Source organism: Helicobacter sp. 'house sparrow 1' (assembly GCF_900199585.1).
Classification (GTDB): domain Bacteria; phylum Campylobacterota; class Campylobacteria; order Campylobacterales; family Helicobacteraceae; genus Helicobacter_H.
In genome coordinates this window covers 1-83,050 of the sequence record NZ_FZQY01000011.1, presented here as the reverse complement: position 1 = coordinate 83,050, position 83,050 = coordinate 1, and the positions used below count along the sequence as shown (strand labels likewise).

Annotated in this window: 100 protein-coding genes; 41 read left to right on the top strand and 59 right to left on the bottom strand. The window is 32.6% G+C overall.

What is annotated here, in order from left to right:
- The 3 genes from C6H31_RS07035 to C6H31_RS06475 form a co-directional block, all read right to left on the bottom strand.
- Positions 1-1,711: pentapeptide repeat-containing protein (locus tag C6H31_RS07035; RefSeq protein WP_104698002.1), on the bottom strand; the 1,711-nt coding region annotated here is incomplete at its 3' end.
- A 109-nt stretch (positions 1,712-1,820) separates the two neighbouring features.
- Positions 1,821-3,482 (bottom strand): pentapeptide repeat-containing protein, encoded by a 1,662-nt coding sequence (locus C6H31_RS06480; protein ID WP_104698001.1) that lies wholly within the window; start codon positions 3,480-3,482, stop codon positions 1,821-1,823.
- Positions 3,479-4,030: a DUF7149 domain-containing protein gene (locus tag C6H31_RS06475; RefSeq protein ID WP_442778078.1), complete on the bottom strand. Its 552-nt coding sequence runs from the start codon at positions 4,028-4,030 to the stop codon at positions 3,479-3,481. Before C6H31_RS06475 ends, C6H31_RS06480 begins: the two co-directional genes overlap by 4 nt.
- Positions 4,031-4,629: 599 nt before the next feature.
- On the opposite strand from C6H31_RS06475, the gene C6H31_RS06470 reads away from it, so the two are divergent.
- Positions 4,630-6,552 carry a DUF1561 family protein gene (locus C6H31_RS06470; RefSeq protein ID WP_158654750.1) on the top strand — a complete coding sequence of 641 codons (1,923 nt, stop codon included), beginning with the start codon at positions 4,630-4,632 and terminating at the stop codon, positions 6,550-6,552.
- Between the two features lie 458 nt (positions 6,553-7,010).
- Here the strand turns inward: C6H31_RS06470 and C6H31_RS06465 are convergent, their stop codons facing one another.
- Positions 7,011-7,868 carry a hypothetical protein gene (locus C6H31_RS06465; protein ID WP_104697998.1) on the bottom strand — a complete coding sequence of 286 codons (858 nt, stop codon included), beginning with the start codon at positions 7,866-7,868 and terminating at the stop codon, positions 7,011-7,013.
- A 427-nt stretch (positions 7,869-8,295) separates the two neighbouring features.
- On the opposite strand from C6H31_RS06465, the gene motA reads away from it, so the two are divergent.
- From motA to C6H31_RS06440, 5 genes are read left to right on the top strand one after another with little or no spacing between them, the layout of a single operon-like run.
- Positions 8,296-9,066: a flagellar motor stator protein MotA gene (gene motA, locus C6H31_RS06460; protein WP_104697997.1), complete on the top strand. Its 771-nt coding sequence runs from the start codon at positions 8,296-8,298 to the stop codon at positions 9,064-9,066.
- A gap of 10 nt (positions 9,067-9,076) precedes the next feature.
- Entirely contained in the window at positions 9,077-9,850 is a 774-nt protein-coding gene (gene motB / locus C6H31_RS06455; RefSeq protein WP_104697996.1) for a flagellar motor protein MotB, read from the top strand.
- The gene (locus C6H31_RS06450) at positions 9,850-10,308 is read left to right on the top strand and encodes a DUF3972 domain-containing protein (RefSeq protein ID WP_104697995.1); all 459 of its coding nucleotides are present in this window, start codon (positions 9,850-9,852) and stop codon (positions 10,306-10,308) included. The genes motB and C6H31_RS06450 overlap by 1 nt, the downstream gene beginning before the upstream one ends.
- Complete coding sequence (locus tag C6H31_RS06445; protein ID WP_104697994.1) at positions 10,309-11,169, top strand: damage-control phosphatase ARMT1 family protein; 861 nt, start codon at positions 10,309-10,311, stop codon at positions 11,167-11,169.
- Positions 11,170-11,217: 48 nt separating this feature from the next.
- Positions 11,218-11,802 carry a phosphatase PAP2 family protein gene (locus tag C6H31_RS06440; protein ID WP_104697993.1) on the top strand — a complete coding sequence of 195 codons (585 nt, stop codon included), beginning with the start codon at positions 11,218-11,220 and terminating at the stop codon, positions 11,800-11,802.
- On the opposite strand, the gene C6H31_RS06435 is transcribed toward C6H31_RS06440, so the two are convergent.
- Entirely contained in the window at positions 11,790-12,200 is a 411-nt protein-coding gene (locus C6H31_RS06435; RefSeq protein WP_104697992.1) for a Fur family transcriptional regulator, read from the bottom strand. The genes C6H31_RS06440 and C6H31_RS06435 overlap by 13 nt on opposite strands.
- Positions 12,201-12,387: 187 nt before the next feature.
- Here C6H31_RS06435 and ffh point away from each other — a divergent pair, with 187 nt between their 5' ends.
- The 15 genes from ffh to gatB all read left to right on the top strand — a co-directional run bounded on the left by ffh (position 12,388) and on the right by gatB (position 27,459).
- Positions 12,388-13,722, top strand: coding sequence for a signal recognition particle protein (ffh, locus tag C6H31_RS06430; protein WP_104697991.1), 1,335 nt, complete (start codon positions 12,388-12,390; stop codon positions 13,720-13,722).
- 63 nt (positions 13,723-13,785) lie between these two features.
- Positions 13,786-14,016, top strand: coding sequence for a 30S ribosomal protein S16 (gene rpsP, locus C6H31_RS06425; RefSeq protein WP_104697990.1), 231 nt, complete (start codon positions 13,786-13,788; stop codon positions 14,014-14,016).
- Positions 14,017-14,019: 3 nt separating this feature from the next.
- Entirely contained in the window at positions 14,020-14,256 is a 237-nt protein-coding gene (locus C6H31_RS06420) for a KH domain-containing protein (protein WP_104697989.1), read from the top strand.
- The gene (gene rimM / locus C6H31_RS06415) at positions 14,256-14,807 is read left to right on the top strand and encodes a ribosome maturation factor RimM (protein ID WP_104697988.1); all 552 of its coding nucleotides are present in this window, start codon (positions 14,256-14,258) and stop codon (positions 14,805-14,807) included. Before C6H31_RS06420 ends, rimM begins: the two co-directional genes overlap by 1 nt.
- Positions 14,807-15,511, top strand: a complete 705-nt coding sequence (gene trmD / locus C6H31_RS06410; protein WP_104697987.1) for a tRNA (guanosine(37)-N1)-methyltransferase TrmD — start codon at positions 14,807-14,809, stop codon at positions 15,509-15,511. Before rimM ends, trmD begins: the two co-directional genes overlap by 1 nt.
- Entirely contained in the window at positions 15,511-15,867 is a 357-nt protein-coding gene (rplS, locus tag C6H31_RS06405; RefSeq protein WP_104697986.1) for a 50S ribosomal protein L19, read from the top strand. Before trmD ends, rplS begins: the two co-directional genes overlap by 1 nt.
- 616 nt (positions 15,868-16,483) lie before the next feature.
- Entirely contained in the window at positions 16,484-17,383 is a 900-nt protein-coding gene (locus C6H31_RS06400; RefSeq protein ID WP_104697985.1) for a DMT family transporter, read from the top strand.
- The gene (locus C6H31_RS06395; RefSeq protein WP_104697984.1) at positions 17,376-17,774 is read left to right on the top strand and encodes a CoA-binding protein; all 399 of its coding nucleotides are present in this window, start codon (positions 17,376-17,378) and stop codon (positions 17,772-17,774) included. Before C6H31_RS06400 ends, C6H31_RS06395 begins: the two co-directional genes overlap by 8 nt.
- A complete protein-coding gene (locus C6H31_RS06390; protein WP_104697983.1) occupies positions 17,774-19,036 on the top strand; it encodes a hypothetical protein in 1,263 nt (420 codons plus the stop codon). Before C6H31_RS06395 ends, C6H31_RS06390 begins: the two co-directional genes overlap by 1 nt.
- A complete protein-coding gene (locus tag C6H31_RS06385; RefSeq protein WP_104697982.1) occupies positions 19,020-19,721 on the top strand; it encodes a pilus assembly FimT family protein in 702 nt (233 codons plus the stop codon). Before C6H31_RS06390 ends, C6H31_RS06385 begins: the two co-directional genes overlap by 17 nt.
- Entirely contained in the window at positions 19,706-20,851 is a 1,146-nt protein-coding gene (locus tag C6H31_RS06380; RefSeq protein WP_104697981.1) for a glycosyltransferase, read from the top strand. The genes C6H31_RS06385 and C6H31_RS06380 overlap by 16 nt, the downstream gene beginning before the upstream one ends.
- Before the next feature lie 459 nt (positions 20,852-21,310).
- Positions 21,311-23,701 carry an outer membrane protein assembly factor BamA gene (bamA, locus tag C6H31_RS06375; RefSeq protein ID WP_324726576.1) on the top strand — a complete coding sequence of 797 codons (2,391 nt, stop codon included), beginning with the start codon at positions 21,311-21,313 and terminating at the stop codon, positions 23,699-23,701.
- Position 23,702: 1 nt separating this feature from the next.
- A complete protein-coding gene (locus tag C6H31_RS06370) occupies positions 23,703-24,749 on the top strand; it encodes a dehypoxanthine futalosine cyclase (protein ID WP_104697980.1) in 1,047 nt (348 codons plus the stop codon).
- A gap of 38 nt (positions 24,750-24,787) precedes the next feature.
- Positions 24,788-26,035 (top strand): M16 family metallopeptidase, encoded by a 1,248-nt coding sequence (locus tag C6H31_RS06365; RefSeq protein WP_104697979.1) that lies wholly within the window; start codon positions 24,788-24,790, stop codon positions 26,033-26,035.
- Positions 26,032-27,459, top strand: a complete 1,428-nt coding sequence (gene gatB, locus C6H31_RS06360) for an Asp-tRNA(Asn)/Glu-tRNA(Gln) amidotransferase subunit GatB (RefSeq protein WP_104697978.1) — start codon at positions 26,032-26,034, stop codon at positions 27,457-27,459. Before C6H31_RS06365 ends, gatB begins: the two co-directional genes overlap by 4 nt.
- A gap of 24 nt (positions 27,460-27,483) precedes the next feature.
- On the opposite strand, the gene C6H31_RS06355 is transcribed toward gatB, so the two are convergent.
- The 3 genes from C6H31_RS06355 to C6H31_RS06345 form a co-directional block, all read right to left on the bottom strand.
- Positions 27,484-28,908 carry an alanine/glycine:cation symporter family protein gene (locus C6H31_RS06355; protein ID WP_233709977.1) on the bottom strand — a complete coding sequence of 475 codons (1,425 nt, stop codon included), beginning with the start codon at positions 28,906-28,908 and terminating at the stop codon, positions 27,484-27,486.
- A gap of 151 nt (positions 28,909-29,059) precedes the next feature.
- Positions 29,060-29,302, bottom strand: a complete 243-nt coding sequence (locus tag C6H31_RS06350; protein WP_104697976.1) for an HP0495 family protein — start codon at positions 29,300-29,302, stop codon at positions 29,060-29,062.
- The gene (locus C6H31_RS06345; RefSeq protein ID WP_104697975.1) at positions 29,292-29,690 is read right to left on the bottom strand and encodes a YbgC/FadM family acyl-CoA thioesterase; all 399 of its coding nucleotides are present in this window, start codon (positions 29,688-29,690) and stop codon (positions 29,292-29,294) included. The genes C6H31_RS06350 and C6H31_RS06345 overlap by 11 nt, the downstream gene beginning before the upstream one ends.
- Before the next feature lie 203 nt (positions 29,691-29,893).
- On the opposite strand from C6H31_RS06345, the gene C6H31_RS06340 reads away from it, so the two are divergent.
- A complete protein-coding gene (locus C6H31_RS06340; protein WP_442778077.1) occupies positions 29,894-31,228 on the top strand; it encodes a sodium-dependent transporter in 1,335 nt (444 codons plus the stop codon).
- 48 nt (positions 31,229-31,276) lie between these two features.
- On the opposite strand, the gene C6H31_RS06335 is transcribed toward C6H31_RS06340, so the two are convergent.
- Genes C6H31_RS06335 through lysA form a run of 3 tightly spaced genes read right to left on the bottom strand, consistent with a single transcriptional unit; the run spans position 31,277 to position 34,448 of the window.
- Positions 31,277-32,173, bottom strand: a complete 897-nt coding sequence (locus C6H31_RS06335; protein ID WP_104697973.1) for a DUF2156 domain-containing protein — start codon at positions 32,171-32,173, stop codon at positions 31,277-31,279.
- Positions 32,174-33,235 carry a bifunctional chorismate mutase/prephenate dehydratase gene (locus C6H31_RS06330; RefSeq protein WP_104697972.1) on the bottom strand — a complete coding sequence of 354 codons (1,062 nt, stop codon included), beginning with the start codon at positions 33,233-33,235 and terminating at the stop codon, positions 32,174-32,176. It abuts the gene before it with no gap.
- Positions 33,225-34,448, bottom strand: a complete 1,224-nt coding sequence (gene lysA / locus C6H31_RS06325; RefSeq protein WP_199768137.1) for a diaminopimelate decarboxylase — start codon at positions 34,446-34,448, stop codon at positions 33,225-33,227. Before lysA ends, C6H31_RS06330 begins: the two co-directional genes overlap by 11 nt.
- An 85-nt stretch (positions 34,449-34,533) precedes the next feature.
- On the opposite strand from lysA, the gene C6H31_RS06320 reads away from it, so the two are divergent.
- The 4 genes from C6H31_RS06320 (at position 34,534) to C6H31_RS06305 (ending at position 38,021) form a co-directional block, all read left to right on the top strand.
- Positions 34,534-34,920: a hypothetical protein gene (locus C6H31_RS06320; RefSeq protein ID WP_104697971.1), complete on the top strand. Its 387-nt coding sequence runs from the start codon at positions 34,534-34,536 to the stop codon at positions 34,918-34,920.
- Entirely contained in the window at positions 34,920-35,216 is a 297-nt protein-coding gene (locus C6H31_RS06315) for an ATP-dependent Clp protease adaptor ClpS (protein ID WP_104697970.1), read from the top strand. Before C6H31_RS06320 ends, C6H31_RS06315 begins: the two co-directional genes overlap by 1 nt.
- A 9-nt stretch (positions 35,217-35,225) precedes the next feature.
- A complete protein-coding gene (locus C6H31_RS06310; protein ID WP_104697969.1) occupies positions 35,226-37,373 on the top strand; it encodes an AAA family ATPase in 2,148 nt (715 codons plus the stop codon).
- Positions 37,374-37,595: 222 nt separating this feature from the next.
- On the top strand, positions 37,596-38,021 hold the full coding sequence (locus tag C6H31_RS06305) for a hypothetical protein (protein ID WP_104697968.1): 426 nt from the start codon (positions 37,596-37,598) through the stop codon (positions 38,019-38,021).
- On the opposite strand, the gene C6H31_RS06300 is transcribed toward C6H31_RS06305, so the two are convergent.
- Together C6H31_RS06300 and C6H31_RS06295 are read right to left on the bottom strand one after the other, a co-directional pair.
- Positions 38,013-38,324: an SMR family transporter gene (locus tag C6H31_RS06300; RefSeq protein WP_104698006.1), complete on the bottom strand. Its 312-nt coding sequence runs from the start codon at positions 38,322-38,324 to the stop codon at positions 38,013-38,015. The two genes, C6H31_RS06305 and C6H31_RS06300, sit on opposite strands and share 9 nt — an antisense overlap.
- Positions 38,324-38,653, bottom strand: a complete 330-nt coding sequence (locus tag C6H31_RS06295; protein ID WP_233709976.1) for a DMT family transporter — start codon at positions 38,651-38,653, stop codon at positions 38,324-38,326. Before C6H31_RS06295 ends, C6H31_RS06300 begins: the two co-directional genes overlap by 1 nt.
- A gap of 449 nt (positions 38,654-39,102) precedes the next feature.
- On the opposite strand from C6H31_RS06295, the gene C6H31_RS06290 reads away from it, so the two are divergent.
- Genes C6H31_RS06290 through C6H31_RS06280 form a run of 4 tightly spaced genes read left to right on the top strand, consistent with a single transcriptional unit; the run spans position 39,103 to position 43,535 of the window.
- A complete protein-coding gene (locus tag C6H31_RS06290) occupies positions 39,103-40,734 on the top strand; it encodes an L-lactate permease (RefSeq protein ID WP_199768136.1) in 1,632 nt (543 codons plus the stop codon).
- Between the two features lie 21 nt (positions 40,735-40,755).
- A complete protein-coding gene (locus C6H31_RS07030; RefSeq protein WP_199768135.1) occupies positions 40,756-41,484 on the top strand; it encodes a (Fe-S)-binding protein in 729 nt (242 codons plus the stop codon).
- A gap of 10 nt (positions 41,485-41,494) precedes the next feature.
- Positions 41,495-42,916, top strand: a complete 1,422-nt coding sequence (locus tag C6H31_RS06285) for a LutB/LldF family L-lactate oxidation iron-sulfur protein (RefSeq protein WP_104697966.1) — start codon at positions 41,495-41,497, stop codon at positions 42,914-42,916.
- A complete protein-coding gene (locus C6H31_RS06280) occupies positions 42,909-43,535 on the top strand; it encodes a LutC/YkgG family protein (RefSeq protein ID WP_104697965.1) in 627 nt (208 codons plus the stop codon). Before C6H31_RS06285 ends, C6H31_RS06280 begins: the two co-directional genes overlap by 8 nt.
- An 816-nt stretch (positions 43,536-44,351) precedes the next feature.
- Here C6H31_RS06280 and lgt read toward each other — a convergent pair.
- The 6 genes from lgt to C6H31_RS06250 are packed head-to-tail and all read right to left on the bottom strand — an operon-like array spanning position 44,352 to position 48,870.
- Entirely contained in the window at positions 44,352-45,200 is an 849-nt protein-coding gene (gene lgt, locus C6H31_RS06275) for a prolipoprotein diacylglyceryl transferase (RefSeq protein ID WP_104697964.1), read from the bottom strand.
- Positions 45,197-45,511, bottom strand: a complete 315-nt coding sequence (locus tag C6H31_RS06270; protein WP_104697963.1) for a hypothetical protein — start codon at positions 45,509-45,511, stop codon at positions 45,197-45,199. Before C6H31_RS06270 ends, lgt begins: the two co-directional genes overlap by 4 nt.
- Positions 45,511-46,239: an RluA family pseudouridine synthase gene (locus tag C6H31_RS06265; protein WP_104697962.1), complete on the bottom strand. Its 729-nt coding sequence runs from the start codon at positions 46,237-46,239 to the stop codon at positions 45,511-45,513. The genes C6H31_RS06270 and C6H31_RS06265 overlap by 1 nt, the downstream gene beginning before the upstream one ends.
- Complete coding sequence (gene waaA, locus C6H31_RS06260; protein WP_104697961.1) at positions 46,236-47,414, bottom strand: lipid IV(A) 3-deoxy-D-manno-octulosonic acid transferase; 1,179 nt, start codon at positions 47,412-47,414, stop codon at positions 46,236-46,238. The genes C6H31_RS06265 and waaA overlap by 4 nt, the downstream gene beginning before the upstream one ends.
- Positions 47,415-47,416: 2 nt before the next feature.
- Positions 47,417-48,121: a zinc ribbon domain-containing protein gene (locus tag C6H31_RS06255; RefSeq protein WP_104697960.1), complete on the bottom strand. Its 705-nt coding sequence runs from the start codon at positions 48,119-48,121 to the stop codon at positions 47,417-47,419.
- Positions 48,122-48,132: 11 nt separating this feature from the next.
- Positions 48,133-48,870 (bottom strand): Nif3-like dinuclear metal center hexameric protein, encoded by a 738-nt coding sequence (locus tag C6H31_RS06250; RefSeq protein WP_104697959.1) that lies wholly within the window; start codon positions 48,868-48,870, stop codon positions 48,133-48,135.
- 162 nt (positions 48,871-49,032) lie between these two features.
- Here C6H31_RS06250 and C6H31_RS06245 point away from each other — a divergent pair, with 162 nt between their 5' ends.
- The 3 genes from C6H31_RS06245 (at position 49,033) to purH (ending at position 52,878) form a co-directional block, all read left to right on the top strand.
- Positions 49,033-50,355 carry an NCS2 family permease gene (locus tag C6H31_RS06245; RefSeq protein WP_104697958.1) on the top strand — a complete coding sequence of 441 codons (1,323 nt, stop codon included), beginning with the start codon at positions 49,033-49,035 and terminating at the stop codon, positions 50,353-50,355.
- Between the two features lie 65 nt (positions 50,356-50,420).
- A complete protein-coding gene (gene miaA / locus C6H31_RS06240) occupies positions 50,421-51,314 on the top strand; it encodes a tRNA (adenosine(37)-N6)-dimethylallyltransferase MiaA (RefSeq protein WP_233709975.1) in 894 nt (297 codons plus the stop codon).
- 31 nt (positions 51,315-51,345) lie between these two features.
- The gene (purH, locus tag C6H31_RS06235) at positions 51,346-52,878 is read left to right on the top strand and encodes a bifunctional phosphoribosylaminoimidazolecarboxamide formyltransferase/IMP cyclohydrolase (protein WP_104698004.1); all 1,533 of its coding nucleotides are present in this window, start codon (positions 51,346-51,348) and stop codon (positions 52,876-52,878) included.
- Between the two features lie 67 nt (positions 52,879-52,945).
- Here purH and mrdA read toward each other — a convergent pair whose 3' ends face one another.
- From mrdA to C6H31_RS06185, 10 genes are all read right to left on the bottom strand, one after another.
- Positions 52,946-54,733 (bottom strand): penicillin-binding protein 2, encoded by a 1,788-nt coding sequence (gene mrdA, locus C6H31_RS06230; protein ID WP_104697957.1) that lies wholly within the window; start codon positions 54,731-54,733, stop codon positions 52,946-52,948.
- Positions 54,721-55,194, bottom strand: coding sequence for a hypothetical protein (locus C6H31_RS06225; RefSeq protein ID WP_158654749.1), 474 nt, complete (start codon positions 55,192-55,194; stop codon positions 54,721-54,723). Before C6H31_RS06225 ends, mrdA begins: the two co-directional genes overlap by 13 nt.
- Positions 55,143-55,601 carry an N-acetyltransferase gene (locus tag C6H31_RS06220; RefSeq protein ID WP_104697955.1) on the bottom strand — a complete coding sequence of 153 codons (459 nt, stop codon included), beginning with the start codon at positions 55,599-55,601 and terminating at the stop codon, positions 55,143-55,145. Before C6H31_RS06220 ends, C6H31_RS06225 begins: the two co-directional genes overlap by 52 nt.
- Positions 55,588-56,205 carry a ribosome biogenesis GTP-binding protein YihA/YsxC gene (gene yihA / locus C6H31_RS06215; protein ID WP_104697954.1) on the bottom strand — a complete coding sequence of 206 codons (618 nt, stop codon included), beginning with the start codon at positions 56,203-56,205 and terminating at the stop codon, positions 55,588-55,590. Before yihA ends, C6H31_RS06220 begins: the two co-directional genes overlap by 14 nt.
- A complete protein-coding gene (gene lptA / locus C6H31_RS06210; RefSeq protein ID WP_104697953.1) occupies positions 56,202-56,672 on the bottom strand; it encodes a lipopolysaccharide transport periplasmic protein LptA in 471 nt (156 codons plus the stop codon). Before lptA ends, yihA begins: the two co-directional genes overlap by 4 nt.
- Positions 56,669-57,214, bottom strand: a complete 546-nt coding sequence (locus C6H31_RS06205; RefSeq protein ID WP_104697952.1) for a hypothetical protein — start codon at positions 57,212-57,214, stop codon at positions 56,669-56,671. Before C6H31_RS06205 ends, lptA begins: the two co-directional genes overlap by 4 nt.
- A complete protein-coding gene (locus C6H31_RS06200; RefSeq protein WP_104697951.1) occupies positions 57,195-57,692 on the bottom strand; it encodes a KdsC family phosphatase in 498 nt (165 codons plus the stop codon). The genes C6H31_RS06205 and C6H31_RS06200 overlap by 20 nt, the downstream gene beginning before the upstream one ends.
- Before the next feature lie 329 nt (positions 57,693-58,021).
- Positions 58,022-58,984, bottom strand: a complete 963-nt coding sequence (locus C6H31_RS07155; RefSeq protein WP_324726566.1) for a septal ring lytic transglycosylase RlpA family protein — start codon at positions 58,982-58,984, stop codon at positions 58,022-58,024.
- Positions 58,981-60,090 (bottom strand): lytic transglycosylase domain-containing protein, encoded by a 1,110-nt coding sequence (locus tag C6H31_RS06190; RefSeq protein WP_104697950.1) that lies wholly within the window; start codon positions 60,088-60,090, stop codon positions 58,981-58,983. The genes C6H31_RS07155 and C6H31_RS06190 overlap by 4 nt, the downstream gene beginning before the upstream one ends.
- A 54-nt stretch (positions 60,091-60,144) precedes the next feature.
- Positions 60,145-60,903: a TatD family hydrolase gene (locus C6H31_RS06185; RefSeq protein ID WP_104697949.1), complete on the bottom strand. Its 759-nt coding sequence runs from the start codon at positions 60,901-60,903 to the stop codon at positions 60,145-60,147.
- Positions 60,904-60,964: 61 nt separating this feature from the next.
- Here C6H31_RS06185 and ribE point away from each other — a divergent pair, with 61 nt between their 5' ends.
- Both ribE and C6H31_RS06175 read left to right on the top strand, forming a co-directional pair.
- Positions 60,965-61,579 (top strand): riboflavin synthase, encoded by a 615-nt coding sequence (gene ribE / locus C6H31_RS06180; RefSeq protein WP_104697948.1) that lies wholly within the window; start codon positions 60,965-60,967, stop codon positions 61,577-61,579.
- Positions 61,580-61,582: 3 nt separating this feature from the next.
- On the top strand, positions 61,583-61,852 hold the full coding sequence (locus tag C6H31_RS06175; RefSeq protein ID WP_104697947.1) for an EscU/YscU/HrcU family type III secretion system export apparatus switch protein: 270 nt from the start codon (positions 61,583-61,585) through the stop codon (positions 61,850-61,852).
- 80 nt (positions 61,853-61,932) lie between these two features.
- Here the strand turns inward: C6H31_RS06175 and rplQ are convergent, their stop codons facing one another.
- The 29 genes from rplQ to rpsJ all read right to left on the bottom strand — a co-directional run bounded on the left by rplQ (position 61,933) and on the right by rpsJ (position 75,671).
- Positions 61,933-62,283: a 50S ribosomal protein L17 gene (gene rplQ, locus C6H31_RS06170; RefSeq protein ID WP_104697946.1), complete on the bottom strand. Its 351-nt coding sequence runs from the start codon at positions 62,281-62,283 to the stop codon at positions 61,933-61,935.
- 10 nt (positions 62,284-62,293) lie between these two features.
- The gene (locus tag C6H31_RS06165; protein WP_104697945.1) at positions 62,294-63,301 is read right to left on the bottom strand and encodes a DNA-directed RNA polymerase subunit alpha; all 1,008 of its coding nucleotides are present in this window, start codon (positions 63,299-63,301) and stop codon (positions 62,294-62,296) included.
- A 12-nt stretch (positions 63,302-63,313) separates the two neighbouring features.
- Entirely contained in the window at positions 63,314-63,940 is a 627-nt protein-coding gene (rpsD, locus tag C6H31_RS06160) for a 30S ribosomal protein S4 (protein ID WP_104697944.1), read from the bottom strand.
- Positions 63,941-63,951: 11 nt separating this feature from the next.
- Complete coding sequence (rpsK, locus tag C6H31_RS06155) at positions 63,952-64,347, bottom strand: 30S ribosomal protein S11 (protein WP_104697943.1); 396 nt, start codon at positions 64,345-64,347, stop codon at positions 63,952-63,954.
- Between the two features lie 11 nt (positions 64,348-64,358).
- The gene (rpsM, locus tag C6H31_RS06150) at positions 64,359-64,721 is read right to left on the bottom strand and encodes a 30S ribosomal protein S13 (RefSeq protein WP_104697942.1); all 363 of its coding nucleotides are present in this window, start codon (positions 64,719-64,721) and stop codon (positions 64,359-64,361) included.
- 3 nt (positions 64,722-64,724) lie between these two features.
- A complete protein-coding gene (gene rpmJ, locus C6H31_RS06145) occupies positions 64,725-64,838 on the bottom strand; it encodes a 50S ribosomal protein L36 (RefSeq protein ID WP_002956266.1) in 114 nt (37 codons plus the stop codon).
- Between the two features lie 100 nt (positions 64,839-64,938).
- Positions 64,939-65,157 (bottom strand): translation initiation factor IF-1, encoded by a 219-nt coding sequence (infA, locus tag C6H31_RS06140; protein ID WP_104697941.1) that lies wholly within the window; start codon positions 65,155-65,157, stop codon positions 64,939-64,941.
- On the bottom strand, positions 65,158-65,916 hold the full coding sequence (map, locus tag C6H31_RS06135; protein WP_104697940.1) for a type I methionyl aminopeptidase: 759 nt from the start codon (positions 65,914-65,916) through the stop codon (positions 65,158-65,160).
- Positions 65,916-67,184 (bottom strand): preprotein translocase subunit SecY, encoded by a 1,269-nt coding sequence (secY, locus tag C6H31_RS06130; protein ID WP_104697939.1) that lies wholly within the window; start codon positions 67,182-67,184, stop codon positions 65,916-65,918. The genes map and secY overlap by 1 nt, the downstream gene beginning before the upstream one ends.
- Before the next feature lie 2 nt (positions 67,185-67,186).
- Entirely contained in the window at positions 67,187-67,585 is a 399-nt protein-coding gene (gene rplO / locus C6H31_RS06125; protein WP_104697938.1) for a 50S ribosomal protein L15, read from the bottom strand.
- Positions 67,586-67,600: 15 nt separating this feature from the next.
- The gene (gene rpsE, locus C6H31_RS06120) at positions 67,601-68,041 is read right to left on the bottom strand and encodes a 30S ribosomal protein S5 (RefSeq protein WP_104697937.1); all 441 of its coding nucleotides are present in this window, start codon (positions 68,039-68,041) and stop codon (positions 67,601-67,603) included.
- A 9-nt stretch (positions 68,042-68,050) separates the two neighbouring features.
- Positions 68,051-68,407, bottom strand: a complete 357-nt coding sequence (gene rplR, locus C6H31_RS06115) for a 50S ribosomal protein L18 (RefSeq protein WP_104697936.1) — start codon at positions 68,405-68,407, stop codon at positions 68,051-68,053.
- A 15-nt stretch (positions 68,408-68,422) separates the two neighbouring features.
- Positions 68,423-68,959 (bottom strand): 50S ribosomal protein L6, encoded by a 537-nt coding sequence (gene rplF / locus C6H31_RS06110; protein WP_104697935.1) that lies wholly within the window; start codon positions 68,957-68,959, stop codon positions 68,423-68,425.
- A 9-nt stretch (positions 68,960-68,968) separates the two neighbouring features.
- Positions 68,969-69,364 carry a 30S ribosomal protein S8 gene (gene rpsH / locus C6H31_RS06105; protein ID WP_104697934.1) on the bottom strand — a complete coding sequence of 132 codons (396 nt, stop codon included), beginning with the start codon at positions 69,362-69,364 and terminating at the stop codon, positions 68,969-68,971.
- An 11-nt stretch (positions 69,365-69,375) separates the two neighbouring features.
- Positions 69,376-69,561, bottom strand: a complete 186-nt coding sequence (locus C6H31_RS06100) for a type Z 30S ribosomal protein S14 (RefSeq protein WP_104697933.1) — start codon at positions 69,559-69,561, stop codon at positions 69,376-69,378.
- A 1-nt stretch (position 69,562) separates the two neighbouring features.
- On the bottom strand, positions 69,563-70,108 hold the full coding sequence (rplE, locus tag C6H31_RS06095) for a 50S ribosomal protein L5 (RefSeq protein WP_104697932.1): 546 nt from the start codon (positions 70,106-70,108) through the stop codon (positions 69,563-69,565).
- Positions 70,109-70,111: 3 nt separating this feature from the next.
- Positions 70,112-70,345, bottom strand: coding sequence for a 50S ribosomal protein L24 (rplX, locus tag C6H31_RS06090; protein ID WP_104697931.1), 234 nt, complete (start codon positions 70,343-70,345; stop codon positions 70,112-70,114).
- Positions 70,342-70,710, bottom strand: coding sequence for a 50S ribosomal protein L14 (rplN, locus tag C6H31_RS06085; RefSeq protein ID WP_104697930.1), 369 nt, complete (start codon positions 70,708-70,710; stop codon positions 70,342-70,344). The genes rplX and rplN overlap by 4 nt, the downstream gene beginning before the upstream one ends.
- Before the next feature lies 1 nt (position 70,711).
- Entirely contained in the window at positions 70,712-70,972 is a 261-nt protein-coding gene (rpsQ, locus tag C6H31_RS06080) for a 30S ribosomal protein S17 (protein ID WP_104697929.1), read from the bottom strand.
- Positions 70,972-71,178: a 50S ribosomal protein L29 gene (gene rpmC / locus C6H31_RS06075; RefSeq protein ID WP_104697928.1), complete on the bottom strand. Its 207-nt coding sequence runs from the start codon at positions 71,176-71,178 to the stop codon at positions 70,972-70,974. The genes rpsQ and rpmC overlap by 1 nt, the downstream gene beginning before the upstream one ends.
- Entirely contained in the window at positions 71,165-71,590 is a 426-nt protein-coding gene (gene rplP / locus C6H31_RS06070; protein ID WP_104697927.1) for a 50S ribosomal protein L16, read from the bottom strand. The genes rpmC and rplP overlap by 14 nt, the downstream gene beginning before the upstream one ends.
- Positions 71,591-71,592: 2 nt before the next feature.
- On the bottom strand, positions 71,593-72,291 hold the full coding sequence (gene rpsC, locus C6H31_RS06065) for a 30S ribosomal protein S3 (RefSeq protein WP_104697926.1): 699 nt from the start codon (positions 72,289-72,291) through the stop codon (positions 71,593-71,595).
- A gap of 2 nt (positions 72,292-72,293) precedes the next feature.
- Positions 72,294-72,704 carry a 50S ribosomal protein L22 gene (gene rplV, locus C6H31_RS06060; protein WP_104697925.1) on the bottom strand — a complete coding sequence of 137 codons (411 nt, stop codon included), beginning with the start codon at positions 72,702-72,704 and terminating at the stop codon, positions 72,294-72,296.
- Between the two features lie 13 nt (positions 72,705-72,717).
- Positions 72,718-72,999: a 30S ribosomal protein S19 gene (gene rpsS, locus C6H31_RS06055; RefSeq protein WP_104697924.1), complete on the bottom strand. Its 282-nt coding sequence runs from the start codon at positions 72,997-72,999 to the stop codon at positions 72,718-72,720.
- Positions 73,000-73,009: 10 nt separating this feature from the next.
- Entirely contained in the window at positions 73,010-73,837 is an 828-nt protein-coding gene (rplB, locus tag C6H31_RS06050) for a 50S ribosomal protein L2 (RefSeq protein ID WP_104697923.1), read from the bottom strand.
- Positions 73,838-73,848: 11 nt separating this feature from the next.
- Complete coding sequence (locus C6H31_RS06045; RefSeq protein ID WP_104697922.1) at positions 73,849-74,130, bottom strand: 50S ribosomal protein L23; 282 nt, start codon at positions 74,128-74,130, stop codon at positions 73,849-73,851.
- 11 nt (positions 74,131-74,141) lie between these two features.
- Positions 74,142-74,759: a 50S ribosomal protein L4 gene (gene rplD, locus C6H31_RS06040; RefSeq protein ID WP_104697921.1), complete on the bottom strand. Its 618-nt coding sequence runs from the start codon at positions 74,757-74,759 to the stop codon at positions 74,142-74,144.
- A gap of 11 nt (positions 74,760-74,770) precedes the next feature.
- The gene (gene rplC / locus C6H31_RS06035; RefSeq protein ID WP_104697920.1) at positions 74,771-75,349 is read right to left on the bottom strand and encodes a 50S ribosomal protein L3; all 579 of its coding nucleotides are present in this window, start codon (positions 75,347-75,349) and stop codon (positions 74,771-74,773) included.
- Positions 75,350-75,359: 10 nt separating this feature from the next.
- Positions 75,360-75,671 carry a 30S ribosomal protein S10 gene (gene rpsJ / locus C6H31_RS06030; protein WP_104697919.1) on the bottom strand — a complete coding sequence of 104 codons (312 nt, stop codon included), beginning with the start codon at positions 75,669-75,671 and terminating at the stop codon, positions 75,360-75,362.
- Positions 75,672-75,861: 190 nt separating this feature from the next.
- Between rpsJ and C6H31_RS06025 the strand changes: the two genes are divergently transcribed.
- From C6H31_RS06025 to C6H31_RS06000, 6 genes are all read left to right on the top strand, one after another.
- Complete coding sequence (locus C6H31_RS06025) at positions 75,862-76,902, top strand: AAA family ATPase (RefSeq protein ID WP_104697918.1); 1,041 nt, start codon at positions 75,862-75,864, stop codon at positions 76,900-76,902.
- Positions 76,899-77,495: a ribonuclease HII gene (locus C6H31_RS06020; RefSeq protein ID WP_104697917.1), complete on the top strand. Its 597-nt coding sequence runs from the start codon at positions 76,899-76,901 to the stop codon at positions 77,493-77,495. The genes C6H31_RS06025 and C6H31_RS06020 overlap by 4 nt, the downstream gene beginning before the upstream one ends.
- Before the next feature lie 74 nt (positions 77,496-77,569).
- A complete protein-coding gene (locus tag C6H31_RS06015) occupies positions 77,570-79,288 on the top strand; it encodes a DNA polymerase III subunit gamma/tau (protein ID WP_104697916.1) in 1,719 nt (572 codons plus the stop codon).
- Positions 79,285-79,698: a tRNA (adenosine(37)-N6)-threonylcarbamoyltransferase complex ATPase subunit type 1 TsaE gene (gene tsaE, locus C6H31_RS06010; RefSeq protein ID WP_104697915.1), complete on the top strand. Its 414-nt coding sequence runs from the start codon at positions 79,285-79,287 to the stop codon at positions 79,696-79,698. The genes C6H31_RS06015 and tsaE overlap by 4 nt, the downstream gene beginning before the upstream one ends.
- A complete protein-coding gene (lptB, locus tag C6H31_RS06005) occupies positions 79,691-80,413 on the top strand; it encodes an LPS export ABC transporter ATP-binding protein (RefSeq protein ID WP_104697914.1) in 723 nt (240 codons plus the stop codon). The genes tsaE and lptB overlap by 8 nt, the downstream gene beginning before the upstream one ends.
- 1 nt (position 80,414) lies before the next feature.
- Entirely contained in the window at positions 80,415-81,692 is a 1,278-nt protein-coding gene (locus tag C6H31_RS06000) for an RNA polymerase factor sigma-54 (RefSeq protein WP_104697913.1), read from the top strand.
- Between the two features lie 355 nt (positions 81,693-82,047).
- Here the strand turns inward: C6H31_RS06000 and C6H31_RS05995 are convergent, their stop codons facing one another.
- Positions 82,048-82,971, bottom strand: coding sequence for a glycosyltransferase family A protein (locus tag C6H31_RS05995; RefSeq protein ID WP_104697912.1), 924 nt, complete (start codon positions 82,969-82,971; stop codon positions 82,048-82,050).
- Between the last annotated feature and the right edge of the window lie 79 nt (positions 82,972-83,050).

Sequence of the window (83,050 nt, the reverse complement as noted above, 5' to 3'; positions counted from 1 at the left end):
AGGTAAAAATCCCAAAAAGCGCAATCAGTAAAATCACATTATTAAAAATCTTGGCTAGGTCGGTATGATGATCAGAAGTATGGCGATAAAACCATAGTTGCCATTTTTCTATTTTTTCTTTAAATGAAAGTTTATTTTCTTGCGTTTGATGTTGTTTTATCTTTTCTCTTAGTTCTATTTCTCTAGCATAGAGTTCTTGAACTCGCAGTTCAGAAGCATCAATAAGATTATGATATGCCAAACGATTGCTTTTTAGTCTTCTAAATAAATCTCTCCAAAGTGAAGGGTTGTCCTTTATTTGAGGATCTTTCTCCTCTTTCTCCTCTTTCTCCTCTTTCTCCTCTTTCTCCTCTTTCTCCTCTTTCTCCTCTTTCTCCTCTTTCTCCTCTTTCGCCTCTTTCTCCTCTTTCTCCTCTTTCGCCTCTTTCTCCTCTTTCTCCTCTTTCTCCTCTTTCTCCTCTTTCTCCTCTTTCTCCTCATTTACCTCATTTACAATATCATCATATTCATATTGTAAGTATTGATGCTTGATATTAAACTGATTGCTAAATGTGCAATTCAAAAAATCAGGCTTTGTTGCAAAATTGGTTTGATCAAATGAAGTAATCCCTCCAAAAATACTTCCTTGAAAATTTGCTTTTTGATAAAAATGTGTTTTATAAAAACTTGTCAAATCTTTAAATATCACTCCATCAAATTCTGCATCTCTTATAAACTTTGCTTCAGAAAAATTAGATTTTTGAAAGACAACATTTTTAAATTCTACTTTTTCTTTAAAAGTAACATTTTGCCAGGTAGAAGAAGCTTCAAAAATTGTTTTTTTAAAAGACACTTGATTAAAAGTAATATCAAACCATAATGCATCTTTTAAAAATTTTGCCATTACAAAACTTGTCCTCCCACTAAAATTGTTTGAAGCAAATAAAGCATCCCCCTCAAATTGGGTTTCTCTAAAATCATTTTTAATTGCTTTATCTGTAGTAGCCTGTGCTTGAAATTTAGTCTTTATAAATCTTGCTTCGTTTTTAAATCGTGAGATGGAAAAATTCACCCTGCCTATAAATTCTGCACCATCAAAACTAGTACTTCCTTCAAATTGGGTTGCTCTAAAATTATTTTCAATTATTTTATCTGTAGTAGCCTGTGCTTGAAATTTAGTCTTTATAAAACTTGCTTCGTTTTTAAATCGTGAGATGGAAAAATTCACCCTGCCTTTAAATTCTGCACGACTAAAATCAGCTTTTCCTTCAAATTGGGTTTCTTTAAAATTATTTTCAATTGCCTCATCTGTAGTAGCCTGTGCTTGAAATTTAGTCTCTATAAATCTTGCTTTATTTTTAAATTGTGAGGCACAAAAATTCACCCTGCCTTTAAATTCTGCACGACTAAAATCAACTCTTCCTTCAAAATCACAAGCCCTACATTCAAAATCTCTTTCAAAAATACAGCTTCTTGCATTAAAAAAATCTTTAAAAGAGCAATCTTGAAAAAGTATCTTTGCTCTGATTGATAATCCTTTATCAGACTTTCTTTGTGGAAAAACAAGTACTTTTTCAAAACTACAACGCCAAAATTCAATTTCTATATCTTTGAGCCACAACTTTGCATCAATCTCTTTAATCGCAATATCAAATATTTTAAATTTATTAGATTCTACTTTAATATGCCCTTTATTAATTCCTAAAAGATTTGCAAGCTCTTGTTTTGTCATATCACTTCTTTCCTTTTAATGATTTTTACTTCCTCATTGAGGTTGTAGATTAAAAAATTGATTTTAGCTCTTAAATCAATCATTGCTTTTTTCTCTCATTATCTTACCTTTAGTTTGGAACTATAGAATTCTTACGGGCAGTTTTTTGGAGAGAAAAAAAGAGTAAAAACATAAACAAACTATAAACTACAAAGAGAAAATTTTCTATAATGCCTTGAGATTGGATTTTTTCACTCAAAAAACCTCCTATCCCCAAAATATACCTTGGTTGAATAGCAATCATCAGACACACAACACTAAGAGAAGCTATAAAGCGAGAAAATGAAAAAAACAAACTAAGAAAAAATAGATTATAAAACCATGCACAAATATGATTAAGATCAGTGTAGAACCACATTGCTACTTGAGAAAAAATATCTGAGAAAATTCTAAGCTGATAAACCCCTGTAAATCTCCCAAAGTCTAGCCCATATCTTGACATCCCCAAAAAGACACCAAAACAAGCAATTGTCGCTAAAATCCATCCAAAGATTTTTAATAAATCGGTATGATGATCAGAAGTATGGCGATAAAACCATAGTTGCCATTTTTCTATTTTTTCTTTAAATGAGGCTTTGTTTTGTTTTTCATTTAGTTCTATTTCTCTAGCATAGAGTTCTTGAACTCGTAGTTCAGAAGCATCAATAAGATTATGATATGCCAAACGATTGCTTTTTAGTCTTCTAAATAAATCTCTCCAAAGTGAAGGGTTGTCCTTTATTTGAGGATTTTTTACCTTATTTACCTTATTTACCTTATTTACCTTATTTACCTTATTTACCTTATTTACCTTATTTACCTTATTTACCTTATTTACCTTATTTACAATATCATCATATTCATATTGTAAGTATTGATGCTTGATATTAAACTGATTGCTAAATGTGCAATTCAAAAAATCAGGCTTTGTTGCAAAATTGGTTTGATCAAATGAAGTAATCCCTCCAAAAATACTTCCTTGAAAATTTGCTTTTTGATAAAAATGTGTTTTATAAAAACTTGTCAAATCTTTAAATATCACTCCATCAAATTCTGCATCTCTTATAAACTTTGCTTCAGAAAAATTAGATTTTTGAAAGACAACATTTTTAAATTCTACTTTTTCTTTAAAAGTAACATTTTGCCAGGTAGAAGAAGCTTCAAAAATTGTTTTTTTAAAAGACACTTGATTAAAAGTAATATCAAACCATAATGCATCTTTTAAAAATTTTGCCATTACAAAACTTGTCCTCCCACTAAAATTGTTCAAAGCAAATAAAGCATCCCCCTCAAATTGGGTCTCTCCAAAATCATTTTCAATTGCCTCATCTGTAGTAGCCTGTGCTTGAAATTTAGTCTTTATAAATCTTGCTTCATTTTTAAATCGTGAGATGGAAAAATTCACCCTGCCTATAAATTCTGCACCACTAAAACTAGCTTTTCCTTCAAAATCACAATTTATACATTCAAAATCTTTTTCAAAAACACTATTTCTTGCATTTAAAAAACCTTTGAAAGAGCAATCTTGAAAAAGTATCTTTGCTCTGATTGATAATCCTTTATCAGACTTTCTTTGTGGAAAAACAAGTACTTTTTCAAAACTACAACGCCAAAATTCAATTTCTATATCTCTGAGCCACAACTTTGCATCAATCTTTTTAATCGCAATATCAGATATTTTAAATTTATTAGATTCTGCTTCAATATTCTCTTCATCAATTCCTAAAAGATTTGCAAGCTCTTGTTTTGTCATATCACTTCTTTCCTTTTAATGATTTTTACTTCCTCATTGAGGTTGTAGATTAAAAAATTGATTTTAGCTCTTAGGCTAGGATTTTTGGATTTTGCTCTATAAAATAAGAAACGATAAGAAAATTTATACTTTGGGAAGTCTTTAAGTATCCTAGCTTTTTCTTCTATAGCCTCTTTATAAGGCATCATAAAATAGGCTTGAATAGAAGCTTTGAGATTTTGAGAAAAACTTTTGCTCTGTTTTAGTTTTAAACCCAAAAAGATGTAGAACCTACAAGAATTACTAAGAATATGTTTAAGTAAATTGTTTTTGTATTGATACCTCTCTTGTAAAAAATACAAAATAGAATTACTCAATGCCTGACTAACAAGGGTCTTTAATGGTGGAAATTTAGATTTATTGCTAAAAACTTTAGTCTCAATAAACATTTGAGTCTTACTATCTGCATAAATGGCGCTATTTTCCTTTGTATTGTAGTCATAATCATAGATTTTAGTTAAAAACTTGCTTGTTTTCATTTCTTGAAACTCTTTATTATCTTGGAGTATCCTTTGTAAAAAAATATAATTTCTGCCTGAAAAATCCCAATCATCTCTTTATTAGAGTTGGTAGGAGAATAAAATTTAAGAAAATATTTAATAAAAATATACTTAAGACTAATCACAAAATGCCTTGAAATTTTGAGTAAAAAATGAGTAAATTATAAATCAAAGAGACTATGAATTCAAGAAAACTTTTATCTTATTGTCTAAAAATGTGTATTTTATCCCCCATACAAAGAGAGTAAATTCAAAAAATAATCAATCTATCATCCTTAATTTTATTGCATAAAACTAGAAATTTTCTGCAACTTAAATAAAAAAATCTACATATCTTCTCCTTTAAAAATATTTCTTTATCAAACTTGCTTTTATTAAATGTGATTGTGATATCTAGGCCACAAAATTTTTTAAATAACCTTAAATCCACTCCTTAAACAACTAAGAAATCCAAATGCTCAAAATACAACAGCCATTGAAATAGGGTTTAGTATAAATAACAGAGTTTGGATTGTGTAAAAATTGGATAAGATCAATATCTTTTAACACAAAGTTATCCTAATCTAGATTATAATGCCTAATAATCACATTAAATGGGGGCTAAAAATTTGAAAAATTCACTTACTTATATTAGGACAAAATATAGAGCTTTATTTACAATACTTGCACTCATAGGTTTAATACTTATGAATTGCACTGATGCAAAAGGGTCTGATCCTATGATGCAAAAACTAGCTGATAGTCCTCACGATAGGACGCTAACTGTAGATGTGGGTGGGAAATATTATTGTTATACCCCTACATTTGATAGCAGCGAAGGTTACCTGTTACTTGATATTTCTACCTGTGGCACTAGAGCAGCTAGTATTTCACGCTATGATGTTTTCCAAAGGGTGGCTTTTAAAGTCAATTCTACGTGGCTTTGTCTTACAGCCCCTGATAGTGTTACAGGCTATGAAGGCAAGAAAACATCTAGTTGGGGTTATATTGTTTTAAGACCCTGTGTGATTAATGACCCTAATCAAAGATGGATCATTAAAGACAATGCTTTTTATACCTATGATGGTAAGTATAGAGTGCAAGATAAGAAGGCATATGCTGTCATTTCAGATAATAATATCTATGCTAACCATACATTAAATTTTAGAATGGATCAGTGGAAAAAAACCATAGCCAAACCCGTAACCATAGCTATTAAGACCCACTTATGGTGGTCTTTAGATACCCAAGCCTATTATATGGGGGAATATACTAGTTCAGCAAGCCACTTTCCCTGGCTTTATTACAATACCCAAGATGGAAGAATATTTTCCTATCTTCCTAGTAATGGCAGACAAAAGTGTTTGGCAACTTCACAACTTAAGTCTCAACAATGGAACTGGTCTTCTTGGGTACTTTGTGATGACTTTAGTGATTTAGATTATACACATTGGGACTTATTTGCCTTTGCTAATGGCACTGGTGCAATTAGAGACAAAAATGGGAACTTATTGCGCGTTACTCGATATGGTCCAAACTGGGGTCTTGCTTATACTGTTTCACCTAATTACTTAGAATCTGATACTGCTAGATCTCCTACATCTGAATTTAGTATGTCTGGAGATGTAGATAAATGGTTAAGATATGCGTATGGAAATATGGGGGATAATCTTACTTATTGTCCAGCTCCTGGTGTCGCAAAAGCAGAAGAGCATTCAAGAATCAAAAGACAATTACCTCCTGATTTTCAACTTACAGATGAATGGATTAATAGGCTTTATACCATAGCTACAACAGCAATCACTAGAACAGCCCCTAGTGTTGGCCTTTGTGGAACCTGTCTCTTGCATACTCACGAAATGCTAGCAGAGCTAATGAGATATGGCTATGGGAATCCTCCGGCCTTGGGACATTTTTTCAACATAGTGCAACATACAAATCCATTTATAACCTTTACTCAAAGATTCCCTGATTTGGCCGCAAGACTAGAGGATACTAGAAACTTTTTGGATTATCCTTTGACACCTGGTGAAGATAGGTGGGTAAGAAGAAGAAGGCTTATATACGCAATAAATCAAGCATTCTCTCCTCAAAGCAATTGGTCTGTAACTCAAATAGCTAGAAGTGAGGGAAGCATAAGAAGTCTATATGATACAATTGCAAATTCTCCTGTGGGCTCTTTATGGACCATCAGCATGGTTTATATAAGAACGGGACAAACCAATGTTATAGGCCACTCTCAACCTATAATTAGAACTCAACAAGGATTGGTCCTAGTCCCCACAAATGTTCCTACATATACTTTGGAATATTTTAGAACCCAACTAAGCCCTGTTACTAGCTCTAATCAATTCCTTAGAAGATTGGCTGATGATAGAACTATTCTGGCAGCATTTGCCTTTAGGGTAAGCGATTCACAACAAGGTTCTTATGACCGATTTATCTCTGTAAATAATTGCACAGGTGAGGGAGAAGGAAATAGAGGTAGTGCCACATTCCCTAGAATTAATGCAATCAACCAATGTCTTTCTGGACGCTGTGCTATACAATAATCCAAATAAATATTTATTTATCCCTCTTTTTGATTAAAACAAAAAAAAAGGGGGGGGGGGCGATATGGTTTTATGTCTTTAGAAATAGGGAAAAGATATCATAGAATAAAGATACTAATAAAAATTTTTATTAGAACTTATAATCTTTTTACATAAAAATACCTTTGGAAGAAATTTCATAGAAGCTTGGGATAATTAGTTGAAGATTTTTTATAAAAGAGTTTGAGGAGTTTATCATTAACACCACAAGAATCCAAAGATGTAAAAAACATAAATTAACATAAGCTCTCTAAAAATCTAATTTTTGTTTTTTCAAAAAACTATCCTTGATTTTTTAAATCAGGGATAAAGAATCTAACTTCTTACAAAGATTACCCCTATTAGCATACAATCTACCTGTGCAAAATTCCAACCATAACCCCCCCCCCTTGATATAAAGAGGATAAACCCTCTTTATATCAAAACCTATAGGCATAGCTTAAATTAAAGGTATAAAAATAATTGGGATTTGTAATAAAAAATAATTTTACCCCCTTAACACTTGGCATAAGATCATAAACATTTACATTTTTTGTTTCTCCAAATGCTGTGTCAAAACTAAAGTTAAACTCAAGTTGATGCCTGCCATAATAGTAGTGAATCCCTACCTTGGGAGAAATAAGTGAATAATAAATATTTTTATCTGTAATACCATTTAGCACACTACTGCTTAATCCAATATCAGGCAAAGGTGTTATGTTTGTATTAATTCCATACACAAAACTATAACCCAACCCCACATTTAACCCCAATGTATGCTCATTTCTTTCCCAAAAATCATATAAAAAATTTGCTTCTACTCCAAAAGATAGGGGCATATAGCTTGTGGCAAAATCATAACTAGGATTTTTTCCCTCAACCTTACCATCATCAACAATTGTTTTTGTATTATCAAACTTATGGTGCAAATAGCCTACTCCCAGACTCCCCTTTACATTAAAACCTAGCTTTTCATCTTTTCCAAAATACTTCTGATAACCTCCAAAAACCTTTGTATTAAAAATAAAAGGGGTAATATCATAATGAGTATATCCTGGGGTTAGAAAGGGTATATTTTCTTGTCTTACCTTACCATTTCCATTGCCACCACCAAGACCCAACTCTATACCAGCTAAAATACCTGTCTTGGTTTTTTTGTCTTTCATTTCATATTTGTGAGATTTCTCCATATCCATCTCTTTTGCATTGTGAATATCTTTTACTCTAGGATCCATATCCTGAGCCATTATGCAAGAATTAACCAATAGATTCCATAACACTACTCTTTTTATTTTCACTTTTACTCCTAAATATTTAATTTTAATCCCTTTTCATCAAAAACCCAATAAAACTTGGTTTTCCAAATGTAAGTTTTATACAAAATCTTCCCTGTTAATCTATAACAATAACTCTGTGATAGAAACAGTGCAATATAGCATTTTATTGAGTAAGTTTTAGTTAATTTTTTAAAAAACTTATCTTTGAAACCTTTAAATAATACTTATGAGCAAAAAATAGAAATAATATTTTTGCTCACTACTAAGAGGTTTTATACGATGTCTTATAACAATACTCTCTTATTTTTGCCAACTTTGTTTTGAACTATTGTTTTTTAGAAAAATTAACAAAAAAGTCAAGATGGTCGATACAGAGTTATTGTTCCATCTCTAAAAAGTAAGTTTTGGTATAATGGGAGCAAAAATCTCTAATTTTTAGGTAATTATTATGGATTTATCAAGTCTTTTGGGTATGTTACTTGCTGTTGGATCGATTTCCTTGGGGGATATTTTAGAGGGGGGCAATCCACTGCACCTTATCCACATTAGTTCTGTTATTATCATTATTCCAACTTCTCTTTTTTCTGCTATGACAGGAACTCATATGAGCTTTGTAAAAGCAGGTTTTAAAGAATTAAAAGTCGTTTTCTTGGGCTCAAAGGTTCATCTAAATGAAACAATTCACCAAATCATAGAATTTGCTAATTTAGCAAGAAGAGATGGGGTCTTATCTCTTGAAGCTAAAGTTGCGCAAATTGAGGATGATTTTATGCGAGAGGCACTCTCTATGATAGTTGATGGCAAAGATGGTAAAAGTGTTAAGGAAGATATGGAAATACAAATTGAACAATTAGAAGAATACTATCATGGTGCCGCCCACTATTGGATTGTAGCCGGGGAATCTGCCCCAACTTTTGGATTAGTAGGTGCAGTTATGGGATTAATGCTTGCTCTGCAAAAATTGGATAATCCTGCTGAAATGGCTGCAGGTATTGCGGGTGCATTTACTGCTACTGTTACAGGTATTATGTGCTCATATGCAATATTTGGCCCTTGGGGCAATAAGCTTAAAGCAAACTCTCAAGATATTATCAAAGAAAAAACTGTCATCTTAGAAGGTGTTGTGGGAATTGCAAATGGGGATAATCCCAGAAATTTAGAGGCAAGACTTCTTGGCTACATTACTCCAGGTAGTCCTAAAATCTCTCAATTTGAGTAAGGATATTTAAATGGCAAAGAAGAAAAAACAAGAATGTCCAGCTGGTGAAAAATGGGCTGTTCCATATGCTGATTTTCTTTCCTTACTACTTGCTTTATTTATTGCTCTTTATGCTATTTCTGCTCAAAATAAAGCAAAGGTAGAAGCACTTAAACTTGAATTTATTAAAATCTTTGATTCCCCACCAAAACCAGATACTCTACAACCCATCACAAATATCCCTCCAAACCCTGGTGATATTGAAGAAATAACAGAAGGCGAGAAATCTTTTCAAGCTCAAGTATCTAGCGCACTAAAGTCTGTTGAGAGTTTGGTTCAAATTGAGCAATTAGTCCAAGAAGGTGGTGTTTTAGAGCAAGTTGAGCAGGGTGTTACCTTACAACTTCCATCAGAGCTAGTCTTTGAGAGAGAAAGTGCAAAAATCACTAGCAACGAGATGCGAGAATACATAAGAGATATTGCCAACATTATCAAAAAGTTCCCTCCCCAAGTTAAAATCAATGTAAGGGGTTATACAGATGATAGTCCCCTATCTCCAAATTCACCCTTTAAAACACATTTCTCTTTGGCTGCTGCAAGGGCTTCTACCATTATGGATTTATTGATACAAAATGGTATTAATCCTAGAATCCTATCTTTTTCTTCATATGGAAAAAATAATCCTATAGTCCCAAACAACACTATCAAAAATAGGATTAGAAACAATCGTGTAGAGATCTTTTTATCCGCAGATCCTAGCAGTGTTAAAAATATAGAATCTCTTCTAGACAAGGTTAAGAAATAATGTCATTGGTCGCTTTTGAGGATTTTTATAATCTTACAGGAATTTCTGAAGAGGAATTGGATCTTAATATTCTAAAAATCAGGAATGAAAAAAAATATATAGAACCCACAGATGCAATCAATCTATTTTTAAAAAAAATTGAAAATCAACTACTGGCTATTGATATGAATGGTGGAATCTTGGAACCTATTTTTTTAGAAAGAAGCATCCAAGCAATCACTTTTTTTTATGAAGCTCTATTAAAGAATAAAATTGAGGGGTCATCAGATACGCTAGGAGAAAACCAACTACTAAAAAACACCCTCGTATCTCTCCAAGAAGAGTGTCAAAGCTATCAAAACAAAATTCAAGAACTTCAAAAAGAACTTTTTCAAAAAAATGAAGAAATAGAATTTTTAAACCGTAAATACAAATTAATGTGGGGAAAAGTTAGTAATATTGGAGGTTTAAAAGACTAAATGATAGCTTCTTGGCAGTGTCGCGACTGTCTCTTAAATCAGGTTAAAAATACTTTAAGTCTAGCTCCACAGGTTGATGAGAAACTGGCATTGCAAAAAACAGAGGAAATCTTTGAACAATACTCCAATAATCCTCCTCCAAAAATCGCCATTTTTATTTATAAAATGATTGCAGAAATAACAGGGAATAAAGATATTTATCAAGAAATAAAAAAAGAATCTATGCAAAAGGCTTCTGAAATTATCAAATCTCTTACAAAAGACCTTTGTAATTCTTCAAAAATATCCTTAGAAAAAGCCGTACAGATAGCAGCTTTGGGAAATGTTATTGACTATGGGTCGCAATCAGCTTTTTCATTTCAAAATTTTGATTTTAGTATTGATTTTGCAATCTATGATTTTGACCCTTTTGTCTCAAAATTATCCAAAAGCAAAAGCCTTGTCTATCTTGCAGATAATGCAGGAGAAAATCTATTTGATACCATTTTAATCCAAACATTAACTACCCTCTATCCTAAACTAAAAATTTTTTACCTTGTGAGAGACAAACCCATTATCAATGATCTAACGCTCAAAGATATCTCTACCAATGAGTTGTGCAAAGATCTCAAGAATTATTGCGAGATTCTAAGCAGTGGTATTAAAAGTCCAGGTTTTATTTATACTGATGCACCAAAGGAAATAAAAGGCTTGATAGATAGCGCTGATTTAATCATTTCAAAAGGTATGGGCAACTTCGAATGCCTTGAAGAATACAAGGATGAAAGATTATTTTTATTATTTAAGATTAAATGCAAAGTCGTATCTAATTTTCTAAAAATTCCCATTGGAAAAATGATTTTCAAGCAAAATATATACTAGAGATTTTTTGATACAATTATGCTTTTTTAGAACTTGAGGCTTATGATAATGAAAAAGTTTTGTCTAATTTTTTTATTGTGGATTAATCTTAGTTATGCAGCAAGAGACAATGCATTTGAGCAACTTGGTGATGTTTTGACCCTGATGCCACTCTTTGTTGGCGTTGTGTCTCTTGGCATAGAAGATTATCGGGGGTTTGGAGAATTAGCCCTAGGAACATTAGCAACCCAAGCTACCATTGAAGTTCTTAAAAGAAGCTTTGCATATGCACATTCAAAAGGCTATGATGTATCCTTTTCAAAAAGACCCTGTTGTGATGATTGGAAAGGTATGCCAAGTGGTCATTCTGGGGGTGGATTTAGTGCAGCTGCTTTTGTATATTACCGCTATGGGTGGAAACCAGCAATCCCTGTCACAATTCTTGCTTTTATCACTGCTGCTTCAAGAGTTCAGGCAAGAAAACACACAATATGGCAGGTAATGACTGGAGGAATGATTGCTTGGACCTTTGGCTGGCTATTCTCAAGCAAATATATCAAACCCAATAAAAGAATTACTTTTATTCCATCAATACAACCTGATAGGTTTGGTAGCGGAATGGAATATAGCGCCTTCTTGCGCTATAGTTTTTGATTATTGGAACAGGTGCTACAAATCCCCATAAAAACCATACTTACATTGTTGATTTGATACCCTGTTGCACTACTACACTCTGCTATTAATTTTTCAAGCTCCAAATGCATATCCTCTATTTTTCCACATTTTTCGCAAGTAATATGAACATGCTTGTCATAAGCTAGCTCATATCTTTGTTTATGGCATGGAATCTTAACCTCTCTCAATAAATTTGCTTCAAACATTGAAGCAATATTCTTATAAATGGTAGCTAGAGAAATTGAAGGATATTCTCTTTTAATATTTTCATAAATCTCTTCAATGCTAATATGCCCATTCTTGTGTATTTCTTTTAAAATAGCTATTCTCTGAGGAGTAACTTTTAGTTTTTTTTCTTTTAATTGTGTTTCAAACATTATTGATTTTTTCCTAATTTTCTAAATTTATTAAGCAACCAAACCCCTATTTAGGGGTTTCTATGCCGATGAATTCTAGCAGAAATGTTTAAATCAAAAGTTAAGTTTTATGTTAGAATTCTTGGTTGAAAATACTGATAGATTCTAATTATCTGTCGCTATCTTACAGAGTATTGAGGAGCAAATTTTGTTTGAAACATTAGGAGAAACTTTTAGAAGTATTGCGGGAAAGATACGCTTTAGTGATGATGAAAGAGCTCTAAAAAAAGCACTTGAGGAACTAAAAAAATCCTTATTAAAAAATGATGTCCATCATAAGGTTACAAAAGAAATCATTCAACAAGTAGAAAATAAAACAAAGGCTCTAGGTATTGGGAAGCAGAACTTTTTAAGTTCTTTAGAACAATCCATTCTCTCTGTTTTGCAATCTAGCAAGTCTTATGGCTTTGTTTTTTCTAATAAACCTCCAACAACCATACTAATGACAGGACTTCAAGGTAGTGGAAAAACAACAACAAGTGCAAAACTTGCAAACTATCTTAAAACAAAAAATAAAAAAGTTTTACTTGCAGCATGTGACCTACAAAGACTAGCTGCTGTAAAACAACTTGAACAACTAGGAACCCAAATTGAAGTTGATGTTTTTTCTCTAGAAAGTAGCAGTCCTATTGATGTTGCAAAACAAGCAAAACAAAGGGCAATTGAAGGTGCTTATGATGTTTTAATTCTTGACACAGCAGGAAGATTGGCAATTGATGAAGCCTTAATGGAAGAATTAAAGTCAATTAAACAACAAGTAAATCCTGATGAAATTTTTTATGTGGCAGATTCTTTGAGTGGTCAAGATGGAATTAGAAGTGCGGATACTTTTAATAAAGAGCTTGATATTAATGGTGTAATCTTAAGCAAGTTTGATAGTGATTCAAAAGGTGGAATTGCCTTATCAATCGCATACCAAATTGGATTGCCCTTAAGATTTATTGGTGTGGGTGAAAAAATACCTGACCTTGAAATCTTCATCCCAGATCGTATAGTATCAAGGTTGATGGGTGCGGGAGATATTGCTTCATTAGCAGAAAAAACAGCAGGGGTTTTAAGCCAAAAAGATGCAAAAAACCTTACAAAGAAAATCAAAAAAGGACAATTTGGATTCACAGATTTTATTGCCCAAATTGAAAATATCAAAAAACTTGGTTCTGTCAGCTCGATTGTATCAATGATCCCAGGGCTTGGCAATATGGCTAGTGCTTTAAAAAATGTAGATTTAGACAACTCTACTGAAATTAAAAATATAAAAGCAATGGTGAATTCTATGACACCAAAAGAAAGAGATAATCCTGATTTATTAAATGGCAGTAGGAGAAAAAGGATTGCTCAAGGCTGTGGTCTTGAAGTTAGCGATATCAATAGAATAATTAAGCAATTTGATAATGCTGCTAAAATGGCTAAAAGATTTTCAAACAAATCAGGTATGCAAGATTTATTGAGTATGATGGGGCAAATGAAGCATTTAAAAAAGTAATGCTTCAAACCAGTGTATTTTTGTGTATAATAGCGATTTTTATTTTAGAACTTAGGAGTATATATGGCAACAGTGGTTAGATTAACAAGAATGGGAAGAAAGAAGAAGCCTTTTTATCGTATCGTAGTTACAGATTCTAGAAAGAGAAGAGATGGAGGCTGGATTGAATCTATTGGTTTTTATAATCCACTTGCACAACCTGCTCTAGTTAAGGTAGATCAAGATCGTTTAAACTACTGGAAAAGTGTTGGTGCTAAAATGAGCGATCGTGTCGCAAAGCTTACAAATAGCTAATTTATGGTTGAAGATTTTCTAACAGCTTATGTAAAAAAAATTGTAAAAAAACCCGAATGCGTTTCTGTGTCTAAAACTCAAAGTTTAGAGGGGTATGACTTTGTCATCTATGCTGATAGCAATGATATTGGAAAAATTGTAGGAAAAGATGGCAAGATGATTGCTTCAATAAAGGCTTTTATATCTGGTTGCAAAGCAAAAGACGGCTTGAATTATAGGGTTATGGCTAAAGCAATTTAATGGAACAAAATCTTATACAAGTTGCCACACTAGGGAGAAGTGTCGGTGTTCTTGGTGCAATGAAATGTTATCTTCTTACAGATTTTCCTGAGATCTTTCAAAAAGATCTTACCTTTTTTGCAATGCCTAGTCTTTTTACTTTATCAAGCCCAAAAATTACTCTCACGCTAAAATCCTTTAATTTATCAAGATCCCTAATCTCTTTTAAAGAGATTGCCTCTCCTGAAGAGGCAAAAAGAATTGTAAATTTTCTTCTTTATTCAACCACAGAGGACACTAAACAATACTGCAAACTCCAAAAAGATGAATTTTTCTGGTTTGATATCATTGGTTGTGAAATTTATGAGGATGAAGTCACTTTAGGAAAAGTTAAAGATATTCAAAGAATTGCAAATACAAACTATCTGATTATAACAACAGACAAACATCTTTCTAAAAAGTTTGCTAAGGAATTTTTGATTCCATACATTGATCACTTTATTATCACAACAGATTTAAAAACAAAAACTATTTTTACAAAAAATGCCAAGTCTATTTTAGAAGCAAGTTAATGCATTTTAGATTTTTAACACTCTTTCCTAATTTGATCTCACCATATTTTAAAGAATCTATTCTTAAAAGAGCACAGGAAAAAAAACTAATCAATGTAGAAATTATCAATTTACGCAACTATGCAGATAACAAGCACCTCAAGGTAGATGATACCCAAATTGGAGGCGGTGCTGGTCAAGTAATTAATTTTAATGTTTTAGAAGATGCTCTAAAAAATCTTGTCAATAAGAGCCATATTGTCTTTTTAACCCCCTGTGCCAAAGCATTCAATCAGTTTGATGCAAAACGATTGGCAAAAAAAAGTGATATAACCTTTATTTGTGGAAGATATGAGGGTTTTGATGAAAGGGTTATTGAACTCTATGCAAATGAAGTATTTAGCATTGGGGATTTTATTCTTACAGGGGGAGAACTCTCTGCACTCTGTCTTTGTGATAGTATCTCTAGGCAAATACCAGGAGTATTAGGAAATCCGCAGTCTCTCCAAGAAGAAAGTTTTGAATCCAATCTCTTAGAAGCACCTGTTTTTTCAAAAGCAAAAATAAAAGCAAAAAAAAATGAGTTTTTTTCTCCTCCTTTAGAATATTCACAAGGAAATCATAGTATAATAAGCGATTTAAAACACAATCTATCTGTGCTAAAGACAAAGTATTTTAGACCAGATTTGTTTTTATTATGGAAATCTCAAAACAAGGGAAAATGATGAAGAATAGATATATTGAAAGCTTTGAAAAAGCTCAAATTGGTGACAGAAAGGTGCCATCTTTTAAAGCAGGAGATACTATTAGACTTGGTATTCAAATCAAAGAAGGGGAGAAAACTCGTATCCAAAATTTTGAGGGTATTTGTATTTCAATTCGCGGAAATGGTGTAGATAGAACCTTTACCGTAAGAAAAATGGGGGCAAATAATATTGGGGTAGAAAAGACTTTCCCTCTTTATAGTGCAAGTTTAAATAGCATTGAAGTATTAAGAATTGGTAGAGTAAGAAGAGCAAAGCTTTATTACCTAAGAGATAGAAAAGGTAAGGCAGCAAGAATTAAAGAACTAAGAAAGTAATTCCCTAATCAAAATTAAGAGTTGTCAAAATATTTTTAATCCATTCTTTTTGTTTGTAAGCAAGTCTGGGTCCTAAATTATTTTGTGTATGATTGAGAAAGGCTTATACCTCTGTATGCTACACAGGTAGCTACATATCTCTTTTAATCTTACAGCAGTGGCTGTGTATAGGATGCAAAGAACTCCTTGTTGAATCCTATTGTCTTTTTTAGAGATAATTGAGGGATGTTTTTCTCCTGAGTACCTAAATTTATAGCAGGTTAGAAGAATCTTTAATTCTTAATAATACTCCGTTAGTTTCACAACACTAGCCTCAAGTCTTATATATTTTTCAAAAAATTCAATAAATAAAATTGCATTTCTTATAAACTTTGAAGCTATCTATCATTTCATAAAAGGCCTGAAAATATCTTTTCATAAAAGGAATTTTCCTATTATCTTCAAAAGCATCTGATAAGTTTATCCACCATAAGAGGATTCTTTAATATTTTTATAACTCTTATCTTAATCATCTTTATTACATCACTAGCATTTCTCTCCCAAATGCTTCACCTAAACTTCTCTAATTAAAGTATAATTCCATACAAAATAAACATTATTCTATAGGTATTTTTGCTTGCATAATCTATCCCTTGGCATCACTTTAATGTTTTTTGCTTCATTTTTCTTTGCAATTATGAATGCATTAGTAAAGATTCTATCAAGCTCTGTTTCTCCCGTAGAAAACCTTTTTTTTAGATCGCTTATTATGGTATTTTTTATGCTGATTGTCCTAAAAATACAAAACAGACCTCTAGTGAAAAAAAAGGGTGCTTGGGGGAGATTATTTTTTCGTGCTTTCATTGGTGGGCTAAGCATGTTGGCATTGTTTTATAATATCGCAACCATACCTCTTGGAATAGCCACTACTTTTGCACAAAGCACCCCTTTGTATGCGATAGTTTTCTCAGCCTTTTTACTCAAAGAAAAAACACCAATTGGAGTTATTTGTGCAAGTATTTTGGGATTTGTTGGTGTAGTTTTTATTTGCAACCCTTTTGGTGAAAGCTTACCTGCATTTAATATCTTAATGGGTATTTTTAGTGGAGGAGGCGCAGCACTTGCCCTAATTACTTTAAGAAGCCTAAAAGAATATTTTGATAATAATTTTATTATTTTATTTTTTGGTCTAAGTATGAGTATTACTGGTGGGATTATTTTATGCTTACCTACTTTTTTTGTTGATAATACTTGGCACATACCAAATCTAAAAGAATGGAGTATAATCTTTTTAATGGGTCTGGCAGGAACAATTGGACAATATTTTATGACAAAAGCTTATATGAATGCTCCTGCTGGTATCATATCTCCTATTGACTATATTAAAATATTATGGGGTATTTTGATGGGAGTATATCTAGGAGATGCCTTGCCTAGCCTTGAGGCGTGGATTGGAATCTTTTTGATACTTTCTTCTGGTATTTTGATAGCATTGCCAGTATTTATAAGAGATCTAAAGAGGATTGATCGTGTATGAAAAATTGAAAGAACTTAAAAACATTGCAATAAATGGACTAAGCCCCAACCCGCTAAAAGATAGCTTTATGGTTTCTAAATTTTTACAAGATAAGGGTTTTGAGATTATTCCTATTTACCCAAAGGAAGATTTTATATTGGGTCAAAAGGTTTATAGAAGCTATACTCAAGCTCACAAAGAACATCAAATTGATTGTGTAGTAGTTTTTAGAAAAAGTGAAAAGTGCTTAGAAATTGCTGAAGAAATCCTAAAATCCTCTCCTCTTCCTAAAGTTGTCTTTCTGCAACTTGGAATTACAAACCAACAAGCAAGGCAAATTTTAGAAGCCAAGGGAATCTTTTTTATAGAGAATCGTTGCATAAAAACCGAATTAGAAATTTTAGGAATCTAATGAAAATCTTTGAAAGGCTTTTTCTTTATATACGCCTCTGGTTTGTCCTCTCACAAAGAACCTCTAGAAAACTTGACCTTGTTGATTTTTTCTTTGTTCTTATTAGTATTCTCTCGATTGCTCTTTTAGCCTTTATGATAAGTGAGATCTCAATCAGCGATAAAGAAGCAAGAAATCTTTTTTATAACAAACATATTTTTTTTGGTTTTTTAAACTTTTTAAATTCATACTTTGAGCAAAGCGATTATATTGTAAAAGCCCCCTTACTTATTTTACATTTTTTTAATCTTATGCTTCTTTATGGAATCTGCAGACATACTCTCAAGCATAAAAGCCATAGTCTAATTTGCATCCTTATTTATACTGCACTTCCTGGTGTCAATCTTAGTGCTCTACTGCTATTTGAAAGCTCTTGGATTATCTTTTTTACTTTTTTAGTTGGCTACATCTACACAAGATATAAAAAAACACCCTGGTTTTTATTATTTGTCCTATCTTTTTCAATTCCTGATGTAATCATACTTTTCTTGGGTATTGCTGTTTTTATGCTAAAAAACAAAAACTTTAAGGGCTTTGCATTCTCTTTATTATGTCTAGGACTTAATATCTGCATTTCCAATTTTAATATTAGCGGAAGACCACAAGCCTATTTTCTTGAAACACTGGCTCAAATTGCAGTCTTATACTCACCTTTATTATTTATCTACTATGTCTATAGCATCTACTGGGGAATTATTCATAAAAATAACCCCCTTTCATATATTGCAGGCACAGGTATTGTTTTTTGTATTATTCTATCACTGAGACAAAACATAAACTTTTACACCCTTGTTCCCCAAAGTCTTATAGCACTTCCCATAATGGCGCAATGCTTTCTTAATGATCTAAAAATAAGGCTACCTCAATTTAGAAAACAACACTATTTTTCTGCAAGTATTGTGATTTTATTTTTAATTCTACAAACTGGTTTTATATTTGGCAATAAGGTTACTTACTTTTTCTCAAACAAGCCAAACTTTGCATCAAGTTATTATTTTGCTAAAGAAATTGCCACACAACTCAAAAGGCTAGATATTACAGCAATTCGCACTCAATCTATCTCTTTAAGACTACAACTCAGATACTATGGCATAAAAGACAACCAAAATCTTTTACTTATCTCCACCAAAGATAAAAAAAGTGCAGATATTATTGTCTCTTATAACAATACCCCTATCTACCTTTTTAAAATCCAAAAAGCTCCAAATGCAAAAAGCTTTTAGCCTTTTTGAAGCTTTATTGACCTTTAGTATTCTTGGGATATTGGTTTTTTTTGCAAAACCCAATATCACCAATCAAGTACATAAAAGCGCGCATCTTCTTTATCAAAATATTCTTTATGCCAAAAATTTAGCACTCACTCAAAGCACATACTACACAGATTTAAAACAAACCAAATGGATAAGTGATAGCTTTCCTAGTATTAATCCTCAAATTTTAATTTCAAATCAAATATTTTGGCAAATTCAATTCCATCTAAGTGGAAAATACACTCAAAATAGTTTTAGTATTTATTTAGACACACCAAGATTCTCTCAAACAACACATTATGACAATCGTCCAATGGCAGGTGATATTATCGCTACACAAGGGCTAAATTTAAGATGCTTGAGTGGCTATAACAACAATAATATTTCTGATTTTTGCAAAAACAATGCTGAGACCTCAACTAGATTTATGGAATCTTTTGGGGTAGAAATTAAAATAAATGCACAAGATATTTGCAGGGAAAGACAAACTTATAGAATCTATTTTGATTATCTTGGAAAGCCTTATTGCGGAACACAAAAAACCCCAATCACCCAACCTTTTGTTATTGTTTTGCAAAAAGAAGATCTTCAAGAAAAAGTCTGTATCTTACCCAAAACAGGGGCTGTGTTGAAAGGAAAACTATGCAAAAAAATATAATCCTACTCAATGATTTTGATATTGTCAAAAGACCTCGTCCTTATAGGATGATAGAAATGCTGAAGGATTATTTTAACATCTATGCAATTGCAAGAGAATGCTCTTTTATCCCTAAAGTAAAAACCTTTAGCTATCCTGCTGATAAAAATGCAAAACAAAGGAGCAAAGAGGAACAAGAAGCCTTAGAGACTAAACTTAAGGCAAAAAATTTTCTTCCACTAATCTATACCCCAAATCGTAGAACAATTACAAAAATCTTAGATTCCCTACCAAAATCTGACCTTATTATTGTAGAAGATATTACCCTTTTACCTTTTGCTAGTGATTACAAAAACAAAAATCCAAAAACAAAGATTCTTATTGATTTGCGAGAATATTATCCTCTTGAGTATGAAAACAACCCTCAGTGGTTAGAGACTTTTGGAAACTTTTTTTATTTTTTATGCAAAACTTATCTTAAAGAAGTAGATTTTGCTATCACTGTAAGCGAGGGAATTGCCAAAAAATATTTTGAAATTTTTAATCTAAGATGTGAAGTTTTTTATTCCCTACCACCCTATTTTGATCTTAACCCAAGCCCCTTGGAAGAAAAAATAAAAATTGTATATCATGGCTTCTTAAGCCCTGATAGAAATTCTCACTTTTTAGTAGAAATAGCAAAGAATCTTGAAGATAGATTCCATCTTTATATCTTAGGGCTAAGTAATCAAGCTAATTTTTTAGAAAATTTACAAAACAATGCCCCTAATAACATAAGCTTTATTCCACCTGTGGCAATGCAAGAGATTATTCCCTTTACCAATCAGTTTGATTTAGGAATCTTAACCCTAAGCCCCAATAGCTTCAATAATGCCAACGCAATGCCAAATAAGTTTTTTGAATATATCCAAGCAAGACTTGGCATTATCACAACACCTCTGCCATCACTTCTATCTTTTATTTCACAGTATAAAATGGGGGTTTGTTCAACTAATTTTAGTGCTAAAAGCATTGCTTCAAGTCTCAACTCACTTGATAAAAACCAGATCTTAAAACTTAAACTTGCCTCGCATAAGGCCTCAGAAACCCTCAACTACAAGCAAAACCAAAATAAAATTTTAAGAATCATTAACTCTTTAATTAAGCCTTAGTTTCGACCTATGCCCTCACAGCATCTTAAAATCCTATTATTTTCTATTATTTATAGAACTTTTAAAAAATGATTCTATCTTTTAGCTTTATTATTTTTTAGATTTTTTTATACCTCAACCAAACTTTTGTTTATTTTTCTGCTTTTATCAAATTAAATTTTATATAGTCCTTCTCTATTTTTATAATGCCCTATCTTAACCCTACTCTAAAGCTTATCTTACAAGCCCTTGAAACGGTATTAATGTGAATAAATCAATGTTTCACTTGATGTTTAAATTCAAAATTTTTCAATATCAAGTGAAGTTTCTAACCTGAATATTTTTAATGCCAATTTGATTTTTCTCTAATTTTTTAGAAAAATTAAAGCAAAGCATTTACCAAAAAAAGCCTTGTTTAAGGTAAAATCTTTGCTCTGTTAATTACCTAGAATAAGGCTACTTTTGTTTTTAAAACGTTTAATTTTCCCAATTAGCTTTGTTGTTATTTCTAACACCTATGCAGATGAAGTGATTAAATCCATTAAATATGATGGACTTGTATATATGTCTGATCTCCTTGCACAAGAGGTTACAGGGATAAAAAAAGGAGACAAGTTAGATGAAAAAAGGGTAGATTCTGCAATTTTAGCCCTCTATGATCAGGGTTATTTTAAAGATATTTATGCCACTTTTAATCAAGGAGAGCTTGTCTTTCATTTTGCTGAAAAACCTCGTATTGCAAGTCTTGAGATTAAGGGCTATGGAACAGAACAAGAAAGAGAAACTATCTATAAGCAACTTGGTGTAAAAAAGGGTGATGTATTTGATGAGCAAAAGCTACAAAAAGCAAAAGAAACCCTACAAACTATTCTAGAGATTCAAGGCTATTATGGAACAACTATCCAAATCCAAAGAGATGAGATTGGGGATAATGTATTTGCAATCACCTTTAATGTAAATCGCGGAAGCAACATCTATATCACTAAAGCATTCTATGATGGTAGAAAAAAACTAAGTGTTAAACAAGTAGAATCCCTTTCTGCAAATAAACAAAGACAGTTTATGGGGTGGATGTGGGGAAGAAATGATGGGAAATTGCGCCTCCAAGAACTTGATTTTGATAATAAGAGAATTCAAGATGTTTATATGAGGCATGGATTTTTGGATGCAAATGTTTCTGCACCCTTTTTGGATACTAACTTCTCAAATTACACAGCCAATCTTTATTTTAAAATCGATGAGGGAATTCAATATAAAATCTCTGATATTGATATTCAAATTGATAATGAAGTAGAATCCATAGCAAAGCTAAAAAAACTTCTAAAGAGCAAAAAAAACACTTATATCAATATTGAAGAATTAAGAATTGATATGCAACTTTTAAAACAAGCAGTTGCGGATTATGGCTATGCATTTGCTGTTGTAAATCCTGATTTGGATAAAGATGAAAAAAATGGAACAGTAAAGGTAATCTATCACATTCAAGTGGGACAAAAAGTAAAAATCAATGATGTGATTGTTACAGGCAATACAAGAACAGCTGATAGAATCATTCGCCGTGAAATTTTACTTGCACCCGATGATACTTACTCTCTTACAAAAATTATGGCTTCTGAAAATGCCTTAAGAAGACTTGGGTTTTTTGAAAGTGTAAAAATAGATCAAAAAAGACTTTCTGAAAATACAATGGACCTTATCATTAGCGTCTCTGAGGGTCGCACGGGAGAATTACAGTTTGGTATGGGATATGGTAGTTATGGTGGGTTGATGATTAATGGAACCATTAGTGAGAGAAACTTGTTTGGAACAGGGCAAAGTGGAAGTATTTATGCAAATATTTCTACTGGTTCTGGTCTTTCGTATTATGGTATTAAGAATGCTGGTAAATCCTATTCTGGTAGTATCTCACTTACAAATCCTAGACTTTTTGATAGCTACTATAGCTCTTCTATCAATCTCTATGCAACCTATTCTGTAAGTTATAATTATGTGCAACAAAATGCTGGTTTTGGAATCTCTGTTGGAAAACTTCTTACCAATACGCTAAGAGCAAGTCTTGGTTATGATTTTAATGTTTTAAAAACAAGCAATTTTACTTCTCCATTATATGAGCGTTATTATGCCTCAAATAATAGGGTTGTAGGCACTTATGGTAATTATTCTATAATCGGACTTTGGGACAAAGAATATTCGCTTCCAATTACAAGTTCTCTTACACCAAGTCTCAACTTTGATAATACAGATGACTACTATTTTCCAAAACGAGGCTTTATTGTATCTGCATATGCTCAATTTAATGGTATTGGAGGGGATGTCTATAATACAAAACTTTATGCAAAGTTTGCTGCATACACTTATTTTAAAGATTATCTTGGGATTGATTTAATTGGGAGATATAAAGCACAGGGTGGTTATTTCTTCCGTTACAATAGAGAAAGTTTTCTACCAATTAATAACACCTTTTATATGGGTGGAGTTACCACAATTCGTGGCTTTAGAAGTGGATCAATTTCACCTAGAGATGAGTTAGGATTATGGGTAGGTGGCGATGGAATGTTTACCAACTCCATTGAATTGAGTTATGGAATCTTGGAAGCTGCAAAAATGCGTATCTCTGCTTATTTTGACTATGGATTATTGCATTATAGAACTTATGCAGGGGTCGCAGATAAGAATATTGCAAATTTTAAGGATTTTGGTATTGTGGGTGCAGGAAATAATGCAATTACTTGGAGAGCTGCCACAGGAGTAGCATTAGAATGGGTTTCTCCAATGGGGCCTATTGTGTTAGTTTTCCCTATCAAGGTATTTAATAAACAACCAGGTGATTATACCTCTAGCTTTGAATTTACTCTTGGAACGAGGTTTTAATATGGCAAGAATAAGTAATAAAGAAATCTTATATCTGATGCAAAATGCTTCATTAAAAGATCTAGGAGCAATGGCAAATAAGATTAAGTTACAACTACATCCAAAAAGAACTACTACCTTTATCGTGGATCGTAATATTAACTACACAAATATTTGTTGGGTAGATTGTGATTTTTGTGCTTTTAAACGCAAAATTGGTGAGGCCGATGCCTATATCTTAGGTTTTGAAGAGATTGATAGAAAAATTGATGAACTTCTAGCAATAGGAGGAACTCAAGTTTTATTTCAAGGTGGAGTCCATCCAAAATTGAAGATAGATTTTTATCAAAAACTAGTTTCACATATCCATCAAAAATACCCCCAAATTACCATACATGGTTTTTCTGCTATTGAAATTAGCTATATTGCAAAAGTTTCAAATCTTAGTGTTCCCGAAGTTCTTCAATGTTTAAAAGATGCGGGGTTATCATCTATCCCAGGAGCAGGTGCAGAAATACTAAGTGATAGAGTAAGGGATCTTATTGCTCCTAAGAAGTTAGATTCTGATGAGTGGATTGATATTCATAGACAGGCACACAAACTGGATATAAAAAGCACTGCCACAATGATGTTTGGAAGTCTTGATAATGATGAGGATATTATAGAACATTGGGATAGAATCCGTTCTCTTCAAGATGAAACCTCTGGATTTAGGGCTTTTATCCTCTGGAGTTTCCAACCCAAAAACACTCCTCTTAAAAATAAATTTCCTCATCTTACTAAGGCTTCTTCAAATCGTTATTTAAGACTTCTTGCCTGTAGCAGAATCTATCTTGATAATTTTAAGAATATACAAAGCTCTTGGGTAACACAGGGGTCTTATATTGGACAGCTCGCACTACTTTTTGGTGCTAATGACCTAGGTAGCACGATGATGGAAGAAAATGTCGTTGCTGCTGCGGGTGTTACAAATTCTATGAATCAACAAGAGATGATAAGATTAATCCGAGATGTTGGAGATACCCCTGCTAAACGCAATACTGCTTATGAAATTTTGGAGTATTTTTAATGAAAAAAATCCTTTTAATTCTACTACTAGGAGTGATAATGCAGGCTAAAACAATGCAATATATTGAAGTTAAACGCCAAGAAATTCCTGTAATTTTTGAAAAATCTCAAGTAATTCCTGTGGGTTTTATGCGACTAAGCTTTTTAGGTGGTGGCAAGATCAATGATGGAAGCTTACTGGGACTTGCCTCTATGGGTGCAAGACTACTAAATGAGGGGACAAAAACACTTGGGGTAATAAAATTCTCAGAAGAGCTAGATAAGCGTGCGATTTCTTTGCATGCTTCAGCAGGAGTTGAAACGCTTAATATTGAACTTAGTTTCCTTAAAGAGAAAGAAACAGAAGCACTGCAATTGCTTCAAGACCTTCTCCTTGATCCCAATTACACTCAAAAAACTCTAGATAAAATCAAACAAGATACTATTAATATGCTTTTGGCAAAGGAAAATGATTTTGATTATCTTGCTGATAAAAACCTCTCAAAACATTTATTTGAAAATACTCCTTTAGCACAAAGTGCTACAAAAGAAACAATAGAAAATATTACATTATCAGATATTAAAAGTTTTTTAGAAGATAACCTAGTGTTATCAAGAATTGTAGTGGTAGTAGGTGGGGATTTAAATGAGGAAAAAATACTCCATCAGATCAAACAATTACTTTCACATTTAGAAACTGGGAAAAAAGCACCCAACCATAAATATGAAGCAAACCCAAAACCATCTCAATCCACGATATATAAGGACACACAACAGGCATATATTTATTTTGGTTCTCCTTTTTATCTCACAGATCTAAAAAAAGAATCTTATAAGGCAAAAATTCTATCTTTTGTTCTTGGATCTAGCGGTTTTGGCTCCAGACTTATGGAAGAAATACGCGTCAAAAGGGGATTGGCATATTCTGCATATCTCAGAGTAAATACTGGAAAAATTATCAATTATGCCTCAGGTTATTTGCAAACAAAATTAGAAAACCAAAATGAGGCTATACAGCTTGTTCAAGATGTGGTAAATAATTTTATTACAAATGGTATTACACAAGAAGAACTAGATGGCGCTAAACAATTCTTACTAGGAAGTGATCCTTTAAGAAGAGAGACATTAGCACAAAGGTTGAATGAGAAATTTCAAAACTATTATTTGGACCTACCTCTTGATTTTAACCAATTACAACTTGAACAAATTCAAAATATTACACTTGATGAAATCAATACCTATATAAAATCACATACAGAATTAAAACAATTAACTTTTAGTGTTTTAACTCTACAGGAGGATAAATGAGTGCTTTTGAAACAATTATAGGACTTGAAGTTCATGTCCAACTCAATACAAATACAAAAATTTTCTGTTCTTGTGCAACAAGCTTTGGAGAAGATCCAAATACAAATGTATGCCCTACTTGTCTTGGGTTGCCAGGTGCGCTACCTGTTTTAAATCGCGAAGTTGTAAAAAAAGCAATTGCCTTTGGAACTGCAATTAATGCAACAATCAATCAAAATTCCATCTTTGCAAGGAAAAATTATTTCTATCCAGATTTACCAAAGGCTTATCAAATCAGCCAGTTTGAAATTCCAATTGTAGGAAAAGGTAGTCTTGAGATTGATATTGATGGTAAAACAAAAACAATTGGTATCACTCGTGCCCATATGGAAGAGGATGCAGGTAAAAATATCCATGATGGCAATATCTCTAAAATAGATTTAAATCGCGCTTGCACTCCTTTGCTTGAAATTGTAAGCGAGCCTGACATGAGAAACAGCAATGAAGCAGTGGCTTATCTTAAAAAGTTGCATTCTATTGTGAGATTTTTGGGTATTTCGGATGCAAATATGCAAGAAGGTAGCTTTCGTTGTGATGCCAATGTTTCCATAAGACCAGTTGGCGATACTAAGCTTTATACAAGAGTGGAAATAAAAAATCTCAATTCCTTTAAATTCATTCAAAAAGCTATTGAATATGAGGTAGAACGACAAATTGATGCTTGGGAAAGCGGGAAGTATCAGACTGAAGTTGTTCAAGAAACCCGACTTTTTGATACAACAAAGGGTATCACAAGATCAATGCGTGGCAAGGAAGAAAGTGCAGATTATAGGTATTTTCCAGATCCTGATTTATTGCCCGTATTTATTGATGATGTTCTAATGCAAGAAGGTTCTAAAATCCCTGAAATGCCTGATGAAAAACGCTTAAGATATATCAGCGCACTTGGAATCAAGGAAGAGGATGCACAAACATTAACCTCAAGCCTAGAACTTGCCACTTTCTTTGAAGCAATGATCCAAGAAGGTTCTAGTCCAAAATCTTGTGTAACTTGGCTTATTGTAGAACTTCAAGGAAGGTTGAAAGAGGGAAATAATCTCCAAACCTGTGGGATTGATGCTAAATTATTATCTACATTAATTAAACGCATTGAAGATGGAAAAATAAGTGCAAAGAGTGCCAAAGACATATTAGACATTCTTGTAAAAGATAAGGGTGGTGATATTGACTCATTAATTGATTCTATGGGATTGGCTCAAATTAATGATGATGGAGCAATATTATCTATCATTGATGCAGTTTTAAATGCAAATCAAGATAAGGTAGAAGAATATAAAAGTGGTAAAGATAAATTATTTGGATTCTTTGTTGGTCAAGTAATGAAACAATCTAAAGGTGCGAATCCTGCAAGAGTAAATGAGCTACTCAAAGAAAAATTAAAATAATAGAAGCAAAAGCTTCTATTATTTTTATTCCTCCCAACACTCTGCGTTCTTAATTCCAAGCTTCTTAGCACTAAACTTTGGTTCTATTCCTTGTTTTCTTTGATCTAAATAATCCTTCAAGGATCTTGAAACAATTTTTGAAAGGAATAAGATTGCAACAATATTTAAAGTGGCCATCAATCCCATAAAGATATCTGCTAATTCCCAAGCTAGTCTTAAATTCATTTGAGAACCGATAAAAACCATTAAAACAGCGCTAAATTGAAAAAGTCTCATTACAATTTTTGAATTCGTGAGATATTTAATATTTGCTTGTGCATAGTAGTAATTCCCTATTAAGGAAGTAATGGCAAAAAGAACAATTGCTAAAGTTACAAAGTGGAGTCCCCAAGATCCAAAATATTTAATCATAGTATTTTGCACTAAAGGCATTGCTGTGAGTTCTTGTCCTTTTTGAACAAACAATCCTGAAAAAAGAACCAAAAATGCCGAACTTGAACACACCAAAACATCAATAAAAACGCTCAAAGATTGGACAAGACCTTGTTTTACAGGATGTGTTGTATGTGCTGCAGCAGCTGCGTTAGGAGCTGATCCCATACCCGCTTCATTAGAAAATAACCCTCTTTTAATACCAATTACAATAGCACTTCCTGCAAAACCTCCAAAAATAGCTTTGAAGTCAAAAGCATGTGTAATAATATCCTTTAACACATTAGGTATAAAACTAAAATTAACAACAACCACATAAACAGCAAGAAAGATATACGCCAATGCCATATATGGAACTACGACTGAACTTACCTTTCCAATAAAATGACTTTTGCTAAAAAACATTATGATAGAGAAAGATGCTAAAACAAGACCTATATAAAGCGTCCAATTACTCTGGGAAAAAGTTAAATCACTTGTGTTAATTCGATTGTAATAAACCTCAAAAGCAGAGGTCATAGTATAGGATTGTAATCCATTAAAACCATAGGCGTAAGTTAAAATCAGCGTTACTGCAAACAAAGATCCCATCCATTTTGCATTGAGTGCTTTTTGCATATAATATGCAGGACCACCTTTAAAACCATTCCCATCTTTTGTTTTGTAAATTTGAGCTAGTGTGCTCTCTGCAAAAGCACTTGCACCTCCAAAAAAAGCCATTACCCACATCCAAAATACAGCCCCTGACCCACCTGTAGTAATTGCAACAGCAATCCCAGCAATATTTCCAATTCCAACTCTTGAAGCTGTAGAAATCATTAAGGCTTGAAATGGACTGATATGCTCTGCGTGCTTTTCTGTTCTTTGAGATCTCTCTGTTACTACTCTAATGCTCTCACCAAAAAGCCTTAGTTGGACAAAACCAAGCTTAATGCTATAAAAGATACCAACAAAAACTAACAGGGCAACTAAATAATAAGTATAGAGCCAAGTATTTACCCCTCCTAAAAATTCCATCAGATTATCAATACTCATAAATGACCTCCATCAAAAATTTAGGATAAACCTAGTCCTAAAGACACATTACAGAACTGTAAATTATATCAATTGCGTCATCTAAAATGCTTAGAATCGCGGTTACAAAAAGATACCATTACTTTTTGTAACACTAAATAACCATCTTAATGAATGGTAATTTTTGCAACTTTTGAAAAATTTCATTACGCATTTGTTCATTTTCTACTTCCACAATCAGGTGCATTGAGACATAGTTTCCTTTTGCGGAAGTGTTTTTCTTACTTAATTGATATTCTTTATCTACTACTTCAAAAACAGCTCCTTTGATTCTATCCTCATCATCTCCTATAATCCTATACTCCCATTTACATGGGTATTTAATCTCAGCCTCCATTTACTACCTCCAAAAAATATTGTGGCATTTTTTTGGGTTTTTTTGTAATAGAATCTAAAAATGCAAGTTGCACATTCATTTTAAAAAGCTCTTTTATATCATCAAAACCACTGCTATCTCGAATTAAAAAAACCTTTTGTTCTAGCAATAAAGAAACCTTCTTTATTGCTAGGATCTTTGATTTTACTTGGATTAGATCACCAAGCTTAGCACTGTTTAAAAATTTTGCTTCAATATCTGTTACAACAAAAAAACCGTCTTGATTTTGTGGGGACAACATCTTTTGAAAAAAAAGCTCACTCCTAGCTCTTTCACAAAATTTAAAGTAGCTACCATGATAGACAATACCGCTACAATCTGTATCTTCATAATAAATTCTAAAGTCCATATCCTACCATTTTCTCCACAAAATTCTCTTATGCAATTATACTGATGATAGTAACAATTTTTGCCATTTATTAGTAAAAATCAACATTTTTATGCACCTTAAAACTTTTTTTTGATAGAATCTTAGGTTTAACATGATGCTTAAACAAGACTCTAGGTTCTACATATATAGCTGTAAAATACATAGAAATAAGGATACTTTGAATTATGAATAATTTTTCTAAATTTGGTTTTATACTGGCGACATTAGGAAGCTCTATAGGGTTGGGCCATATTTGGCGTTTTCCCTATGTTACTGGAACTAGTGGTGGTGGGGCTTTTGTATTACTTTATTTAGCTATTACCTTTATTATTGGCATTTCTCTTATTATTGCAGAAATGATCATAGGCAATAGGGGTAAAAAAAATGTTCAAGATTCTTTTAATGTATTAGACCCAACACAATCTAAAAAGTGGAAATGGGCAGGTTTTTTCATTATTTCAGGTCCTGTGATTCTGACATATTATTGCATAGTCTTAGGCTGGGTAATCTATTATCTTGTAATGCTGAGTTTTAATTTACCTTCTAGCTTAGAGGAATCTCAAAATTTATTTGAGGGATTATTGATGCAAAATACCCTAGCCCAGATTGTTTGTCTTTTTAGCATTGTTGCAATTACTGCTTATTTTGTTGCTAGAGGTATTAAAAGTGGAATTGAAAGCTTAAATTTTGTTCTAATGCCCTTGTTATTTATCATTTTTATTGGGCTTTTATTTTATGCAATGACTTTGCCTTCTTTTGGACAAGGCTTGTATTTTATGTTTAATTTTGATTTTAGCAAGATTACATCTAAAGTTTTAATTGATGCATTGGGGCAATCATTTTATTCCTTATCTATTGGACTTTGCATTATTATTACCTATGCTGCCACAACAGATGAAAAGCAAAATCTCTTTTCAAGTGCAATGTGGGTTGTAATCCCTGGCATCGTTATCTCTTTGATTGCTGGAGTAATGATTTTTACTTTTGTTTTTGAACATAATGCAGAACCATCAGGAGGTGCTGGATTAATTTTTATCACACTACCTTTAGTGTTTAAGGAAATGGGATTAGCAGGAAATATTATTTGTTTATTATTTATGATAGGTCTTGCTTTTGCTGGAATCTCAAGTACAGTTTCTTTACTTGAACCTTCTGTAAAATGGTTAGAAGAGAAAACAAGTCTTAACCGCATTAGTGCAACTTGTATTCTTTCTGCAATAATTTTTATAGTTGGAATTGTTCTACTCTTTTCTTTAAATCCTAATAATCATCTCTCTATTATGGGGAAAAGTTTATTTGATTGGACAGATTGGATTAGTGCAAATATCTTACTTACACTAGGTGGTTTAGCATCTTGTATATTTGTAGGATGGGTTCTTAATAAGAATACTTTAAGAGATTTTACACAGCATTATTTTAATGATTTTGCTTTCAATATCTGGTTATTCTCATTGAGATATCTAGCGCCTGTCACAATCATTGTGATACTGATTTATAATATCTTTATTAAGGATTAAGAAGATTTAAAAACATATCTACTGATTTTTATACATCAGTAGATATGTTTATCTCTGATTGAGACTTGCTTCGTATTTTTCAACCAAAAAGACAGGATTGTAACTCATCTTTGCTCTTCTTAAGCCTTCAATCCCTAAATCCTCCTCCCTATTTGCGTATTTTATATGAGAGAAAATATTTGCCAATAATTGCTGATTAATGATTTGATAAGCTCCATGAAAATTAGAATCTGCTTTTTCAATATGAATCACCGCCATCTCTTTGCTAACAACTTCTCCAAAGCTAAAAGCAATAATCTTATTATTCACTCGAATTAACCCTCCACTAACTTCTAACTCTCCCCAGTTCTTTAAAACTTCAATGATCCCAATATTTTCATTGATCAATCCAATAGATGGATTTTCTTGTATCTCAAACCACTGTTTCCAAACCTCTAGAAGCTCATTTGTATTTTTCTCATCAATTCTTTCAAAAGTAAAATTTGGATAAGTTTGCAAAAATCTATTCAGGTGATTCTTCTTCTTGTGATACTTTCTTCCACTCAAAGAGATCAACTCCTCAATGCTATAAACATAGTCGCTTCTATCTCTATTTAGTGTAAAAATAAATGCTTCTCCAAAAAATTTCTTCAAAAAATCCACAGATGTTTGCTCTAAAGAATGAAATTCTAAAACCTCACTTCTTGCTTTGCAAAACTCTACTAATATCTTAATAGCTTCAAGTTTATCACCCTTACCTATTGGAAAAAAATAAAAAGGATTCTGATTTTTATAAGTTGTTTGGATAATCAAACAATCTCTAAAAATTGCATATGCAATCCTTCGAGCTTTTCTCCAAAGAAACAAATTAACAAAGCTAATATCAGAGATTTTAAATTCATCTTCTTGTAAAAACTTTTGGATAATCTCTTGGTCTTCTAACTCAATCTCCTTAAAATTCAACATCTATTTCTCCTTTATATAACTACCTAACCACTTTATTTGCATTTGGCTTTCTTTAAATAATTTTTGAACATTAAAATCATCATAATGTCCATCAAAATCAATATAAAAACCAGTTTTAAAATCCATATCAATTCTTTTTAAGGCAATTGATGTGATATTGATTTGATATTTACTAAAATCACTCAACAATTTTAATAAATTCTCTGTTTTATCCTGATTCTCACATACTACAAAAACAGAGGTTTTATCATTGCTTGTTGATTGATTGGAAAAATCACTCACAATTATAAACCGCTCTTCATTACAAGAATCTTCAATATCTTCAAGTATCACTGGAATATTGCAATATTTTGCCGTAATCTTTGGACAAATAGCAACCGTATTCTTTTCTCCTGAGACAAGATAGCCTGCCTTAGAAAAAGTATCCACAGAAACTTTTTGAACCAAGTCTAGATGATGTGATTGTAAAAATTTTTTGCATTGCTTAAAAGCATTATCTTTAGAATAAATCTTTTTAATCTCTTGTAAATTATCCATATCACCCATAAGACAATAATGTGTAGGTAAAAAAATTTCAGCAATGATTTTAAAATTATTCTGCAGTAATAATTTAATACTCTCCCCAGTTATACCATCTTGACTCTCTAGAGGTATTAATCCATATTTTACTCTTTGGGATTTTAATGCTTCAAAAACGGATTCTATGTTATTCATTGCCAAACAATTATTTGTCACTTTAAATCTTTTTTCCAAAGCCTGATGAGCAAAATCCCCAATAGATCCTAAAAAAGCAACCTTTTCTAGAGACTCTAAACTCCTAGAAACTGCAAAAATTTCTTGATAAATTGTTTGGATTGCTTGAGGACTTAAAAACCTCGTGTTTTTTTGTTGCAATCTAAGAAGGATGGATTTTTCTCTTTCTGGAACATAAATTGTGCTATTTTGTAAAGCCTTAATCCTACCAATGTTCTGGGCACACTCCATTCTTTTTTCAAGCAAAGCAAGAATATCATCATCAATTTTATCAATTTCTTCTCTTAGTATTGAGATCTCATGATTCATAATTAAACCTTAGATTCTCAAGCTCATCTGCAATCATATCTTCAAATTTTTCTCTATTTTTAAGTAGCAAAATCTTATCATGATCAACCCCAACTTCTGCACTTCTAGCCCTTGTATTGTAATTACTACTCATAGAATAACCATAGGCTCCTGCATTTTCAAAAACAATACAATCCCCTGTTTGCATTTCTGGAAGCTCTATATCTTTTGCTAAAAAATCTCCACTCTCACAGATTGGGCCCACAACATCTGCCCTACTAACATTTTCCATCTTTTTATCTAGAACTCTAGCCCGATGAAAAGCCCCATATAAACTAGGTCTTAAAAGATCATTCATTGCCCCATCCACAATTACAAATCGCTTATTTTGTGTGTGTTTTTCATACAACACTTTTGTTACAAAATAACCGCTCTCTCCAACAATCGACCTTCCAGGCTCGCAAATGATCGTAAAATCAAGCCCATTAAGCTTGGATAAGATTCCTTGTGCATAATCATATAAATTGATAGTTTCTTCATCTTTATAACAAATACCAATACCCCCGCCAACATCAAAAAATTTAATCTCAATTCCCAATGCAAGCAAGCTTCTTGCAAAATCTGCAATCTTTTGAGTAGATTGGATAATAGGATCTAGTTCTGTAAGTTGCGAGCCTATGTGAAAGTGGATTCCAATAGGTTGAAGAAACTCTGATTTGTGCGCATAAAGATACATCTTTTTTGCTTCCTCAATCTCAACTCCAAACTTATTTTCACTCAAGCCTGTAGAAATATAAGGATGTGTTTTTGGGTCAATATTTGGATTAACTCTAATAGAAATTCTTGCGCTTCTTTTTAAATCTTTAGCAATCATCTCAATTCTTAAGAGCTCTTGATAAGATTCTGTATTAATAAATAAGATATTAAGATTTAAAGCTTCTTTTATTTCATCATCACTCTTGCCCACTCCACTAAAAATAATCCTATAGGGTTTAATTCCAGCTAAAATAGCTCTTTTTACCTCACCAATTGACACGCAATCAGCCCCACCCTCAAGTTTTGCAATTTCATTAACTATTGAAAGATTAGAGTTTGCCTTAAGTGCGTAGCAAATAAGGGACTTTCTTCCACTAAATGAAGTTTTATATTCTTTAAATTTTTCCCTAATCTTTTGTAAGTCATATACATAAAGAGGGGTTTGGTATCTTTTTACTAACTCATAAAAATCAATCATTTTTTCCTCAAGACAACTTGATATACTTATTGTTGGTATAATTTTATCTTAAATTTTGAAAGATTTTAAGAAGCAAGGTGCAGTCTTGACCCCTGAATTATTTTTTATATTATTTTGCTTTGGAGGAGTGATCCTTATTGCAATCATCACCTTTGTTTTATTATACCGACCCAAACAGAATACAAAAGACTCAAAGACTATTGCTACTTCTCCTGAAGTTATTATCTCTTCGCTAAAATCCTCTTATAGCACACAAGAAGATTTACGGCAAAATATTGACTTGTTTTTCAAACACTATCATTCAATGAGTCCTACAAATATGCAAAAAATAGATTTTTTAAAAGCTGTATGTTTGCATCAAAATACTAATGCTCAAATCATCTTAAGGGTTCAAACAGATCTTACAAGGCTTAACCCTAATATGAAAAATCAAATTAATCAAATTGTAGAAATTCGTGCAGGATTACTCTAATGTCTCAAGAACAAATACAACAAGATATAAAAACCTTTCTTCAAACCCCAAATATGGCACAAGTGATTATGTTAAATGATGATTATACACCTATGGATTTTGTTGTTGAAATTTTAATCCAGATCTTTGATCAAGGTTATAATCAAGCAAATCAGACAATGCTAAGTGTCCATAATAATGGAAGTGGAATTTGTGGAACCTATCCCTATGATATTGCAGAACTAAAGCTCCATCTTGCGGAGCAAAAGGCTAGATCAAATGATTATCCATTGCAATTTACACTCAAAGACTTATAAAGGTCTTCAATGCAAAATCTATTAAGTCCTCATTTCTCAAGCATTATCAACCAAGCTGTTAATATTGCAAGAGAAATGAAGCACAATATCCTAACCATTGAACATATATTTTTGGCTTCTCTACTTGATGATCAGGCAAATAAAATACTTCAAGACTGTGGCTTGGATATCTCATCAACCCAAGAGAATATCACAAACTATCTTTTAAAATATCTTCCTAAAGAAAAATCTCCCAGTAATGCAATTCCACATCAAACTCCAGCGTTACAGAGAGTTTTTATCAATATGGTAAATCATTTTAATAGCTCCAGTCAAAAAAGAATAGAAATCCAAGACTTCTTTATTTTCATTCTACTTGAAGAAAAAAGCTATAGTGCACAAATTCTTGCCACTCTTGATATTACAAAAGTAAAAATACAAGATTCTGTCCATCTTAAAGAACAAAAAGACCCCCTAACACAGTATGCAAAGAATCTCAATGATCTTGCAAGAGATGGAAAGATTGATCCCATAATCGGAAGAGATAAGGAAATATTACGCGTAAGTGAAATTCTTTGTAAGCGAAAAAAAAATAATGCAATCTTAGTAGGTGAAGCAGGTGTTGGAAAAACTGCTATTGCAGAGGGAATTGCACTAAGTATTGTAAATCAAACCTGTGTTGATGCACTAAAAAATTTTGAAGTTTTTAGCCTAGATCTTGTAAGTATGATTGCTGGAAGTAAGTTTAGAGGTGATTTTGAAAAACGCTTAAAATCTGTTTTAGATCAAGCTCATCAAAAAAAGAACATCATACTATTTATTGATGAAATTCATATGTTAATTGGTGCAGGTTCAAGCGGTAATAGCAATATGGATGCTGCAAATATTTTAAAACCCCTTCTAGTAAATGGATCCCTTAAGTGCATTGGAGCTACAACCCATCAAGAGTATAAACACTTTTCTAAAGATAAGGCCTTAAATAGAAGATTTATGAGTGTGGAAGTATTAGAGCCTAGTATTGCTGATTGCTATAAAATTCTCACAAGACTAGCACCTCTTTATGAGAAACACCATAATGTAAGCTATACAAAAGATGCGATTAAAGCTTGTGTGGATCTATCACACTATTACATCAACGATAAATTTTTACCTGATAAAGCCTTAGATTTATTAGATGAAGCAGGCGTGAATCTAAAAAATAGAAAACGCACTATAGGGAAAAAACAAGTCCAAGAAACACTCTCTCGCTTTATCAATATTCCAAAAGAAACTCTAGATTCTGATGAAAAAGTCTCTATTAAGAATCTAGAAAATACCCTTAGGAGAGAAATTTTTTCTCAAGATGAAGCGATTAAAAAAGTTACCACAGTGATAAAAATTAATAAAGCAGGACTTAACACGCCTTATAAACCAATAGGGAGCTTCTTATTTGTAGGTCCTAGTGGCGTTGGAAAGACAGCACTAGCACAAACTATTGCAAAGGCTCTAGGTATCGCCTTTCATCGTATTGATATGAGTGAGTATATGGAACCACATAGTGTCTCAAAACTCATTGGTGCTCCCAGTGGCTATGTTGGATTTGAACAAGGGGGATTGCTTATAGATTTAATCAAAAAATCTCCTCATTGTGTTTTGTTATTAGATGAGCTAGAAAAAGCCCATCATGATATTTTCAACCTCTTTTTGCAAGTAATGGATAATGCAACCTTGAGTGATAATTTAGGCAATAAGGCTGATTTTAAAAATGTAATTCTAATAATGACATCCAATATCGGGAATCAAGAAAGCTTATCGTTAGGATTCCACAATTCCCAAAGCAACAAACAAGATCGTGCAGTTAGGAACTTTTTTTCTCCAGAATTTCAAGGAAGATTGGATGGAATTATTCATTTTAATAGTTTAAACCTACAAGATTATAAAAATATAACAAAAAAATTCATCCATCAATTAAATTTACAACTTCAAGATAAAAATCTTATTCTTGAGATTCAAAGCAATGCTCTAGATTTTATTGCTTCAAAAGCTCTAAATCCTAAATTTGGGGCAAGAGAGATTGAAAAAATCATACAAAATGATATCAAAGCAAAGCTTAGCGAAATTATTTTGTTTGAAAAAATCACCAAAAAGACGGTAATAAAAATTGCTCTAAAAAAAGAGGAAATTTTTCTAAAATACTAGGTCTATTAATTAATCCTAAGCCTTTGGGTTTTTATTTGCAAAATATATTCAAGGAGAATCTTTGTAATAAAGTTTTGCATTTTATCTCAAGCAAATCATCTAAACAAAAGACAGTCTCTCACTTTAAGATTCTATTTTATAAAATTATTGATCTTAATTAATTTTTATTATCTCACTTTTATATAGAATGCTCTCACATATAAAAAAATATCGAGGTTAAAAATGCAAAATTATTATACTTTTTTTCTTATCATTCATCTTTTTTGTGCAATTGTATTTATAGGTTATCTTTTTTTTGATGTTGTAATTTTAGGACTAGCAAAAAAGAAAATACGAAATTTTCAAGAGTTTAAAAGCAAAATTGGCGATATTACTACAAAAATAATGCCCTTTATGATACTAATGCTTTTTATTAGTGGTGGAGCCATGGCAAGTAAATATTTCACTTCCCCTATTGAATCTCTCTTCCAAATTTTACTTCTTATAAAAATAATACTTGCTAGCGGTATTTTGGCTCTTGTTTGTTTTTCACTTACTTGTTATTTTATATTAAAGAAGCCAAACCCTCTTGGTAAGTATATCCACCCTCTTGTATTTACAATTTGTATTATCATTGTTCTTATAGCAAAATTAATGTTCCTATTCTAAGTGCAATAACACAATAGATACAAGAATACAAAACACTCCAAGGATGCCTTTTTTATTTAATCTTTCATTAAAGAGTAGGTATCCTCCACTAATTGTCCCAATAATACCCAAAGCTCCCCAAGTTGCGTAGGCTACACTCAAAGGAATTGTTTTAATTGCAAAAGATAAACAAATAAAGGCTCCAAAAACAACAATAATTGCACTCACACCATAAAATTTATAAGCAAAACCTTGTGATTTTTTAAGCAACAAGTTGGCAATCACATCTAAAATTCCAGCAAGTAAAACAAAGAAAACTCCAATCACGAATGCACTTCCTCGCCAAAATTAATAAGAATAATACCTATTACGCTTAGTATAATCCCAAGTCTTTGATATAAACTTAACATTTCTTCAAAGACAAAAAACCCAACCAAAGAAATCAAAACAATACCCAATGCCTCCCACATTGCATAGGCCACACTTATTGAAATCTTCTTAACTGCCATACCCATAAAATAATAGGATACCCCAATAAATGTCCCCATAAAAGCATAACTAAGATACTTTTCATCCTCAAAAAACTTTAAAGAAGTAGTCCCTACGACTTCTGTAACAATTGCTAAAATCAGAAATATCCAAGCTTTTTTCAATCTAAAATTCTCCAGAAATTTTAGTGCGAATTTTACCATATAACACAAGAGTTTCTTTTACTTCAAATTGTCCATTCCACCCACAATTGAGTTTAAAATCACTTTTATCTTTACCTCTAGTTTTTTATTAAAAATACTAAAGAAGAATTCAGCAATAAAAAAAGCTAACTTCCACAATAAAATTATTCAATAACAACAAATTTTAAAAATCTAACATCAAATAGAATCTCTATTGTTTTAACCTATACAAAATCTCATCCTACCTTCAATACCCCCTCTTTCAATTTATATTTTTAAAGAATTCTCTAAAGAATATTTAAATTATTTTTTACTATTTGTTGTATATCTTCACATTTTTTTTAACATTTTTATAAAAATTTTTATCCATTTTTATAAAAAACTTTATTTTAGTATAGAATATCTTTACTTTACTCAAAAGGAGAAATACGATGCTTTATACATCATTGGCTTTTCTACCAATCTTAGTAATTCTTATCCTTATGATTGGCTTTAGACAATCCTCAAGACTATCTCTTAGCATTGCTCTTATTCTAAGTATTATTCTTGCTCTCTTTGCTTGGGATATGAAATGGGTTGATATTAGTGCTTATGTTCTTTTTGGATTCCTTAAGGCATTTGACATTCTAACGATTATTTTTGGTGCGATTTTGATTTTAAATACTCTCAAATATAGTGGTGGAATGGATGCTATTAATCGTGCTTTTAACAATATCTCAACCGACCGGCGCGTGCAAGTTATAATTATCGGTTGGGCTTTTAGTGCCTTTATTGAGGGAGCAGCTGGATATGGAGCTCCTGCGGCACTTGCTGCTCCTCTTCTAGTGGGACTAGGATTCCCAGCCCTTGCTGCTGCAATGAGTACATTAATTATGAACTCAAGTCCTGTAAGTTTTGGTGCCGTGGGAACTCCAACAAATGGGATTCAAATTACCATTAATTCTCTAGTAGGTTCTGATAAGATTGCTCCATATATGCAAGAAGTCACTGTGATCACTGCCTTCATTCACTCAGTTGCGGCTATGATAATTCCAACCCTTGTAGTTTTTCTACTGGTAAGAATCTTTGGTAAGAACAAAAATTTTAAAGATGCCTTACCTATACTGCCTTTTTCACTCTTTGCGTCTGTTGTGTTTGTAATTCCCTATCTTCTGATTGCAAAATATGGTGGATTTGAAATTCCATCTCTTATAGGAGGTTTGGTAAGTCTTGGAATTTTAGTTTTAAGTGCAAAGGTTGGTTTTCTTACACCAAAACAATCTTGGGACTTTGATACAAAAGATAGATGGCCAGAGTATTGGATTGGATCTGTTAAAGATAATGTTTCGCTAGGCACTAAGAAAATTAATATCCTTCTTGCTTGGATACCCTATCTTCTCATTAGTCTTATCCTTGTGCTTACTAGAATCCCAGAGCTTGGACTAAAGGATTACTTTAGCTCATTAAGAGTTTCATTTCCTGAGATCTTTGGTGTAACAAACACTGCTTATAGTTTTGTCTATGGTTATTTACCTGGGATTGTTCCTTTTATTCCTGTTGCTATTTTGACAATCTTTTTACACAAGATGAATTTTAGTGAAGTCAAACTAGCTTGGTCATCTACGCTTAAGCAGGTAAGCTTAGCTATCATTCCTCTCTTTGCTGGAGTAGCAATTGTTCAGCTTATCATTAATACAGGGAATAATCCTAAAGATCTTGATTCTATGTTGCGACTGATGGCAAAATTCTTTGCAGACACTTCAGGGCATTTTTATTTTATTGTCTCTCCTCTTATTGGAGTTCTTGGAGCATTTTTTTCTGGTTCTAATACTGTCTCCAACTTTCTTTTTGCTCCGCTACAATTTGAAGCTGCCTCACTTGTAGGATTAAAAACTCAAGTAATTATGGCTCTGCAAAATATCGGAGGAGCTGCTGGAAATATGATTTGTATCAATAATATCGTGGCAGTCTGTGCAACAGTTGGATTGATTAATAAAGGGGAACATCGTTTGCTCACTTATAATATTCTACCTTGCTTCCTTTATTGTATTATTGCAATTACTGTAGCAATCTTCTTGCTCTAAAAATCATAAAGGAGAATAGAAATGAAGGTCTATTTTTTTGGCACCTGTCTTGGAAGTATGGCTTACTCCAAGGCACTTGTAAGCTCTATCAAACTTCTGCAACATTTTGGGGCAGAAGTTATTTATAAAAAAGATCAAAGTTGTTGTGGGCAACCAAGCTTTAATTCAGGCTATTATAAAGAAACTCGCCAGGTAGTTCTTGCTAATGTCAAGCTTTTTGATAAGCCCTACCCTATCGTTGTCCCATCAGGATCTTGTGCTGGGATGATGATGCACGATTATATAGAGCTTTTTAAAGATACCCCTTATCAATCTCAAATACAAGATTTTAGTTCGCGTGTTTATGAACTTAGTGATTTTTTACTCAATCAGTTAAATGCCAGTCTTTCTGACAAAGGGCATAAAACTACTGCAACCTGGCATTCCAATTGCCATGCTCTTAGGGTAGCAAAGTGCGTAGATTCCTCAAAAACCCTTATAAGGATGCTAGATAATGTGGATTTAGTTGAATTAGAGAAAGAAGAGGAATGTTGTGGTTTTGGAGGGACTTTTAGTATTAAAGAGCCCGAAATCTCAAAAGCAATGGTTGAAAGAAAAATAGATGATATTCTTAGCCGCAATGTGGAATATATTATCAGTGGTGATGGGGGTTGTTTGCTTAATATTAGTGGAGCAATGAAAAAAATGGGTTGTGATGTCAAACCTATGCATCTTTATGAATTCCTAGCACAACGCATTGGCATAGAATAAGGAGAAGATAATGAAAACAAGCGATCTTATTTCAGAAAAACTCAATGATACCCAACTTAGAAAAAATCTTCATTTTGCAATGGATATGCTCCAAACTAACCGCAAAAAGCTGATTAAAGATCGATATAGAGATTGGGAGACTTTGAGGGAAGAGGGGCGCAAAGTCAAGCAAAACACACTCTCAAGGCTTCCAGAATTATTAGAAAAATTTGAAGCAAATGCTACAAAAAATGGAATGCAAGTCCATTGGGCAAGCAATGCAGAAGAAGCTAATGAAATTATTTTTAATCTTGCTAAAAAAAATAACATCACAAAGATTCTCAAAGGCAAGTCTATGGCAAGTGAAGAGATTCATCTAAATGCCTATCTTAAAAAAAGAGGAGTTCAAGCCCTAGAAACAGATCTTGGAGAAATTATTATCCAACTTATTGATGAACCCCCTGTGCATATTGTTGTTCCCGCTATCCATAAGAATCGCTATGAAATTGGAAAAATTTTTGAAGAACACCTTAAGGTAGAAAGATACAGCAAGCCAGAAGACTTAAATTCTGTGGCACGCACATATCTGCGTAAAGAATTTCAAGAATTTAAAATGGGAATTACTGGTGTAAATTTTGCGATTGCTCAAGATGGTGCAATATGGCTTCTTGAAAATGAGGGGAATGGAAGAATGAGCACAACAGCTTCTGATATCCATGTTGCAATTTGTGGAATTGAAAAAATTGTTGAAAGTTTTGATGATGCCATAATCCTGGACACTCTATTGGTTCCATCTGCTACAGGTCAAAGCATAACTTGCTATAACAATATCATTACTTCACCTAGAAAAGAAGGGGATCTTGATGGTCCAAAGGAAGTGCATATCATTTTATTGGACCATCATAGGAGTGATATTCTCTCACATAAACACTATTCCAAGGCCTTAAGTTGTATTAGATGTGGTACTTGTATGAATCATTGTCCTGTGTATGATAAGGTTGGAGGACACGCATATGGAGCGACTTATCCTGGACCAATTGGGGAAGTAATTTCACCTCAAATTTTTGGGATTGATACTTATGGGTATATCTTAAATTTATGTTCACTTTGTGGAAGATGCTCTGAAGTTTGTCCCGTTAAAATTCCTTTAGCTGAAATGATTAGAGACTTAAGAAGCGAAAAAGTAGGACAGGGAAGCAATGCAAATATTCTTGGCATCTCACGAGTAAAACCTAAAATAGCCGAAAAGATTGGGTTTAAAATTTTTGCCTTTTTGGCTTCAAAGCCTTGGGCTTGGAGATTGATGCTTTGGAATGTGCGTCTCTTTGGATCTCTTGGAAAACCATTTGCTTCAATGATTCCAATGCTTAAACAATGGACTTCTTGCAGATCCTATCCTGATCTTGATGCCAGCTTTCAACCCCAAAATATAAAAGGAGTGATCTATGAGTAAAGCAAAAATATTACAAAGTATTTCTCAAGCTCTTATCCAAAATCCACTTCAAAACGAACAAGCAATATATCAAGATATTATAATTCCCCAAGAGCAGGACAAAATTAAAGAGTATAAGCGTTTGCAAGAAGCCAATAAAGCAGAAGTCTTTGATATACAAAAAGATGAAATTTCACAAATATTAAATGAAATTTTTCAAAGAGAAAATATCTCTCAAACTCTAATTTCTGCAAGCTTGCAAAAAGAGATAGATATTTCTATCCCTACTTTGGTTTATGATACACCAATGGAGATAATTAAAGACAAACTTTTTAGTATTGAGTGTGGAATCTTACAGGCAGATTATGGAATATCCAACCTTGGAGTAATTACTTTGACTTCAAATCATAATCAACCACGACTTCTTTCACTCATTACTAAGCACTGCATTATTCTTTTAGAAAAAAATAAAATTTTGAGTAATCTCTCTGAAGCAATCACTGCAATCAAGAGAAACTATCCTGATGTTCTACCTAGCAACATTTTATTTATTGCTGGTCCATCAAGAACTGCAGATATCGAACTTCAAGTTGTATTTGGGGTTCATGGTCCCCAAAAAGTATATGTTCTTCTCTACTAATGCTTAGATATTTTTGAAATAAAATAGAAACAAAAAATGGGGGGGGGGGTACCCCCTTAAGCTTCCCTCTTGTAAGAACCTTTTAAATTTTAGTTTCTAAATCTATTATTACTCACTTTGCAATTCTTTTTCTTAGTGTAAATCTAATTTATGTAAATTATGATAAAAATTAGAAAGAAATTATTTTAAGAACCATTGTATAAATAAAAACTCGATATAGCCACTTTAAATGACATTTAAGATTTTTTATTCTAAGAACTAGAGTTAAATCAAACCTAGATACGACCTTAAGAACTTTAACCAAGAGCTTAGAATCTAAAATTTTAAAAAGATTAAAAATTATCTCATCAGTTCATTTAACAATAAGAAAGTTATATAAAAACATTAAAAATTTAAGGAAATTCTCAAAAAATTAGAACCTAATATTTACTATTTTAGAAGTAAAATAAACTAATTTAATCTCTAGATTAGATTTTTTTAGTCCAAAGTGTCAGGATTTTTTAATTAATAAAAGAGTCACAGATATTTGAGAGTTAAGATAAAGTAAAGGCTATTAGAGGTTGTTTTAGTTGGAAATTTTCCCTCTCTTGCCACCACTTGATATGCTTTTCATTCATTTTTTTTCGGGGTTTTATAAAAATCCTCTTCTGAAATATCTTAAAAAGACGAAGATGTACTTTTTTGAAAGTTTTGAGTATATCTTAATAACCAACTCCTTTATATAACGATGCGATCAAGTGGTGGTAGGAGAGGGAAAAAAGTTAAGTAAAAATTAAGAGAGTTCTATCAATTGTCAAAATCCTAAAACTCCAATACTCAACAAACTCTATTTTTTTGACCTTGTTTTAAGACAAAACACATTAATATGCAGGCAGACAAGATCATCAATAAGCTTAGAATTTGTCCCATACTTAGACCAAAAACATAAGTTCCTATCTGCTCATCTGGCTCCCTAAAATATTCTGAAATAAATCTAGCAATTGAGTAAGCAATCCCATAAACTGCGATTAAAATACCCTTGATTCTGACTTTCTTATAAACAAAAAACACTACTAAAAAAACTACAAATCCTTCAAGAAAGGCTTCAATCAATTGGCTAGGATAACGCAACTCTCCCTGCACTAAAATACCAATACTTTTACCAAATCCATCACTTTGCACTACTCTACCAAAAAGCTCTTGATTTAAAAAATTGCCAATGCGTCCAAAAATATAACCTAAAGGAATACTCAAAGCCATCAAATCCATTAATAGAAAAAAATTCTTTTTCTTATAGATTGCAAATAAATAAGTAGCAATCAAAAATCCAACCACACCTCCATGATAGCTCATCCCTCTAATTCCAATAAACTCTCCATTATCATTAAAGGGATTAAAGATTTGCCAAGGGTGGGCTAGATATTCTATTTTTAAAGGATCATAGATTAAAATATATCCTATCCTAGCTCCCAATATGATTCCAACTTCTGCCCATATGAAGTAATAATCCAAAGTTACATTATCAAGATTAAAATATTTCCGATCTTTTTTTAGAAAATACCTTGCAAGATATAACACAACAAATAAGGCAAAAGCATATGCGATTCCATACCAATGAATAGGATATCCAAATACTTCAAAAGCTATAGGATTAAAATGATAATAAACTTCATTCCATCGATTCATCGTAACTCTCTAACCATAACTTTAAATTTCTCACTCAGTCCTAATTTTTCAAAAAATTTAAAAATTCTAATATCATTTGTGTGGATACTAATATCCCAAGAATCAAACTCCTTGAGTTTTAAAAAATATCCGATTGCGCAAAATTCCAAAGGATAAGCTTGATTTAAGAAAAAGCAAATCGGCTCCTCCTTGTTATATCTTTCTAATAAATCCTTTAAATCTGCCTTAAATTCCAAAAACTCGTCATAGTCTTTTATTCTTCCATTCAAAATTAAACAATCACTAAGCTCTTTTGAGACTTCAACCCGCATTAGTTTGCCTCAAATTCTTTTGGTAATGGTGCATAAAATTCATAATCAAAAATTTTTATCTTACTTGAGTGTAACATCATACGACTTGCTTCAATCCCACCATAAAACCTATCTCCTACAATACTATGTCCAATACTTCTAAGATGAACGCGGATTTGATGCGTCCTACCAGTTTTTATAATTGCTCTAACCAGTGTTTTTTTACCAAAAATACTTACAGGTTTTATCTGTGTGAGGGCAGGAAGTCCATCTTTACTAATTTTACTTTTTGCATAACCATTTTTTAGTGTCAAAATAGGTTTATCAATTGTCATTTCCTCACTAATAAAGCCACTTACCAATGCAAAATATTCTTTATAAACTTTTTGTTCTCTAAACTCTTGTTTTGCCTTTTTATGAAAAAGACTATCTTCTTTTACAAGCAAAATCACTCCGCTTGTCTCTTGATCTAAGCGATGTAGCAATACCCAATCTCTAAAATAACTTGCTAGTTCATAGCTCTCAACAAAAGCAGGCTTATTAAGAGCTAATATATTCTTATCTTCAAAAATCACTTGGGGTTTTTTTATCTTCTGTATTTCAAAAATTGTGCCCATGGGAAAATCTGCCCTTGCAAGTAAAACTTTTTTTCCTTTAAAACTCACAAGACCCCTATCAATTAATTCCTTTGCTTTTTTATTAGAGATTCCCTCCTGAATGCTTAAAATTTTATAAGCTTTATCATTCATATAATCTCTCCTAGAAGTGTGTCAAGTTTTTGATTTTGATTTTTTATTGCAGTTTGTGGGAGTTCTTCATAATTTAGAAGTTTTTGCGTTAAATCCGAGACATCTTGCACAAAAGTATATCCCTCGATACAATCAAAAAGTGCATATTGATTGAAAATATAAGGACCACTTAAAAGTTTAACACCAAAATAGGCAGGTTCCAATGGGTTATGTCCTCCAACTTTTACAAAGCTTCCACATAAAACCACAATATCAGCAATTGCATAAATATTATTTAATTCTCCTAAAACATCAAGCAATAAAACATCATTCTCTTCTTTTATCCCATCTTTGGATATTCTAGATGCCCTTAACCCATCAAGCATTTTAAAAACATCATCAAATCTTTCAGGATGGCGTGGCGCAATGATAAGTAGGGATTGTGGGTATTTCTTTTTAAAGTCTAAGAAAGCCTTCAAAACAAGCTTTTCTTCCTCCATATGAGTGCTTCCTGCTACAATCACTAATTTTTTTGGCTTTTTATATTCTTTTGTAACTGCAATGGGTGTAAAAATTTTTAAGTTGCCAAAAACTTCAATATTTTTTGCACCTATTGCATCCAACCTCAAATAATCCACTTTCCCCTGCGCAAAAACCCTATCAATATATAAAAACACTCTAGAGTAATAGAATCTAAAATATAAGTAACTCCTATAAGATCGATCTGAGATTCTTGCGTTAATCAAAAGTGTTTTAGCTCCCAAGGCTTTAGAAACAAAAAACAGCATAAACCAAAGCTCTGATTCTGTTACTACAAGAGTTTTTAAATTTATAAGATATTTCTTCCATAAAGGTAAAAATATCTCAAAAGGCAAATATAAGACTTGTATATTCTTTGTATCTTCAAATGCTCTTGTAGCAAGGTTATGACCCGTTTGTGTAGTTGTAGTAAGTAAAATCTGTTTCCCCTGTTTTGAGAGCTCCCTCAAAACGACTTCTAGAGATCTAACCTCTCCAAAAGAACAGGCATGAAACCAAATTTCTGTGTTATTTAAGGGTTTTTTTTGGCAATAAAAGAATCTGGCCCTGAGGGATTGTTTGTATTTTTGCTTAAACATTAAAATACAAACAATGGGCGATAATAGGCAGTAAATAATTCCTAAAAATAAAAGATAGAAGAATTCAAAAAATCTCAACTCTAGCTTTCAATATAAAGAATTCTTCCACAATGTGGGCAAGTAACAATATCATTGCTTTGTTTTATCTCTGCAAACACTCTATCATTGATTTTAATAAAGCAACCACCACAAGCTTGTTTTTTTACTAAAACTACACTGGTATTTTTAGCCCACTTTCTAATCTTTTCATAGAATACCGCAAGCTTTTGATCTAGCATCTCATACATACTCTGTTTTTTATGAAAGAGTGCCTCTTGCTCTTTTTTGATTACATCAATTTCTTTAGAAATACTAATTTCTTCTTGCTTGATTTCTTCATCAAGCTCCTTGTTTTGAACCTCTAATCCCAACAAAGCCTCATCTTTTAGCTGGATGTCTTTTTGTAAAACTTCGATATCTTGATTTGCTTTTGTTAGTTGCTCTTTTGCAAGCTCTTCTTCAATATTTAAAGCCTTTAGTTCTCTTTCTGATTTTACTTCGTGATGTTTTTTAGCAATATGCTCTAGATGAATCCCTGTTTCCTCAATTAAGTTATTGGTGCTTCTAATTTTTAGATTTATTTCTTCTTTTTGTGCCTGCAAGTCTTGAATTTGCTGTTCTCTTGAGGCCTTTTCTCTTAGCATCCTATCAAGCTTTGCTCTTTTTTCTAAAATTTTTGGTTCTAATGCATCAATCTCTTTATCTAAGTTTGCTACTTCAATAAGCTGCTGTAGATGTTTATTCATTATTTCTACCTTTATATGTAAGTAAATGGATTTTTAGGATTTGTAATTATAGCCTTATATCCTTGTTTTTGCAAAATTCTTTGTAGAATTTCTCCAAAGACAATTTCACTCTCATAATGTGTAATATCAATTGTGCTAACTCCTAAAGCCTTTGCAATCATTGCATCATGATATTTCACATCTCCTGTTAGAAAACATAATTCTTCCTTATTTTTGATTTTTGAGAAGAGAGAAAAACCCGAACCACAAACAACTGCAACTCTTGAAATTTTATTCCCTGCATCACAAAATCTTATATGAGGTAATCTTAAAGATTGTTTTATGTTTAGGGTTAATTCTTTTAATGTCATAGTCTGCAACTGCGCATATACAATACCATTTTCATCTTGATTGGCATCCCTAAATCCCAAAATCTCTTTTGCGACATGAATATTAAGATGGGATACATCAAAACTTGTATGCATTGCAATAAGAGCACATTCTTTTTGAATAATTTTCCTAATAAATAAGCTTGGATAAGATCTAAAATCCAACATCCTTAGTCCTTTAAAAATCAAGGGATGATGTACAATTAATAAGCTTTTTGGTTTTAGATTCTCCACCACCCAATCATCCACCTCTAGTGCCAATACAATTTCTTCTATTTCATCTTCAAGACTTCCAATTTGCAACCCTCCATTATCCCATTCCTCCTGCTTTTCAAAGGGTGAAACACTCTGTAAAAAATCATAAATTTCTCTTACTCTCATCCACATACCTCAACATTACTAAAAATTACTCTTACCTCTTTATAAAAAAAAATCAAAAATATTTTAAATGATTAAAAGGTATTTTAATCAAATATAAATTATAATACACGACTTTTTCTAGTTCTTCCCATTAGTTTAGTATTTTTAACTCAAGGATGTCCTATGCAATTCTTAGATAGATATTTTAAAATCACACAAAGCGGAAGTAGTATAAAGACTGAAGCTATAGCAGGTTTTACAACCTTTTTATCAATGCTTTATATTGTTCCTGTAGCCTCTTCTGTTCTCTCAGATTCAGGTATGCCCAAAGAAGCTCTAATCACTGCTGTTACTCTTGCTACTATTATTGCAACACTTCTAAGTGGAATCATAGCTAAGGTTCCTGTGGCAATGAGTGTTGGAATGGGATTAAATGCATATTTTTCCTATGGAATGGTAAAGGGAATGGGTTTATCTTGGGAACAAGCCCTTGGAGCTGTTTTTCTCTCTGGTGTGATCTTTTTAATTGTTTCTTTGACAAAACTACGAACTTGGTTGATTAAAAATATTCCTTCTGGTTTGAGATTTGCTCTTGCCGGTGGTCTTGGTGCTTTTATCTGCGCAATTGGACTCAGATCTCTTGGCATTATTCAAATATCTCCCATTGGATTACCCGAATTAGGGAATCTAAATTCTCCAAAAATTTGGATTGGTTTATTTGGGATTATGATTATTTTATTTCTAAGTGCTAAAAATATTTATGCTTCATTTTTGATTGGAATTGTTTCTTGCTCTGTCTTAGGTTATTTTTTTAATCTTACTTCTTTGCCTCAAAGTATTTTTTCAATTCCCGCTTCTATTGCACCAATAGCCCTTAAAATGGACTTTATGGGTATCTTAAGTGTAGCGCTGATACCTACAATCATCTCGCTACTCATTCTAGATTTATTTGATTCCCTAGGCACACTTGCAGGTGTTGGGGCTAAAATTGGACTTTTTCAAAATAAGGATAACAAAGGCGATAAGACACTAGAGAGAACTCTTGGTGTTGATGCTGCTGCGACAGTTGTAGGTGCAAGTCTTGGTGTATCCACCACAACAAGTTTTTTAGAAAGTGCTAGTGGCGTGAGTGAGGGAGGAAGAACGGGTCTAACTTCTGTATTTTGCGCACTCTTTTTTGCACTAAGCTTATTCTTATTTCCACTTTTTGCTTCCATACCTGATTTTGCAATCTATCCTGCATTGGTAGTTGTGGGTGCATTGATGTTTTTAGAGATCAAAAATATTGATTTTTCTGATTTACCCGTGGGTATTAGTGCGTTTTTTGCAATTATTTTAATGCCCCTAACTTACTCTATTGCAAATGGTTTGGCTGGAGGATTTCTAACATATATTATCACTTCGCTTGCACTCAAGCAATACCATCGCTTAAACTTTGGAGTAATTTTTTTAGGAATCTTGAGTATATTGCCAATTGTTGTAAATGGAATCTTTTTAAAAGCATAGGTCTCTTCTCCTATGCTCTAATTTATTCATCAATCTCAATCTCTAAAATTTGTTAGAATCTGCCTATGGAACTTATAGCACCAAAATTAATAGCCATTTTAGGATCTAGTGGGAGTGGCAAGAGTGATCTTGCAATCTCACTTGCAAAAGAGCTTGATGCAGAAATTTTTTCTTTAGATTCTTTGAGTATTTATAAAGAGATCGATATTTTATCTGCAAAACCAAGTTTAAAGGATAGAACAGAGATCACACATTATGGTGTTGATCGATTAGAAATCTTTGAAGAAAACAATGCTACTATTTTTAAGAATCTTCTTTTAGAAGCAATCAAAGAAACTCAAAAAAAAATTTTATTGATTGTAGGTGGAAGTAGTTTTTATCTCAAAGCCATCATTCAGGGACTAAGTCCATTGCCTCCAATCTCTCAAGAGATTAAAAATCAAATTTCTTGCCTTAAAAATCCTTATAAGACCTTGCTAGAAAAAGATGAATTTTTTGCTAAAAACATAAAACCTCAAGATAGTTATAGAATCCAAAAAGGCTTGGAAATACTTTTTAGCACAAATACTCCCCCATCTCAATATTTTAAAGATAACCCTCCCTTGCCATTTCCCTATCCTATTGACATTTTTTGTATTGATATAAATCGGGAAGTTTTGCGACAAAGAATTATCAAGCGCACAGAAGAAATGCTTCTTAATGGAGGTATTTTAGAAATGGAAAATTTGTTGAAAAAATATAAAAAAACCTCTCAACCTTTTAAAGCAATAGGCCCAAAAGAATGCATAGATTTTTTAGAAAATAAAATAAACTTGGAATGTCTAAAGGAGCAAATTATCAATCATACAATGCAACTTGCAAAACGTCAAAAAACCTTTAATAAAAATCAGTTTAAGGAGATTAAATTTTTATCAAAAGATCTTTTGTTTGATGAGATTCTAAGGCTTTATCAGGCATAATGCAATAAATTTTACTCAAGGATGAATGGCAATGCATGCATTATTAAGCGTAAGCAATAAAGAAGGGATTGTTGATTTTGCAAAGGGATTAAGAGAATTAGGTTTTACAATTTTAAGCACAGGAGGGACACTAAAAACTCTACAAGATAATGGGGTTGAAGCTCTAGATATCGGAAACTATACACAAAGTGAAGAGATGTTTGAAGGAAGAGTAAAGACCTTGCATCCAAAAATACATGGTGGAATCCTATACCAGAGAGATAAAAAAGCCGATGTGGAAATTGCAAAGCAAAAGGGTATAGAAGCAATAGATATTGTATGTGTAAATCTCTATCCTTTTGAAGAAACTATTCAAAAAACCGATGATTTTGAAACTATTATTGAAAATATAGATATCGGAGGCCCTACTATGATTAGGGCAGCAGCAAAAAATTTTAAAGATGTTCTTGTTATAACAAACAAAGATGATTATTCCTTAGTGCTAGAAAGATTAAAAAATAATCAAAACACACTAGAGTTTAGAAGAGAGATGATGATTAAAGCCTTTAATCATACAGCATACTATGATGCAGTTATTGCAAATTATATGAATCAAAAATATCATAATGGATTTGGAGAAAATGTTTTTATCTGTGCTAAAAAAGTATTCCCCACAAGATATGGAGAAAATCCTCATCAAAAGGGTGCTTTCTATGAGTTTAATAGTATTTATAAAAACCATTTAAAAATCCTAAAAGGTGAAGCTAGTTTTAATAATCTTACAGATATTAATGCAGCCATCAAACTTGCTTCTAGCTTTAAAGATGCAAAGGCTGTAAGCATTATAAAACATGGTAACCCCTGTGGCTTTGCAATCAAAGACAGCTTGCTCCAAAGTTATCAAGAGGCTTTAAAATGTGATAATATCAGTGCTTATGGTGGTGTTGTCGCAGTAAATGGGGTAATTGATGAAGAATTAGCAATTGAAATATCAAAAACCTATATTGAGGTTTTAGTAAGTGCGGGGATTACAAAGGAAGCCCTAAAAATTTTTGAAAATAAAAAAAGAACCAAAATTTTTAGCTTTGGTGAGGGAATTTTATATCAGCATAGAGATTTATATGATTTTAAGCGTATTGAGGGTGGATTGGTTTATCAACAAAATGACAAAATATTAGATGATGAAGTTAAAAACTCCAAGCAAATGGGAAAAATTTCTGCTTCAGAAAAAACCTTAGAAGACTTAGAAATTGCATATATCATTGCTGCTTTAACCAAATCCAATTGTGTTGCTTATGTTAAAAATCAAGCATTGGTAGCAATTGGTATGGGAATGACTAGTCGTATTGATGCCTCTTATGCAGCCATAAAAAAAGCAAAAGAGATGGGTTTAGATCTTGAAGGTTGTGTTTTAGCTTCTGAAGCTTTTTTCCCTTTTAAAGATAGTATTGAAATGGCTGCAAGCATAGGAGTAAAGGCAATTATTGAGCCTGGAGGAAGTATCCGAGATGATGAAATTATCCAATGTGCTGATGCAAATAATATTGCTTTATACTTTAGTGGAATCAGACATTTCTTACATTAATATTTAAGTCCTTATATTAGGGTGGAATTGGGACAAAGAAATCTTTTCTACCCTCACTTTTGAATTTTTACTTGATGTAGTGATACTTCTTAAGTGCATTTACCATCTTTGCCATAATAGGGCCTGCATTTCCTCCACTCTCTCCATGTTCGATAAAAACTGTAATTGCATACTTTGGATTCTTATAGGGAGCATATCCTGTCATCCAAGCATGCGATCTGTGATAATAAGGTAACTCGCTCTCTTTAATCCGCACTTTAATATTTTGCGGAATACTTACAACCTGTGCTGTTCCTGTTTTACATGCAATGGATACCAAAGAATCTACTGTAGATCTTCTAGCTGTTCCTCCATGTGCATTACAAGCTTGATACATTCCTTCTTGTATGAACTTAATTTTTGATTTTTGAAAATCATTTAGCACATCTTTTACTTCAAATTCACTTGCGATATTTCGAAAAGATTTTGCAAAATGTGGAGTAACCAACAATCCTGTAGCCATCAACCCTGTATATCTTGCAATTTGCATTGGAGTAACCAAAAAAGAACCTTGCCCAATTGAAGTTACAACTGTATCTCCTAAATACCAGGGCTGGCCTTTTGACATTTTCCACTCAGGACTTGGAAGAATTCCCACAAATTCATTAGGCAAATCTACTCCTGTTTTTTGTCCAAACCCCATTTCACCTAAAACATTAGCAATATTAGTCATTCCTGCTTGTTGGGATAATTTATAAAAATACACATCTACAGATTCTCTAATAGCCTTTACCACATCACTTTTTCCATGCCCTCCTACCTTCCAATCTCTAAATTTTCTTCCTCCAAGCTCAATATACCCTGGTGTATCAATCAAAGTACGCTCATTAATTCCAGCATATTCAAGGAGTGCGAGTGCCATTCCCATTTTTATAACAGATCCTGGAGCATAAAGCCCATTTACAAGCTTATTTAGAAGTGGATTTGAGAGATCTTCTTGCAAGGCATTCCATTTTGCGTGACTTATCCCTCCTACAAAGTCATTAAGATTGTATTCTGGATAACTCCCTGCAACTAAGATCTCTCCTGTTTTTACATCCATTACAATCACAGCACCATTTTTGCCTAAAAATGCCTCATCTGCAATCTTTTGCAATCTCATATCAATGGTGATACTCAACTCATTTTGACTTGCACTATCCTTTTCATATCTCACAGACACTATCCGGTTATGAGAATCTACTGTAACAATTTTCTCTCCAATCTCACCTTGCAAAAATGAATTGTATTTTTTCTCAATTCCTGTTTTTCCAACCACACCTGTATATTTACTAACACTATTTTTAGCTAAATCTCCCTCATCGCTAGCCCCTACATACCCAATAATATGAGATGCGCTAGAGTTAAAAGGATAATGGCGCCTTGAAGATGGTTCTACAAAAATAAAAGGATTTTGAATGAGATAGGCATATTTTTTTTGCACTCTTTCATAATCAAGAAACTTCACAACCTTAATGGGCGTATGATTGTAAGAGGATCTCTCACGCATATAATTTTTTTCTATATCTTGTGGTTTTAATTCTGGAAAGCATTTCAACAAAAACTCAATCTGTTCTTTTAGTTGTTGTTTTTTCAAATAAGGATCAAAAGAAATTGAAAAGCCTAGTTGATTTAGTGCAACCAGAGTTCCATTTCTATCCCTAATTAGACCCCTAAATGGAACATCGATATCTTTTCTTGTAATATTCTTTTGTGCAAGCTGTGTATAATATTGGTTAGACTGAATGCTGATTGCAAAAATACGCAATAATAAAATACACCAAATCACGATAAAGAATACAACAATAACAGTGATTCTAAAATTTATTTTTTCCATAATATAATCACACTCTCACAAAATAAATACCATAAAACCAATGCATTAAAAGGGATAGGTGGTTGATGATTTATAATTGTCAAGCTTTGCAAAATAAAAAAATAAAAAATATAGGGCAAGAAAACATAAATCAATCGAAACATCCTAGTTGTTTCTTGCAAAATCAGAGCAGTTTTTGAAACCACATAAGACAAAAACAAAAAAAGCAGATACAAAGGACCAATCATATTTGATTTTTCTAATTCAAAAAATACACACAAAAGCAAAACTATAAACATTCCAAAAAAATTTGCTTCCCTACAGTCCCTGATATATTTTGCAAACAAAATACCCAATAATGGTGGAAAAATCACATAAATACTGCTTAAAGATAGGTAGCAAACAAAAACAACTAAAAGAATTACATTAGCTATAATGTTTTTAACAGAGCTATTTCTTGACATACTGGAAAATTCTTGCATACAACACAATCCGCCCATATTTTTTGATGAGGCACCTCATCCTTTTGTATTTCTTTAAATCCTAGAAGTTTAAACAAATTTGGTCTATAAGTCAAAACAAGAAAGCTTTTAATTCCTAACTCTTCTCCTTCTTGCAAATTATGCAAGATTAGTTTTTTTGCAATACCTTGCTTTCGATAAGCTTCATCAACTACAAGGCTTCTAATTTCTGCAAGATCTTGAGTATAGATTCTCAAGGCACAAAATCCAACAACCCTATCTCCATCTTTTGCAACAAAATAAGAGCGGATGTCTTTTAAAATATCCTCCTTGCTCTTAAACAAAACAAGGCCTTTTTCTACCTCTTTTTGAAGGATTAAAAAGATAGAATCCACATCCTCTACACAGGGTTTTTTATAAACTATCATTTTCAAAAACCTGATGCAAGATAGCCTCTCTCACTGTATTTTTAGAAAGAGAGTGCTTTTTTAAAATAGCTTCATTACTGCTTATAATAACTCCATTTTTCTGGATGAGAGCTCCTCTTTGATTTGATGTAATCTTGTCACACTTTGTATAGATTTTCAATATTCTTTGATCTCCGCGACAATGAGAAGCTAAAACCTCATAAACCCTCTTATCAATCTCCAAGTCTTGATGTCTAGAATCAATAAGATGGATAAACAACTTAATCGAAGAGCGATTTTGTAAAAAAAACCAAAGATTTTTTTCCCATTCCTGTTTTATTTGTTTTGAAATCTTGGCATATCCAAACCCAGGCAAATCTACAAAACAAAAATTAAAATCTTGTTCTTTATATCTCCAACAGGTTTTAAAAAAATTAATTAACTGGGTTTTACCTGGAGTAGAAGAACTCTTTGCCAACTTAGCAGAATCTAAAATCAGATTAATAAAAGTGCTTTTGCCAACATTACTTCTTCCAAGTAATGCAACCTCTGCAATCTCTGCAGGAGGACACGAAGATAAAGTCTTAGCAGAAGTTAAAAAATAAGATTTCTTAACCTGTATCATTGTTTGGTTTCTTCAAGATTAAAAATTAATTTAGCAGGCTTATTTTTATTTCCTACCACATTGATATAACCTGTTTTATTATTTAAAAAGATCTCATCTCCTCTAATACTATTCTCCTTTCCCTCCTCTTGAATCTCTGCATTTTTTTGAAGATGATATTCCCCATCTACTGCATTATAGGTTAGTGTTTCTGTTTTTCCATTCATTTTTCTACCATCTTGTGTGGTGATAGAGAACATAACACTCCCTTGTGCAACTATTTTAACCAACTGTCTCTTTTCATTGGTATAAACAAACATTTTTTTTGCATCAAGCTTATCTCGACCTTTTGTAACACGGACATTCCCCTCAACAATACTTTCCCCTGTTTTTTCATTACTTGAGAATCTATCTGCACTAATTTCAAGCAATTCCGCACCAAACATATAGCTTAAAGCAAATAGCATAAAAAAGATACTTCTTTTCACTTATCACCCTCTAAAATGGTTTCTGCTTGAATCTTTTGAGCAAAAATCATAGCATTTTTTCTATCATAAACAATGTCTTTGCCCCTCACATTTCCATCTTTATTGCGTAGCCTAAAATTACCCTTTCCCTTAAAAAGCTCCCTATCAAGATTCAAAACTCCTGCTTGGGAATAAAATGCAAATCCATCACTACGCTTATAATCAACTCCATCATAAAAACTATAAATATCTTTCTTTCGATGCACATACTTACTACTAATTGTTTCAATTAAATTATTTTCTAAGCTTCTACTCACAGTAATATTTTTAAAAACTTCATACCCTTGATACTGCGTTGCATCCTGCCCTTGTATGAGAGTATCAATTACATCCTTTTTCATTTGATGCATTGTAAAGTTATGCACATCTATCTTTGCAATATCAACACCATCTACATCAGCAAAGACTTCTCCCCTTGGCTTGAAAGAGAATAAAGCAAAAATTGTAATAAACAGCAGAACTAAAAAAAAACATAAAATTGTATTATTTTTTAAAAAATTCAAGAACCTTTCCCTCTAATCCTTCTTTTTGTAATATATAATCAATGGCTTCCCTGACAGCACCTTCACCACCGCTATGATTTAATATCAAATCAGCATTTTCTTTTACTCTTTGCACAGCATTTGCGGGTGCTATCTTTAATCCACAAACATCAAACATTAACAAGTCATTAATATCATCACCCATACAAGCAACCTGGTCTGCTTGAAGTTTATATTTTTTCATAAGCTCTAGTGCAACTTCTCCTTTATCTTTTATCCCAAAAAAACATTCATCTATCCCCAAGTCTTTTGTCCGTGCCATAGCACTTTGAGAAGCTCTTCCAGAAATTATTGCAATTTTCTTTTTAAGCTCAAGCCAACAAGTAATCCCCATACCATCTTGAACATTAAATGCCTTAAACTCCTCTCTTGTATGTAGATAATAAAGCTTACCATCTGTTAAAGTCCCATCCATATCAAGCAACAAAAGTTCAATCATATACATCCCTTTATATTTCGTATCACAATCTTATCACATAGATCAAACACCCTATGTAATGCAATCATAAATACCCTAAAATTTTTTATCATCAAAAACACTAATTTTCTCCCCTCTTTAATTTTTTTTAGATTAATGGTACTCTGTGTTTATTTGTTATCATATCTACTTTTTCAAAACTCCGCATATGAAAATTACCCCCTCTTAATTATCTCTTATTGCAATTCCATAGCCTTCTTCACTATATCTTTTATTCCAAACCTACTACCATGAAGAATTATTTTAATTTTACCATCACCTTATTTTATTGTCTTGCTTAAAAATTTATCCTATTCTCTTACTACAATAGGATTCTCCAGCTCATTATTTAATCCAAAATCACTTGCTTCATCTTCACTACGAAAACCTTTCACAAATACACGATAAAGCTTTTCATCTTTTCTAATTTCTACACTATAGCCATTTGTGTTATTTTGAATAATCCTTTCAAATCTTTGTTTTACCTCATTGGCACCCTCTTCACGCTTAAAAGCCCCTACTTGGAGAGCAAAATTACCACCCTCTACAGCCTCCTCAGAATCTCCCACTTTAAACTCACTGCTCAGTTCGCTTGAAGCCTTTTGTAAGTCTTTTTGAAATTTCTTTTCATAATTCTTTGCCACCATTCCACCAAAACCAATCACTTCAATTCTTACCTGTGCAGTCCCTTTATCTACCATTCCAATATCATGCGCTGCTACATTAGATAGATCAATAATTCTTCCATCAACAAAGGGTCCCCTATCATTGATTCTTACAATTGTAATCTTTCCATTTTCTTTGTTATACACTTTAACAATTGTATTCATAGGCAAAGTTTTACTCGCTGCTGTATGTGCATACATATTATAAACTTCACCATTTGAGGTTTTTTTGTCATGGAAATTGGGGCCATACCAACTTGCGATACCATCAAAAATATCACCCACATCTACACGACTAGGATAATACCACTTCCCCGCGATCTTATAAGGCCTCATCGTGGCTCTCTGGATTGCTGCAGATTCTCTCATACCATTCATCATAGAGGAATCTTTATTAAAAATATCTGAGGGGATATTTCCACCAGAGAAATTTTGCGTATAGTCTCCATAATCTTGATTAGAAAAGTTTAAGGTATATCCCTTATTCTTCCATTCTTGGTAGCCTTCATACTCTTTAAAGGCTCCTACTCCGCCTTTATAAGAACTCTGAGGTGCGCATCCCCAAAAAAAAATTCCCACAGTTATAATAAGGGGGGCAAATCGTTTCAATAACTTCCCTTATGAGCGACTTTTTTATTCTCTTCGCGAACTACCGGAATAATGATTTTTTGATTTATCTTCAAAGAAACCTTATCCATCTGGTTGGCAATCTTGATTTTTTCAATACTTACATTATATTTTTTTGCCAGCGCATAAAGAGTATCGCCTTTTTTAATCTGATGCAACACAAATATCTTATTAGGATTCTCATCAGGAATATAAGCTTGTCGGAAATATGAGAGCTTTTCATAAGGAATATAAACTGTGTAGTCACCCCCTCCTGGAGGTAAGAAGTTGTATCTAAATTGCCGATTGTATTTTTTTAGATCCACTAGGGACATATCCAATTGTTCTGCAATATATTCCAGAGTGGTTCCTGATTTTATTTTGACTCCAACGATACTATCATTGGCTCCACGATTTAAAAGGTATTTTTTATCACTACTTTGAAGTCTCTCATAGTTATTAAAAGCTAAAGACATCTCTAGAATCATTCTAATATATTCCCTGGTTTCTTTTGGAACATATTTTTTTTCTTCATCCAATAAAACCTCTATATCACTACTTCCAGCTTTTTGGATTGCTTTTTTTAATCTCCCAATACCACAATTATAAGCCATAGCAGCCAAATACCATTCTCCTGTATTCTTATAAAGATATCTTAGATATCTAGCCGCTGCTTGGGTACTTTTTATTGGGTCTCTTCTTTCATCAATATATTCATTAATTTTTAGTCCCAAGCTCTTGGCAGTATTTGGCATAATTTGCCAAATACCTGCTGCTTTTTTTGAGCTATATGCACGAACAGAAAAACCAGATTCTGCCATTGCTAAAAATAAAAACTCTTGAGGTATGCCTGCTTCAACCATAATGGAGCGTAAAACAGGGATAAATTCATACCCATTATCAAATTGCTCTAAGAAGAAATCCCATTTTGTATATAAACGATTTGGATTTGTAATATTTTTTTGTTGAAGTTTTGTTAAAAAGCTCCCACTTACTCCAAAAGAATTTAAAATGCCCTCGCTATAACGATCATGGAGTAAACGATTAAAATCTCCAAATAATGGTGCCAAAGTTACAAAAACTAAGCCTAGTAATCTAATTTTAAACACTCTACTCCTTCAAATAAAAACCCTTATTTTACTTCATTTTTGCTTAACTTATAGCTAAATCCTAAATAATTTTTGTGCATTTTGTGTTGTAATACTCTGAACATCTTGTAAGGGAATGCTCAAAATCTCAGCAATTTTTTTTGCAATTAGAGGAATATAAGCAGGCTCATTACGATGTCCTCTAAATGGAGTGGGTGTAAGATAAGGTGCATCAGTTTCTAACAATAATCGCTCTAAAGGAATCTTTGGTAAAACATTAATGATTTTTTTTGAATTAGTAAAAGTGCATACTCCACCAATGCCATAATAAAAATTATCCTTTAACTTTAAAAGTATTTCATCTGCATTATAGCAATGCAATACCCCCCTAATCTGTGAAAACTTACTTAAAATCTCAAAAGCATCATGACTTGCTTCTCTGACATGCAATATCAAGGGTTTATCAAATTCTATTGCCAAAAGTATTTGTTCCATAAATCTCTTTTTTTGATAGGCCTTATATTCTTCTACGCCATCATGAGGCAATCTAAAATAATCCAACCCACACTCACCCACTGCAACACACTTTGGATGGTTAATAAATTTTTTTAGCTCTTGCGTATCTCCATACTCTAGATCATAAGGATGTATTCCTACAGCAAAATAGACATGCTCATATTTTTGTGCAAGTACAATAGCCTTTTTTAGTTCTCTTGGATCTGCTCCTGGTATGATTATTTTTCCTATATTTGCATCTGTAGCATTTAAAATTACCTTATCTATATCTTGATGAAACTTTTCATCATTGAGATGACAATGCGTATCAATAAACATTGTTTTTCCTTATTTTATTTTGTTAAAATTTTGTGCTATTTTAACGCATAAAAGGAAAAAAGTGTTTAGTGGAGTAATACGCGAAATTGCATTAGTTAAAGATTTTAAAAATAATATTCTTACTCTCCAATCAAAACATAAGCCAAATATAGGTGATAGTATTGCAGTCAATGGAACCTGTCTTACAGTTATCAAAAATACCCAAGATGGGTTTGCTCTAGAGTTAAGCCAAAATACAAAGAATCTTATTGCCTTAGAGAACTACACAAAAAGCGTTCATATTGAGCCTGCAATTACAATTCAAGATAGATTGGATGGGCATATTTTACAAGGGCATATTGATGGTGTTGGAAAAATTTTAGGAATTAAAAAGATTGCAAATCAAGTAGAATTTACCATCCAAGCTCCTAAATCCATACTACTTTTATGCATTCCTAAGGGTTCAATTGCAATAGATGGAATTAGCTTAACTATATCAGAAGTCTATCAAGATAGTTTTCAAGTCACAATCATCCCTCATACATATCAGAACACACTTTTTCATTCTTATCAAATTAATAGAAGAGTAAATATAGAAACTGACATATTAGTACGAAGTGTTTATCATCTTTTACAAAAACAACAAAATAAAACAAATAGTTGGAGTGATTTTGACTTTCAGGTCTTAAAATATTAAATCATGAAAAAAGCAGCAGCACTTTCTTATCAAAAACAAATAGATCATGCACCAAAAGTTGTAGCTTCGGGAAAAGGTGCCATTGCAGAAAAAATAATCCAAAAGGCAAAAGAGTTTGATGTTCCTTTATTTAGTAATCGTGCCCTAGTTGATTCTCTACTAAAAATTGAGATTGATGATGAAATTCCTCAAGAACTCTATAGTAGTACTGTAGAAGTTTTTATTTGGTTAAACAAAATAGAAACTCAAGCACAAGTTAGTAAAAATTATTAAAAGATTAAGAAAAAGTCAGGTTATTAAAAGTTAATAGGAGGGGGGATATTCTAGGGGGGTTTCCCCTAAAGTATCTCTCTTTATACAAATTCAATCACAGCCAAGGTAGAAGCATCACCTCTTCTTACTCTAGTTCTTTGAATCCTTGTATATCCACCATTTCTATCTTTATATTTTGGAGCAATTTCAGTGATAATTTTCTTAGTTGCACTCTTATTTTGTAATACTGCAAAAACAGCTCTGTGAGCGTTAAAATCACCTACTCTTGCTGTAGTAACTAATTTCTCAATATAAGACTGTAATTCTTTAGCCTTAAAAATACCTGTTTCTATCTTTCCATGCTCAATAAGTGCAATAGATAAATTTTTAAGAAGAGCTTTTCTGTGAGAAGAAGTTCTTCCTAGTTTTCTGTAATCATGATTATGTCTCATCTCATTTTCCTTAAGCTTTTAATTTTGCAATCTTCTTGCTAAGGGCTAGCTTCTTATCTTCCTCCAACTCTGTTCCTACTGGATATCCGAGCTCTTGAAGTTTTTCTGCAATCTCATCATAAGATTTTTTACCCATATTCTTCACATTTTTTAAATCATTCTCACTCATTAAAACAAGTTCACCAATATAGCGAATACCAATTCTATCTAGACAATTAAAACATCTAGCACTTAGATTTAAGCTATCAAGCTTAATCATCAAATCCTTAAAATCAAAATTATCTTCAATATTTCCTTTCTGCGCCATAGGAACAGAACTGATATCTGCACCAAAAATACTCATTTGAGAATGCATAATCGCTATTGCTTGTTTGAAAGCTTCATAAGGATCAATCTGTCCATCAGTTTCAACATCAAAAATAATTTTTTCATAAGTTGGATTATCCTCTACTAAAACATTCTCAATCTCATACATTGCTTTTCTTACAGGAGTAAAGTATGCATCAAGTGGAATATAATCCTCAGGAATCAATCCTCTGATATCTTCACTAGGTACATAACCTATACCTCTTTGTACAATAACAGAAAAATTCAATACAGCATCTTCATTAATTGTAGCCAATATGGCATCTTGATTTACTACATCAATTTGATCATTTACAAGATGAGATCCCATTAAAACCAATGGTCCCTTAAAAGAGTAATTTAGAGTAATCCTATCCTCTGCATCCATATCAACCTTATTTAAAAAGCGAATATTTTTAAGGTTAACAATAAAAGGAGAAACATCCTCAACAATCCCTCTTATTGAATCAAACTCATGCGAAACCCCTTCAATCTTTAAAGCGATTGGAGCAAATCCAACAGAACTTGACAAAAGTAATCTTCTTAAAGGATGAGCTAAAGTAACAGCATATCCAGACTCAAATGGATAAGCCATTACCCTCACTTTATTCTTCCCTAACTCCTCTACCTCAATAGTAGTAGGGATATATGGTGTTGTCTTAATAGTCTTCATTACTTACTCCGATTACTTAGAATATAACTCTACGATAAGTCTTTCCTCAATTGGAATAACAACCTCTTCTCTCTCTGGATATCTCGTAAAAATTCCAAATCTCTTTTCCTTGTCAACATCTACCCAAGGTGAAATACCAGTTTGTGAAGTTAAATCAATAGCACGAACAACTTGTGGATTATCCTTTATTTTTTGAGAAATCTCAATCTTTTGTCCTTGCTTTACAAAGAATGAAGGAATATCCACTTTTTTACCATCTACAAGAATATGTCCATGAGTTACAAGCTGACGCGCAAATCTTCTTGTCGTAGCAAACCCCATTCTATAAACGACATTATCCAACCTTCTCTCAATCAAGCGGATTAGATTTTCTCCTGTATTTCCTTCTAATCTGTTTGCTTCAGCAAAAATAGATCTAAACTGCTTTTCAGAAACACCATACATTACTTTTGCTTTTTGCTTTTCACGGAGTTGCAAACCATACTCAGAAACCTTCCCTCTTTTTTGACCATGCTGTCCTGGTCCATATGGTCTCTTATCTAAGGCACTCTTGCCAGATAATCTTCTCTCACCCTTAAGCGCAAGAGAAACTCCAAATCTTCTTTCTAACTTTTCAACAGGTCCTCTATATCTTGCCATATTCTTGCCCCTTATACTCTTCTTCTTTTTGGTGGTCTACAACCATTATGAGGTAGTGGAGTAACATCTTTTATCCACAATACTTTAATTCCTTCAATTACACCTACACTTTTGATTGCTGTTTCTCTCCCACTACCTGGTCCTTGAACTTTAATCCCTACCTCTTTAATTCCATGCTCTTTAGCTTTTAGCATTGCACTCTCAACAGCTTGTTGTGCTGCATAAGGAGTAGATTTCTTTGAACCCTTAAAACCAAGTCCTCCAGCTGTAGCCCAGCAAATTACATTACCCATTTCATCGGTTACTGTTACATTTGTGTTATTGAAAGAAGCTGAGATACACACAATACCCTTTGCAATATTTTTTCTGACAATACGCTTCTTTGTCGCTATATTTCTCTTAGCCATTGTATGCCTCCTTACTTGCTACCAACAGTTTTTTTCTTGCCCTTTCTTGTTCGGGCATTGTTTTTGGTTGTTTGACCACGGACAGGCAAGCCTTTTCTATGTCTTAAACCACGATAATTTCCTAAATCCATCAGGGCTTTTATATCCATTTGAACTTTTTTTCTCAAATCACCCTCAACCATGTAGCTCTCTTGAATCTTTTTTGCGATTGTTGAAACTTCATCCTCGCTGAGATCATTAACTCGCTTATCAAAAGAAATATTTACAGCATTAAGAATATCTCTTGAGGTTTTTAACCCAATACCATAAATATATGTTAGAGCATACTCTACTCTTTTCTTTTTTGGCAAATCTACACCAGCAATTCTAGCCATGTTTTATCCTTGTCTTTGTTTATGTTTAGGGGTAGAACATATCACACGAACTACGCCTTTTCTCTTAATGACCTTACATTTGTCACACATTTTTTTGACCGATGGTCTCACTTTCATTTAAAACTCCTTAGGTGCTATGCACACTTTAGTTTATTATCCCTACAAAAAAGTTCAGAATAAAAGTGTGAATTATAGTATAAAAAAGTTTAAAAACTTCTTATTTATACCTAAAAGTAATTCTTCCTTTATCTAAACTATAGGGAGTTAATTCGATTTTTACCTTGTCTCCAGGTAAAATCTTGATGTAATGCATCCTCATTTTTCCAGATATATGACATAAAACTATATGTCCATTATCTAGCTCTACTCTAAAGGTAGCATTTGGTAATGCTTCCACAACCTTGCCATCAATTTCAATCACATCATCTTTTGCCACTCAAACCTCCGTTAAAATTTCTGCAACCCCATTAATAATAGCAACTGTGTGTTCATAATGACTTCCTCGCAGTCCATCTTCTGATACAACACTCCAACCATCGCTTAAAATTTTTGGGTTACCACTTCTGTTACAAATCATAGGTTCAATACAAAATACCATACCATTTTTAATTTTAGGTCCCTGCCTATAGTTAGGAGTATCAATATAATTTAAAATACTAGGTTCATCGTGAGGCTTTCTCCCAATACCATGACCACAATACTCCCTTAATGGAACAAACCCTTTATTAAAAATAGAATCTTGTATCATCTTGCTTAACTCTTTGAAATACATCCCCTCGTGAATATTAGAAATTGCTTCCATAAGAGTATCCTTAGCACAATCAATCAACCTTTTATCTTGTTGTGAAATACTTCCTACTCCAACAGTTATAGCACCATCCCCATACCATCCATCTATCTCTGTTCCAATGTCAATCCCTACAATATCCCCATTTTTCAAGCAATAAGAAGATGGAATACCATGAATGATAACTTCATTTACAGAAATACAAGCAGCATTAGGAAAACCGTATAAGCCTTTAAAAGCAGGTCTTGCACCACAAGAAAGAATATATTGCTCAACTAAACGATCAAGCTCTAAAAGTGATATTCCAGGTTGGATAAAACCCTGTATATACTCAAGTGTTTTACCTACAACCTGGCTTGCGAGGCGTAATTTCTCAATTTCATTTAAACTTCGTATTGCAATTGCCATCAAAAACCTGTAACACTTAATGTTTTATACTTATTCATATAAACCTGAGCTTCAATTTTTCGCATCGTATCAATTGCAACTTGAACCACAATCAATACTGCAGTTCCACCAAAATAAAAAGGAACGCCCATACTTTTTACTAAAATCCAAGGCAAAGTTGATATCAAAGCCAAATACAAAGAACCAAAGAAAGTAAGACGACCTGCTACATTATTTAAAAAATGAACAGTTCCTTCTCCTGGTCTCATACCTGGAATGTATCCTCCCTGTCTCTTTAAGTTCTCAGCAATATCCTTAGAATTAAATGCAATAGAAGCATAAAAATAAGCAAAAAATATCACGAGTAAAAACATTAAAATGTTATAAGTATATTTATCTGGCCCCAGAAAATCAGCAATAGATTTTAAAATTTCATTTGAAGAGGCGTGTAAAATTGTTGAGGGAAAAACCAAAATTGCAGAAGCAAAAATTGGAGGAATTACCCCACTTAAATTAATTTTAATGGGAATAAAATTCATTACCCTCATCTTACCTTGATTTTGCATAATTACCTTACGCGCATATGAAACCGGTATCCTTCTCTCTCCAGACTCAACATAAATAATAGCCAAAACAGTAAAGATAATAATTGCAATAAGAGCAATTAAAACAAGATAATTGATCTCTCCTGTATTAACCAATCCAAATGTCCCCTCTATAGCAGATGGAATTCCAGACACAATACCAGAGAAAATAATTAAGCTAACACCATTGCCAATTCCTCTTTGTGTAATTTGTTCTCCAATCCACATTAAGAGCATCGTACCTGTTAGCATTGAAAAAACTGCAAGAACTATAAATGTTTGCATATCAATCATCACAGCGCCATTACCAGAATTTCCCATATTCTTTAATAAGAAAGATACACTGATAGCTTGCACAATAGTAACCACTATTGTTAGATAACGCACAATTTGCATATACTTTTGCATACCATCACGCTCTTTTTTCATCTTTGCTAATCCAGAAAATGTTGCTGCTAATAATTCCATTACAATCGAAGCTGTAATATAAGGCATAATCCCTAGAGAAATAATACTCAAGCGCTCTACTGCATGACCACTAAACATATTAAATAATCCCAGTGCATTTTGAGAGCCCCCTGCTGACCTAAAGAACTCCTTGATTACTTCAACATCTACACCTGGGATGGGAATATATGCCAATACCCTATATGCAAACAAGAATAATAAAGTAATAAGAATTTTATTAACTATAGATTTACTCATTCTCAATTACCACTAGTGATAATACGCTCATCTTTTATTTTAGTTTTTAACTCACTTGCATTTTTTCCAATAAGTTTAATCTGCTTAGTGTATTTTGGAAATTTATGAACACCTTTAATGCTTTCAAAAGTAAGCTCTGATAAATCCTTTAAGACTAAGATTCTATCAGTATTGATTACATAAGGTTTTTCATTTTGTACTCTAAAGCCAACTTTTGGCAATCTTCTTTGTAGTGGTTGCTGACCACCTTCAAAACCTCTTTTAGCCTTATAACCTGTTCTTGCAGTCTGTCCTTTTCCACCCCTTGTAGAGGTTTTTCCCATACCACTACCTTGGCCTCTACCAACTCTCTTAATATCTTTTACACTACCTTGTGCAGGTTTAATATTTTCTAATGCCATTACTTACTCCTTTACTTATGCCTTAATTCTTGCTAAAGCATCAACTGTAGCTCTCACAACATTATAAGGATTATTAGAGCCAAGAGATTTAGTAAGAATATCTTTAATCCCTGCTAATTCAATTACAGGTCTTGCAGAACCACCAGCAATAATACCAGTTCCCTCACTTGCAGGTTTTAATAAAATTCTACTTGCATTATACTTATGCTCAATATCATGAGCAATCGTAGTTCCTTTAATATTGATCTGAATAATATTTTTAAAAGCATCATCAACTGCCTTTTTGATTGCATCAGGCACTTCTTTTGCTTTTCCAAGACCAAATCCAACAAGTCCATTTTTGTTACCAACAACCACTAAAGCGTTAAAGCGGAATCTTCTTCCACCTTTAACAACTTTTGTCACCCTACCAATATTTACAACAACCTCGCTAAATTCTTCTCTATTAATTTCCATTTTCTTCCTTTACAGCGTAATACCATTTTCTCTAAGTGATTCTGCAAAAGCAGCAACAACGCCATGATATAAGTAACCATTTCTATCAAACACTACTGTAGTAATATTAAGATCTTTTAGAGTTTGAGCAAAGGTCTTTGCAATCTCCTTTGCATTTTCCTTATTGTTACCTAATTTCATTTTTTTACCATCTACACATGCTAATGTTACTTGCTTTTGATCATCAATTGCTTGTGCATAGAGATATTTATTTGATCTAAAAATACTGATTCTTGGCTTAGTAGCTGTCCCAAAAATAGAGCTTCTAATTCTTAGCTTTCTTTTATCTCTTAATCTTTTTTTTCTTGCTAAAATCTTACTTGTCATACTATCAACCTTCCCTTACTTCTTAGCAGTTTTACCAGCTTTTCGGATAATAACTTCATCACTATACTTAATACCCTTGCCTTTGTATGGCTCAGGAGGACGAAATTCTCTAATTTCTGCAGCAATTTGACCTACTTGTTGCTTATCACTTCCCTTTATAGTAATTAGATTCTTCTCAACACTCATCTCAATTCCATCTGGAATTGGGTATTTTACAGGGTGCGAAAAGCCTAGGGCAAGTTCTAAGGTTTTTCCAGATACAGCAACCTTATAACCCACACCATTTACTTCTAAAACTTTTGTAAAACCTGTGGTTATACCAATAACAATATTATTTGCCAATGCTCTATATGTTCCCCAATATGCACGAGATTGTGGTTCTTGGTCTATGGACTTAAAACTAAGTTCATTATTGCTATAATCAATTTGAACTCTTCCATATGTTTCTAACTCTTTTTGCATTTTATTGCTTTTAAACACAATTTTGCTCCCTTCAACGCTCACTTCAACAGTGCTTGGGATGCTAATAGGTTTTTTTCCAACTCTTGACATATTATTCTCCTACCATATACTACAAAGCGCTTCACCGCCAACATTTGCCTTATAGGCTTCCTCATTCCCGATCACACCTTTATTTGTGCTCACTACGATAGTTCCATAACCATTTTTAAATCTTTTTAGTTCTGTATGGCTTTTATACACTCTTCTACCTGGCTTACTAATTCTTTTAATCTCATTAATCATAGAGCAACCTCTATCATCATAAGCCAACTGAACTAAAATTGACTGCTTACCATCTTTATCATTTACACTAAAATCTTTGATAAAACCTTTAGATTTAAATACTTCCAAAATAGATACTACAATTTTTGCATAATAAAGCGTTGTGGAATCTAATCTTCTCATTGAAGCATTTCTAATTCGTGTCAAAGAATCTGCAATAATATCATTTACCATATTTTTACTCCTTACCAACTTGCCTTACGAAGTCCGGGTATTAAACCCTCATTACCCATCTTTCTTAGACATACTCTACACAATCCAAAATCTCTATATACAGAGTGTGGCCTACCACAAACTTGGCATCTTGTGTAAGCTCTTGAACTAAACTTAGCCTTTCTTTTTGTTTTTGCAATCATTGATTTTTTTGCCATATTATCTTCCTTTTGCAAAAGGCATACCAAGCATTTCTAAAAGCTTGAATGCTTCTTTATCACTATTTGTTGATGTAACCATTGTAATATTCATTCCATGACTTACCATAATGTCATCATATACAACTTCTGGGAACATAAGTTGCTCATTTAAACCAAAGTTATAGTTTCCTCTTCCATCAAATCCATTGCGAGGAACACCTCTAAAATCCTTCACTCTTGGCAAAGAGATCACAATTAATTTTTCCAAAAAGTTATACATTTGGTTGCCGCGTAAAGTTACCTTCACACCCATAGGCATTCCTTCACGCATTTTAAAACCTGCAACAGATTTTTTAGCCAATGTAATAACAGCTCTCTGACCAGCAATTAGAGAAATTGTATCAGCAATATTTTGAATAATCTTTGCATCCTTAGCATAATCTCCCGCACCAACACTAATTACAATCTTCTCAAGTCTTGGCAACAACATTGGATTTTTAATATCAAGCTCTGTAGCAAGTTTTTGCTTAATTTCTTCATTATACTTTCTTTTTAAATCAAACATTTCTTACTTCTCCTCAGCTTTCTTTACATTGGAAATATCAATAGGCATTTCTTTTGATATAAAACCACCCTTGGGATTTTTCTCATCTGGTTTAATTGCCTTTTTTGCAATCTTGCATCCCTCGACAATAACTTGAGATTTTTTAGGGAAAACACTCAAAACTTTAGCTACCTTTCCCTTATCATCACCGGCGATAACTTTTACCATATCACCTTTTTTAATCTTAACTTTCATTATAATACCTCCGGAGCCAACGATACTATCTTCATAAAATTTGCATATCGCACTTCTCTACTCACAGGTCCAAAAATCCTTGTCCCGATTGGTTCTCTCTTTGCATCTAAAATAACTGCTGCATTATCATCAAATCGTACTAAAGAACCATTTTCTCTGTGCACCTCTTTCTTTGTTCTAACAATTACTGCTTTTACTACCTGTCCTTTTTTCACTTTTCCATTTGGAATAGCTTTTTTAACAGAAGCAACAATCACATCACCAACACTTGCATAACGCTTGTGGCTACCACCCAAAACTTTTATACACATAATTTCCTTGGCACCACTATTATCAGCAACATTTAATCTTGTAAAACTTTGTATCATCTCACACCCCTACTAGCACTATATCTTTAAGTTTAAAGGCTTTGGTTTTAGAAATAGGTCTGCACTCAATTGCTGTAACTACATCACCTACTTTTGCAGAATTATTTTCATCATGAATTGTATATTTCTTAAATCTTTTAACAATCTTTCTATACTTTGGATGCACCACTTTTCTTTCAACTAAAATGGTCACACTCTTTTGTCCAGACTTACTTACTACCTCACCTTGGATAATTCTCTTATGTGCTTGTTTTTCACTCATTAGCTTATCCTCTCTTCTTGTTCATTCTTTGCTGATATTGCAGTGTTAATGCGCGCAATATCCTTTCTTACCATTGCAATTTGACTTGGGTTTGTTAATTGCATTGTCTTAAGCTCTAATTTTAGTTTGAAGAGCTCTGCCTTCTTTTCTTTTAATAACTTTTTTAATTCATCTACATTTTTGTCTTTTAATTCAATAAATTTCATTTTCACTCTCGCTTGTTACAATCTTTGTTTTAAAAGGCAATTTACTTTGTGCTAGAGCCAACGCATCTCTTGCTGTAGCCTCATCAATACCAATCATTTCATATATGATTCTACCTGGCTTAATATTCATTACCCACTTTTCTACAGAACCTTTACCCTTACCCATCCTAGTTGCTAAAGGCTTTGCTGTTAGTGGCTTATCAGGGAATACCCTAATCCAAACCTTACCAGCTCTTTTGATATGACGAGTCATTGCAACCCTTGCAGATTCAATTTGTCTAGAATCAATTCTGCCATGCTCCAATGCTTTAATACCAATATCACCAAATGCTAACTGCGCACCTCTGAAAGACTTTCCTCTATTTCTGCCTTTCATCTGCTTTCTATATTTTGTTCTCTTAGGCATCAACATAATTATTGTCTCCCTCTTTTAGTTCTAGCTTTTGTCTCTGTTGCTTCTTCTTTTTTTTCAGGTTGGATACCTTTTTGGAGTACTTCACCCTTAAATATCCAAACTTTCACACCAATGATTCCATAGGTAGTTACAGCCTCAGCAAAACCATAATCAATTTTTGCACGCAAAGTATGTAATGGAACTCTTCCTTCCATATACCACTCTGTTCTAGCCATTTCAGCACCTGCTAATCTTCCAGATACTTTAACTTTTATACCCTTTGCTCCTGCTTTAATTGCACTTTGCATTACTTTTTTCATTGCTCTTCTAAAAGCAACTCTTTTTTCTAATTGAATTGCAACATTTTCTGCTGCTAATTGTGCATTTGCTTGTGGTCTCTTTACTTCTTTAATATTGATAGCCACTTCTTTTTTAATCACTGCTTTTAGAGAATCTTTTACTTTCTCAATATCTGCACCTTTTTTACCAATAATTAGTCCTGGTCTAGCAGCAATTACTGTAACACGAATTTTTTTTGCAGCACGCTCAATCACAATTTCACTAATACCTGCATAATACAACTCTTTTTTCAAGAACTTTCTAATCTTGTGATCTTCAGCAATATTTGCCGGAGTATTTTGAGCACCTGGAAACCATCTTGAAATCCAATTTCTATTAATACCTAATCTTAAACCTATCGGATTAACTTTTTGTCCCATACTTACTTATCCTCGCCTTTTGTAGTTTTCTTCACTGTCTTTTTTGCTTGCACTTCCTTCTTTGCCTTAGCTTCTCTTTCTGTTTTTTCTTTTGAAGGTACTTGAGCAACCTCTACAAAAATATGAGAAGTTGGTTTCCTAATAGGAGTAGCCCTACCTCTTGCACGTGGCATAAATCTTCTCAAAACAGGACCTGCATCAACGCGACAAGATTTTACAATCACATTTTGTGCGTCAAAACCACCATTTGCCACAGCCGAAGCAATTACTTTTGAGATTAATCTTGCTGCTTTATTTGGAGTGAATTCGAGACTTGCAATTGCATACTCTGCATTCATACCTTGGACTTCTCTAGCAATCAATCTTGCCTTTGTAGGAGAAAGTCTAATATATCTTAACAATGCTTTACTCATTCCTTAACTCCTCTTACTTACCAATTTTCTTCTGGACACTACCTTTGTGCCCTTTAAAAGTTCTTGTTGGTGCAAACTCACCTAACTTATAGCCTACATGATTCTCTGTAACATACACAGGAACAAAAACTCTACCATTATGAACATTGAATGTAAGCCCAATCATATCAGGTAAAATCGTACTTCTTCTTGACCAAGTTTTAATAGGCTTATTATCCTTAGTTTCTTTTGCTTTAAGCACTTTCTTTACCAAATAATCATCAATGAAAGGACCTTTTTTTACTGATCTTGCCATCTTTTATTCCTTATTTTTTCTTTCTTGAAATAATCAGCTTATCGCTTGCTTTTTTCTTTCTAGTCTTATAACCTTTAGCAGGAGTTCCCCAAGGAGAAACTGGATGACCACTTGAACCTGTTTTACCTTCACCACCACCATGTGGGTGATCTACAGGGTTCATCGCACTACCTCTTGTTTGAGGACGGATACCTCGATGTCTATTTCTACCAGCCTTACCAATATTAATATTGATAAAATCTTCATTACCAACTACACCAATTGAAGCCATACACTCACCTAGGATATATCTCATTTCACCACTAGGCATTCTAATGATTGTATATTTTCCTTCTCTTCCCATAATTTGAGCACTTGCACCCGCACTTCTTGCTAACTGTCCACCAGCCCCAGGATGCATCTCAATATTATGAATAATGGTTCCAACAGGAATATTTTTTAATTTCATTGCATAACCTGTTTTAATATCTAATCCAGATTCTGCTGCAATTACAATATCTCCAACCTTAAGACCACTAGGTTGAATAATATATCTCTTATCTCCATCTTTATAGCTAATAAGAGCAATTCTACAATTTCTATATGGATCATACTCAATTGCAACTACTCTACCTTCAACATTAAACTTATTACGCTTAAAATCAATAATACGATAAAGCTTTTTTGCACCACCTTGCTTATGTCGGCTTGTAATACGACCATTATTATTTCTACCTGCTGTTACAGGAAGCTTTATTAATAGTTTTCTAACACTAGGTTTTGCTGTAATATCGCTAGAACTTAATCCAGACATAAACCTTCTGCTAGGTGTATAGGGTTTATATGTTTTTATTGCCATTGTATTACTCCTTAAACTGTGAGCGAATCAATCTTCGCACCCTCTGGAACTTTAACATAGAACTTCTTAAATGAGCTTCTTTGCCCAATTCTACCTCTAAATCTTTTCACCTTTCCATCTTGCTTGAGAGAGTTGATTCTCAATGGGGTAAAACCAAAATAATCTTTAAAAACTTGTTTTAATTGATTCTTAGTTACCTTACTAGAAGTTTGCACTACCAATACTCCACTCTCTTGAAGAGCTAGAGATTTTTCAGTATAAAGGATTGATTTTATATCTGTTATATCTGCCATTCTATCCTCCCTTACTTATTTACCTGAACAATTTCATCAAATACTGCTTTTTCCATCACTACAGATCTAAAAGCAGCCACCAAGTAAGCATTTAATTCATTAGAATCTACTAAATAACATTCTCTTAAATTTCTAAAAGCCAAAAATGTATTCTCATTGCTCATTTGAGCTACAAATAAAGTGCTTCTTTCATTGAGTGATTTAAACATACTATATGCATCTTTTGTTTTTCCACTTGCTACTTCTAGAGAATCTACTAGATAAAGTTTCCCTTGATCTGCCTTTTGTTTCAAAGCAAACTCTAATGCCAATCTTTTTTGTTTTTTATTCACCTTAAGGTCATAGTTTCTATTATTGCTAGGACCATGTGCAACACCACCCCCAACAAATACAGGAGAAGTAATACTTCCTGCTCTAGCTCTACCGCCACCTTTTTGACTCCAAGGTTTCTTTCCACCACCACTTACTTCACCACGATTCTTTGCCTTTGCAGTGTTGTTACGCAGAGAAGCTAAATAAGACTTTACATAGAGGTAAAGATTATGTTCTTTTATCTCATTATAGCTTTGTGGCAATTCTACCTCGCTATTTTTCTTAAATTCCTTATCTAATACTATTGCCTTGCTCATTGTTATTCACCTTACTTTATGATTTGAATTCTGCCATAAGCTCCAGAAAAACCTGCTACAGAGCCCTTTAATACCAAAATATTGCTTTCTTTATCAAAAGAAATAACCTCATTTTGAGCAGTCACAGTTTCATTTCCATAATGTCCTGCCATTTTCTTTCCAGGTTGAACTCTACCAGGCCACTCTCTATTACCAATAGAACCAAGTCTTCTATGAAATCTACTACCATGTGCTGCAGGACCACCTTGGAAATTCCAACGCTTCATCGCACCACTAAAACCTCTACCTTTTGTTTTAAAGGTTACTTTTAGTCTTTTAGCACTTTCTAGAGCGCTCATATCTAAATCACCAATCTGTGCACCTTCAACATTGATTGTTGCAAAACGATTGAATTCTTTACTAAGATTGTATTTTTTTTGCTGACCTGCAATTGCTTTGTTCAATGCCTTGCCTTTAGAATAAGCAATCAATGCCTTCTTGTTTTCATATACCTCACACACTTTTGCATTAAGAACTTTGAGTAAAGTAACCGCAACGCTTTGTGTGTCAATTGTTCTACTCATTCCAATTTTTTCTACTAAAAATTCCATAACTTAATCCTTATTTGCCCATTTGTGTAACTTCAACATCAACTTCTGGAGCTAAGTCTAGTTTCATCAAGCTATCTACCGTATCTGGAGTAGCTGACATAATATCAATGATTCTACTATGCACTCTTATTTCAAACTGCTCTCTAGAATCCTTATTAATATGTGGAGAGCGTAAAACAGTATATCTCCTATTTTTTGTTGGCAAAGGTATTGGACCTTTTATATCTGAACCTGTTCTTTTTACCGCTTCAACGATAGAAGCAACAGATCTATCTAAAACTCTGTGGTCATAAGCCTTTAACTTAAGTCTAATTTTTTCCATAAATATCCTTCAACAAAAGAACTCACCTTAAAAATGGTGTAATTTACCAAAAATGGAAGCAAAATTCTACTAAAAAATAGTCTTTAAATCAATCTCTAATAGCCATTTTAGGTATAAAAATACAAATTTTGTTTCCTTATTTAAAGGAAAATAATATACTTCATAGAAAAATTAAAAATATTGGAATTAAATGCAAGAATTAGAAAAAATTTTAGAAGAAAAAACCCAAAATTTTTTATTGCTTCCTAGAAGATTTGGAATCAAAAAAGGTAAAACTCTCTTATATGGCCCTCCAAAAAGCGGAAAAACATCTTTGGCACTTTTATTTGCAAAAAACTATAAACACCCCATCTATATAGACTGTCAGGATCCTAGAAACAATATAGATGATCTTAAAAATAAAATACTAAAGGCCTTTTTAGAAAAAAAGATCGATCTTTTAATTTTGGATAATTATCAACCAATTTTTACCATTCCTAACATTGATAATATCATTCTCATTCACCATAAAGACCTAACCAAAGAGGGCAATCTTACTTCCTTTATTTCAAAGCTTATCATGCCTTTGACTTTTGAAGAATATATCAGCCTTATTAATTCTCAAGAAAATACCAATCAACTGCTAAATCACTTCATTAAAGAGGGAAATTCATTAGAATCTTTTCATAGCCTAGATTTTCAAAAAATATCAAAAAAACAAAATAATATGATGTTATTTTTTAAAGAGGATTATGCTACTTTTATCCTCCTTTTAAATTTTCAATCTCAAAAAATCACGACCAACCAAATCTATCTTTATGTCAAAAAATATCTCAAAATCTCCAAAGATAAGCTTTATGCTCTGCTCTCTTATCTTCAACTTTGCAAAATAATTTTTTTAGTTCCTCAAAAAGATTCCTCTAATTTTCAAAAAAAACTCTATTTTTATGATTTTTCACTTCCTTATGCACTCTGTCCCAATCCGAACTTCCAAGCAATTTTTGAAAATATGGTATTTTTAGAGCTTTACCAACAATATAAAGAAAAAATTGTTTATGATCAAAATACTCATTTTATTGTAAATCAAACTTTATTTTTTGCAATTGCCTTTCCCAATCAACAGCATATTGAAAAAATCCTAAAAGAAAATCCTAATAAACAGATTATTATCATTGCTATCAATAAGTCTGATCACCCTAGCTGTAAAATTATCGATTTTATTAGCTTTGCACTAAAGGAGCATGTAGAATGATTTGTGGAATTGATGAGGCTGGTAGAGGAAGTTTATGTGGAAGCTTGTTTGTCTCTGGAGTGGGATGTGATGAAAAAACTGCTCTTTTATTACAAGAAAATGGGATAAAAGATAGTAAAAAGCTATCTAAGGATGCTCGATACAAAATGAGTTCGATCATACAAAATACACCTAATTTAGTTTTTATCACTATAGAAAAGAATGCTAAGGAGATAGATTCCAAAGGCCTTAGTTTATGTCTAAAAGAATCTATTATTGAAATTATTCAAGCCTTTCAAACAAAAATTACAAATTTTTACCTAGATGGAAATACTACTTTTGGCATTAAATTACCCGATTCCTTAAAACTAATAAGCATCATACAGGGTGATAATAAAATTCCTCAGATATCTGCTGCTTCAATTTTGGCAAAGAATGCAAAAGATAAAGAAATGGAGAAATTGCATCAAAACTATCCAGAATATAATTTTATACAAAATGCAGGTTATGGCACAAAATCTCATCTTGACAGGATTCAAAAGTTAGGCTACACACCCTATCATAGGAAAAGCTTTGTTATTAAATCTTCTCAAAAAAATACTTCATTATTCTAGTTTTGTAATGTGTTTTTAAAACAAAACTCAATACAATAAGCCCAGAAATTAAGTATCCAACAAAAGAGGAATAAATGGCTTTAGCATTAGCACTAAAATACCGACCCACAACATTCTCTGATTTAGTAGCTCAAGAAAGTGTTGCAAAAACTCTCTCCCTAGCACTCCAGAGTAATAGAATCGCACATGCTTACCTTTTTAGCGGACTTAGAGGTAGTGGAAAAACAAGCTCTGCAAGAATATTTGCAAGAGCCCTGCAATGCCAAAAAGCACCAATTAGCGATCCCTGTAATCAATGTGATAGCTGTTTACAATCTCTTGAGGGAAGACATCTTGATATTATAGAAATGGATGCAGCCTCAAGTAGAAAAATTGATGATATTAGAAATCTTATTGAACAAACCCGTTATGCACCTAGTTATGGAAGGTATAAAATTTTTATTATTGATGAAGTGCATATGCTTACCAAAGAAGCTTTCAATGCTCTCTTAAAGACTTTAGAAGAGCCTCCAAGCTATGTAAAATTTATACTTGCAACAACAGATCCCCTAAAATTACCTGCAACAATACTCAGCAGAACACAGCATTTTAGATTTAAAAAAATACCCCATAAGGCCATTATTCAGCATTTATATTCCATTCTTGATAAAGAAAATATTGTTTATGAAAAAGATGCTATTGAGATTATTGCAAGAAGTGGCAGTGGAAGTTTAAGAGACACTCTTACCATCACAGATCAAGCAATTAATTATTGCAATCAAAATATCACAAGATCAAAAGTCTCAGAAATGCTTGGAGCAGTTGATACAGAAATATTACAAAGATATTTCAATGCATTAATCTCACAAGATGAAAGTGAGCTAGATTCTATTCTTGAAATCTTTGAGGAATATGAAGCTGAAATAATCTTAGATGAGATGATGCTCTATCTAAAAGATCATATAAAAGAAAGAACAAACATATCAATGCTTATACTTGATAGATATTTGCAAATCATTGCACAAGCAAAGAATCTTTTAAGCCTTAATTGCGATGGGGGTTTTGTTTTATTACTCACAAGATTAAAAATGCAGGAGGCTCAAAAATATAATCTCATATCTGAGGAAATACAAGGACTTGAAAGACAAATCAAACAACAACCCTTTGTCTCTCAATCCCAACCCAATGTTATCACTCCAATAAAAAATACAGGCTTGACATCTTTTGAACAACTTGTTGCAAAAATTTATGATCGTAATTTTGAACTAGGAAAGACTTTTGAGGATAACATCACTTTTATAAGTTTTGAAAATAATACTCTAATATGGGAGAGCAAAGCTATTGGATCTTCTAAAGATTTATTGAGAGAAAATTACGCAACAATCAAAAATTTTGCTCAAGAAATTTTTGGTATTCACACAAAAATTATCCCCCAACAATCAGAATTTAAAGACTCATCTCCATTAAATCAAACAACAGTCCAAGAATCTCAAGCCATAAACACACCACCTAAGATAGATCTACAAGAGCAATCCACAATCTCATCTCAAACAGCACAAATAAATTCACATTCTACAGACACACAAACTCAAACAAATATCCCAGTTAATACACCACAAACTACACAACAAGAAAACCCAGTATACACAAGCAATACAACAGATTCTGCCCACAATCAAGATCTTATATCTACCCCATCAGATACCAAAGCAACTAATACAAAATTTCAAGAATTTTATGAAAAAAACAAAACGCTCATTCAGAGTATGCAACAACATCTAGATATCAAAGAAGTTAAAAGAGTAAAACAATGATTGAAAAAGCTTTACAAGAAAAAGATCTACAGATTTTATTCCCAATAATAGATGATTACATCTGCAAAGGTGTAAGAATTATCCTATTACAAGGGGATTTAGCAAGTGGCAAAACCACTTTGGTGCAAAAATACATTAAATCTAAAAATCCAAAATTTCAAGCCACTTCTCCAACTTTTAATTTTGTCCAACAATATGGAAACTTTTATCATTATGATCTCTACCACCATAGTCTTGAAAAATTTCTCTATTTTGGTTTTTTAGAGCAACTTGAAAATGATGGCATCCACTTTATTGAATGGGGCGAAGAGGATTTAGCTGATATTCTAAAAAATAGTGGGTATAATTATCTCACTTTGAAGATTACAAAAGAAACTACGCATAGAATCTATAGGATCATATATGAATAAGTTGGTGGCACAAAATCTAAGCAAACAAATCAAAAAAAATCTTATTGTAAAAGATGTTTCCATTGAAGTTAATAGTGGTGAAGTAGTAGGCCTTCTTGGACCTAATGGTGCGGGAAAAACAACAACTTTTTATATGATTTGCGGACTTTTAAAACCAAGTGGTGGAAAAGTTTTGTTAAATGGAGAGGACTTATCCAATGCCCCTTTGCATCAAAGATCTAATATGGGGATTGGTTATTTACCTCAAGAATCAAGTATTTTTAAGGATTTAAGTGTTGAAGATAATCTAAATATTTCTGCTGAAACTAGCTTTAAAAACAAAAGAGAGGCTCAAGATAGAATCGAAGAGATGCTACAAGCCTTTAATATCGAACCAATTAGACATCGTAAGGGTGTAAGTTTAAGTGGAGGGGAAAGAAGAAGGGTTGAAATTGCTAGAGCCTTGGTAAAGAATCCTAAATTTATTTTGCTTGATGAACCTTTTGCTGGTGTAGATCCTATTGCAGTGATTGACATACAAAAAATCATTCAAAAGTTGGTGACCCTTAATATTGGCGTATTAATTACTGACCACAATGTTAGAGAAACCCTATCAGTTTGCAATCACGCCTATGTCATAAAAAGTGGTACTCTTCTTGCAAGTGGTCCTAGTAATGAAATCTATGACAATCCATTGGTGCGCAAATACTACTTAGGCGAAAACTTCAAGGTATAAAATGGCAGCCCCCAAGATACGACATAATCTACAAGTCAAGGGCAAACTTTCAAATACTCTAAAAAACTGGCTCCCTATTCTTCAAAGCAATATCTTAGAGATTGAGGAGACAATTAGTGAATATGCTATAGAAAATCCTTATATCACTATCCAAAGTTCTATTACCCAAGATTTTAGTTCAAAGCTCAAAAAACCCCATTCTAATTCTTCGGTCAAAAATTCTATTAGTGACAAAATAGAAATGCTAAGCATACAAGAAAAAAGTCTCTATCAAGTTTTAGAAGAACAAATTGTTCCTCCATTATTTCCTACAGAAATTTCTCAACAAATTGCACTAGATATTATTGATAATATAAACGAAGAAGGATATTTTGATGCAGATACCAAAATAAGGGCAAAAGAACTTGGTATAGATTCTGAACAATATGAAAAAATTCGTCAAAGATTTTGTTTTTTAGATCCAAAAGGGATAGGCTCTAAAAATATTAAAGAATGTTTGCTATTCCATTTACAAGATTTAGAATCTATTAGTGATGATCTATATAATATTGCCTCAAAAATCATCAAAGACTTAGATAATCATACTCAATTTAAAAAAAATCCTCTTTATCAAGAAGCACTTCAATTAATTAAAACATTTCAAACTCCACCAGCAATTGCTTATATGGAATCTGATATCTGCATTATTCCAGATATTTTTGTTGCTTATGAGGATGGGGAAATATCTGTGATGCTTAATGATGATTATTATCCTCAAATTACAATTGATACTCTTAAGGTTAAACAACAAGATTCTTACTTAAAAACCAAGTTAAAAGAAGCAAGAGATCTTATCGATGCACTTGATATGCGCAAACAAACTCTTAGAAAAATTGGTCTAATGATTGTGGAGTATCAATATGACTTTTTTATGGGAAAAGATATTAAGCCTATGAAGTTAAAAGATCTTGCAGAAGAGTTTGGACATGCCCCAAGCACAATTTCAAGGGCTATCTCTAATAAATATCTTGAATGCAATCGCGGTATATTCCCAATCAAAAACTTCTTCACTACTGCCATTGATGGAGATACAAGCAATGCCTCTATTAAAGATTTTATCAATGATCTTATCAAAAATGAAAACAAGCAAAAACCATTAAGTGATCTTAGTATCCTTCAACTTATTGAAGAAAAATTCTCGCTTAAAATGGTAAGAAGAACCATCACAAAATATCGAAAACAACTCAATATACCAAGCTCTAGTGAGCGCAAGAAAAACTATGCTATTAGTGCACATTAGTTTAAAAATAATCTAGTTTATTACTCAACTAGATACTAAAGGCAATCTATAGCTTCTATAATTTATCTTAAATAATTTTTTAATCCTAACTACCTCATAAAATTCTAACTACTCCACGCATCTCTTCTAAGAATTAAACCCTATTAAAGTTATGTCTCAAATAAAGATATTAAAGAGAATTTCATTAAGACTTTTCTAACATCATACCCTGCATCAAATACACCAAAAAATAAGGCTTTTTCATCTTTTTATCACCATCCCAATAAGTTGTTTATACTTAATCTCTCAACATCAACTTCTAAAAACTTATCTTAAATAAAAAAATGATCATTAATAAAGATATCAAAATAAAATATCAACTCTTCTTTTCCGCTTCAATAGCATTTTTGATAATTCTCTTAAGATTTTTTTCAATCATTAGAGATTTTTTTACAATATTTAAATCAGAAGGTGCTGCACTAAGTGCATACATTTTTTCATTTGGCAATGCGATAAAATCCCTACGATAGGTTGTAAAAAAATCATCACTTAAATACTGTATATCCACGCCTAAGGCATATGCACTAAAAGATATCCAAGGATCATCATTATTCTTAATACCCATTGCATCAATAAAAAGTTCTTTTTTAAAGAAAAAGGGATGTTTTTTTATATTAAAAGTTTTTAAATCCCATAAAATACCAGTTGCACCAGCCAACCCCAAAGTTTGATTATTCTTATCCTTAAGTCCAATATAACCAATCATTGCGTGAGGATATTTTTCTTTAAGTCTTACGAGTTGTGAAATAAAATCAGGTCTAACCATAATATCATCATCAAGACTAATCAAATACTCCTCCCCTCCTCCTAACTCTTTGAGTGCAGGAATAAATTTTTTAAAACTCCCTATATCCTCTGTCTCAATAATCCTCAACCAAGGTTTAAACCTATCAAGAACCTCTGGAATTTGTTTATATTCCCCTTGAGAAAGATAAAGCCATACTTCATCTGGATGCAAACTTTGAAAAAATAAAGAATCAAGTAAATAATGAACATAATTGATTCTATCCTTATGAGTAGTAAGAGAAATTATTATTCTTTTATCTCTTGTGGAGTTGGTCATTAAACTTTTATAATCTGTGGTGCAGATTTTGCGATTAAGATCTATTAAAAACTGACTCTCTGCATAAATAGATTGTTTTCTTATTGCCTTTAAAAAATCAAAAAACATCTTTATATAAAAAAAACTGCTTCCAGATTTTCTTGTTTTTATATAAATCCATCTTTTAAGATTAACCATTAAAAGCTCCCTTATCACCCCTTTTTAAACCCTAATTCTACATTTTTTATACTTTTTTAACAATGAATTAAATAATATA

What these genes read in the sequence shown, in the direction of transcription:
- C6H31_RS06480 (WP_104698001.1), bottom strand. Translation starts at nt 3,482, where the DNA reads ATGACAAAACAAGAGCTTGCAAATCTTTTAGGAATTGATGAAGAGAAT.
- motA (WP_104697997.1), top strand. Translation starts at nt 8,296, where the DNA reads ATGGATTTATCAAGTCTTTTGGGTATGTTACTTGCTGTTGGATCGATT.
- motB (WP_104697996.1), top strand. Translation starts at nt 9,077, where the DNA reads ATGGCAAAGAAGAAAAAACAAGAATGTCCAGCTGGTGAAAAATGGGCT.
- C6H31_RS06450 (WP_104697995.1), top strand. Translation starts at nt 9,850, where the DNA reads ATGTCATTGGTCGCTTTTGAGGATTTTTATAATCTTACAGGAATTTCT.
- C6H31_RS06445 (WP_104697994.1), top strand. Translation starts at nt 10,309, where the DNA reads ATGATAGCTTCTTGGCAGTGTCGCGACTGTCTCTTAAATCAGGTTAAA.
- C6H31_RS06440 (WP_104697993.1), top strand. Translation starts at nt 11,218, where the DNA reads ATGAAAAAGTTTTGTCTAATTTTTTTATTGTGGATTAATCTTAGTTAT.
- C6H31_RS06435 (WP_104697992.1), bottom strand. Translation starts at nt 12,200, where the DNA reads ATGTTTGAAACACAATTAAAAGAAAAAAAACTAAAAGTTACTCCTCAG.
- rpsP (WP_104697990.1), top strand. Translation starts at nt 13,786, where the DNA reads ATGGCAACAGTGGTTAGATTAACAAGAATGGGAAGAAAGAAGAAGCCT.
- C6H31_RS06420 (WP_104697989.1), top strand. Translation starts at nt 14,020, where the DNA reads ATGGTTGAAGATTTTCTAACAGCTTATGTAAAAAAAATTGTAAAAAAA.
- rimM (WP_104697988.1), top strand. Translation starts at nt 14,256, where the DNA reads ATGGAACAAAATCTTATACAAGTTGCCACACTAGGGAGAAGTGTCGGT.
- trmD (WP_104697987.1), top strand. Translation starts at nt 14,807, where the DNA reads ATGCATTTTAGATTTTTAACACTCTTTCCTAATTTGATCTCACCATAT.
- rplS (WP_104697986.1), top strand. Translation starts at nt 15,511, where the DNA reads ATGAAGAATAGATATATTGAAAGCTTTGAAAAAGCTCAAATTGGTGAC.
- C6H31_RS06390 (WP_104697983.1), top strand. Translation starts at nt 17,774, where the DNA reads ATGAAAATCTTTGAAAGGCTTTTTCTTTATATACGCCTCTGGTTTGTC.
- C6H31_RS06385 (WP_104697982.1), top strand. Translation starts at nt 19,020, where the DNA reads ATGCAAAAAGCTTTTAGCCTTTTTGAAGCTTTATTGACCTTTAGTATT.
- C6H31_RS06380 (WP_104697981.1), top strand. Translation starts at nt 19,706, where the DNA reads ATGCAAAAAAATATAATCCTACTCAATGATTTTGATATTGTCAAAAGA.
- C6H31_RS06370 (WP_104697980.1), top strand. Translation starts at nt 23,703, where the DNA reads ATGGCAAGAATAAGTAATAAAGAAATCTTATATCTGATGCAAAATGCT.
- C6H31_RS06365 (WP_104697979.1), top strand. Translation starts at nt 24,788, where the DNA reads ATGCAGGCTAAAACAATGCAATATATTGAAGTTAAACGCCAAGAAATT.
- gatB (WP_104697978.1), top strand. Translation starts at nt 26,032, where the DNA reads ATGAGTGCTTTTGAAACAATTATAGGACTTGAAGTTCATGTCCAACTC.
- C6H31_RS06355 (WP_233709977.1), bottom strand. Translation starts at nt 28,908, where the DNA reads ATGGAATTTTTAGGAGGGGTAAATACTTGGCTCTATACTTATTATTTA.
- C6H31_RS06350 (WP_104697976.1), bottom strand. Translation starts at nt 29,302, where the DNA reads ATGGAGGCTGAGATTAAATACCCATGTAAATGGGAGTATAGGATTATA.
- C6H31_RS06345 (WP_104697975.1), bottom strand. Translation starts at nt 29,690, where the DNA reads ATGGACTTTAGAATTTATTATGAAGATACAGATTGTAGCGGTATTGTC.
- C6H31_RS06335 (WP_104697973.1), bottom strand. Translation starts at nt 32,173, where the DNA reads ATGTTGAATTTTAAGGAGATTGAGTTAGAAGACCAAGAGATTATCCAA.
- C6H31_RS06330 (WP_104697972.1), bottom strand. Translation starts at nt 33,235, where the DNA reads ATGAATCATGAGATCTCAATACTAAGAGAAGAAATTGATAAAATTGAT.
- lysA (WP_199768137.1), bottom strand. Translation starts at nt 34,448, where the DNA reads ATGATTGATTTTTATGAGTTAGTAAAAAGATACCAAACCCCTCTTTAT.
- C6H31_RS06315 (WP_104697970.1), top strand. Translation starts at nt 34,920, where the DNA reads ATGTCTCAAGAACAAATACAACAAGATATAAAAACCTTTCTTCAAACC.
- C6H31_RS06310 (WP_104697969.1), top strand. Translation starts at nt 35,226, where the DNA reads ATGCAAAATCTATTAAGTCCTCATTTCTCAAGCATTATCAACCAAGCT.
- C6H31_RS06305 (WP_104697968.1), top strand. Translation starts at nt 37,596, where the DNA reads ATGCAAAATTATTATACTTTTTTTCTTATCATTCATCTTTTTTGTGCA.
- C6H31_RS06290 (WP_199768136.1), top strand. Translation starts at nt 39,103, where the DNA reads ATGCTTTATACATCATTGGCTTTTCTACCAATCTTAGTAATTCTTATC.
- C6H31_RS07030 (WP_199768135.1), top strand. Translation starts at nt 40,756, where the DNA reads ATGAAGGTCTATTTTTTTGGCACCTGTCTTGGAAGTATGGCTTACTCC.
- C6H31_RS06285 (WP_104697966.1), top strand. Translation starts at nt 41,495, where the DNA reads ATGAAAACAAGCGATCTTATTTCAGAAAAACTCAATGATACCCAACTT.
- C6H31_RS06280 (WP_104697965.1), top strand. Translation starts at nt 42,909, where the DNA reads ATGAGTAAAGCAAAAATATTACAAAGTATTTCTCAAGCTCTTATCCAA.
- lgt (WP_104697964.1), bottom strand. Translation starts at nt 45,200, where the DNA reads ATGAATCGATGGAATGAAGTTTATTATCATTTTAATCCTATAGCTTTT.
- C6H31_RS06270 (WP_104697963.1), bottom strand. Translation starts at nt 45,511, where the DNA reads ATGCGGGTTGAAGTCTCAAAAGAGCTTAGTGATTGTTTAATTTTGAAT.
- C6H31_RS06265 (WP_104697962.1), bottom strand. Translation starts at nt 46,239, where the DNA reads ATGAATGATAAAGCTTATAAAATTTTAAGCATTCAGGAGGGAATCTCT.
- C6H31_RS06255 (WP_104697960.1), bottom strand. Translation starts at nt 48,121, where the DNA reads ATGAATAAACATCTACAGCAGCTTATTGAAGTAGCAAACTTAGATAAA.
- C6H31_RS06250 (WP_104697959.1), bottom strand. Translation starts at nt 48,870, where the DNA reads ATGAGAGTAAGAGAAATTTATGATTTTTTACAGAGTGTTTCACCCTTT.
- C6H31_RS06245 (WP_104697958.1), top strand. Translation starts at nt 49,033, where the DNA reads ATGCAATTCTTAGATAGATATTTTAAAATCACACAAAGCGGAAGTAGT.
- miaA (WP_233709975.1), top strand. Translation starts at nt 50,421, where the DNA reads ATGGAACTTATAGCACCAAAATTAATAGCCATTTTAGGATCTAGTGGG.
- purH (WP_104698004.1), top strand. Translation starts at nt 51,346, where the DNA reads ATGCATGCATTATTAAGCGTAAGCAATAAAGAAGGGATTGTTGATTTT.
- mrdA (WP_104697957.1), bottom strand. Translation starts at nt 54,733, where the DNA reads ATGGAAAAAATAAATTTTAGAATCACTGTTATTGTTGTATTCTTTATC.
- C6H31_RS06225 (WP_158654749.1), bottom strand. Translation starts at nt 55,194, where the DNA reads ATGCAAGAATTTTCCAGTATGTCAAGAAATAGCTCTGTTAAAAACATT.
- C6H31_RS06220 (WP_104697955.1), bottom strand. Translation starts at nt 55,601, where the DNA reads ATGATAGTTTATAAAAAACCCTGTGTAGAGGATGTGGATTCTATCTTT.
- yihA (WP_104697954.1), bottom strand. Translation starts at nt 56,205, where the DNA reads ATGATACAGGTTAAGAAATCTTATTTTTTAACTTCTGCTAAGACTTTA.
- C6H31_RS06200 (WP_104697951.1), bottom strand. Translation starts at nt 57,692, where the DNA reads ATGATTGAACTTTTGTTGCTTGATATGGATGGGACTTTAACAGATGGT.
- C6H31_RS06185 (WP_104697949.1), bottom strand. Translation starts at nt 60,903, where the DNA reads ATGTTTATTGATACGCATTGTCATCTCAATGATGAAAAGTTTCATCAA.
- C6H31_RS06175 (WP_104697947.1), top strand. Translation starts at nt 61,583, where the DNA reads ATGAAAAAAGCAGCAGCACTTTCTTATCAAAAACAAATAGATCATGCA.
- rplQ (WP_104697946.1), bottom strand. Translation starts at nt 62,283, where the DNA reads ATGAGACATAATCATGATTACAGAAAACTAGGAAGAACTTCTTCTCAC.
- C6H31_RS06165 (WP_104697945.1), bottom strand. Translation starts at nt 63,301, where the DNA reads ATGAAGACTATTAAGACAACACCATATATCCCTACTACTATTGAGGTA.
- rpsD (WP_104697944.1), bottom strand. Translation starts at nt 63,940, where the DNA reads ATGGCAAGATATAGAGGACCTGTTGAAAAGTTAGAAAGAAGATTTGGA.
- rpsK (WP_104697943.1), bottom strand. Translation starts at nt 64,347, where the DNA reads ATGGCTAAGAGAAATATAGCGACAAAGAAGCGTATTGTCAGAAAAAAT.
- rpsM (WP_104697942.1), bottom strand. Translation starts at nt 64,721, where the DNA reads ATGGCTAGAATTGCTGGTGTAGATTTGCCAAAAAAGAAAAGAGTAGAG.
- rpmJ (WP_002956266.1), bottom strand. Translation starts at nt 64,838, where the DNA reads ATGAAAGTGAGACCATCGGTCAAAAAAATGTGTGACAAATGTAAGGTC.
- map (WP_104697940.1), bottom strand. Translation starts at nt 65,916, where the DNA reads ATGGCAATTGCAATACGAAGTTTAAATGAAATTGAGAAATTACGCCTC.
- secY (WP_104697939.1), bottom strand. Translation starts at nt 67,184, where the DNA reads ATGAGTAAATCTATAGTTAATAAAATTCTTATTACTTTATTATTCTTG.
- rplO (WP_104697938.1), bottom strand. Translation starts at nt 67,585, where the DNA reads ATGGCATTAGAAAATATTAAACCTGCACAAGGTAGTGTAAAAGATATT.
- rpsE (WP_104697937.1), bottom strand. Translation starts at nt 68,041, where the DNA reads ATGGAAATTAATAGAGAAGAATTTAGCGAGGTTGTTGTAAATATTGGT.
- rplR (WP_104697936.1), bottom strand. Translation starts at nt 68,407, where the DNA reads ATGACAAGTAAGATTTTAGCAAGAAAAAAAAGATTAAGAGATAAAAGA.
- rplF (WP_104697935.1), bottom strand. Translation starts at nt 68,959, where the DNA reads ATGTCAAGAGTTGGAAAAAAACCTATTAGCATCCCAAGCACTGTTGAA.
- rpsH (WP_104697934.1), bottom strand. Translation starts at nt 69,364, where the DNA reads ATGGTAAATGATATTATTGCAGATTCTTTGACACGAATTAGAAATGCT.
- C6H31_RS06100 (WP_104697933.1), bottom strand. Translation starts at nt 69,561, where the DNA reads ATGGCAAAAAAATCAATGATTGCAAAAACAAAAAGAAAGGCTAAGTTT.
- rplE (WP_104697932.1), bottom strand. Translation starts at nt 70,108, where the DNA reads ATGTTTGATTTAAAAAGAAAGTATAATGAAGAAATTAAGCAAAAACTT.
- rplN (WP_104697930.1), bottom strand. Translation starts at nt 70,710, where the DNA reads ATGATACAAAGTTTTACAAGATTAAATGTTGCTGATAATAGTGGTGCC.
- rpsQ (WP_104697929.1), bottom strand. Translation starts at nt 70,972, where the DNA reads ATGAGTGAAAAACAAGCACATAAGAGAATTATCCAAGGTGAGGTAGTA.
- rpmC (WP_104697928.1), bottom strand. Translation starts at nt 71,178, where the DNA reads ATGAAATTTATTGAATTAAAAGACAAAAATGTAGATGAATTAAAAAAG.
- rplP (WP_104697927.1), bottom strand. Translation starts at nt 71,590, where the DNA reads ATGTTGATGCCTAAGAGAACAAAATATAGAAAGCAGATGAAAGGCAGA.
- rpsC (WP_104697926.1), bottom strand. Translation starts at nt 72,291, where the DNA reads ATGGGACAAAAAGTTAATCCGATAGGTTTAAGATTAGGTATTAATAGA.
- rplV (WP_104697925.1), bottom strand. Translation starts at nt 72,704, where the DNA reads ATGAGTAAAGCATTGTTAAGATATATTAGACTTTCTCCTACAAAGGCA.
- rpsS (WP_104697924.1), bottom strand. Translation starts at nt 72,999, where the DNA reads ATGGCAAGATCAGTAAAAAAAGGTCCTTTCATTGATGATTATTTGGTA.
- rplB (WP_104697923.1), bottom strand. Translation starts at nt 73,837, where the DNA reads ATGGCAATAAAAACATATAAACCCTATACACCTAGCAGAAGGTTTATG.
- C6H31_RS06045 (WP_104697922.1), bottom strand. Translation starts at nt 74,130, where the DNA reads ATGGCAGATATAACAGATATAAAATCAATCCTTTATACTGAAAAATCT.
- rplD (WP_104697921.1), bottom strand. Translation starts at nt 74,759, where the DNA reads ATGAGCAAGGCAATAGTATTAGATAAGGAATTTAAGAAAAATAGCGAG.
- rplC (WP_104697920.1), bottom strand. Translation starts at nt 75,349, where the DNA reads ATGGAATTTTTAGTAGAAAAAATTGGAATGAGTAGAACAATTGACACA.
- rpsJ (WP_104697919.1), bottom strand. Translation starts at nt 75,671, where the DNA reads ATGGAAAAAATTAGACTTAAGTTAAAGGCTTATGACCACAGAGTTTTA.
- C6H31_RS06025 (WP_104697918.1), top strand. Translation starts at nt 75,862, where the DNA reads ATGCAAGAATTAGAAAAAATTTTAGAAGAAAAAACCCAAAATTTTTTA.
- C6H31_RS06020 (WP_104697917.1), top strand. Translation starts at nt 76,899, where the DNA reads ATGATTTGTGGAATTGATGAGGCTGGTAGAGGAAGTTTATGTGGAAGC.
- C6H31_RS06015 (WP_104697916.1), top strand. Translation starts at nt 77,570, where the DNA reads ATGGCTTTAGCATTAGCACTAAAATACCGACCCACAACATTCTCTGAT.
- tsaE (WP_104697915.1), top strand. Translation starts at nt 79,285, where the DNA reads ATGATTGAAAAAGCTTTACAAGAAAAAGATCTACAGATTTTATTCCCA.
- lptB (WP_104697914.1), top strand. Translation starts at nt 79,691, where the DNA reads ATGAATAAGTTGGTGGCACAAAATCTAAGCAAACAAATCAAAAAAAAT.
- C6H31_RS06000 (WP_104697913.1), top strand. Translation starts at nt 80,415, where the DNA reads ATGGCAGCCCCCAAGATACGACATAATCTACAAGTCAAGGGCAAACTT.
- C6H31_RS05995 (WP_104697912.1), bottom strand. Translation starts at nt 82,971, where the DNA reads ATGGTTAATCTTAAAAGATGGATTTATATAAAAACAAGAAAATCTGGA.